The sequence below is a fragment of the Pseudomonas sp. MF08817 genome, from assembly GCF_059862705.1.
In genome coordinates this window covers 1-107,731 of record NZ_JCBCUY010000021.1, presented here as the reverse complement: position 1 = coordinate 107,731, position 107,731 = coordinate 1, and the positions used below count along the sequence as shown (strand labels likewise).

At 62.9% G+C, this 107,731-nt stretch carries 93 protein-coding genes, 2 tRNA genes and 3 pseudogenes; 50 read left to right on the top strand and 48 right to left on the bottom strand.

Annotation, left to right across the window (positions count from 1 at the left end; translation table 11 throughout):
* Positions 1-161: 161 nt before the first annotated feature.
* Entirely contained in the window at positions 162-1,508 is a 1,347-nt protein-coding gene (gene pmbA / locus AC19YR_RS14835; protein ID WP_095107820.1) for a metalloprotease PmbA, read from the bottom strand.
* A gap of 108 nt (positions 1,509-1,616) precedes the next feature.
* On the opposite strand from pmbA, the gene yjgA reads away from it, so the two are divergent.
* Positions 1,617-2,138 carry a ribosome biogenesis factor YjgA gene (yjgA, locus tag AC19YR_RS14830; RefSeq protein ID WP_095107819.1) on the top strand — a complete coding sequence of 174 codons (522 nt, stop codon included), beginning with the start codon at positions 1,617-1,619 and terminating at the stop codon, positions 2,136-2,138.
* Between the two features lie 56 nt (positions 2,139-2,194).
* Here yjgA and tldD read toward each other — a convergent pair whose 3' ends face one another.
* From tldD to mreB, 8 genes are all read right to left on the bottom strand, one after another.
* Positions 2,195-3,637, bottom strand: coding sequence for a metalloprotease TldD (tldD, locus tag AC19YR_RS14825; protein WP_500599026.1), 1,443 nt, complete (start codon positions 3,635-3,637; stop codon positions 2,195-2,197).
* An 18-nt stretch (positions 3,638-3,655) separates the two neighbouring features.
* The gene (locus tag AC19YR_RS14820) at positions 3,656-4,504 is read right to left on the bottom strand and encodes a carbon-nitrogen hydrolase family protein (RefSeq protein WP_500599025.1); all 849 of its coding nucleotides are present in this window, start codon (positions 4,502-4,504) and stop codon (positions 3,656-3,658) included.
* Positions 4,505-4,562: 58 nt separating this feature from the next.
* Positions 4,563-8,366, bottom strand: a complete 3,804-nt coding sequence (locus AC19YR_RS14815) for a YhdP family protein (RefSeq protein ID WP_500599023.1) — start codon at positions 8,364-8,366, stop codon at positions 4,563-4,565.
* A gap of 76 nt (positions 8,367-8,442) precedes the next feature.
* Positions 8,443-9,900, bottom strand: a complete 1,458-nt coding sequence (gene rng / locus AC19YR_RS14810) for a ribonuclease G (RefSeq protein WP_095107815.1) — start codon at positions 9,898-9,900, stop codon at positions 8,443-8,445.
* 57 nt (positions 9,901-9,957) lie between these two features.
* Positions 9,958-10,551 (bottom strand): Maf family protein, encoded by a 594-nt coding sequence (locus AC19YR_RS14805; protein ID WP_500599020.1) that lies wholly within the window; start codon positions 10,549-10,551, stop codon positions 9,958-9,960.
* A 43-nt stretch (positions 10,552-10,594) separates the two neighbouring features.
* On the bottom strand, positions 10,595-11,083 hold the full coding sequence (mreD, locus tag AC19YR_RS14800) for a rod shape-determining protein MreD (protein WP_095107813.1): 489 nt from the start codon (positions 11,081-11,083) through the stop codon (positions 10,595-10,597).
* The gene (mreC, locus tag AC19YR_RS14795; RefSeq protein ID WP_500599029.1) at positions 11,084-12,151 is read right to left on the bottom strand and encodes a rod shape-determining protein MreC; all 1,068 of its coding nucleotides are present in this window, start codon (positions 12,149-12,151) and stop codon (positions 11,084-11,086) included.
* Between the two features lie 141 nt (positions 12,152-12,292).
* Positions 12,293-13,330, bottom strand: coding sequence for a rod shape-determining protein MreB (gene mreB, locus AC19YR_RS14790; protein WP_002555108.1), 1,038 nt, complete (start codon positions 13,328-13,330; stop codon positions 12,293-12,295).
* 210 nt (positions 13,331-13,540) lie between these two features.
* Here mreB and gatC point away from each other — a divergent pair, with 210 nt between their 5' ends.
* Genes gatC through AC19YR_RS14760 form a run of 6 tightly spaced genes read left to right on the top strand, consistent with a single transcriptional unit; the run spans position 13,541 to position 18,661 of the window.
* The gene (gene gatC, locus AC19YR_RS14785; RefSeq protein WP_095107811.1) at positions 13,541-13,828 is read left to right on the top strand and encodes an Asp-tRNA(Asn)/Glu-tRNA(Gln) amidotransferase subunit GatC; all 288 of its coding nucleotides are present in this window, start codon (positions 13,541-13,543) and stop codon (positions 13,826-13,828) included.
* Between the two features lie 16 nt (positions 13,829-13,844).
* The gene (gene gatA / locus AC19YR_RS14780; protein WP_500599018.1) at positions 13,845-15,296 is read left to right on the top strand and encodes an Asp-tRNA(Asn)/Glu-tRNA(Gln) amidotransferase subunit GatA; all 1,452 of its coding nucleotides are present in this window, start codon (positions 13,845-13,847) and stop codon (positions 15,294-15,296) included.
* A 10-nt stretch (positions 15,297-15,306) separates the two neighbouring features.
* Positions 15,307-16,752: an Asp-tRNA(Asn)/Glu-tRNA(Gln) amidotransferase subunit GatB gene (gene gatB / locus AC19YR_RS14775; RefSeq protein ID WP_095107809.1), complete on the top strand. Its 1,446-nt coding sequence runs from the start codon at positions 15,307-15,309 to the stop codon at positions 16,750-16,752.
* 58 nt (positions 16,753-16,810) lie between these two features.
* Entirely contained in the window at positions 16,811-17,182 is a 372-nt protein-coding gene (locus tag AC19YR_RS14770) for a septal ring lytic transglycosylase RlpA family protein (RefSeq protein ID WP_095107808.1), read from the top strand.
* A 49-nt stretch (positions 17,183-17,231) separates the two neighbouring features.
* On the top strand, positions 17,232-18,287 hold the full coding sequence (locus tag AC19YR_RS14765; RefSeq protein WP_500599028.1) for a calcium/sodium antiporter: 1,056 nt from the start codon (positions 17,232-17,234) through the stop codon (positions 18,285-18,287).
* Positions 18,284-18,661: a carboxymuconolactone decarboxylase family protein gene (locus AC19YR_RS14760; protein WP_095107806.1), complete on the top strand. Its 378-nt coding sequence runs from the start codon at positions 18,284-18,286 to the stop codon at positions 18,659-18,661. The genes AC19YR_RS14765 and AC19YR_RS14760 overlap by 4 nt, the downstream gene beginning before the upstream one ends.
* A gap of 720 nt (positions 18,662-19,381) precedes the next feature.
* On the opposite strand, the gene AC19YR_RS14755 is transcribed toward AC19YR_RS14760, so the two are convergent.
* The 3 genes from AC19YR_RS14755 to AC19YR_RS14745 form a co-directional block, all read right to left on the bottom strand.
* On the bottom strand, positions 19,382-20,323 hold the full coding sequence (locus tag AC19YR_RS14755) for an AEC family transporter (RefSeq protein WP_500599016.1): 942 nt from the start codon (positions 20,321-20,323) through the stop codon (positions 19,382-19,384).
* 203 nt (positions 20,324-20,526) lie between these two features.
* Positions 20,527-21,087: a response regulator transcription factor gene (locus AC19YR_RS14750; RefSeq protein ID WP_095107804.1), complete on the bottom strand. Its 561-nt coding sequence runs from the start codon at positions 21,085-21,087 to the stop codon at positions 20,527-20,529.
* Positions 21,080-22,342: an ATP-binding protein gene (locus AC19YR_RS14745; protein ID WP_095107803.1), complete on the bottom strand. Its 1,263-nt coding sequence runs from the start codon at positions 22,340-22,342 to the stop codon at positions 21,080-21,082. Before AC19YR_RS14745 ends, AC19YR_RS14750 begins: the two co-directional genes overlap by 8 nt.
* Positions 22,343-22,631: 289 nt before the next feature.
* Here AC19YR_RS14745 and AC19YR_RS14740 point away from each other — a divergent pair, with 289 nt between their 5' ends.
* On the top strand, positions 22,632-23,348 hold the full coding sequence (locus AC19YR_RS14740) for an SIMPL domain-containing protein (protein WP_095107802.1): 717 nt from the start codon (positions 22,632-22,634) through the stop codon (positions 23,346-23,348).
* 74 nt (positions 23,349-23,422) lie between these two features.
* On the top strand, positions 23,423-23,728 hold the full coding sequence (locus tag AC19YR_RS14735; protein WP_095107801.1) for a YkgJ family cysteine cluster protein: 306 nt from the start codon (positions 23,423-23,425) through the stop codon (positions 23,726-23,728).
* Between the two features lie 47 nt (positions 23,729-23,775).
* Here the strand turns inward: AC19YR_RS14735 and AC19YR_RS14730 are convergent, their stop codons facing one another.
* The 6 genes from AC19YR_RS14730 to hemA all read right to left on the bottom strand — a co-directional run bounded on the left by AC19YR_RS14730 (position 23,776) and on the right by hemA (position 29,135).
* Complete coding sequence (locus AC19YR_RS14730) at positions 23,776-24,294, bottom strand: acyloxyacyl hydrolase (protein WP_095107800.1); 519 nt, start codon at positions 24,292-24,294, stop codon at positions 23,776-23,778.
* A gap of 120 nt (positions 24,295-24,414) precedes the next feature.
* Positions 24,415-25,206 carry a glutamate racemase gene (gene murI / locus AC19YR_RS14725; protein WP_500599014.1) on the bottom strand — a complete coding sequence of 264 codons (792 nt, stop codon included), beginning with the start codon at positions 25,204-25,206 and terminating at the stop codon, positions 24,415-24,417.
* Positions 25,199-25,954: a molybdopterin-synthase adenylyltransferase MoeB gene (locus AC19YR_RS14720; protein WP_095107798.1), complete on the bottom strand. Its 756-nt coding sequence runs from the start codon at positions 25,952-25,954 to the stop codon at positions 25,199-25,201. Before AC19YR_RS14720 ends, murI begins: the two co-directional genes overlap by 8 nt.
* Positions 25,948-26,778, bottom strand: coding sequence for a peptide chain release factor N(5)-glutamine methyltransferase (gene prmC / locus AC19YR_RS14715; RefSeq protein WP_500599013.1), 831 nt, complete (start codon positions 26,776-26,778; stop codon positions 25,948-25,950). Before prmC ends, AC19YR_RS14720 begins: the two co-directional genes overlap by 7 nt.
* On the bottom strand, positions 26,779-27,861 hold the full coding sequence (prfA, locus tag AC19YR_RS14710; RefSeq protein ID WP_095107796.1) for a peptide chain release factor 1: 1,083 nt from the start codon (positions 27,859-27,861) through the stop codon (positions 26,779-26,781).
* Positions 27,858-29,135 carry a glutamyl-tRNA reductase gene (gene hemA / locus AC19YR_RS14705; RefSeq protein ID WP_095107795.1) on the bottom strand — a complete coding sequence of 426 codons (1,278 nt, stop codon included), beginning with the start codon at positions 29,133-29,135 and terminating at the stop codon, positions 27,858-27,860. The genes prfA and hemA overlap by 4 nt, the downstream gene beginning before the upstream one ends.
* Before the next feature lie 182 nt (positions 29,136-29,317).
* On the opposite strand from hemA, the gene AC19YR_RS14700 reads away from it, so the two are divergent.
* From AC19YR_RS14700 to ychF, 8 genes are all read left to right on the top strand, one after another.
* The gene (locus AC19YR_RS14700) at positions 29,318-31,042 is read left to right on the top strand and encodes a tetratricopeptide repeat protein (RefSeq protein ID WP_500599011.1); all 1,725 of its coding nucleotides are present in this window, start codon (positions 29,318-29,320) and stop codon (positions 31,040-31,042) included.
* 4 nt (positions 31,043-31,046) lie between these two features.
* On the top strand, positions 31,047-31,664 hold the full coding sequence (gene lolB, locus AC19YR_RS14695) for a lipoprotein insertase outer membrane protein LolB (protein ID WP_500599009.1): 618 nt from the start codon (positions 31,047-31,049) through the stop codon (positions 31,662-31,664).
* A 1-nt stretch (position 31,665) separates the two neighbouring features.
* Complete coding sequence (gene ispE / locus AC19YR_RS14690; RefSeq protein WP_095107792.1) at positions 31,666-32,517, top strand: 4-(cytidine 5'-diphospho)-2-C-methyl-D-erythritol kinase; 852 nt, start codon at positions 31,666-31,668, stop codon at positions 32,515-32,517.
* Between the two features lie 36 nt (positions 32,518-32,553).
* Positions 32,554-32,628 (top strand) — tRNA-Gln (locus tag AC19YR_RS14685).
* Between the two features lie 47 nt (positions 32,629-32,675).
* Positions 32,676-33,617 carry a ribose-phosphate pyrophosphokinase gene (locus AC19YR_RS14680; RefSeq protein ID WP_003208392.1) on the top strand — a complete coding sequence of 314 codons (942 nt, stop codon included), beginning with the start codon at positions 32,676-32,678 and terminating at the stop codon, positions 33,615-33,617.
* Between the two features lie 142 nt (positions 33,618-33,759).
* The gene (locus AC19YR_RS14675; protein ID WP_095107791.1) at positions 33,760-34,359 is read left to right on the top strand and encodes a 50S ribosomal protein L25/general stress protein Ctc; all 600 of its coding nucleotides are present in this window, start codon (positions 33,760-33,762) and stop codon (positions 34,357-34,359) included.
* A 169-nt stretch (positions 34,360-34,528) separates the two neighbouring features.
* The gene (pth, locus tag AC19YR_RS14670; protein ID WP_095107790.1) at positions 34,529-35,113 is read left to right on the top strand and encodes an aminoacyl-tRNA hydrolase; all 585 of its coding nucleotides are present in this window, start codon (positions 34,529-34,531) and stop codon (positions 35,111-35,113) included.
* A gap of 22 nt (positions 35,114-35,135) precedes the next feature.
* Positions 35,136-36,236: a redox-regulated ATPase YchF gene (gene ychF / locus AC19YR_RS14665; protein WP_095107789.1), complete on the top strand. Its 1,101-nt coding sequence runs from the start codon at positions 35,136-35,138 to the stop codon at positions 36,234-36,236.
* Between the two features lie 75 nt (positions 36,237-36,311).
* Here ychF and AC19YR_RS14660 read toward each other — a convergent pair whose 3' ends face one another.
* A complete protein-coding gene (locus AC19YR_RS14660) occupies positions 36,312-38,366 on the bottom strand; it encodes a TonB-dependent receptor domain-containing protein (RefSeq protein ID WP_095107788.1) in 2,055 nt (684 codons plus the stop codon).
* Between the two features lie 277 nt (positions 38,367-38,643).
* A complete protein-coding gene (locus AC19YR_RS14655) occupies positions 38,644-39,870 on the bottom strand; it encodes an MFS transporter (protein WP_500599007.1) in 1,227 nt (408 codons plus the stop codon).
* A gap of 246 nt (positions 39,871-40,116) precedes the next feature.
* Here AC19YR_RS14655 and AC19YR_RS14650 point away from each other — a divergent pair.
* The 11 genes from AC19YR_RS14650 (at position 40,117) to AC19YR_RS14600 (ending at position 50,757) form a co-directional block, all read left to right on the top strand.
* Positions 40,117-40,193: transfer RNA gene (locus AC19YR_RS14650), tRNA-Met, on the top strand.
* A gap of 197 nt (positions 40,194-40,390) precedes the next feature.
* A complete protein-coding gene (locus AC19YR_RS14645) occupies positions 40,391-40,906 on the top strand; it encodes a sigma-70 family RNA polymerase sigma factor (RefSeq protein WP_095107786.1) in 516 nt (171 codons plus the stop codon).
* Positions 40,903-41,850, top strand: coding sequence for a FecR family protein (locus AC19YR_RS14640; RefSeq protein ID WP_500599005.1), 948 nt, complete (start codon positions 40,903-40,905; stop codon positions 41,848-41,850). Before AC19YR_RS14645 ends, AC19YR_RS14640 begins: the two co-directional genes overlap by 4 nt.
* A gap of 75 nt (positions 41,851-41,925) precedes the next feature.
* Positions 41,926-44,337 carry a TonB-dependent siderophore receptor gene (locus AC19YR_RS14635; RefSeq protein WP_500599003.1) on the top strand — a complete coding sequence of 804 codons (2,412 nt, stop codon included), beginning with the start codon at positions 41,926-41,928 and terminating at the stop codon, positions 44,335-44,337.
* Positions 44,338-44,618: 281 nt separating this feature from the next.
* The gene (locus tag AC19YR_RS14630; protein ID WP_500599001.1) at positions 44,619-45,098 is read left to right on the top strand and encodes a hypothetical protein; all 480 of its coding nucleotides are present in this window, start codon (positions 44,619-44,621) and stop codon (positions 45,096-45,098) included.
* A 104-nt stretch (positions 45,099-45,202) separates the two neighbouring features.
* The gene (locus tag AC19YR_RS14625; protein WP_500599000.1) at positions 45,203-46,606 is read left to right on the top strand and encodes a PAAR domain-containing protein; all 1,404 of its coding nucleotides are present in this window, start codon (positions 45,203-45,205) and stop codon (positions 46,604-46,606) included.
* Positions 46,603-46,986, top strand: a complete 384-nt coding sequence (locus AC19YR_RS14620; RefSeq protein WP_095107781.1) for a hypothetical protein — start codon at positions 46,603-46,605, stop codon at positions 46,984-46,986. Before AC19YR_RS14625 ends, AC19YR_RS14620 begins: the two co-directional genes overlap by 4 nt.
* 345 nt (positions 46,987-47,331) lie before the next feature.
* Complete coding sequence (locus AC19YR_RS14615) at positions 47,332-48,732, top strand: PAAR domain-containing protein (RefSeq protein ID WP_500598997.1); 1,401 nt, start codon at positions 47,332-47,334, stop codon at positions 48,730-48,732.
* Entirely contained in the window at positions 48,729-49,118 is a 390-nt protein-coding gene (locus AC19YR_RS14610) for a hypothetical protein (RefSeq protein WP_500598996.1), read from the top strand. The genes AC19YR_RS14615 and AC19YR_RS14610 overlap by 4 nt, the downstream gene beginning before the upstream one ends.
* 192 nt (positions 49,119-49,310) lie before the next feature.
* Positions 49,311-49,802 (top strand): hypothetical protein, encoded by a 492-nt coding sequence (locus AC19YR_RS14605; protein ID WP_500598994.1) that lies wholly within the window; start codon positions 49,311-49,313, stop codon positions 49,800-49,802.
* 76 nt (positions 49,803-49,878) lie between these two features.
* A complete protein-coding gene (locus tag AC19YR_RS14600) occupies positions 49,879-50,757 on the top strand; it encodes a LysR family transcriptional regulator (protein WP_500598992.1) in 879 nt (292 codons plus the stop codon).
* A 100-nt stretch (positions 50,758-50,857) separates the two neighbouring features.
* Here the strand turns inward: AC19YR_RS14600 and AC19YR_RS14595 are convergent, their stop codons facing one another.
* Positions 50,858-51,175 carry a hypothetical protein gene (locus AC19YR_RS14595; RefSeq protein WP_095107776.1) on the bottom strand — a complete coding sequence of 106 codons (318 nt, stop codon included), beginning with the start codon at positions 51,173-51,175 and terminating at the stop codon, positions 50,858-50,860.
* A 227-nt stretch (positions 51,176-51,402) separates the two neighbouring features.
* Positions 51,403-51,720: an isochorismate lyase gene (locus AC19YR_RS14590; protein ID WP_371856224.1), complete on the bottom strand. Its 318-nt coding sequence runs from the start codon at positions 51,718-51,720 to the stop codon at positions 51,403-51,405.
* A 132-nt stretch (positions 51,721-51,852) separates the two neighbouring features.
* Here AC19YR_RS14590 and ggt point away from each other — a divergent pair, with 132 nt between their 5' ends.
* The gene (gene ggt, locus AC19YR_RS14585) at positions 51,853-53,682 is read left to right on the top strand and encodes a gamma-glutamyltransferase (RefSeq protein ID WP_500598990.1); all 1,830 of its coding nucleotides are present in this window, start codon (positions 51,853-51,855) and stop codon (positions 53,680-53,682) included.
* Between the two features lie 187 nt (positions 53,683-53,869).
* On the opposite strand, the gene AC19YR_RS14580 is transcribed toward ggt, so the two are convergent.
* Entirely contained in the window at positions 53,870-54,349 is a 480-nt protein-coding gene (locus AC19YR_RS14580; protein ID WP_500598989.1) for a GNAT family N-acetyltransferase, read from the bottom strand.
* 119 nt (positions 54,350-54,468) lie between these two features.
* On the opposite strand from AC19YR_RS14580, the gene AC19YR_RS14575 reads away from it, so the two are divergent.
* Positions 54,469-55,278, top strand: a complete 810-nt coding sequence (locus AC19YR_RS14575; RefSeq protein ID WP_500598987.1) for an AraC family transcriptional regulator — start codon at positions 54,469-54,471, stop codon at positions 55,276-55,278.
* A gap of 21 nt (positions 55,279-55,299) precedes the next feature.
* Here AC19YR_RS14575 and AC19YR_RS14570 read toward each other — a convergent pair.
* The 3 genes and pseudogenes from AC19YR_RS14570 to AC19YR_RS14560 all read right to left on the bottom strand — a co-directional run.
* Positions 55,300-55,731 (bottom strand): annotated as a pseudogene (locus AC19YR_RS14570) (methyl-accepting chemotaxis protein); the annotation flags it as partial.
* A gap of 156 nt (positions 55,732-55,887) precedes the next feature.
* A pseudogene (locus AC19YR_RS14565) lies at positions 55,888-56,526 on the bottom strand (PAS domain-containing protein); the annotation flags it as partial.
* A gap of 291 nt (positions 56,527-56,817) precedes the next feature.
* A complete protein-coding gene (locus AC19YR_RS14560) occupies positions 56,818-58,038 on the bottom strand; it encodes an OprD family porin (protein ID WP_500598985.1) in 1,221 nt (406 codons plus the stop codon).
* Positions 58,039-58,222: 184 nt separating this feature from the next.
* Between AC19YR_RS14560 and AC19YR_RS14555 the strand changes: the two genes are divergently transcribed.
* The 4 genes from AC19YR_RS14555 to AC19YR_RS14540 all read left to right on the top strand — a co-directional run bounded on the left by AC19YR_RS14555 (position 58,223) and on the right by AC19YR_RS14540 (position 68,557).
* Complete coding sequence (locus AC19YR_RS14555; RefSeq protein ID WP_095107771.1) at positions 58,223-59,119, top strand: LysR family transcriptional regulator; 897 nt, start codon at positions 58,223-58,225, stop codon at positions 59,117-59,119.
* A 229-nt stretch (positions 59,120-59,348) separates the two neighbouring features.
* A complete protein-coding gene (locus AC19YR_RS14550; RefSeq protein ID WP_095107770.1) occupies positions 59,349-60,797 on the top strand; it encodes a YfcC family protein in 1,449 nt (482 codons plus the stop codon).
* 73 nt (positions 60,798-60,870) lie between these two features.
* Positions 60,871-62,709 (top strand): CocE/NonD family hydrolase, encoded by a 1,839-nt coding sequence (locus tag AC19YR_RS14545; protein WP_500598983.1) that lies wholly within the window; start codon positions 60,871-60,873, stop codon positions 62,707-62,709.
* 136 nt (positions 62,710-62,845) lie between these two features.
* Positions 62,846-68,557 (top strand): membrane-targeted effector domain-containing toxin, encoded by a 5,712-nt coding sequence (locus AC19YR_RS14540; protein WP_500598982.1) that lies wholly within the window; start codon positions 62,846-62,848, stop codon positions 68,555-68,557.
* Between the two features lie 83 nt (positions 68,558-68,640).
* On the opposite strand, the gene AC19YR_RS14535 is transcribed toward AC19YR_RS14540, so the two are convergent.
* On the bottom strand, positions 68,641-69,273 hold the full coding sequence (locus AC19YR_RS14535) for a hypothetical protein (protein ID WP_095107767.1): 633 nt from the start codon (positions 69,271-69,273) through the stop codon (positions 68,641-68,643).
* Between the two features lie 318 nt (positions 69,274-69,591).
* Between AC19YR_RS14535 and AC19YR_RS14530 the strand changes: the two are divergent.
* The 4 genes and pseudogenes from AC19YR_RS14530 to AC19YR_RS14515 form a co-directional block, all read left to right on the top strand.
* Positions 69,592-70,605, top strand: a pseudogene (locus AC19YR_RS14530) (methyl-accepting chemotaxis protein); the annotation flags it as partial.
* A gap of 42 nt (positions 70,606-70,647) precedes the next feature.
* Positions 70,648-71,511 (top strand): methyl-accepting chemotaxis protein, encoded by an 864-nt coding sequence (locus tag AC19YR_RS14525; protein ID WP_500599027.1) that lies wholly within the window; start codon positions 70,648-70,650, stop codon positions 71,509-71,511.
* Positions 71,512-71,650: 139 nt separating this feature from the next.
* Positions 71,651-72,043 carry a lysozyme inhibitor LprI family protein gene (locus tag AC19YR_RS14520; RefSeq protein ID WP_500598980.1) on the top strand — a complete coding sequence of 131 codons (393 nt, stop codon included), beginning with the start codon at positions 71,651-71,653 and terminating at the stop codon, positions 72,041-72,043.
* Between the two features lie 125 nt (positions 72,044-72,168).
* Positions 72,169-73,647 carry a SulP family inorganic anion transporter gene (locus tag AC19YR_RS14515; protein WP_500598978.1) on the top strand — a complete coding sequence of 493 codons (1,479 nt, stop codon included), beginning with the start codon at positions 72,169-72,171 and terminating at the stop codon, positions 73,645-73,647.
* 20 nt (positions 73,648-73,667) lie between these two features.
* Here AC19YR_RS14515 and AC19YR_RS14510 read toward each other — a convergent pair whose 3' ends face one another.
* Together AC19YR_RS14510 and mdaB are read right to left on the bottom strand one after the other, a co-directional pair.
* Complete coding sequence (locus AC19YR_RS14510; RefSeq protein WP_500598976.1) at positions 73,668-74,579, bottom strand: LysR substrate-binding domain-containing protein; 912 nt, start codon at positions 74,577-74,579, stop codon at positions 73,668-73,670.
* 88 nt (positions 74,580-74,667) lie between these two features.
* A complete protein-coding gene (gene mdaB, locus AC19YR_RS14505) occupies positions 74,668-75,252 on the bottom strand; it encodes an NADPH:quinone oxidoreductase MdaB (protein WP_095107762.1) in 585 nt (194 codons plus the stop codon).
* 198 nt (positions 75,253-75,450) lie between these two features.
* On the opposite strand from mdaB, the gene AC19YR_RS14500 reads away from it, so the two are divergent.
* Complete coding sequence (locus AC19YR_RS14500; protein ID WP_500598974.1) at positions 75,451-75,765, top strand: putative quinol monooxygenase; 315 nt, start codon at positions 75,451-75,453, stop codon at positions 75,763-75,765.
* On the opposite strand, the gene AC19YR_RS14495 is transcribed toward AC19YR_RS14500, so the two are convergent.
* Positions 75,755-76,519, bottom strand: coding sequence for a sulfite exporter TauE/SafE family protein (locus AC19YR_RS14495; protein ID WP_095108181.1), 765 nt, complete (start codon positions 76,517-76,519; stop codon positions 75,755-75,757). The genes AC19YR_RS14500 and AC19YR_RS14495 overlap by 11 nt on opposite strands.
* A gap of 189 nt (positions 76,520-76,708) precedes the next feature.
* Here AC19YR_RS14495 and AC19YR_RS14490 point away from each other — a divergent pair, with 189 nt between their 5' ends.
* On the top strand, positions 76,709-77,611 hold the full coding sequence (locus AC19YR_RS14490) for a LysR substrate-binding domain-containing protein (RefSeq protein WP_500598972.1): 903 nt from the start codon (positions 76,709-76,711) through the stop codon (positions 77,609-77,611).
* Positions 77,612-77,855: 244 nt separating this feature from the next.
* On the opposite strand, the gene kynU is transcribed toward AC19YR_RS14490, so the two are convergent.
* Positions 77,856-79,106, bottom strand: a complete 1,251-nt coding sequence (gene kynU, locus AC19YR_RS14485; protein WP_500598970.1) for a kynureninase — start codon at positions 79,104-79,106, stop codon at positions 77,856-77,858.
* Between the two features lie 170 nt (positions 79,107-79,276).
* Here kynU and AC19YR_RS14480 point away from each other — a divergent pair, with 170 nt between their 5' ends.
* The gene (locus tag AC19YR_RS14480) at positions 79,277-79,750 is read left to right on the top strand and encodes an Lrp/AsnC family transcriptional regulator (protein WP_095107758.1); all 474 of its coding nucleotides are present in this window, start codon (positions 79,277-79,279) and stop codon (positions 79,748-79,750) included.
* Positions 79,751-79,798: 48 nt separating this feature from the next.
* Here the strand turns inward: AC19YR_RS14480 and AC19YR_RS14475 are convergent, their stop codons facing one another.
* The 8 genes from AC19YR_RS14475 to AC19YR_RS14440 all read right to left on the bottom strand — a co-directional run bounded on the left by AC19YR_RS14475 (position 79,799) and on the right by AC19YR_RS14440 (position 87,213).
* Complete coding sequence (locus tag AC19YR_RS14475; RefSeq protein ID WP_095107757.1) at positions 79,799-80,572, bottom strand: 1,6-dihydroxycyclohexa-2,4-diene-1-carboxylate dehydrogenase; 774 nt, start codon at positions 80,570-80,572, stop codon at positions 79,799-79,801.
* Between the two features lie 9 nt (positions 80,573-80,581).
* Positions 80,582-81,595, bottom strand: a complete 1,014-nt coding sequence (gene benC, locus AC19YR_RS14470) for a benzoate 1,2-dioxygenase electron transfer component BenC (protein ID WP_095107756.1) — start codon at positions 81,593-81,595, stop codon at positions 80,582-80,584.
* A 10-nt stretch (positions 81,596-81,605) separates the two neighbouring features.
* Complete coding sequence (gene benB / locus AC19YR_RS14465) at positions 81,606-82,094, bottom strand: benzoate 1,2-dioxygenase small subunit (protein WP_095107755.1); 489 nt, start codon at positions 82,092-82,094, stop codon at positions 81,606-81,608.
* Positions 82,094-83,452, bottom strand: coding sequence for a benzoate 1,2-dioxygenase large subunit (gene benA / locus AC19YR_RS14460; protein ID WP_500598968.1), 1,359 nt, complete (start codon positions 83,450-83,452; stop codon positions 82,094-82,096). The genes benB and benA overlap by 1 nt, the downstream gene beginning before the upstream one ends.
* A gap of 205 nt (positions 83,453-83,657) precedes the next feature.
* The gene (locus AC19YR_RS14455; RefSeq protein ID WP_095107753.1) at positions 83,658-84,614 is read right to left on the bottom strand and encodes an AraC family transcriptional regulator; all 957 of its coding nucleotides are present in this window, start codon (positions 84,612-84,614) and stop codon (positions 83,658-83,660) included.
* A 125-nt stretch (positions 84,615-84,739) separates the two neighbouring features.
* A complete protein-coding gene (gene catA / locus AC19YR_RS14450; protein WP_095107752.1) occupies positions 84,740-85,669 on the bottom strand; it encodes a catechol 1,2-dioxygenase in 930 nt (309 codons plus the stop codon).
* Between the two features lie 92 nt (positions 85,670-85,761).
* A complete protein-coding gene (gene catC / locus AC19YR_RS14445; RefSeq protein ID WP_095107751.1) occupies positions 85,762-86,052 on the bottom strand; it encodes a muconolactone Delta-isomerase in 291 nt (96 codons plus the stop codon).
* A 12-nt stretch (positions 86,053-86,064) separates the two neighbouring features.
* Positions 86,065-87,213 (bottom strand): muconate cycloisomerase family protein, encoded by a 1,149-nt coding sequence (locus AC19YR_RS14440; protein ID WP_176465071.1) that lies wholly within the window; start codon positions 87,211-87,213, stop codon positions 86,065-86,067.
* 136 nt (positions 87,214-87,349) lie between these two features.
* On the opposite strand from AC19YR_RS14440, the gene AC19YR_RS14435 reads away from it, so the two are divergent.
* On the top strand, positions 87,350-88,225 hold the full coding sequence (locus AC19YR_RS14435) for a LysR family transcriptional regulator (protein WP_500598965.1): 876 nt from the start codon (positions 87,350-87,352) through the stop codon (positions 88,223-88,225).
* Positions 88,226-88,627: 402 nt separating this feature from the next.
* The gene (locus tag AC19YR_RS14430; protein WP_095107748.1) at positions 88,628-90,031 is read left to right on the top strand and encodes an amino acid permease; all 1,404 of its coding nucleotides are present in this window, start codon (positions 88,628-88,630) and stop codon (positions 90,029-90,031) included.
* Positions 90,032-90,246: 215 nt separating this feature from the next.
* On the opposite strand, the gene AC19YR_RS14425 is transcribed toward AC19YR_RS14430, so the two are convergent.
* Entirely contained in the window at positions 90,247-91,560 is a 1,314-nt protein-coding gene (locus AC19YR_RS14425) for an MFS transporter (protein WP_500598963.1), read from the bottom strand.
* A 170-nt stretch (positions 91,561-91,730) separates the two neighbouring features.
* On the opposite strand from AC19YR_RS14425, the gene panB reads away from it, so the two are divergent.
* Positions 91,731-92,549, top strand: coding sequence for a 3-methyl-2-oxobutanoate hydroxymethyltransferase (gene panB, locus AC19YR_RS14420; RefSeq protein WP_500598961.1), 819 nt, complete (start codon positions 91,731-91,733; stop codon positions 92,547-92,549).
* On the opposite strand, the gene AC19YR_RS14415 is transcribed toward panB, so the two are convergent.
* Positions 92,542-93,930 carry an aminotransferase-like domain-containing protein gene (locus AC19YR_RS14415; RefSeq protein ID WP_256576520.1) on the bottom strand — a complete coding sequence of 463 codons (1,389 nt, stop codon included), beginning with the start codon at positions 93,928-93,930 and terminating at the stop codon, positions 92,542-92,544. The two genes, panB and AC19YR_RS14415, sit on opposite strands and share 8 nt — an antisense overlap.
* A 4-nt stretch (positions 93,931-93,934) precedes the next feature.
* Positions 93,935-94,168 carry a Pathogenicity locus gene (locus AC19YR_RS14410; RefSeq protein ID WP_095107744.1) on the bottom strand — a complete coding sequence of 78 codons (234 nt, stop codon included), beginning with the start codon at positions 94,166-94,168 and terminating at the stop codon, positions 93,935-93,937.
* Between the two features lie 140 nt (positions 94,169-94,308).
* On the opposite strand from AC19YR_RS14410, the gene AC19YR_RS14405 reads away from it, so the two are divergent.
* Together AC19YR_RS14405 and AC19YR_RS14400 are read left to right on the top strand one after the other, a co-directional pair.
* On the top strand, positions 94,309-95,478 hold the full coding sequence (locus AC19YR_RS14405) for a hypothetical protein (RefSeq protein ID WP_500598959.1): 1,170 nt from the start codon (positions 94,309-94,311) through the stop codon (positions 95,476-95,478).
* Between the two features lie 171 nt (positions 95,479-95,649).
* Positions 95,650-96,165 (top strand): SET domain-containing protein, encoded by a 516-nt coding sequence (locus tag AC19YR_RS14400; protein WP_095107742.1) that lies wholly within the window; start codon positions 95,650-95,652, stop codon positions 96,163-96,165.
* A 6-nt stretch (positions 96,166-96,171) separates the two neighbouring features.
* On the opposite strand, the gene can is transcribed toward AC19YR_RS14400, so the two are convergent.
* A complete protein-coding gene (can, locus tag AC19YR_RS14395) occupies positions 96,172-96,816 on the bottom strand; it encodes a carbonate dehydratase (protein ID WP_500598957.1) in 645 nt (214 codons plus the stop codon).
* Positions 96,817-96,964: 148 nt separating this feature from the next.
* Here can and AC19YR_RS14390 point away from each other — a divergent pair, with 148 nt between their 5' ends.
* Positions 96,965-97,369 (top strand): serine kinase/phosphatase, encoded by a 405-nt coding sequence (locus tag AC19YR_RS14390; protein ID WP_095107740.1) that lies wholly within the window; start codon positions 96,965-96,967, stop codon positions 97,367-97,369.
* Positions 97,370-97,549: 180 nt separating this feature from the next.
* Here the strand turns inward: AC19YR_RS14390 and rimI are convergent, their stop codons facing one another.
* Positions 97,550-98,002, bottom strand: coding sequence for a ribosomal protein S18-alanine N-acetyltransferase (gene rimI, locus AC19YR_RS14385; protein WP_095107739.1), 453 nt, complete (start codon positions 98,000-98,002; stop codon positions 97,550-97,552).
* Positions 97,995-98,774: an energy transducer TonB gene (locus tag AC19YR_RS14380; RefSeq protein ID WP_095107738.1), complete on the bottom strand. Its 780-nt coding sequence runs from the start codon at positions 98,772-98,774 to the stop codon at positions 97,995-97,997. The genes rimI and AC19YR_RS14380 overlap by 8 nt, the downstream gene beginning before the upstream one ends.
* 179 nt (positions 98,775-98,953) lie before the next feature.
* Here AC19YR_RS14380 and mksB point away from each other — a divergent pair, with 179 nt between their 5' ends.
* Genes mksB through mksF form a run of 3 tightly spaced genes read left to right on the top strand, consistent with a single transcriptional unit; the run spans position 98,954 to position 103,765 of the window.
* A complete protein-coding gene (gene mksB, locus AC19YR_RS14375; RefSeq protein WP_500598955.1) occupies positions 98,954-100,231 on the top strand; it encodes an Mks condensin complex protein MksB in 1,278 nt (425 codons plus the stop codon).
* Positions 100,221-100,928, top strand: a complete 708-nt coding sequence (mksE, locus tag AC19YR_RS14370; protein ID WP_095107736.1) for an Mks condensin complex protein MksE — start codon at positions 100,221-100,223, stop codon at positions 100,926-100,928. The genes mksB and mksE overlap by 11 nt, the downstream gene beginning before the upstream one ends.
* Complete coding sequence (gene mksF, locus AC19YR_RS14365; protein ID WP_500598953.1) at positions 100,925-103,765, top strand: Mks condensin complex protein MksF; 2,841 nt, start codon at positions 100,925-100,927, stop codon at positions 103,763-103,765. Before mksE ends, mksF begins: the two co-directional genes overlap by 4 nt.
* Before the next feature lie 168 nt (positions 103,766-103,933).
* Here mksF and AC19YR_RS14360 read toward each other — a convergent pair whose 3' ends face one another.
* Genes AC19YR_RS14360 through AC19YR_RS14350 form a run of 3 tightly spaced genes read right to left on the bottom strand, consistent with a single transcriptional unit; the run spans position 103,934 to position 107,499 of the window.
* The gene (locus AC19YR_RS14360) at positions 103,934-106,237 is read right to left on the bottom strand and encodes a PqiB family protein (protein ID WP_500598951.1); all 2,304 of its coding nucleotides are present in this window, start codon (positions 106,235-106,237) and stop codon (positions 103,934-103,936) included.
* A complete protein-coding gene (locus AC19YR_RS14355; RefSeq protein ID WP_095107733.1) occupies positions 106,230-106,853 on the bottom strand; it encodes a paraquat-inducible protein A in 624 nt (207 codons plus the stop codon). The genes AC19YR_RS14360 and AC19YR_RS14355 overlap by 8 nt, the downstream gene beginning before the upstream one ends.
* The gene (locus AC19YR_RS14350; RefSeq protein WP_500598950.1) at positions 106,840-107,499 is read right to left on the bottom strand and encodes a paraquat-inducible protein A; all 660 of its coding nucleotides are present in this window, start codon (positions 107,497-107,499) and stop codon (positions 106,840-106,842) included. Before AC19YR_RS14350 ends, AC19YR_RS14355 begins: the two co-directional genes overlap by 14 nt.
* Positions 107,500-107,731 lie beyond the last annotated feature (232 nt).

Below are 107,731 nucleotides of genomic sequence, written 5' to 3'. Positions count from 1 at the left end.
TGCTCGCGGCGGCTAAAAACACAGAAATAAGCGGGCGATCTGATCGTTTTTGATCGGTTGACCGCTTTCAAAATCGGCGGAGGCTGAAGTCAGCCAGAAATACAGGGCTACTTCAGACCATCCCTAACAACCCATCGTATTGTTAGGCGCTTCTATCTTTATCAGCTACCCGCCACCGTCATCCGCTCGATCAACACCGAACCAGTGCGAATGTTGCTGCGCAGTTCCAGGTCATTCCCCACGGCGACGATCTGCTTGAACATGTCGCGCATGTTGCCGGCAATGGTCACTTCCTGGACTGCGAACTGAATCTCGCCGTTCTCCACCCAGAAACCCGCCGCGCCCCGGGAGTAGTCGCCGGTGACCATATTTAGGCCCTGGCCCATCAACTCGGTCACCAACAGGCCGCGGCCCATGCGCCGCAGCAACGCGGCCTGGTCTTCATCGCCGTGGGTGACGAACAGGTTATGCACGCCGCCGGAGTTGGCGGTGCTGGGCATGCCCAACTTGCGGCCCGAATAGGTGCCCAACACGTAGGACACCAACTCGCCGTTCTCGACGAAAGGTTTGGCGTAGGTCGCCAGGCCATCGCCATCGAACGACGCACTGCCCATGGCGCGCATCAAGTGCGGGCGCTCGTCCAGGGTCAGCCACTGGGGGAAGACCTTCTGCCCTAGGGCGCCTTCGAGGAACGATGATTTGCGGTACAGGTTGCCGCCGGAAATCGCCCCCAAAAAGCTGCCGAACAGACCGCCAGCCAGTTCGGCGGAAAACAGCACCGGCACTTCGCAGGTCGGCACCGGGCGTGCGCCCAGACGGCTGGCGGCACGCTGCGCGGCGCGTTGGCCGATGGTCACCGGGTCCATCAGCAATTCACCCTGGCGGTTCACGTCATACCAGTAATCGCGCTGCATCTGGCCGTCGGCTTCGGCGATCATCACGCAACTGAGGCTGTGGCGGGTCGAGGCGTAGCCGCCGACGAAACCGTGGCTGTTGCCGTACACACGACAGCCCTGGTGGGTGCTCAGCGTGGTGCCGTCGGCGTTCTTGATCCGGCTGTCGGTGGCGAACGCCGCCGCTTCACAGGCCAAGGCCTGTTCGATGGCTTGTTCGGGGGTGATATCCCAGGCGTGGAATAGGTCGAAGTCTTGCAAGTCCCTGGCCATCAGCGCCGCGTCGGCCAGGCCCGAGCTTTCATCTTCAGAGGTGTGCTGGGCGATGGCCAGGGCCGCGGCCACGGTTTCGCGGATCGCTTGCGGGCCGCTGGCCGAGGTGCTGGCCGAGCCTTTGCGCTGGCCCACGTACAAGGTGATGCCAAAACCCTGGTCGCGGTTGAACTCGACCGTTTCCACTTCCCGCTGGCGCACCGAGGTGGACAAGCCCTGCTCCAGGGAAACGGCGACCTCACAGGCACTGGCGCCCTGGCGCTTGGCTTCGGCGATGATCTGCTCGACTTGGTCCTGCAGGGCCGGCAACGCTTGCGGGCCGACGCTTTGGGCTGCACTCATGGTTTTCTCCACTCAAATTCTGCTTTCGGTTAAGGCCTTCGAGCGACCGGGCCGGACAAGCGGCCCCCGACTGGTTATCATGGCGGCGTTTCTTTGCGGACTGCCACCATGGTTGATTCTTACGACGACTCCCTCGATGGGGAGAAAAGCAAATCCCAGGTTAAACGCGAGCTTCATGCTCTGGTTGACCTCGGCGAGCGCCTTACAACACTCAAGCCTGACTTGCGCGCCAAACTGCCCTTGACCGACGCCATGCGCCGGGCCCTGGACGAAGCGCCCAAGCACACCGCGAACATTGCGCGTAAACGGCACCTGCAATTTATCGGCAAGCTGATGCGCGACCAGGACACGGACGCCATTCTGGTTTTGCTCGATCAACTGGATGCCTCCACCCGCCAGTACAACGAACGTTTCCACGGCCTGGAACGCTGGCGCGATCGCTTGATCGCGGGCGATGACGGCGTGCTGGAAAAATTCGTCGTCGATTACCCGGACGCGGACCGCCAACAACTGCGCTCCCTGATCCGTCAGGCCCAGCATGAGCTTGCCCATAACAAGCCCCCTGCTTCGAGCCGCAAAATCTTCAAGTACATCCGCGAGCTGGACGAGACACAACGCGGCCTGCGTTAGTTTTCGCCCCCGGGTGGGCCGGGCCGCAATGCGGGCCGCCCACCCAAGGCTCCTCCTCACGCGCCCGTGCCACCCACGGTGATCGCGTCAATCTTCAGCGTTGGCTGGCCGACACCCACCGGCACCGACTGCCCATCCTTGCCACACGTCCCCACACCGCTGTCCAACGACAGGTCGTTGCCCACCATCGACACCCGGCTCATGGCCTCCGGCCCGTTGCCGATCAGGGTCGCGCCTTTGACCGGTGCAGTGATCTTGCCGTCCTCGATCAAATACGCTTCGCTGGTGGAGAACACGAACTTGCCGCTGGTGATGTCCACCTGGCCGCCGCCCAGGTTGGCGCAGTAGATACCCTTCTTCACCGAGGCGATGATTTCCGCCGGGTCGCTTTCGCCGCCCAGCATGTAGGTATTGGTCATGCGCGGCATCGGCAGGTGCGCATAGGACTCGCGGCGGCCGTTGCCGGTGCGCGCCACACCCATCAGGCGGGCGTTGAGCTTGTCCTGCATATAGCCTTTGAGCACGCCGTTTTCGATCAGGGTGGTGCACTCGGTCGGCGTGCCTTCATCGTCCATGCTCAGCGACCCGCGACGCCCGGCCAGGGTACCGTCGTCCACGATGGTGCAGAGTTTGGAGGCGACCATTTCGCCCATGCGCCCGCTGTAGGCCGAACTGCCCTTGCGGTTGAAATCACCCTCCAGGCCATGGCCGACCGCTTCGTGCAACAGCACACCGGACCAGCCCGACCCCAGCACCACCGGGAAAGTGCCGGCCGGCGCGGGGATCGCTTCAAGGTTGACCAACGCCTGGCGCAGCGCTTCGCGGGCATAGCCCATGGCGCGGTCCTCGGCGAGGAAGTACCGGTAGTCGGTACGCCCGCCACCGCCGTGGCCGCCTCGCTCGCGGCGGCCGTTCTGCTCGACGATCACGCTGACGTTGAAGCGCACCAACGGCCGCACATCCGCTGCCAGGGTGCCATCGGTGGACGCCACCAAAATGCGCTCCCAGACCCCAGCCATGCTCACGGTGACCTGCTGGATGCGCGGGTCGAGGGCGCGGGTCGCGGCATCGACACGCTTGAGCAGCTCGACCTTTTCCGCACGGCTGATGACTTCCAGGGGGTTGTCAGGGCCGTAGAGCTGGGTCACGTCCTGGGTGCTGAAGGCCTGCACGCTGCCGTGCTGGCCGGCGCGGGAAATCGACCGTGCTGCACGGGCCGCCAGGCCCAGGGCTTCGAGGGTGATGGCGTTGCTGTAGGCGAAACCGGTTTTTTCCCCGGCCTGGGCACGTACGCCCACGCCTTGGTCGAGGTTGAAACTGCCTTCCTTGACGATGCCGTCTTCCAGCGCCCAGGACTCGGAAATCTGCCCTTGGAAATACAGGTCCGCCGCGTCGATGCCGGGGCCGGCCAGGTCACCGAGCACCGCTTGCAGGCTGTCGATCGTCACGCCACCCGGCGCGAGAAGGTGTTCACTGACTGAGGACAACAACTGGCTCATATGCTTTACGCCTTACATTCATTGTTCTGAGGCAGGCCGCCGGACGCCCTGCGAGAAAAAGCGCCGATGGCTCGCCACCGGCATGCGCGCCCGGATGGACGCTTGTTCGCTGCTGTCGCGCGAGGCCAGCAATACGGCCTCGCCCTGATCCTGCTGAGCGAGAATCCGCCCCCAGGGGTCGATAATCGCCGCGTGACCAAAGGTCTCCCGCGGGCCCGGATGCACCCCGCCTTGGGCCGCCGCCAGCACATAGCATTGAGTCTCGATGGCGCGGGCGCGGATCAGTACATCCCAATGGGCAGCACCGGTCACGGCGGTGAAGGCCGACGGCGCGGTAATCAGTTCGGCCCCCGCGGCACGCAATTCGCTGTACAGCTCGGGAAAGCGCAGGTCGTAGCACACCGTCAGGCCGACCCGGCCTACCGGGGTGTCGGCGACGACCACCGCACCGCCATGAGCATAGTCATCAGATTCGCGGTAACGGCCACGGGCATCGGCCACATCCACGTCGAACAAGTGCAACTTGTCATAGCGCGCCGCGATGGCACCCTGTTCGTCGATCAACAACGAACAGGCGTTGGCCTTGCTCTCGGGCTGCCCTTCGGGCGGTAGCGGCAACGTGCCAGCGACTATCCATACGTTGAGGTCGCGGGCGGCTTGTTTCAACCACGGCAGGATAGGGCCTTCGCCCAGCGCTTCGGCGCGACCAATAGCGGCGGTATCGCGACGGCCCATGGCGGCGAAATTTTCCGGCAGCACCGCCAGCCGCGCACCGCTGTCGGCGGCACGCTCCAGCAGGCGCCGGGCCTGCAGCAGGTTGGCCGCCACATCGCTCTGGCTGACCATTTGAATCACCGCAAAAGACATGGGGCGCTCCTTGAACGAGATGGCGCCATGCTACTGCATAGGCCCGGATCGTGGCTTTTCAAAAAGGCTTGTCGAAGGTGATCTTCGGTTCTTTCCACGGCCCCTTGACCGTGTACTGCACGCTGGCAAAACGCGCCACGCGGTCGCCGATCAATTTGTCGATGAGGAACAACGCGCCGCCAATGGCCGGCGCCCCCACGATCAATGCGGCGATGGGCAGGTTGTTGGTCACCGGCAAGGTCACCTGGAGCTTGGCATCGACGCGGTCGGCGACCATGTCCAGGGTGCCGTTGAGTTCCAGATTGCTCGACGGCCCGGTCAGCACGATGGGCTCGCGGGTCACGTAGACCCCTTCGCTCGCCACCAGCAGGCCTTTGACCCGGTCGTAGCTCAGGCCTTTGCCGAACAGGTCGGAGAAGTCCAGGCGCAAACGGCGGCCGATGGAGTTGAAATTGAGCAGGCCAAACACCCGCAGCGCCTGGGCGCCGCCTTCGACCTCGACGAACTGGCCTTTGCGCAAGGTCGCGTCGAGGCTGCCGGAATAACGCTTGAGGCCGACCCCCGCCGGCGAGCCACTCCAGCGGCCATCGACGTCCAGGTGGAAACTCTCGCTGGTCACGGTAGGCGCGAAGCCCCAGCCCTTGAGTACATCGGCGAGGTTCTTGCCACTCAGGCGCCCTTTGTACCAACTGCTGGTCGCGCCCGGCACCCCTTCCCATCCACCGGCGCCCTTCAACACCATGCCCTTGAGACCCAGGTCGAGGTTATTGAACGCCATGCCCTTGGCGGTGGGCCGCACGTTGAGCGACCAAGGACCCAGCAAGTCCTGCCCCTGGAACAGTTGATCGATGGATAAATCCAGCGCCGGGACTTTTTTCGGGTCCACCGAGGCCAGAGGGTCCGGCGCGTTCTCGTCAGCCTGGGCTGTGGGGTCGGCGGCCGGCAAACGCACGTACTGCATGTTGATCGCCATGGGCGCAGCCTTGGCATCGGGGATCGACACGCTGCCCTTGGCCTGCTGGCTGTCGATCTGCAAGGCCCAGGCCGCCGGTTTGCGCGCCAACTGCAACTTGACCTGATCCAGGCTGGTGCCAAAGCCACTGAGCTTGCCGACCTTGAAGTCCGCGCCGCTGAGCAGTTGCTTGGCGCTGCCGCCCGGGTCCTGGCCGGCATAGCGTTCCACCAGCACTTTCCAGGGTTCGATATCCAGCTGCGACAACACTCCGCGCACCCGCAGGCCCTTGGCCCCGGGCAGCAGTGCATCGCCGTCGCCGAGGAACAGTTCGCCACGGCCCTCGGCGAACTTGCCGCTTGGCGCAGCGAAAGTGAAGTTGGCCAACTCGCCGTAGTCGAACCAGTAACGCCGCTCGGCGCCCTGCAAAGTCATGCGAAACACGCTGTCGCGCCCGGTGCTGGCCGCCATGCCGAAGGGCGCCGGCAGGTCCACGGCGACGCCTTTGAGGTTGGAGTTGATGCGCAACTGGCTGTCCGGGCCATCGAGGGTCAGTTGCAGTTGGTAAGGGATATCGCCAGACACCGGCAGCGGTTGGCTGACGTTCAACCACTCGGTGAGCTTCTTGACCGTGACCTGCCCCTTGGCCACCACCCGCGTATTGAGGTTCTTGCCCTTGCCGTCGGCGAAAATCTGCGCGGTCACCGGGCGCTCGAATGCTTGGGCGCTGATGTCCTTACCGCTCAGGCCCTTGCTGCTGTCAAAACGCAGGTCGCCCTTGAGTTGGGTCAGTTCCAGGGCCGGCTCGCTGAGTTTGAGGCGGGCCTTGTCGACCTTGAAGTCCACGACGATCTTCGGTTCTTCGCCCTTGACCAGCGGGATGTCGAGTTTCAGGGCGCCACGCAGCTCCCCTTCGCCTTGCCAACCGGCAAAGGTCGAAGCGGTACCGATGGGCGCTTCCTGGAGGATTTTCAGGCCATCGCCCAGGCCACCGGCAAATTCGCCGTCGAGCAGCAAATGGCTGCTTTGCCCGGCCGGGGCATGGGGAATGCTGACGTAGATATCGCGTACCTGGGTATCGAGCAACTGGCCCTTGCTGGCCAGGATGCGCACGCCGCTGTCTTCGACGAACACATCGCCGCTGACCTTGCTGACATGGGGCCAGCCTGGCTGGAACGCCAGCTCGGCGTCATGCACCTTGAAGAACAGGCTGATGCTGCGCGCCGCGTCGATGGCGCCATGGTTCAGCGAGCCCTGGTACTGGAAGAAACCTTCGTCCACCGCGCCCTTGATGATCGCCGTGCGCAGCCATTCGTCCAGCGCCGGGCTGAGCACGGCCGGCAGGTATTTGGCGGTGTAACGGCCGTCGCCGTCCACCAGGCCCACCCGCAGGTCCATGTAGTCTTCCAGGGCTTCATCGAAATTCAGGCGGATCAGGAAGTCGCCGGCGATCTTGCCCTCTTCGCCCAGCACCTTCAGGTAAGGCGCGATCAGGGTGAAGGCGTCTTTGTCGAGCTTCCAGGTCAGCCGTGCGTTGGCTTGGATGTACTGCCAGGGTTTGGCGAAAATCGGGTCCAGGTGCAAGGAGAAATCCTTGCTGTCCATGCGCAACTCGCCCTGGCCGAGGTCGCCCGTGAGGCTGCCGCTGACGTTACGGGCCGCCGGCGCACCATGATAGGCGTTGAAACCAACCCGCTCCAGATGGGTGGCAAAACTCAGGCGCTGGTCGCCCACAGCCTGGGGCCGGTAATCGAGCAGGACATTGCGCAGTGTGCCGGTAACCTTGAGGTTGTCGATGACCACCGCGACTTTTTCCGGGATCGGCACCAGGGCGTCGAGCACCGGCGTCAGCGGGGTCAGGTCGAGGCGGTCGGCCTGTACCTGCCAACGCTCCTCGGTTTTCTCGGTGGCCGCGGTTTGCTTGAGTTGCAGGTGGGATTCCCAGCGGGTCGGCCCCAGGTTCATCGCCAGGGAGTCGACCTTCACCTCAAAGCCCTGGGCGCTGCGCTGGAACCAGGCGTTGAGGGCCAGGTTCTGGAGCGCCACGGGGCTGCGCTCGGCGTAGGCGCCTTTGACTTGCGGCGCATTGAGGCGGGCCACCGCGCTCTGCACGGTACCCTGGCTCCAGTTCAACCAGAACTCGCCTCCGGCCTTGAGCTCGGCAAACCGCCATTGCCGGGTCAGGCGCGCCGGCAGCCAGCGCGACCAATGGCTCTGCGGCAGGCTCAGGTAGACATCCGCCGCGCCTTCACGCCATTGCCCGGCACGCACCTGGGTACGCAGGTTCAGCGCCAGTGGCTGGCCATCGGGCAGGGTCAGGCGTGCATCGAGGCGCTGGCGGCTAGTGCCTGTTTTCAGGCTCAGGCCGACGTAAGTGAGGGTCAGGGGGGCTTCGGCGAACGGCTGCAAAGTGACTTGGCTGTCGAGCACCGACAGCCGCGAGATCATTTGCAGGCGATTGAACAACTGCTCCGGGTCCAGCGGTTGGTCGTCGCGCACCGGCAGGCCTTCGAGGGCCCACTTGCCGTCCTGGTCTTCCTTGAGGTTGAGCTTCAAACCATCGAGTTGCAGGTGGGCGATGCGCACTTCCCGCGCCAACAGGCTGGCCCACAGGTCGGGCACTACGCGCACCTGGTCCAGGTGCAGGGCGTTGCTGCCCTCCCCCAGCACCACGTCATGGGCTTGCAGGATCGGCGCCAGGCCACTCCAGGTGCCCTCCAGGCTGGCGATGTGCAATGGCATCGCCAACGCAGCGCGGCCCTTGGCCTCGACCTCGGCGCGGTATTCGGCCACCAGGGGAATGAGCTCGCGGCCCAGGCTGACGTAGAGCGCAACCAGCACCAACAGCAGCGCACATAGCCCCAGGCCCCAGCGGGTCAGTGCAGCGAAAAAGCGTATTAGACGCTCCATGTCGGGTGGCTCCCATGGCGGTGGTCAGGCAAAACGCTGGAGGCAGCCGCTATTGCGAAAAGTAAAGCACGCGGCTTCAGAGCAGCACCACGTCGTATTGTTCCTGGGAATACATGGTTTCGACCTGAAAACGTATGGTTCGCCCAATAAAGCCTTCCAGTTCCGCGACGTTGCCGGACTCTTCGTCCAGCAAACGGTCCACGACTTTCTGGTTGGCCAGGACGCGATAGCCTAACGCTTGATAGGCCCGGGCCTCGCGTAGGATTTCTCTGAAAATCTCATAACAAATGGTTTCCGGGGTCTTCAACTTACCGCGCCCCTGGCAACTGCTGCACGGCTCGCACAGCACCTGCTCCAGGCTTTCGCGGGTGCGTTTGCGGGTCATCTGCACCAGCCCCAGCTCGGTGATGCCGATGATGTTGGTCTTGGCGTGGTCGCGCTCCAGCTGTTTTTCCAGGGTGCGGATCACCTGGCGCTGGTGCTCTTGGTCTTCCATGTCGATGAAGTCGATGATGATGATCCCGCCCAGGTTGCGCAGGCGCAGTTGCCGGGCAATGGCGGTGGCGGCTTCCAGGTTGGTCTTGAAGATCGTCTCTTCCAGATTGCGATGGCCGACAAAGGCCCCCGTGTTGACGTCGATGGTGGTCATCGCTTCGGCCGGGTCCACCACCAGGTAGCCGCCGGACTTGAGCGGCACCTTGCGCTCCAAGGCTTTCTGGATCTCGTCTTCGACGCCATAGAGGTCGAAAATCGGCCGCTCGCCGGGGTAGTGCTCCAGGCGATCAGCGATCTCAGGCATCAATTCGGCGACGAACTGCGTGGTTTTCTGGAACGTTTCCCGCGAGTCGATGCGGATCTTCTCGATCTTCGGGCTGACCAGATCGCGCAGCGTGCGCAGGGCCAGGCCCAGGTCTTCGTAGATCACATTGGGTGCGCCGCTGGTCTTGATCTGCGCGTCGATCTGGTCCCACAGGCGCCGCAAGTAGCGGATGTCCATGAGGATTTCTTCGGCGCCGGCACCCTCGGCGGCAGTGCGCAGGATAAAACCGCCCGCTTCCTTGATGCCTTCCTGGGCCACGCAATCGCTGACCACTTGCTTGAGGCGCTCGCGCTCGGCTTCGTCTTCGATCTTCAGGGAAATGCCGACGTGGGCGGTGCGCGGCATGTACACCAGGTAGCGGGACGGGATCGACAGTTGGGTCGTCAACCGGGCGCCCTTGGAGCCGATCGGGTCCTTGGTGACCTGCACCACCAGGCTCTGCCCCTCATGGACCAGGGCGCTGATGCTCTCCACTGCCGGGCCTTCGCGCATGGAAATTTCCGAGGCGTGAATGAACGCGGCGCGGTCCAGGCCGATGTCCACGAACGCTGCCTGCATGCCCGGCAGGACCCTGACCACTTTGCCTTTATAGATGTTGCCGACGATCCCACGCTTTTGTGTGCGTTCGACGTGAACTTCTTGCAGGACACCGTTTTCAACCACCGCCACGCGCGATTCCATCGGCGTGATGTTGATTAGAATCTCTTCGCTCATGGCAGGATCTCGTTCAGGCATGTTCACGATAATGGCCGTATCAGTCTGGGACGGCGCTTAGCGCACTGTAAGGTTTTGCCAACAGGGTATGCCGAATTGGCCGAGCAGCTCGTAGGTTTCGCACAAGGGCAGGCCCACAACCGCAGAATAGCTGCCGCTGACCCCCGCCACGAACACCGCGCCTAACCCTTGAATCCCATAGCCACCGGCCTTATCGCACGGTTCGCCGCTGGCCCAGTAGGCCGCTGCCTCGGCCTCGCCAATGGGGCGAAAGCGCACCAGGCTGCGCACCACACGCGCATCGCAGCGGCCACCATCCTCGACGGCCACTGCGGTGAGAACTTCATGCTCGCGCCCGGACAACGCCATTAGCATGGCCCGCGCATCGAGTTCGTCCGCAGGTTTGCCCAGAATCCGCCCATCGAGCACCACCGCTGTGTCAGCTCCCAGCACGCAGAAGTCGCCCTCGCCCACAGCGCCGCGACCGGCCCGGGCCTTGCCGCGCGCCAAGCGCTCGACATAGGCCGCAGGGGGTTCGTCTGCCAGGGGAGTTTCATCGATATCGGCGCCGATGACGCGGAATGCCACGCCGATCTGCGTCAGTAATTCGCGCCGACGCGGGGAGCCAGAGGCCAGATAAAGCGGTTTCATCAAGACATCTCCCTAACGAGGTGCGGGCAAATGCCTGACCGAATCAATTGATTTTGTAGCGTCGGCTCAAGCCCCGCAGGCCGAAGCTGATCCAGGGCCAGAGCAAGGCACTGACCAAGGCCGGAAGCACCAGCGCCAATGTCGGCTGGCGGTTGCCGGTCAAGGCACTGAGCCACAGTTGCACCAGTTGCGCCAGACCGAAGATCACCAGGATCACCAGGCTCTGCTGCCACATCGGGAACATGCGCAGCCGCTGTTGCAGCGACAGCACCAAGAACGTAATCAGGGTCAGGATCAGGGCGTTCTGCCCCAGCAGGGTGCCGTACAGCACATCTTCGGTCAGCCCCAGGCAAAACGCGGTGACCATGCCGACCTTGTGGGGCAGCGCCAGCGACCAGAACGCCAGGAGCAGCGCCAGCCACAGTGGACGCAGGATTTCCATGAATTGGGGCAGCGGCGAAATGCTGAGCAGTAGACCGATAGCGAAGGTCAGCCAGACCATCCAACCATTGCGCAAATGTGTACCTGCCATTTATTGCCTCTGCCCTGTGGGGGCCGTCGGGGCCGCGGTAGGTGGCTTGGCGGCAGCAGGCGTGGCCGGCTTGACCGCGTGTGCGGGTGATGGAGCGGTGGTCGCGGCGGGCAGCGGGGCTGGCGCGACGAGTGCCGACGGGGCGACCGGTTTGGGCACGGTGGCCGGCACGACAGGCGCAACACCGCTTTGCTGATCCTCGGCTTCCTGCGCCTGGGCGGCGTCGTTGGCGCGCTCCTCGGCAGTGCGGTTGTCACTGAACACCAGCAGCAGGTAACGGCTGCGGTTGAGTGCTGCCGTCGGCACGGCGCGGACAATGGCGAAAGGCTGACCGGAGTCGTGGATGACTTCCTTGACCGTCGCCACCGGATAACCTGCCGGGAACCGCTGGCCGAGGCCGGAGCTGACCAACAGGTCGCCTTCCTTGATGTCGGCGGTGTCGGCCACATGGCGCAACTCCAGGCGTTCCGGGTTGCCGGTACCGCTGGCAATCGCCCGCAGGCCATTGCGGTTGACCTGCACGGGAATGCTGTGGGTGGTATCGGTCAGCAGCAGCACGCGGGAGGTGTAGGGCATCAACTCGACCACTTGGCCCATCAGGCCACGGGCATCGAGCACCGGTTGGCCGAGGACCACGCCATCGCGCTCGCCCTTGTTGATGACGATGCGGTGGGTGAAGGGGTTGGGGTCCATGCCGATCAACTCGGCCACTTCGACCTTCTCGTTGACCAGCGCCGAGGAGTTGAGCAACTCGCGCAGACGCACGTTCTGCTCGGTGAGGGCGGCAAGTTTCTGCATGCGGCCCTGCAACAGCAGGTTCTCGGTCTTGAGTTTTTCGTTTTCGGCGACGAGTTCGGTGCGGCTGCCAAACTGGCTGGCAACGCCTTGCCATAGCCGTTGCGGCAGGTCGGTGATCCAGTAGGACTGCATCAGCACCAGCGACATTTGACTGCGCACCGGCTTGAGCACGGTGAAGCGGGCATCGACCACCATCAGGGCTACCGACAGCGCGGCCAGCACCAGCAGGCGTACGCCCAGTGAAGGGCCCTTGGCAAAAAGCGGTTTAATAGGCCGCTCCTCCCAGGCAAAGGTTCTCGTTGTTCATACGGTTTCAAACCGGCCTGGATGCAGATTGACAGAAGATAAACGCAACAGGCAGCACTGCAAAGTGCTGCCTGCGCGGTAACAGCGTAGGTGCTTCCGGCGAGATCACTCGCTGGAAAGCAGATCCATGGTGTGCTTATCCATCATCTCCAACGCCCGACCACCGCCGCGCGCCACGCAGGTCAGCGGGTCTTCGGCAACGATCACCGGCAGCCCGGTTTCCTGGGCCAGCAGCTTGTCCAGGTCACGCAGCAACGCGCCGCCACCGGTCAGCACCAGGCCACGCTCGGCGATGTCGGAAGCCAGTTCCGGCGGCGATTGCTCAAGGGCGCTTTTCACGGCCTGAACGATAGTAGCCAGGGACTCTTGCAGCGCTTCCAGCACTTCATTGGAGTTCAGGGTGAAGGCACGCGGCACGCCTTCGGCCAGGTTGCGGCCGCGCACATCGACTTCGCGCACTTCGCCGCCCGGGTAGGCAGTACCGATTTCCTGCTTGATGCGCTCGGCGGTCGATTCACCGATCAGGCTGCCGTAGTTGCGGCGCACGTAGGTGATGATCGCTTCGTCGAAACGGTCGCCGCCGACCCGTACCGATTCGGCATACACCACACCGTTGAGGGAGATCAGCGCGATTTCAGTGGTACCACCGCCGATATCGACGACCATCGACCCACGTGCCTCCTCAACCGGCAGGCCGGCACCGATGGCCGCAGCCATTGGCTCTTCGATCAGGAATACTTCGCGAGCACCGGCGCCGAGGGCCGACTCACGGATGGCACGACGCTCAACCTGGGTGGATTTGCAAGGAACGCAGATCAACACGCGCGGGCTAGGCTGCAGAAAGCTGTTTTCGTGAACTTTGTTGATGAAGTACTGGAGCATCTTCTCGCAGACGCTGAAGTCGGCGATCACGCCGTCCTTCATCGGACGAATGGCGGCAATGTTGCCAGGTGTGCGGCCCAGCATACGCTTGGCCTCGGTGCCGACGGCAACGACACTTTTCTGGTTGCCATGGGTACGAATGGCCACAACCGATGGCTCATTCAGGACGATACCGCGCTCACGCACGTAAATAAGGGTGTTGGCAGTGCCCAGGTCAATGGAAAGATCGCTGGAAAACATGCCACGCAGTTTCTTGAACATGGGAAAGGGACCCTAGGCAACGCGTGGGTAAAAAAGTGCGGCAAACTCTAACAACGACAGGGATTTTGGGCAAGGCGCCAATATGTTAAATTGACCGCTTTTCTGTGCACCAACCCGCACAATCGCGGCCATATGACCGTAGAAATGCGGTAGTGTTCCGACAATCTAACACACGGACAGCATCCGTTCTGTTTTCCACTGGAGAATCCCATGGCGCTTGAACGCTCCGACGTGGAAAAAATCGCTCATCTGGCCTGCCTTGGCCTGAATGAAGTCGATCTTCCACACATCACTTCGGCCCTGAACAGCATTCTCGGGCTGGTCGACGAAATGCAGGCTGTCGACACCGACGGCATCGAGCCACTGGCCCACCCACTGGAAGCCAGCCAACGCCTGCGTGCAGATGTCGTGACCGAGTCCAATCACCGCGAGGCCTATCAGGCCATCGCGCCAGCGGTCGAGAACGGCCTGTACCTGGTTCCGAAAGTCATCGACTAAAGGGAAAGAGCCTGCAATGCATCAATTGACTCTGGCCGAGATCGCCCGCGGTCTTGCCGACAAGAAATTCTCCTCTACCGAGCTGACCTGCGAGTTGCTGGCGCGTATCGCCAAGCTCGATCCGCAGCTCAACAGTTTCATCAGCCTCACCCAGGACTTGGCCCTGAGCCAGGCCAAGGCCGCCGACACCCGGCGCGCCAACGGTGAGAGCGGCGCCCTACTCGGCGCGCCGATCGCCCATAAAGACCTGTTCTGCACCCAGGGCATCCGCACCAGTTGCGGCTCCAAGATGCTCGACAATTTCAAGGCCCCTTACGACGCCACCGTCGTCGCCAAGCTGGCCGCGGCCGGCGCCGTAACCCTGGGCAAGACCAACATGGACGAATTCGCCATGGGGTCGGCCAACGAGTCGAGCTACTACGGCGCGGTGAAAAACCCGTGGCACCTGGAACACGTGCCCGGCGGTTCGTCCGGGGGTTCGGCCGCTGCCGTGGCGGCACACCTGTTGCCGGCCGCCACCGCCACCGACACCGGCGGCTCGATCCGCCAACCGGCGGCGTTCACCAACCTCACCGGCCTGAAACCGACCTACGGTCGCGTTTCGCGCTGGGGCATGATCGCCTACGCCTCCAGCCTCGACCAGGCCGGCCCGCTGGCCCGCACCGCGCAAGACTGCGCGATCCTGCTGCAAGGCATGGCCGGTTTCGACCCGCAGGACTCCACCAGCATCGACGAGCCCGTGCCGGACTACAGCGCCAGCCTGAACACCTCGCTCAAGGGCCTGCGCATCGGCGTACCGAAGGAATACTTCAGCGCCGGCCTCGACCCGCGTATCGCCGAGTTGGTGCACAACAGCATCAAGGAGCTGGAGAAACTCGGCGCCGTCATCAAGCACATCAGCCTGCCGAACAACCAGCACGCGATTCCTGCCTATTACGTGATCGCCCCGGCCGAAGCCTCCTCCAACTTGTCGCGCTTCGATGGCGTACGGTTCGGCTACCGCTGTGAAGACCCCAAAGACCTCACCGACCTCTACAAGCGCTCGCGCGGCGAAGGTTTCGGCGCCGAAGTGCAGCGCCGGATCATGGTCGGCGCCTACGCCCTCTCGGCCGGCTACTACGACGCCTATTACCTCAAGGCCCAGAAAATCCGGCGCCTGGTGAAAAACGACTTCATGGCAGCCTTTGCAGAAGTCGATGTCATCCTCGGCCCGACCACGCCCAACCCGGCCTGGAAACTCGGCGCCAAGAACGACGACCCGATCGCCGCGTACCTGGAAGACTTCTACACCATCACCGCCAACCTCGCGGGCCTGCCAGGCCTGTCGATGCCGGCCGGTTTCGTCGATGGCCTGCCGGTGGGCGTGCAACTGCTGGCGCCGTACTTCCAGGAGGGGCGTCTGTTGAACGTCGCCCACCAGTATCAGTTGAACACTGACTGGCACACCCGCACCCCGACAGGCTTCTGAGGAGAAACACATGCAATGGGAAGTCGTGATCGGGCTGGAGATTCATACCCAGCTCGCCACCCAATCGAAGATTTTCTCCGGTAGCGCCACCACGTTCGGCGCAGAGCCCAACACCCAGGCCAGCCTGGTAGACCTGGGCATGCCCGGCGTGCTGCCGGTGCTGAACCAGGAAGCGGTGCGCATGGCGGTGATGTTCGGCCTGGCAATTGATGCCGAGATCGGCCAGCACAACGTGTTCGCGCGCAAGAACTACTTCTACCCAGACCTGCCCAAGGGCTACCAGATCAGCCAGATGGAACTGCCGATCGTCGGCAAGGGCCACCTGGACATCGCCCTTGAAGACGGCACGGTCAAGCGCGTCGGCATCACCCGCGCACACCTGGAAGAAGACGCCGGCAAGAGCCTGCACGAAGAATTCAACGGCGCCACCGGCATCGACCTGAACCGCGCCGGTACGCCGCTGCTGGAAATCGTCTCCGAGCCGGACATGCGCAGCGCCAAGGAAGCCGTCGCCTACGTCAAGGCGATCCACGCCCTGGTGCGCTACCTGGGCATTTGCGATGGCAACATGGCCGAAGGCTCGCTGCGTTGCGACTGCAACGTGTCCATCCGGCCCAAGGGCCAGGTCGAGTTCGGCACCCGCTGCGAGATCAAGAACGTCAACTCGTTCCGCTTCATCGAGAAGGCGATCAACACCGAAGTGCGTCGCCAGATCGAACTGATCGAGGACGGCGGCAAGGTGATCCAGCAAACGCGCCTGTACGACCCGAACAAAGACGAAACCCGCGCCATGCGCAGCAAGGAGGAAGCCAACGACTACCGTTACTTCCCCGACCCGGACCTGTTGCCGGTGGTCATCGAGGACTCGTTCCTGCGTGACATCCGCGCCACCCTACCGGAATTGCCGCCGCAAAAACGCGAGCGCTTCCAGGAGCAGTTCGGCCTGTCGGTCTACGACGCCAGCGTGCTGGCCACCAGCCGCGAGCAAGCGAACTACTTCGAGCAAGTGGTGAGCATCGCCGGCGACGCGAAACTGGCCGCCAACTGGGTCATGGTCGAGTTGGGCAGCCTGCTCAACAAGCAAGGCCTGGAAATCGACGAAGCGCCGGTCAGCGCCGAGCACCTGGGCGGCATGCTGCTGCGGATCAAGGACAACACCATCTCCGGCAAAATCGCCAAGACCGTGTTTGAAGCCATGGCCGCCGGCGAAGGCAGCGCGGACGAGATCATCGACAAGCGCGGCCTCAAGCAGGTGACCGACAGCGGCGCGATCAGCGCGGTGCTGGACGAAATGCTCGCGGCCAACGCCGAGCAGGTCGAGCAGTACCGCGCGGCGGACGAAGCCAAGCGCGGCAAGATGTTCGGTTTCTTCGTCGGCCAGGCCATGAAAGCCTCCAAGGGCAAGGCCAACCCGCAACAGGTCAACGAACTGCTCAAAAGCAAGCTCGAAGGCTGACCTCTGTAGGGGCCGGGTATTCCCGGCCCCTACAGCATTTGCTTGGGGGATACCTTGCATGAAGCGCCTCCTGGGCCTACTGGCCCTGTTCTCTGTCCTCGCGGGTTGCGCCAGCGGCGTGATCGACCCCGACGGCTACGATAAAACCGGCACCGCCTCCTACTACGGCGCCAAACACCACGGCAAACGCACCGCCAGTGGCGAACCCTTCGACCAGCACGCCCTGACCGCCGCCCACCGCCAGCTCCCTTTTGGCACCCGGGTCAAGGTCACCAATGTGAACAACGACAAAACCGTGGTGGTACGCATTAACGACCGCGGCCCCCATGTACGCGGGCGCCTGATCGACCTGTCCCGCGCGGCGGCGCAGCAACTGGGCATGCTGCGCAGCGGCACCGCTCGCGTGCGCGTGCAAGCCCTGAACAACTGACAGCGGAGCCCCGGCCATCCTCGGATTAAGCGCGTTACCCCTCATCAGCCTGCTGCAATTGCTCGGCGGGTTGCTGTTGCTGCTGGTCGGCGCCGAACTGCTGGTACGCGGCGCCGTGCACCTGGCCGCGCGCCTGAAGGTACGCGCCCTGATAATCGGCCTGAGCATCGTCGCCTTCGGCAGCAGCGCGCCGCAAATGGCGGTCAGCCTGCAAGCCACCCTCTCGCAGAACACCGACATCGCGGTGGGCAGCGTGATCGGCGGGAGCATTTTCAACGTGCTCGTCACTCTGGGGTTTTCCGCTCTCATCATTCCGCTGCGGGTCTCGCGGCAATTGGTGCGCCTGGAAATCCCCCTGATGATCGGCGCCAGCCTGCTGGTGTTTGCCCTGGCCTGGAATGAAGAACTGACGCCCCTCGATGGTCTCGCTTTGCTGACCGCCCTGGTGCTGTACCTGGGGTTGCTGCTGCGCCGATCACAGCACTCGACCCACCCCTACCCCACGCCCGGTGAAACCACACCCTGGTTTGGCAGTTTGCTGCTGATGTTCGGCGGGCTGCTTCTATTAGCGTGCGCCGGGCACTTGCTGTTGAACGCGGCGGTCGAGGTGGCGACCGACCTGGGCCTGTCGGAACGGGTGATCGGCCTGACCGTGGTCGCGGTCGGCACTTCGTTGCCGCAACTGGCCACCTCGCTGATTGCCGCCCTGCGCGGCCAGCGCGATATCGCAGTGGGCAACGTGATCGGCAGCAACCTGTTCAACCTGCTGGGGGTACTGGGCTTCACCGCCCTGGTGGCGCCCACGCCACTGTCAGTCTCGCCCAATGCCCTGGCTTTCGACCTGCCGGTGTTGCTGGGCGTGGCGCTGCTGTGCCTGCCGGTGTTCTATTCCGGCTACCGCATCACCCGCGCCGAAGGCCTGTTGTTTCTGTGCCTGTACCTGGCCTACGGGCTGCATGTGGTGTCGTTCACCACCGGCATGCCCCTGGCGGGCAAGCTGGAACACTTGATGCTGTTTTACGTTCTGCCGGCGCTCCTGGCGTTTTTGCTGTTCACGTCCGTGCGCGCCTGGCGCCGCCAACACCACAAGAGGGAATCGCAATGACCGAGAACAAAAAGACCGGCCTGGACATGCGCCGCCAGGTAATGGGCGACGCCTTTGTCGACCGTGCCCTGGGCAACGCCACCGAGTTCACCCAGCCACTGCAGGATTTCGTCAACGACCACGCCTGGGGCGGGGTGTGGAACCGCGAGGGCCTGCCCCTCAAGACCCGCAGCCTGATTACCCTCGCCACCCTCACTGCCCTCAAGTGCCCGCAGGAACTCAAGGGCCACGTGCGCGGGGCGCTGAACAATGGTTGCAGCGTCGAAGAAATCCGCGAAACCCTGCTGCACTGCGCGGTGTATGCCGGCGTACCAGCCTGCATCGACGCCTTTCGCGCGGCCCAGGAAGTGATCGAAGCCTACCCGAATACTTGAATCCCTGACGGGCCGGCGCCAGGCAACTTGCGCCCGCCCGCCACAACTACCGATTCATATCTGGCAAATCATTAGTCATACCCCAAGTCACCCGCAAATAGCTTACTGGCTGCCCTTAAAAGACTTGCCGGCGAATATTCTTATGACTAAAACAACGATTTGCCTGACAGCCATATCAGCGAGCACTTTCTTCAGCGCGGAAAGTTGCGTATCACCAGGCTTCCAAATGTGTTTTTAATCCAACCAGTCGAACTTCAATGAAGTATTGAGCTGCTATAAACAGGAACAATTTTCACGCCCACTGGATTGCACCCCCACGGGCACGCAACATCTGTAAGACGTGGAAAAACGCAGCTTTACCCAGCCTTACTGCCACCACCACAACCCATAGCGCGCAACAGCGGTTGACACTGCGTTTATCTGAACCGGCGGTGAAACTGACCCGGTGGTCGGCGCTTAACCCGCTCGCACGGGATTTCCGCTACCCCAGCGGTGTGCGCTATGAAGCAACGCCCAGAGACCTCAATCACAACCGCACCGCTCACGTGCGGATCGACATCCCGGCCAAGGTTGGACCACCACCTTTATCGAAGCCGAATTTGCCGATGGCTTTGTCGCCACCAGCCAGGTCAGCATGCTGCCGGATCGCTACCCCGGTGCCCTGCCACCGGTCCTGGCGCCTACCTGCGTGACCCTATCCGAACCAACAGCAAGCCACGGCTAGATCCAACCGCCCCACTGCAACAGGAAGATGCCGATGTTGGTCGTGACCGCCGCCATCAGGGTGGTGATGACGATGATCGCGGCGGCCAGTTGATGATTGCCATTGGCCGCCCGGGCCATGACAAAACTGGCGGCCGCCGTGGGGCTGGCGAAGTACAGGAACAAAATCCCCAACTCCGCGCCGCGAAACCCCCAGGCCCAGGCGCCGAGGGTAGCCAGCGCCGGCAAACCGATCATTTTCACCAGGCTGGCACTCAGGGCCAGCCGCCCGCTTTCACGCAGCGCCGCCAACGATAAGGTGCCGCCAATGCAGATCAACGCCAGGGGCAGGGTCATTTGCGCCAGGTAAGTGCCGGAGGTTTCCAGCCAGCGTGGCAAGCCGATCTGCCAGTACGCGAACGGCGCGGCCGCCAGCACCGCCAGAATCAGCGGGTTGCTCAGCACACTCTTAGCGATGCTCAAGGGGTTGGACTTGATAACCGGGCTGTACACCGCCAGCACCACGGTGGACAGGGAGTTGTAGAGCAGGATCACCAGCCCCGCGAGAATCGCCCCCAGGGAAATCCCGTAGTCGCCGTACATGCTGGCGGCCAGCGCCAGGCCGATCACCGCGTTATTGCCGCGAAAGGCGCCTTGGGTATAGATGCCTCGGTCTTGGTGCGGGCAACGCCAGATCGCCCAGGCCCAGGCCAGGGAAAAACCCACCAGGGTGGCGACGGTGAAGTAGATCAGCAGCGCCGGCTGCAACGCCGAACGCAAGTCGGCATGCAGGATGCCCATGAACAGCAGCGCCGGCATGGTGACGTTGAACACCAGGGATGACGCGGTGTGGATAAAACTGTCGTTGATCCAGCCAATACGCTTGAGCCACACCCCCAAAAACAGCATCGCGAACACCGGCGCGGTGATAGTCAGGGTTTCCAGAAAGATTGCCAGCATGGGCGGTGGACCTTGTGCCTGTCATTAGGGGGCTAATCATAGGCCAGGCCAGCGGGGTTGCGATCAGGCGATTGAGGGCACTGGCCGTATCCCACGCAAAAAAACCGATCGTCGTACAAAAACCGGTGATCGCGCAGGGTGCGCAGCCAAGTAGAGGGAGCAGCACACCTGCCCAAGCCGCCGGGCTCAGGCAGGCGCGAGGGTCAGCGGCGAACCGGGCGCTTCTGCAACTTGCGCTGCAAGGTGCGCCGGTGCATGCCCAGGGCGCGGGCAGTGGCGGAGATATTGCCTTCGTGTTCGGTCAGCACCCGCTGGATGTGCTCCCATTGCAGGCGATCCACCGACATCGGGTTTTCCGGCACCAGAGTGTCGAGGTCGGCGTGTTCGGACAGCAGGGCCGCCAGCACGTCATCGGCGTCCGCCGGTTTGCACAGGTAATTGCACGCACCGCGCTTGATAGCCTCGACGGCGGTGGCGATGCTCGAATAACCGGTGAGGATTACCACGCGCATTTCCGGGTCGATTTCCAGCAGCTTGGGCAACAGCACCAAACCGGAGTCGCCATCCATTTTCAGGTCCAGGGCCGCGTACTCCGGCACGTCCTGCTGGGCGATGGCCAGCCCTTCTTCGGCGGAACCGGCGGTGGTCACGCGAAAGCCGCGGCGGCTCATGGCGCGGGCCATGACGCGGGTAAAGGTAGCGTCGTCATCTACCAGCAACAGGTGCGGCAGTTCTTCACCTTCGACTTGGGTTTCGTCACTCATGTTCGTCTCCTCGGGCGACACGGGGCAGGCGCAGCTCGGTCAGCGTGCCACCTTCCTCATGACTGTAGAGTTTCACTGAGCCACCGGCGCGGGTCACGCTGGCCTTGCTCAAAAACAGGCCCAGGCCGAAACCTTTGCCCTTGGTGGTAAAAAATGGTTTGCCGATCTGCTCGGCAATCGCCAGCGGTACACCGGCACCGTGGTCACGAATGCTGATGGTCAGGGTTTCGCTGTCCCAGTCCAGGCGCACCTCCAGCCCTTCGGGGCAAGCGTCGGCGGCATTGTTGAGCAGGTTGAGCAGGGCTTGGGTCAGGTCCGGCGGCGGTGCCAGGCGTGGCACCGTGCCCTGGCCCACGCGCTGTAGGCGATAGCTGGCTTCGGGGCGCATCAGGTGCCAGCGGTTCAGCGCTTCGTCGAGCCAATCGGTGACGTATTGCATGTCCACCGCCAGGCGCCGATTGGCCTCGGCCGCACGCACCAGTTGCTGCAGCGTCTCTTTGCACAACTTGACCTGGTCGGACAGCACGCTCAGGTCGTCCTGCAACAGCGGGTCGTGGTGGTCCTGGCGCATTTCCTTAATCAGCACGCTCATGGTTGCCAAAGGCGTGCCCAGTTCATGGGCGGCGCCGGCAGCCTGGGTGGCCACGGCCAGCAATTGCTGATCGCGCAGGCCTTCCTCGCGGCGGATGGCGCGCAGCTCTTCCTGGCGGCGCAATTCTTCGGCCATGCGTGCGGCAAAAAAGGTAATCACCGCCGCGGCCAGGGCAAAACTGAGCCACATGCCGTAGATCTGCATGTTTTCCCGGGCGATGGGGAAGGTTTCCAGAGGATAGAAGCGCACCAGCAGCAAGGTGTAGAGCGCCAGGGCAATGCCGGAGAGGATCAGGGAGAAACGCCACGGCAAGGTGACGGCAGCGATGGTCAGCGGCACCAGGTAATAGGACACGAAAGGGTTGGTCGAGCCGCCGGAAAAATACAACAGGGCACTGTGCAGGAACAGGTCGCAGGCCAGTTGCAGCGCGTATTCCAGCTCCGTCACCGGCAACGAGGTGCGCAACCGCACCGCTGTCACCGCGCACAGCAGCATGGAACAGCCCAGGGTGATCGCCAGTTGGAACCACGGCAGCGGCAGCAGATCCAGCCAATAGGCGAGCCCCACCGAGCCGGCTTGCGCGGCCAGGACCAGAATGCGGATGAAAGTCAGGCGCCAGAGGTTCTGGCGCGTGGCGGACAAGGGTTGTGCGGCGGCGAGCATGAGCTCTCCTGATGAGCGCTCAGGGCGGATCGGCAGCAGTATAACCAAGCCACGGCCCCCACAGGCAAACTGCGGCAAACGGACACAGGCTTCCTGCAGGCGATCGGCATAGCGCTCCCGAAACAGGACGGCTATACCATCCAGCGCGGGCAAGCCCGCTTGCTACGTAGAGACAGGGCCAGTTGTATCGAAGTTGTAATTGGGTGAACCGCCCGATAGAGGCTACAGTCTGATGGTTTCACCGCAGGCCCGTTTCGCACTCCCTGCGCCCCGCATCCAAGGAGCCCCTATGCACCGTTTCAGTCGCAGCGCCGCCCTTCTCGCCCTCGGCACCGCCACCCTGGCCAGCCTGCCAGCCCTGGCCGCCGACGAGTTGCACTACAACCAGATCTCGCTGCGCGCCGAAGTCAGCCAGGAAGTGGCGCGAGACTTGATGATCGTCACCCTCTACACCGAAGAGCAGAACGCCGACCCGGCCAAGCTCGCCGCGGCCATCAGCACCACCATGAACAAGGCCCTGGGCCAGGCGCGCCAGGTCAAGGGCATCACCCTGCGCCAGGGCAGCCGCAACAGCTACCCGGTGTACGACAACAAGGGCGAGAAAATCACCGGTTGGCGTGAACGGGCCGAACTGCGCCTGGAAAGCGCCGATTTCGCCGCGCTGTCCAAGCTCACCGGCGAGTTGCTGACCGACCTGAAAATGGGCGGCATGGACTTCGCCATCGCCACCGCCACCCGCAAGACCAGCGAAGACGCCCTGCTCAAGGACGCGGTCAACGCCTTCAAGGCCCGCGCGCAACTGGCCACCGAGGCGCTAGGCGGCAAGGGCTACAAGATCGTCAACCTGAACCTCAACAGCAACGGCTACCCGCAGCCCTACCTGCGCGCACCGATGGCAATGAAGGCCGAGGCCATGGACGCAGGCGCCGTGACCCCGCAAGTCGAGGCCGGCACCAGCCAGGTGAGCATGAGCGCCGACGGTTCCATCGAAGTGTTGCTGCCTTAAAAGCCCCAAGGCCTGGCGCATCGTCCGTCAGGCCTTTCACACAGCCGCGCTGCCCTGCCTTACACTGCGCCGCTATGACCACCATCCCCCTGATCGACATCACCCCCCCCGCGGTGACCTGCTCCACCTGCGCCGCATGCTGCTGCCAACTGGAAGTGATGCTTATCACCGACACGGGCGTGCCTGAGCGTTTTATCGACACCGACGATTGGGGCGGGGAAGTGATGCTGCGCCTGGATGACGGCTGGTGCGCCGCACTGGATCGCAACAGCATGATGTGCACCATCTACGAGAAACGCCCGCTGATTTGCCGCGAGTTCGAGATGGGCGCGCCGGAATGCCTGGACGAGCGCCAGGGTATCGCCACGGTGTACCGCTGAAACCGGGCGCAGGCCCTCATGCTTGAGGGCCTGCGCCAGCGGCTTGTTTAGAGTGGCATGGTGTAGTGCAACGCGTAGCTTTCCACACCATCGTTCGGGCTGCTGATGCCCGCGTTGGAGTAGTGAGTCGCACGCACGCCCACCTCATGCCCGCCCTTGAAACGCACGCCGAAACCCAAGCGGTCCTCGAACTGGAAGGACGAGCCCAACTTGTTGGTTTCCAACTCGGTATTGGCGAATGCCGCTACGCCAATCCCTGCCTCGATGTACGGTTTGAACGAGTCACCGGCAAATTCGTACACCAGCACCGGCGAGAACGAGAGGCTGTGGTTGCTGGACGTCTCATCGCCGTCCCAGAAGGTGTAGGCGCCGCTCCAATAACCGGTCAGGCGCCCAACATCACTTTGCAGCCAGCTCTTATCCCAATCCCATTGCATCCCCAAGCGATACGTCATAGTCGAATCGCTGGTCTGCCCCACCCCAAATTCGACACCTGCTGCTTGCGCCGAAAAACTCTGCCCCAACATAGCGGCGGCAAGCGCCGCCAAACAGATCAGTCGCGTCATAAGAAACTTCCCTTTCCTAACGGTTACGGTGTTTTTTGATATTGCTCATCAGCCTAGCTATAGAAATCGCCATTTCGGCAGAAGTTCAGGCTTTTTTAGGGCTTTTACTTCATTTTCTTCTTACAGACCAAAGCTTCTCACAACGCCAGATTTATTCCACAGCAAGGGTAGGATGTTTCTCATGTGTTCTGGACTAGCGCTGGTCCAGAACTGCGTGGGCCGGGCCGGGCCCGCTGCCAGCAATTGCCGCTCGGCCAGCAAGCGCTGGAGCTGGCGGGCGACGGCGGCGCCGGTGTCGATCAGGCTGATGTCGTCGCCGAGCATCTGCTTGAGCAGGGGCTTTAGGAAGGGATAGTGGGTACAGCCAAGGATGATGGTGTCGCACCCCGCCGCCAGCAACGGGTCCAGGTAACCCTGCAAGAGCTGGCGCACCGCGGGGCTGTGCAGGTCGCCCGCTTCAATCAGTTCCACCAGGCCCGGGCAAGGCTGGGTGACCACCTGCACGTCGGTGGCGAAGCGGTCGAGCAACGCGGCGAACTTGGCGCTTTTGAGCGTACCCGTGGTCGCCAGTACCCCCACCACGCCGTTGCGCGTCGCGGCGGCGGCTGGCTTGACCGCCGGCTCCATGCCGACAATCGGCCAATCGGGATAATCACGACGCAAGTCCGCCACGCCCGCCACCGTCGCCGTGTTACAGGCCAGCACAAAGGCCTTGGCCCCTTGCTGCTGGAAGAACTGCGCCATCACCCGGCAACGCTCGCGGATGAACTCCGGGGATTTTTCGCCATAGGGAACATGGCCGCAGTCAGCGACATACAACAGCGATTCGTTGGGCAGCAGGCGATGGATTTCCTCCAGCACCGACAACCCGCCGACGCCGGAGTCGAACACGCCAATCGGCGCTTCAACCATGGGCCGCCCCGCACACGCTGCAACCGGGGTCGCGCTTGACCCGCAACTCGCGAAACCGCGTGCCCAGGGCATCGATCAACAACAGGCGGCCCACCAGCGGCTCGCCGAAACCGACCAGCAGTTTCAAGGCTTCCAGGGCTTGCAGGCTGCCCACCAAGCCCACCAACGGACCAAGCACGCCGGCCTCGCTGCAAGTGAGTTCGGCTTCGCTGCCATGACCGTAGAGGCAGTGGTAGCACGGGCTTGTCGGTTGGCGCGGGTCGAACACCGACAACTGCCCTTCCAGGCGAATCGCCGCGCCGCTGACCAAGGGTTTGCCTGCGGCCACGCACGCCGCGTTCACCGCTTCGCGGGTGGAGAAGTTGTCGGAGCAATCGAGAACCACGTCCACCCCTGCCACCGCCGTCGCCAAGCTATCGGCGTCCAGCGCCGCACGATGGGGCACCAGGCGAATCTCGGGGTTGATCGCGCCCAGGCGCCGCAGTGCCGAATCGACCTTACTCAGGCCGACACTGTCGGTGTCGTGGATGATCTGGCGTTGCAGGTTGGTCAGGTCGACGGTATCGAAATCCGCCAGGTGCAGTTCGCCCACGCCCGCCGCCGCCAGGTACAGCGCCACCGGCGCGCCGAGGCCTCCGAGGCCGACCACCAGCACGCGGCTGTTTTTCAGGCGCAATTGGCCGTCGATGTCGACGTGCTGCAACAGGATCTGCCGGCTATAGCGCAACAGCTCCTGATCGGTCAGCACGGCAGGCGCCCCAGGCTGATGCGTTCATGGCCACCCAGGTCGGTGCGGCTATGCACCTGGGTAAAGCCCCGGGTCACCAGCAAATCACGCACCGCCCCAGCCTGGTCGTAGCCGTGTTCGAGCATCAACCAACCGCCGGCCTCTAGGTGCGCGGAGGCCTGGGCGATAATCAGGCGCAAATCATCCAGGCCATCGACGCCCGCCACCAGCGCACTGGCTGGCTCGAAGCGCACGTCGCCGGCCACCAGATGGGGGTCGGTCGCCGCTATGTAGGGCGGGTTACTGATAATCAGCCCAAAACGGTGCTCGCCCAAGGCATCGAACCAATGGCTGTTCAGCACCGTGACGTTACTCAAATGCAGACGCTGGCGGTTGCGCTCGGCCAGGGCCACGGCTTCGAGGATGCGGTCCACCGCCATCACCTGCCACGCCGGGCGCTCGCTGGCCAGGGCCAGGGCAATAGCGCCGCTGCCGGTGCCCAGGTCCAGCACCTGCGCCTGGGTGGCGGGCAACAGTTCCAGCGCCGCTTCCACCAGCAACTCGGTGTCAGGGCGGGGAATCAGGGTGTGGGGCGCGACTTCCAGGTCCAGTTTCCAGAAACCCTGCTGGCCCAGGATGTAGGCCACGGGCTCGCCACTGCGCCGCCGTTGCAGGTACTGGGCGAACGTCAGCGCCGCTTCGCTGCTGACAATGCGCTCCGGCCAGGTGTGCAGGAAACTGCGGGACTTGCCCAGGGCAGCGGCCAACAGCAACTCGGCATCGAGGCGGGCGGTGGGCGAGTCGGGCAGTTCGGCCGCCCGCAGCAGGCTGGCAATAATGGTCATTTACTCACCTATCGCGGCCAATTGGTCGGCCTGGTACTCGGCCAGCAACGGCTCGATGACCGCGTCTACGCCGCCGGCGAGGATTTCGTCGAGGCTATAGAGCGTCAGGTTGACTCGGTGATCGGTGACCCGGCCCTGGGCGAAGTTGTAGGTGCGGATGCGCTCGGAGCGATCCCCCGAGCCCACCAACAACTTGCGCTCGCTGGCGATGGCGTTGGCCGCGGCGCTGGTCTGCTGGTCGTTGAGCTTGGCCGACAGCCAGGACATCGCCCGGGCGCGGTTCTTGTGCTGGGAACGTTCTTCCTGGCACTCGACCACGATGCCCGTGGGCAAGTGGGTGATGCGGATCGCCGAGTCGGTCTTGTTCACGTGCTGGCCACCGGCGCCCGAGGAGCGATAGGTATCGACGCGCAAATCGGCGGGGTTGATCTCGATGGCTTCCTGCTCATCCGGCTCGGGCAACACCGCCACGGTGCAGGCCGAGGTGTGGATACGGCCCTGGGATTCGGTAGCCGGCACCCGTTGCACGCGGTGCACGCCGGACTCGAACTTGAGCTTGCCGTAGACGTTGTCGCCTTCGACGCGGGCGATGACTTCTTTATAGCCGCCGTGCTCGCCTTCGTTTTCCGAGAGGATTTCTACCCGCCAGCCGCGGCGTTCGGCGTAGCGCGAATACATACGGAACAGGTCGCCGGCGAAAATCGCCGCCTCGTCGCCGCCGGTGCCGGCGCGCACTTCCAGGAAGACGTTGCGCCCATCGTTCGGGTCCTTGGGCAGCAGCATGCGTTGCAGGTCGCCTTCCAGTTCGATCAGCCGGTCTTTGGCTTCACGCACCTCTTCAACGGCCATTTCACGCATGTCCGGGTCGCTGTCTTTGAGCAGTGCCTGGGCACCCTCGAGATCGGCCTGAACTTTGAGCAACTGCTTATAGGTGGCGACAATCGGCTCAACTTCCGCGTACTCCTTGGAATAGGTGCGGAACTTGTTCTGATCGGAAATGACTTCGCCATCGCCAAGCAAGGCGGTCAGTTCCTCGAAACGGTCCTGGAGGATGTCCAGCTTATTGAGCAGTGACGCTTTCATTGCAGTTTTTTATCCGAAGTGCCCTCGCCGAGGGCAAAGAGTTCCTGGGCCATGGCCAGCGCATCGAGGCGGCCTTCGGCAGACAGCTTTTTGAGCTGCACGCTGGGCGCATGCAGCAATTTATTGGTCAGGCCGCGCGCCAGTTGCCCGAGCACGTCTTCGGCATTGCCGCCGTTGGCGAGCAGGCGCAAGGCTTTTTGCAGTTCTTCGTCGCGCAGGCGCTCGCTCTGCTGGCGATAGGCCTTGAGCACATCGACCGCCGCCAACTCACGCAAACGCACCATGAAATCGTCGGCGCCAATGGAGACCATCTCTTCGGCCGCCTGCGCGGCGCCTTGGCGGCTCTTGAGGTTCTCGGCCACCACTTCGTGCAGATCATCGACGCTATAGAGGTAAACGTCGTCCAACTCGCCGACTTCTGGCTCGATATCCCGGGGAACGGCGATATCAACCATAAAAATGGGTTTGTGCTTGCGCAGCTTCAAAGCGCTCTCCACCGCGCCCTTGCCCAGGATCGGCAACTGGCTGGCGGTGGAACTGATGACGATATCGCTGCGCACCAGCTCCGCCGGGATATCCGAAAGCAGCACCGCGTGGGCGCCGAACTGCTCGGCCAGAATGCTGGCGCGCTCCAGGGTGCGGTTGGCGACCACGATGCGCTTGACCCCCAACTCATGCAGATGGCGGGCGACCAGGGTGATGGTTTCGCCGGCGCCGATCAGCAAGGCCTGGCTGCGTTGCAGGTCGCTGAAAATCTGTTTGGCCAGGCTGACGGCGGCAAAGGCCACCGATACCGGGTTTTCACCGATGGCGGTGTCGGTGCGCACCTGCTTGGCGGCGTTAAATGTGGCCTGGAACAGACGCCCCAGCAGCGGGCCGACCGTGCCGGCCTCGCGGGCCACGGCATAGGCCGACTTCATCTGGCCGAGGATCTGCGGCTCGCCCAACACCAGCGAGTCGAGCCCGGACGCCACGCGCATCATGTGACGAACTGCCGCATCATCTTCGTGCACATAAGCGCTCGCCCGCAGCTCATCGAAGCTCAAATGATGGAAATCGGCCAACCAGCGCAGCACCACATCGGCGCGCAACTGATCCTGTTCTATATAAAGTTCACTGCGATTGCAGGTGGAGAGGATCGCAGCCTCACGGCTATCGGTGAGCCGGCAGAGTTGCTGCAGGGCCTCAACCAGTTGCTCCGGAGTAAAGGCCACGCGCTCGCGCACGTCTACTGACGCAGTCTTGTGGTTGATACCGAGTGCAAGGAAGGCCATTCAAGGTCGCTGATGATGTCGAGAAGCCGACAATTGTCCTACTTCGCCAGATTCAGAACAACCACTGCTGACTATTGTCCTAATCTGCGGGAGTGATAATCCCGTCCGCCGAGCCCAGGTTATGTTTGGCCCGAGGCTTGTGTCATGATGCCCCGACCGCAGGTAAGTCGTCCTCTTCCTATATGAATAGATCCTCCGCGTTGCTCCTCGCTTTTGTCTTCCTCAGCGGCTGCCAGGCCTTGGCACCCGTTTCGCCGGACGGTACGCCGCCGGTCGAGGACACCACGGCGGCCCCCGAAAAACCCATCGTCTACAGCTCGTTCAGCCAGGACACGGTGTTCAGCCTGTTGAGCGCGGAACTGGCCGGCCAGCGCAATCGCTACGACATTGCCCTGGACAACTACGTCACCCAGGCCATCAACACCCAGGACCCGGGCATTTCCGAGCGCGCCTTTCGCATCGCTGAATACCTGGGCGCCGACCAGGCGGCCCTCGACAGCGCACTGATCTGGGCCCGCAACGCCCCTGACGATCTCGAAGCGCAGCGTGCCGCCGCCATCCAATTGGCCCGCGGCGGGCGCTATGACGACGCCATGGTCTATATGGAGAAAGTGCTGCAAGGCAAGGGCGATACCCATTTCGACTTTCTCGCCCTGTCCGCCGCCGACACTGACCAGGACACCCGCAACGGCCTGATGAAGAGCTTCGACCGCTTGCTGCAAAAGCACCCCAACAACAGCCAGTTGATCTTCGGCAAGGCCTTGCTGCTGCAGCAGAACGGCGATTCCAACGGCGCGCTGACCCTTTTGGAAGACAACCCGCCGGAACCCGGCGAAGTCGCCCCGCTGCTACTGCGCGCGCGCCTGCTGCAAAGCCTCAATCGCGGCAAGGAAGCGCTGCCCCTGCTGCAAAAAAGCATCCGCCAGTACCCGGACGACAAGCGCCTACGCCTGACCTACGCGCGCATGTTGGTGGAACAGGACCGCATGGACGACGCCAAGGTCGAGTTCAGCAGCCTGGTGCAGCAATACCCGGACGACGATGAACTGCGTTACTCCCTGGCGCTGGTGTGCCTGGAAGCCAAGGCCTGGGAAGAGGCCAAGGGCTACCTGGAAGACCTGATCGCCCGGGAAAGCCATGTCGATTCGGCGCACCTGAACCTCGGCCGCATTGCCGAAGAACGCAACGACCCGCAAGGCGCCCTGATCGAGTACGCCCAGGTCGGCCCCGGCAACGACTACCTGCCAGCCCAATTGCGCCAAGCCGACATCCTGATGGGCAACGGTCGCACGGCTGAAGCTGAAAGCCGTCTCGCCACGGCCCGCGATGCCCAGCCTGACTACGCGATCCAACTGTACCTGGTCGAAGCCGAAACCCTGTCTGCCAACAAACAGGACGAGCGCGCCTGGAAGGTCCTGCAGCAAGCCCTGCTGCAATACCCCGACGACCTCAATCTTCTCTATACCCGCGCCATGCAGGCGGAAAAACGCAACGACCTGGCGCAGATGGAAAAAGACCTGCGCCTGATTATCAAGCGCGACCCGGACAACGCCATGGCACTGAACGCCCTGGGCTACACCTTGTCTGACCGCACGACACGCTACGCCGAAGCCAAGGCCCTGATCGAACAGGCTCACCAGTTGAATCCGGAAGACCCGGCGGTACTCGACAGCTTGGGCTGGGTGAATTACCGCTTGGGTAACCTGGATGAAGCCGAACGCCTACTGCGCCAGGCTCTGGAACGCTTCCCCGACCAGGAAGTAGCCGCCCACCTCGGTGAAGTGCTGTGGCATAACGGCAAGCAGCGTGAAGCCAAGCAAATATGGGGCAAGTTCCTCAAGGAACAGCCCGACAGCCCTACCCTGCGCAGCACCATCAAGCGCCTGACCGGTTCCGAGACTCTTTAAGACTATGTTTTTGCGCCACGTTATCGTTTTCAGCCTTATCGCCCTGCTCGCCGGTTGTGCGGGCTTGGGCCCCCGTGAATCCGTGGAGGGTCGCGGCGACCCTGCGCAATGGCGCACCCACAAACAGCAACTGAGCAGCCTCGACGGCTGGCAGATCAGCGGCAAGGTCGGCATTCGCGCCCCGAAAGACTCGGGCAGCGGCACCCTGTTTTGGCTGCAACGCCAGGATTACTACGACATCCGCCTTTCCGGGCCGCTGGGCCGCGGCGCAGCACGCCTGACCGGGCGCCCGGGGCAAGTCTCCCTCGAGGTGGCCAACCAGGGCCGCTATGAGGCACCCAACCCCGAAACGCTGCTGGAAGAACAGTTGGGCTGGAAACTGCCGGTTTCCCACCTGGTCTGGTGGGTGCGCGGCCTGCCAGCGCCCGCTTCCAAAAGCCGCTTGAGCCTGGACGCCAACAGTCGCCTGGCCACCCTCGAGCAGGATGGCTGGCAGGTCGAATACCTGGCATACACCCAGGAAGGCGCCTTCTGGCTGCCCGAACGCATCAAACTGCACGGCCCCGACCTCGACGTCACGTTAGTGATAAAGGACTGGCAGCCTCGCACACTGGGGCAATGACATGACTGCTACGCGCCTGACGCTGCCCTCGCCGGCCAAGCTCAACCTGATGCTGCACATCCTGGGTCGCCGTGAAGACGGCTACCATGAGCTGCAAACCCTGTTTCAGTTCCTCGACTATGGCGATGAAATCACCTTCGCCGTGCGCGATGACGGCGTCATTGCCCTGCACACCGAGTTCGAGGGCGTGCCCCACGACAGTAACCTGATCGTGAAAGCGGCAAAAAAACTCCAGGAACAATCCGGCTGCACCCAGGGAATCGATATCTGGATCGAAAAAATCCTGCCCATGGGTGGCGGAATAGGCGGCGGCAGCTCCAACGCCGCGACGACGCTGTTGGGCCTAAATCACCTCTGGCGACTGGGTTGGGATGAGGATCGCCTCGCCGCACTGGGCCTGACTTTGGGCGCAGACGTCCCGGTTTTCGTGCGTGGCCACGCGGCTTTCGCCGAGGGCGTGGGAGAAAAACTCACCCCCGTAGACCCCGAAGAACCCTGGTATGTCGTGCTTGTGCCGCAAGTATCTGTAAGTACAGCAGAAATTTTTTCAGATCCGCTGTTGACACGTAACTCTCCTCCCATTAAAGTGCGCCCCGTTCCCAAGGGAAACAGTCGAAATGACTGCTTACCGGTGGTAGCAAGGCGTTATCCAGATGTACGTAACGCATTGAATTTGCTAGGTAAATTTACCGAAGCAAAACTCACCGGAACTGGAAGTTGTGTGTTTGGGGGCTTCCCAAACAAAGCTGAAGCTGATAAAGTCTCGGCCCTTCTTACAGAGACCCTTACAGGGTTTGTCGCGAAAGGAAGCAACGTTTCGATGTTGCATCGCAAGCTGCAAAGTCTGCTCTAAAGGAACCGAGTACTGGGTACTCGTTGCAACAGATACAGGGGCGTCGCCAAGCGGTAAGGCAGCAGGTTTTGATCCTGCCATGCGTTGGTTCGAATCCAGCCGCCCCTGCCATTTTCCTATACTCATCCAGGTATACCCTCAGCCTTCAGGTACTGCGCGTGTCCAAGATGATGGTCTTTACGGGGAACGCTAACCCCGATCTGGCTCGGCGTGTCGTACGTCAGCTGCATATCCCACTCGGTGACATTTCTGTCGGTAAGTTTTCCGACGGCGAGATCACCGCTGAGATTAATGAAAATGTCCGCGGTAAAGACGTTTTCATCATTCAGCCGACGTGTGCTCCGACCAACGATAACCTGATGGAACTCGTCGTGATGGCTGATGCCTTCCGCCGCTCCTCAGCGACTCGAATCACTGCTGTAATTCCTTACTTTGGTTATGCCCGCCAGGATCGCCGTCCGCGTTCCGCACGTGTAGCTATCAGCGCGAAAGTCGTGGCTGACATGCTTACCGTAGTCGGCATCGATCGTGTTCTCACGGTCGATCTGCATGCTGACCAGATCCAGGGTTTCTTCGACATTCCGGTAGATAACATCTACGGCTCCCCCGTTCTGGTGGATGACATCGAAGACCAGCGCTTTGAAAACCTGATGATCGTGTCCCCGGACATTGGTGGTGTCGTGCGTGCACGGGCCGTTGCCAAATCCCTGGGCGTGGATCTCGGGATCATCGACAAACGCCGTGAGAAAGCTAATCACTCCGAAGTGATGCATATCATCGGTGATGTCGAAGGGCGTACCTGCATTCTGGTCGATGACATGGTCGATACCGCCGGCACCCTGTGCCACGCGGCCAAAGCCTTGAAAGAGCATGGCGCAGCCAAAGTCTTTGCCTACTGCACACACCCTGTGCTGTCGGGTCGGGCAATCGAGAACATCGAAAATTCCATGCTGGACGAGCTAGTGGTGACCAACACCATCCCGCTGTCCGCAGCAGCACAAGCCTGCTCGCGTATCCGCCAACTGGATATCGCGCCGGTAGTTGCCGAGGCGGTTCGCCGCATCAGCAATGAAGAATCGATCAGCGCGATGTTCCGCTAAGGGCCCTGCCCTCACGCGATCATCTCGATGACGAAAAGCGCCCCGCCCCGGCATTCCTGTCGGGGCGGGGCTTTTTTGCCCATATCGCCTTTAGCGCTGGTCGCAAACGCTGGGGCGAATGTGGTTATTTTGGAGATACAACATGAACGATTTTACTCTGAATGCTGAAGTGCGTTCCGACCTGGGGAAAGGTGCGAGCCGCCGCCTGCGTCGTCTCGCAAGCCTGGTTCCAGCTGTAGTTTACGGTGGCGAGAAAGCCCCTGAATCCATCAGCATGCTGGCCAAAGAAGTTGCCAAACTGCTCGAAAACGAAGCGGCCTACAGCCACATCATCGAGCTGAACGTTGGCGGCACCAAGCAAAACGTCATCATCAAGGCTCTGCAGCGCCACCCGGCCAAAGGCCACGTGCTGCACGCAGACTTCGTGCGCGTTGTTGCAGGTCAGAAACTGACCGCGATCGTTCCAGTTCACTTCGTTGGTGAAGCGGCTCCGATCAAGAAAGGCGGCGAAGTCTCCCACGTAGTGGCCGAGATCGAAGTTTCCTGCCTGCCAAAAGACCTGCCTGAATTCATCGAAGTCGACCTGGCTGACGCCGAAATCGGCTCGATCATTCACCTGTCCGACCTCAAAGCCCCTAAAGGCGTTGAGTTTGTTGCTCTGGCTCACGGTAACGACCTGGCTGTTGCCAACGTTCACGCTCCACGTGTTGCTCCAGAAGCTGAAGAAGGCGCTGCAGAGTAATCCACTCTGTACGCCGGAGTGACCAGGTAACATCGCGGACTGGAACGTAGCGAGAAAGCGGGCGAGAACGCGGAGTTTACATAATGGTAAATGAGCACTTGTCGTCCACTTTCGCCGCGGGTTCAACACCCGGCGATGTTATCCACCACTCCAAGGAAGGGCCCCTATCGTGACTGCCATCAAACTGATCGTTGGCCTGGGAAATCCAGGCACCGAATACGAACAGACCCGGCATAACGCAGGGGCCCTTTTTGTTGAGCGCGTCGCCCACGCCCAAGGTGCCAACCTGGTGGCCGACCGCAAGTATTTCGGCCTGACCGGACGCTTCTCGCATCAGGGTCAGGATGTTCGCCTGTTGATCCCCACCACTTACATGAACCGCAGCGGCCAAGCCGTGGCGGCGCTTGCCGGTTTCTTCCGCATCACGCCTGAAGAAATCCTGGTGGCTCACGACGAACTCGACCTGCCTCCCGGCGTTGCCAAGCTCAAGCAAGGCGGCGGGCATGGCGGGCACAACGGTTTGCGCGACATCATCGCGCAACTGGGCAATCAGAATACCTTTCACCGCTTGCGGCTTGGCATTGGCCACCCAGGCGTGGCCAGTATGGTTTCAAACTTCGTCCTGGGTCGTGCGCCACGCGCCGAACAGGAAAAACTCGATGCCAGCATCGACTTTGCCCTCGGCGTGCTGCCGGATATCCTCGCCGGGGAATGGAACCGCGCGATGAAAAATCTGCACACCCAGAAGGCCTGACTCTAACTTCTAGGGGAACACCATGGGATTCAACTGCGGCATCGTCGGCCTGCCTAACGTCGGCAAGTCCACCCTGTTCAACGCCCTGACCAAATCCGGTATCGCTGCCGAGAACTTCCCCTTCTGCACTATCGAGCCGAACACCGGCATCGTGCCGATGCCAGACCCGCGCCTGGATGCCCTGGCGGCCATCGTGATCCCCGAGCGCGTGCTGCCGACCACCATGGAGTTCGTCGATATCGCCGGCCTGGTGGCGGGCGCGTCGAAAGGTGAAGGCCTGGGCAACAAGTTTCTCGCCAACATCCGCGAGACCGATGCCATCGCCCACGTAGTCCGCTGCTTTGAAGACGAGAACGTGATCCACGTCTCCAACAGCGTTGACCCGAAACGCGACATCGAAATTATCGACCTGGAACTGATCTTCGCCGACCTCGACAGCTGCGAGAAGCAACTGCAGAAAGTGGCCCGCAATGCCAAGGGTGGCGATAAAGACGCCGTCGCGCAAAAGGCCTTGCTGGAGCAACTGATTGCCCACTTCACTCTGGGCAAACCGGCACGCAGCCTGATTAAAGGCATGGGCGCCGACGAGAAGCAGATCGTCCGCGGCTTCCACCTGCTGACCACCAAACCGGTCATGTACATCGCCAACGTGGCCGAAGACGGTTTCGAGAACAACCCGTTGCTCGACGTGGTCAAGGCCATTGCCGAGGAAGAAGGCGCCATTGTGGTACCGGTGTGCAACAAGATCGAAGCGGAAATCGCCGAGCTTGAAGACGGTGAAGAAAAAGACATGTTCCTCGAAGCCCTGGGCCTCGAAGAGCCTGGCCTGAACCGCGTGATCCGCGCCGGCTACGAAATGCTCAACCTGCAGACCTACTTCACTGCCGGCGTCAAAGAAGTTCGCGCCTGGACCGTGCGCGTCGGTGCCACCGCACCACAAGCCGCTGCCGTGATCCACACCGACTTCGAGAAAGGCTTCATCCGCGCCGAAGTGATCGCGTATGACGACTTCATCCAGTTCAAGGGTGAAGCCGGCGCGAAAGAAGCCGGGAAATGGCGCCTGGAAGGTAAGGACTACATCGTCAAGGACGGCGACGTGATGCACTTCCGTTTCAACGTGTAAGCGCCCCCGCTTTACGCGAGACACCAAAAAGCCCGGCATGCCGGGCTTTTTTGCACCTGGGCCTCGCCCCAGCCTTTAGAAGTAGGTCGTCGCCCCCGCAAAGAACGCTCGGCCAGGCACATAGAACGTCGTCGAGCCGTCGCGCAAGTCTTCGTCCAACAGGTTTTGCACGCCGCCATTCAAGGTCAGCCATTTGGTCACGGCCAAGTTCGCGGTGAGGTCGTAGGTGGTGTAGGACTTGACGAAGTCATTACCCACGCCCCGCTGCTTGCCCACATGCTGGGCCGAAAATTCCGTATTGAGACGGTCGTTGACTTGCCAGTTGATGGCGCTGAAGGCCGACAGCTTGGGCGCGCTTATCAGGTCTTCGCCGGTGGACAGGTTTTTGCTCTCCAGCATGTAGGTGGCATTGGTGCGCCAGTCCAGCGAATCGCTCAACGGCACGCGAACCGAGCCTTCCCAGCCACGGGTGCGCGCCTCTTCAACGTTTTCCAGCATGGTCCACCAGCGGCCCTCATAGAAGCCCAGTGGCGCGTACTCGATCTTGTCCTCGAAGTCGGTGTGGAAGTAGGTCAGGCCCGCCTCCCAGCCGTCGCGGTCGAAGGACACGCCAATTTCCTTGTTCACGCTGGTTTCCGGCGTCAGGTTCGGGTTGCCGGCCATCCAGCAACTGCCGGTGGTGTAGCCCAAAGGCTTGAGCGAGCCGCAACCGCGCCCGCCCGACTCGGTGGCCGCCCCGGCGCTGCCTTCTTTCAGGCTAGGCGCGCGAAAGCCCTTGGACACACCGCCACGCACGGTCCAATCCGGGTGCGGATGGTAAACCAGGTACGCCCGCGGGCTATTGTGGTTGCCGTACTCTTCGCTGTGGTCGAAGCGGTTGCCCAGGGTCAGGGCCAGGTTGTCGAGCAGGAACAACTCATCTTCGATAAACGCCGCCGAATAATCGCTCTTGAGCGTGGAGCCGGCCACGGCAGCGCCTTGGTAGTCCACGGGCACGGTGCCGAGGGTGTCAGTGTTGGTCAGTTCTTCGCGCTTCCACTGCCCGCCTACGGTCAGGCGCTGATTGAGGACGAACTCGAACGGGATATTGAGGTTGCCTTCAACGATTTTCTCTTCGGCGCTGGCCTTACCCCAGTCGATGTCGTTCTTGAACTTGTTGAGGTACATGTCCACTTTCGACGTACCAAAACTCCAATCCCCGGTGTGGGAAAGGGTGTAGCTGTCGCGGATCAGGCGCCCGGCGCCAAACTGGCCAGCGACCGTTTCATTCCATTCCCCGAACGTTTTCTTACTCCCCCAGGAACGCTCCACCCCGTGCACCGCTTCAAACGACAGGCTCTGCTCGTCGTTGAGGCGCCAATCGAGCAACGCGTTGAGGCTGTGATCCTTCGAGCCGCCGGCGCCGTCGTCGTACATGAACTCGCCAGTCTTGTCGCGGCGCGCCTCCACTTCGTCGGCAGCGCGACGCGTGAGGTTGGCGCCCAGGCGCAGGCCCAGAGAGTCAGTCAATGGCCCGGACAGGTTGAGGCTGGTCTGGGTGGTCTGGCCACGGTCAGAGTCTTCGGGAATCGTAGTGTTGACGTTGGTCGAACCGCTCCAGGTCCGCGACACTTTGCGGGTGATGATGTTAATCACCCCGCCCATGGCGTCCGAGCCATAAAGCGACGACATCGGCCCGCGCACAATCTCGATGCGTTCGATCATGTTCGGCGAAATCCAGTTCAGGTCCTGGCGCGCCAGGTCGCGACGGTAGCTCAAATCGCCGGAGCCGCCGAGGCGTTTGCCATCCACCAGGATCAAGGTGTACTTGTCGTCAAGGCCCCGCAGTTTGATTTTCGATTGCTCCCCCACCGGCCCGAAACCGCCAGTCACCCCTGGAATGCGCCGCAGTAGCGTGTTGAGGTCATACACCGGTTGACGCTCGATTTCTTCGCGGGTGATGACACTGACACTGGCCGGGGCATCACGCAGGTCGGTCGCCCCGCCCGAAGCCGTCACAAACGAGGTGTCCAGCTCGGTCACTTTCGGGGTCTCGACCTCGCCAATTTCCTCTGCATGCAGCGCCGGCGCGGCAAGCAACACACCGGCGGTGAGGAAAAGAGAATTGAAAAGGCAGGGAGGTTTCTTCATTACAAACTGTCCTTGTTGCGCCGTGATGCACCGTTGCAGTGCATCGAAGGGCCGCAAGTGTAATGCAAATCAAAATCATTTATAAAAATAATTGAGTAAAACCTTACAAAAACCTGACACATCTCCTATCGCGAGCAGGTGGCGTTGAGTCAGTTTTATTGTGATAACTCTCAGGTTTTCGCCGCTTTTACCGGCAGATCGGCCGAAAAGCCGCCCACAAAAAAGCCGCGACACTGCGCGGCTTTCTCGTTACTTGGCTCGCCGTGAGGCTAACCAATCATAGGGTTTGCGCTTTTTTGGTGCGCGGCAGGAAGATCGCCAAAATCCCCAGCAGCGGCAGGAACGAGCAGAGAAAATACACGTACTCGATACCGTGAATGTCCGCCAAATGCCCCAGCAACGCCGCGCCGATGCCGCCAAAGCCGAACATCAGGCCGAAAAACACCCCGGCAATCATCCCCACATTTCCCGGCACCAGCTCTTGGGCGTAGACCACGATGGCTGAGAAGGCCGAAGCCAGGACAAAACCAATAATCACACTCAGGACGCTGGTCCAGAACAGGTCCACATGGGGCAGCAACAGGGTGAACGGCGCCGCACCGAGAATCGAGAACCAGATCACCGCCTTACGGCCGATCTTGTCGCCAATAGGCCCGCCAAAGAAGGTTCCCGCCGCCACCGCGCCGAGAAACAGGAACAGGTGCAACTGGGAACTGGCCACCGACAGGTCGAATTTCTCGATCAAATAGAAAGTGAAATAACTGGTGAAACTGGCCATGTAGAAGTATTTGGAAAACACCAGCAACCCCAATACCACCAGCGCCCACCACACCCGCCCCTTCGACAACCCATGGGTCGCGGCCTGGCCCTGCTTGAGCTTGAACAGGTTCAAGTGGCTCGCGTACCAGTGGCTGATGCGGTAAAGCACGAACAGCGCGAACACCGCGAACAAGGCAAATAGCGCCACATTGCCCTGGCCAAACGGAATGACGATCGCCGCCGCCAGCAACGGCCCAAACGCCGAGCCTGCGTTACCGCCGACCTGGAAAGTCGACTGCGCCAGCCCATACCGCCCGCCAGACGCCAGCCGCGCCACCCGCGACGCCTCCGGGTGGAAAGTGGAAGATCCAATCCCGATCAACCCCGATGCCACCAGGATCATCGCAAAACTGCCCACCTGGGACAGCATCAAAATACCAATCAGGGTACTGACCATCCCCAGCGGCAAGAGGTAAGGCTTGGGATGGCGGTCGGTGTAATAACCGACCCACGGCTGCAACAACGAGGCGGTGAGCTGGAACGTCAGGGTAATCAAGCCGACCTGGGTGAAGGTCAGGCCGTGGCTGTCCTTGAGCATCGGGTAGATCGACGGCAGCACGGACTGAATCAAGTCGTTAATCAAATGGGCCAGGGCCACGGCACCAATGATGCGCATCACCAAGGGACTGCTTTGCGGCGCAGCAGGCGCCGCGCTCGCGCTGGTTTGGGGGTTACTGATAGCCATGAGCGGTTCCGACAACAGAGGAGTGAACACTTGCGATGCGACAATGTGCCACTTTTATGTGCACACACGCCATCCCCTTAGCCTGCTAACGACTTTCACCAAGCAAAATGCCCGATCCCCGAATACGACAAATCCCCGGGTTCGCCCAAAAACCCGGGGATTTTGATAAATGGTTGATAGCGTAGATAAATTTTTAATAAAAGCGCTTGACGCTTTTACGTTACGGGCGAATAATGCGCGCCACTTGGCTACATAGCTCAGTTGGTTAGAGCATAGCATTCATAATGCTGGGGTCCGGGGTTCAAGTCCCTGTGTAGCCACCAAGTACCGGTTCGATGACATCGCAAGGTGTTCATCGAACCAACAAGAAGCCCGCCTCGTGCGGGCTTTCTTGTTTCTGCTTTGCCCCTTTTCTCTAACTTCCCCCGCCCTCCAGCAAATCCCCCAAAGCACCTGCCCATTGCGGCTCCCCGTTTGAACCCTCTAGAATAAGATCAATTCCCACTTACGAATTCATCTCATGAAACCCGCTTCGCCCACCGAAGTGCCGACGCTCGACGCCCTGTATCGCGGCTACCACGGTTGGTTGTTGAAGTGGTTGCGCCGCCGTGTGCATTGCTCCCATCAAGCGGCGGATGTGGCGCAGGACACCTTCACCCGCCTGCTCGCCGCCGGTCCTTATGTCGCGCCCGGTGAGCCGCGGGCTTACCTGGCCACTGTGGCACGGCGGTTGATGATGGACAGCGGCCGTCGGCGGCGCCTGGAAGAGGCCTATCGCGAAGAGCTTGAGCGTTGCGCCGCGTACCTTGAGCAGGCACCGTCGCCGGAGCAGATACTGCACGCCGCGCAGGTGCTGGAGGCGATTGACCGGGCGTTGTCGCAGATGAAGCCGCGCATCCGCCAGAGCTTCACCCTGCGCCACCTCGAAGGCCTGGATCAGGTGCAGATTGCCGAACGCCTCGGGGTGTCGGTGCGCACGGTGCAGCATGACTTGGTGGAAGCCTTGCTGGCGTGCGATGCGTGCATCCAGCCATGAGCCAGCCTTTGTCGCCCGATGTACTGCGCCAAGCCGCCGAGTGGTTGGTGCGCCTGGATCATCACGCCGATGCCGCCACCGAGCAGGCCTTTAACGCCTGGCTGGCCAGCGACCCGCGCCACCCCCAAGGCATCGCCCGCCTCCAGGGCCACCTTGCGCCGCTCACCCAGGCCCCGGCGCGGGCCGCGTTGCGCCGCACCCGGCAGCCGCGCACCAACGTCATCAAGCCGCTGGCCCTGGCCCTGCTGCTGGGCCTCGCCGCCGTGCCCGCCTACCAGTACGGCGAACGCGGCTATCTGGTGGCAGACCTGAGCACCGACCGCGGCCAATGGCGCCAGGAGTTACTGGCCGATGGCAGCGCCCTGCAACTGGAAGGCGATAGCGCCGTGGACCTGCGCCTGGACGCCGACCAACGCCGCGTGAGGTTGCTGCATGGGGAAATCCTGGTGAACGTGGCCAAGGACGCCCAGCGCCCGTTCTATGTCGACACGCCCCAAGGCAGCATCCGCGCCCTGGGCACGCGCTTTATCGTGGAACTGAGCAACGGCGCCACCCAGGTCAAGATGCTCGAATCCTCCACCCTCATCGACAGCGCCGGGCAAACCCTGACCCTGGGCCCCGGCCAGAGTGTGCGTTTCGATGCCCGTGGGCCGGGAAAGGTGGAGAACATCGACCCCGTCGCGCTGCAACAGGCCTGGAACCACCATCAATTGCTGGCCAACGACCAGCCCTTGGCCGAGGTGCTCGAACGCCTGGCCCGCCATCGCCCGGGGCTGTTGTCGTTCAACCCCCAGGCACTGCAAGGCTTGCGGGTGACGGTGCTGTTACCTGCCGACGACAGCGACCGCGCATTGCGCCTGCTGGCGCGCACCTTGCCCATTGAAGTACGCACCTACACGCCGTGGCTCACCCGGGTATCGCTGAAAAAACCCAAAGAAGAATAATTTTCAATAGCGATTGCGTGTTTGCGCTTTTGCCGCGTCCTCCCCTTGGCCAACATCCAAAGGAGCACCGACCTCATGTCCTCAACCCCTACCCGTGGCGGCCTGCTGCTGGCCAGCCGCCTGTTGCTGGGCTGCCTGCCGCTAGCGTTGCCGGCCCTTGCCTACGCGCAACAGCAAGTCCAGACCTTCGACATCGCCCCCGGCCCCCTCGGCGAAGTGCTGAGCCGCTTCACCCAGGCAGCCGGCGCGCCGATTGCCTTTGAGTCGCGGCAAGTGGCCGGGCTCACCAGCCCTGGCGTGCGCGGCAACTACAGCGTGGTTGAGGGCTTCGCCCAAGTGCTGGGCGACACCGGCCTGGTGGCCCGCGCCGGCGCCGATGGCTATGCCCTGGAAAGCCTGCCGCCCGCGGCCGGCACCCTGGCGCTGAGCGCCACCCAGGTCACCGCCAACCAGTTGGGCACCATCACCGAAGGCAGCGGCTCCTACACGCCGGGCACCATCGCCACCGCCACGCGCCTGGTACTCACGCCCCGGCAAACGCCGCAGTCCATCACCGTAGTCACGCGCCAGAACATGGACGACTTCGCCCTCACCTCCATCGACGACGTGATGCGCCACACCCCCGGCATCACCGTCTCCACCTTCGACAGCGAGCGCAACAACTACTACGCCCGCGGCTTCTCGGTGGAAAACTTCCAGTACGACGGCATCCCCACCCTGCGCAACTCGGCCTACTCCTCGGGCCAGACCCTCAGCGACATGGCCATCTACGACCGGGTAGAAATCCTCAAGGGCGCCACCGGCCTGCTGACCGGCGCCGGCGCACCGGGGGCGACCATCAACCTGATCCGCAAAAAGCCCACCCGCGAGTTCCAGGCCAGCGTCGAGCTGGGCGCCGGCAGTTGGGACAACTACCGCTCTCAGGTCGATGTCAGCGGCCCGTTGACCGAAACCGGCAACCTGCGCGGCCGCGCCGTGGCGGCGTACCAGGACAAGCACTCGTTCATGGACCGCTACGAGCGCCAGACCCAGGTCTACTTCGCCACGCTGGAAGCCGACCTCAGTGAAGACACCCTGCTGACCATCGGCGCCGACTACCAGAACAGCGACCCCACCAGCGCGGGCTGGTCCGGCAGCCGCAACCTGTTCGACCGCAAGGGCGAACGCCTGGACGTGCGCCGCTCGTACAACAACGGCGCGAAATGGAGCAAATGGGAGCAGTACACCCAAAGCGTCTTCGCCACCCTTGAACGCAGCTTCGCCAATGGTTGGGTGGTCAAGGGCCAATACACCCACCAGCTCAACGGCTATGACGCGCCCCTGGGCTCCGTGGAACTGGGCCCGGACCCAGCTACCGGCCTGTCGGCGATCTACGCCAACAAGTTCACCGGCGACACCCGCTCCGACTCCGGCGATATCTACGCCAGCGGCCCCTTCAGCCTGCTGGGCCGCGAGCATGAACTGGTGGTCGGCGCCTCCGCGTCCAATTCCCACTGGAACGGCAAGGACTACGGCAAACCCACCTACGTCAACGGCAATAAGGTGGTGGACTTCTGGCACTTCGACGGCAACTTCCCCGAGCCGAACTGGGGCAAGCCTACGCGCATCATCGATGAAACCACCCGCCAGACCGCCGGCTACACCACCGCCCGCTTCAACCTGACGGATGACTTGAACCTGTTCCTGGGCATGCGCGTGGCCAACTACTGGTTGACCGGCAGCAACGACTCCACCGAAACCGGCAAACTGGTGCCCTACACCGCACTCACCTACGACCTGAACGACAACTTCACCGCCTACGCCAGTTACACCAGCATCTTTATGCCGCAGGTCTACAACCGCGACCGCAACCAGAAACTGCTGGAACCGGACGAAGGCAAAAACTACGAAGTGGGGATTAAGGGCGAGTTCCTCGAGGGGCGCCTGAACACCAGCCTGGCCTACTTTGAAATCCACGAAACCAACCGCGCCGAACCGGATACCGAGTACAACGCGGCGCCCACCGACCCCTCGTTCGACTACGCCACCCAAGGTATGAAAGCCACCACCAAGGGCTTTGAAGCGGAGATGTCCGGCGAACTGGCGCCAGGCTGGCAGGCCCAGGCCGGCTACACCCACAAACTGATCCGCGACGAACATGGCGCGCAACTGTCCACCTGGGAGCCTCAGGACCAGGTCAGTTTCTACACCTCGTACCGCTTCAAAGGCCCACTGGATCGCCTGACCCTCGGCGGCGGCGCGCGCTGGCAGGGCGGCAATTGGCAAGAGGTGTACAACCGCCCCAAAGGCCGCAACGAAGAGTTCTCCCAGGACGCCTACTGGCTGGTGGACGTGATGGCCAAATACCAGATCAGCGACCACCTCTCCACCGCGCTGAACGTCAACAACCTGTTCGACAAGTACTACTACACCAACATCGGCTTCTATAACACGGCGTACTACGGCGACCCGCGCAACGTGATGGTCACCACCCGCTGGGACTTCTGACCCAGCCCGGCCCGCTCCCACAAGGCATTGCAGCCAAACCTGCAAGTGGGAGCGAGCCCTGCTCGCGATCAGGCCGTTACACCCCACCCATCCTCGGCGAGCAATACCGCGAAACTACCGACTCGCCTTGCTCTTATTGGCGACATCATCTTAGGAAACAGCCTATTTACTTCCTACAAACTCAGGACTCAAGGTGCGGCCTGCAACATCAATCATCAGATAGCCTTCTCACTGAGTTAGCGATAACCCCAACTCAGTGAACTTGAGTCCGGATAATAAAAATGTATACCAACGAAACTTCCCTTGAATTGCTCAGCAACCTGGACAATTCGTCCTTCACACAACAGCAACTTGCCGACCTCAACGAGCAAGCCCTGGCTATGATTAATCAACAACAGGCCTATAAAGAATCTCACCCGCCTAGTGCGATTTACCGGGTGGCAACCGAGGGTAGCCAAACCCGTAGGGGTGGCGTAGTCCAACAGGCAACGTCGCCAATGGCCTTTACCTTGGATAACGGCCAGAAAGTAAAGGCCGCGCAAAAAGGCGACCGCGTTGTGTATCCCGATGGCAGTACGGCGCAAATCGTAACGGCGGCAGGGGAACAATACAGCCACGTCGCACTGGTCGGCAGTTACCTAAGTAATGGCGATGAGATCATTAACACCCTTCAAGACCGCTGCCTAATCATTGGCCGGGTCGGCGTATCAAAGGCCGAGGATTTTCTGCCTGCCCTTGAATCGCTAAAGCATGAGGCATGAAGCACTTTCATTAATATTCAGCGCCACACAACTTGAGTTAACTCGAGGCTGTCGATTATTAGCGCCTGAAACATATGGGCCTTGACCGAACGAATTGGGAAAAAATGAAAGAAGGTTATTTCATTGGCTTAGGCGACCACACGACTTGCGGCGGCCAAGTTCTCACCGGGGATGACAGAGTCACACTGTTTGGTCTACTCCATGCTCGCGAAGGCGATCTCGTTTCTTGTGGAAGGCACGGGGGGATTTATCAGATAGTCGGCGGCATTTCCTACATTAATAGCCATGGCAAACTTATGGCTGGCACCCTCGACAGCTACAGTAGTTGCCCCTGCCAAGCCAAACTGATTCCGTCGATATATACGGCCACCTACGAGAGCTTCGCCCCGCAGGCGAACAGAAGTTCTGCTCAACCAGCCCCCGCACCTGTAGCTGAACGCCCGGTCGTGTCGCCCCAATCCGGTTTCACCCCGGCAAATCAATCGGCTACAACGGTATTCCACCGTCTAGGGGGCCAGGAACCAGGCTTCTTTGTGGTACCCAAAAGCATGACCCGCCAAGCACTGGAGGCGTCGCTATTCCCCGTGCCCGATCCGGCGGTGATGAACAAATTTCAACTGCTCAACCCGCATCCAGGGGACGTAAAAGCAGGCTCAATGATTGTGCTCAGCGACCCGAGCAACTTTCAATGTAGCCGCGAAGAAGCGCAGTTGATGGCAGCGGCTGAACAGGTGAGCAAGACACTTGAATACGTCACACCTGAAGAGGCGGCGTTCATGCACCAGCATCGGGACGAGTTGCAGACTTTCCTGGCGCACGGTTCCACCTCGATCGGCATCGGTGAAGCGATCTTTGCCAAAAACCTGGACGGTGTGAAGGGTCTTTTAAATGAAATCGAAGCCTTGCACCAGCGCAGTTTTCAGCAGCATGGCCATCTACGCTCCGCTGAATTCTTTGCCGAGCGTAAGCGCTTATTTGTACAACTCGACACCCATCTCACGAGGCTGACCAAAAAAGGCATTGGTTTTGCCGACCACCCCAGCCTAAAGGCCGCACTGGGCATTTCCAGCCGCAGCCTTGTGCATCACTGGACCGAAGCGGGAGCCTCTGGACAGATTCCAGGTTACGCCACTCATATAGAGAAAGTTGTCAAGGCAGCCAAATACGTGAAGTACGGCGGCTGGATGGGCACGGCAATAGGTTGGGGAGCGTCCTATATGAAGGTTCAGGACGTTTGTACTGCTGGCGATAACGAGGCCTGCAAGCGTATCAAGTTTGCGGAGACTGGAAACTTCACCGGTGCATTAGCTGGGGGAGTATTAGCAGGAAAATTCTTATCAGGATCTGCCGCCGGAGCTATTTGTATTGGCCTGGGCGTTCCAACAGCAGGCTTAGGAGCTTTAGCGTGTGGCATCGTTGTTGTCGGCGTAGGCGCCACCGCTAGCGGCTATCTAGCAGGGTCTGCTGGTGAGCTGCTGGGGGATTTAATTTATGAGGCTATAGAATGACAAACGCAGAAATGGTGGTCGGCGCTTTGTGCGGCGTAGTAATACTTCTGATGTTCATATGTATCGTCGCCACTCTGCACATGGGCTACACCAAAATGGACGAGATCCTTGAGAGCCTTAAAAACAGCCCATGCATCACGGTACGTGCGCCACTGCGCTACGGCGGAGTGTGGGGGAAGCTATTTTTGGCCGGGGGCATAGCCAACATCGTCACTTTCCCTGGTTTTTACATGAGAAGAGGTGAGTTAAATGCGGATGACTTAAAACGCCTCTGCCCACAACTAAAACGCAAGATGGCTGTTATGCAGTGGGGGACGATATGGCTATTTGTGGCTATGGGAGTATTGGTGACTCTTGGAAAAACGGGGTGGCTAAAGTAAATACGTACTCTCCACTTATCCGAATATTAAAAGCCGTCAAAACTCGAGAAAACCATACTGCAACTTTCGGCCATGAGTAAGCCCAGGTTATTATTAATCAACACCAGGCCTATAAAAAACTTCACCCGCGTAGTGCAACTTACCGGGTGGCAGCCGAGGGTAGCCAAACCCGCAGGGGTGGCGTAGCCCAACAGGCAAAGTCACCGCGGGCCTTTACCTTGGATAACGGTCAGTAGGTAAATGCCGCGCAGAAAGGCGACCGTGCTCACAACTTCAGTCAACTCGGGGCTATCAATTATTAGCGCCTGAAACATATGGGCCTTGACCGAACGAATTGGGAAAAAAATGAAAGAAGGTTACTTCATTGGCTTAGGCGACCACACGACTTGCGGCGGCCAAGTTCTCACCGGGGATGACAGAGTCACACTGTTTGGTCTACTCCATGCTCGCGAAGGCGATCTCGTTTCTTGTGGAAGGCACAGGGGGATTTATCAGATAGTCGGCGGCATTTCCTATATTAATAGCCATGGCAAACTTATGGCTGGCACCCTCGACAGCTACAGTAGTTGCCCCTGCCAAGCCAAACTGATTCCGTCGATATATACGGCCACCTACGAGAGCTTCGCCCCGCAGGCGAACAGAAGTTCTGCTCAACCAGCCCCCGCACCTGTAGCTGAACGCCCGGTCGTGTCGCCCCAATCCGGTTTCACCCCGGCAAATCAATCGGCTACAACGCTATTCCACCGTCTAGGGGGCCAGGAACCTGGCTTCTTTGTGGTGCCCAAAAGCATGACCCGCCAAGCACTGGAGGCGTCGCTATTCCCCGTGCCCGATCCGGCGGTGATGAACAAATTTCAACTGCTCAACCCGCATCCAGGGGACGTAAAAGCAGGCTCAATGATTGTGCTCAGCGACCCGAGCAACTTTCAATGCAGCCGTGAAGAGGCGTTGCTGATGGACGCTGCGGCCAAGACCCATGAAGCCCTCGAACTCCTTAGTGCGGATGAGGCGGACTTTATGGCTCAGCACCGTGAAGAAATCGAGAACTTTCTGGCCAGAGGCTCGACGGTTATCGGGATCGGCGAAGTCATGTTCGCCAAGCATTTGGAGGATATTAAAACTGTTCTGCACGATATCGAGTTATTGCACCAACGCACATTCCAGGCAGATGGACATTTGCACTCGCCAGCGTTTTTTGCTGAACGTAAACGGCTGCTTGCAAAATTCAATACCCACCTCACCGCTTTAACGCGAAAGGGCATTGGCTTCCCGGATCACCCAAACTTGAAAAGCGCGTTGGGAATTTCCAGCCGGAGCCTGGTTCACCATTGGACCAAGGCCGGAGCCGCTCAACAAATACCTGGATACGCCACCCACATCGAAGGTGTTGCCAAAGCGGCCAAAGTCATCAAGTACGGCGGCTGGATAGGCACTGCCGTTGGAGGGGGAGCGTCTTATATGAACGTTCAGGATGTGTGCACGGCAGGTAATGTCGGGGCTTGCGAGCGGGTGAAGTTCACTGAGGCGGGGAGTTTTTTCGGCGGGATTGGAGGTGGGGCAACAGTAAGTGCGTTTTTGACTCCAGTTGTAGGAAGTCTTTGTGTGGGGTTGGGGGTACCAACTGGAGGTTTAGCTTTTTTAGCATGCGGTGTCGTTGCGGTCGGCGTTGGATCATATGCAGGCGGCGTGTTTGGTGAAGCTGCGGGAGAACTCATTGGCGACATCATCTACGAGAGTATCAAATGACGACTTCTGCGCTTGTTGCAGGCTATCTATGCGGCTTCGTGCTCGTTTGCATGTATATGTGGATCGCAATCGCCCTGCATATGGCCTACACCAAGATGGATACAATGCTTGAGCACCTTAAAAACAGTTCTTCGGTGATGGCTTTAGCTCCGCTCAAGCATGGTGGCCCATGGGGTAGGTTACTTTTAATTGGAGGCATTTCAGGGTTCCTTACATTCCCCAAACTGTACGCAAGGCGTGGCGGAGTTAGCCCTGAAGATTTAAAAAAATTCCCCGAGCCACTTAAGCGGCAGCTGACGATGTTGTATTGGAGCGTAATGATCTTGATAATTTCTTTGGTGCTATCTGTAACCTCGTACAAACTTATAAAGGCTTATCACTTATAGGCTTGAATAGCTTCATCGGAGCCAAACAAAATAGGAATGATTCTATTTTAAGTTTGCCGCGAAAAATCTTGCACCGTTCAAACCGGCGCCAGCATAACCCCAGGGAATCGTCGGCATGCGCAATGGTGCTTTTACGCCGCGCCAAACCCTGCTTAGCATCGCTCAGGTGTTCACCTTTCAAGGAAGACCTGCATGGCTCGCCCACCACTTCACTGCACCGCGCCCGATGCCGAACAAAAACAGATCGCCCTCTATCGCCGCGTCAACGGTTTTACCGGGCCGTTGGCGCGTACAGGCTGGCACTGGCGCACCCGCTGGATCGCCCGCGCCCTGGCGCTGTGGGTGTGGTGCAAGCACCACGGGCGCCGCCAGCAAGGCGCCCTGGCAATTGCCCGCGAATGGCAGCGGCTGTTTGGCCTGCCGCGGTTCTGGGTGATCGAGCGGGTCGAAGACGACACCGCTTACTGCGACATCCACTTCCCCTGCTCCCTGCAAGGCAGCGGCGATGTCGCGGCCTGCCACCGCTTGATGGAATACGACCGCGCCATCCTCAGGCACATCGGCGGGCAAATGGTGGTGCTGCAATCGCGGGCCGACCCCAGCGTCACCGGCGGCTGTAAGGTAGCCATCCGCAGCCTGGGCGATCGGCGCACAGACTTGATCCCCGCACGATTGCTGGACTAGGGCCGATTCCCCGCTTGCTCCGGCGCGCACCGCTCAACAAGATAAGGTCCTCGCGCACCCTGCAAGGAGCCTGTGCATGCGTCTGGAAATCAAGCACCTGCAACTGGTGCAAAGCATCTGCGCCACCCGCAACCTGACCCGGGCGGCGCAGCAGTTGTTCATCTCCCAACCGGCCCTGAGCAAACAACTGGCCGAGTTGGAGGATCGCCTGGGCTTTGCGCTGTTCCAGCGCACCCGCAAAGCGATGATCGCCACCGAGGCGGGCGCGGCGTTCAACCAACATGCCCAGCGCATCCTCGGCGATGTAGCGGTGCTCGACGACTACCTCAAGCGCTACGGCAAAGGCGACGCCGGGCGCCTGCGCCTGAGCATCGACCCCTTGCACCACGCCGATTGGCTGGCGGCGTGGCTGGCGCAGATGCGCGAGGAGTTCCCCCACCTCAACGTGCAGGTCAAGCAGGTGCCCGACCTGCTCTACAGCCTGCAACAAGGCGACAGCGACCTGGTGATCCTGGGTGAAACCAGCCCCGCAAGCGAGATCGACTTCCACGCCCTCAACGCCGATGAACTGGTGGCGATCCTGCCACCGGGGCACGCGCTCGCCCACCGCCCCTGGTTGCAGGCGCCAGACCTGGCCGGGCAGGCGTTGCTCTACCACTTCGAGCTGGAGCAGTCGTACCTGTACCGGCGCTACCTGCACCCGCAGAAGATCGAGTTGGGTTCGTTGCAGCACATCCAGGACATCCCCGCCATCATCGCCCTGGTGCGCGCCGGCATGGGCATGAGCCTGCTGCCCCGGCGCCTGCTGCGTGGCGACGAACAAGGCCTGGTGGTGCGCCCCATCGGCGAGCGGGGTTTCCCCTTCACTTGGCACGTCGCCGTGGCCCACGGCGACACCCGCCCCGCCACGCAACGGGCAGTGCATTACTTGAAAGAGCAACTGGCGGGCCATTGAGCAACCCCGTGGGAGCGGGCCCCGCCCGCGATAAGGCCAGTGCGGCCAGCAGCCATGCCGCCCCCTCCCACAGGTGCAGTGCCTCAGTTCATCGTCGAACCTACAAAAACACCGCCGCCACCAGCCCCAAAGCCCCCAGGCAGAAACCGATCAGCTCGCCGCGCCCGGGCATCTCGTGGAACATCGACCAGATCACCAGCGGCTCGAGCATCAGCAGCGAAGTGACCGACACCACCGTCACCAGCCAGATATCGCCCACCGCCCGATACCCCAGCCAATACGCCGCCATCAGGCACAACCCGGAAAAACAGGCCAGCAGCACGGGAAACGTCAACGTCTCCCACGAGGTGCTGCCCGCCTGGGCCAACCGGGCCACCGCGACCTCGCTGTAGATGATGCAAAACTCGCCCAAGACCATCAGGCCTAGAGCAGAAGCTGCGAATATTTCTTTGGACATGCGACAAACCCCTTTCGATTGAGCGCCAGTTTTTTCAGCGCCCAGGCACCCATGGCTCCGTTAACGGAGCCGCCATGGCGAAACGAAGGGGTGTGCGGTGGCTCGGTGAGGTTCAAGAACCTGAACATGTCCATTTCCTTATTGGTCAGTGCGGCCACGCCTCTCGGTGGCGCGCCAGATATACGCCATCAGGCCCCCGCGCCACCAGCGGCTTGCCAATGCTTCATTTCCTCAGCGATGAAATGGCCCACCAGGTCGCTGTAGAGTTTTTCGATGGCATCGGCGCTCAAGCCTTCGGCTTCAGCCCATTGCCGGCGTTGTAGCAGCATCGCCTGCAAGCGCTGCGGGGCGCGCACCGAGGTGGCGCTGGTCTTGAATTTCGAGGCGGCGAGCACGTATTGGAACCGCTGGCCCAGCAGGGCAATCACGGCGCGGTCCAGGGCATCGATCTCGTGGCGGATATCGTCCATGCCGGTGCATTCGTCCGGGCGTTTTTGAGCTTCCATGTGCAGCACTCCGAAAGTGGGTAGGCCGGGGATTTAAGCACATCCCAGGCCCAGGCCCGCGTTGCACCGCTGGCCCCACGCCGCTACATTGCCCCTTCGCCGCAGCCCTCTTCCCCACGCATGGAGCGCCCCGTGTCCCAAGCCTTTTTCCTGCGCCACTGGCGCCTGTCGGCCCTGACCCTGCTCGCCACGGGCGTCATCACCCTCGGCGCTTGCCACGCCCCTGCCTCCCACGATTTACCGCCGGAAGTGCCTTCGGGCTATCGCAGCGACCTGCGCTCACAGCACGCCACCAAGCACATGGCCGCAGCCGCCAACCCACTGGCCGCCGAGGCGGGGCGGCAGATGCTGCGCGAGGGCGGCTCGGCCATCGACGCCGCCATTGCCATGCAAGCGGTGCTGACCCTGGTGGAGCCGCAATCCTCCGGCATTGGCGGCGGGGCGTTGATCGTGCTGTGGGACGGCCAGCAGGTGCGCGCCTACGATGGCCGCGAAACCGCGCCGGCGGGGGCCACCGGCGAGATGTTCCTGCACGCCGACGGCAAACCCATGACCTTCGCCCAAGCCCAAATCGGCGGGCGCTCGGTGGGCACGCCCGGCGTGTTGCGGGCGCTGAAAATGGCCCACGACAAACACGGGCGCCTGCCCTGGGCGCGGCTGTTCGAACCGGCCATCGAGCTGGCCCGCAACGGCTTCGCCATTTCCCCACGGCTGCACACCCTGATCGCTAGCGACCCGCATTTGCCGGGTTCGCCGCAGATGGCGGCCTACTTCCTCAACACCGACGGCAGCCCCAAAGCCGTGGGCACGCGCCTGCAAAACCCGGCCCTGGCCAAGGTGCTGGCGCGCATCGCCAGCGAAGGCCCCGATGCCCTGTACCGCGGCGTCCTCGCGGAACAAATCGTCGACCAGGTGCAGCGCCACGCCAACCCCGGCAGCCTGTCCTTGGCCGATCTGAGCGCCTACACCGCCGTGGAGCGCACGCCCCTGTGCAGCGACTACAAACGCTGGCAGGTGTGCGGCATGCCGCCGCCGTCCGCGGGCGGCATCGCCGTGGCGCAGATCCTCGGCACCTTGCAGGCCCTGGAGCAGCGCGACCCGCGCTTGGCCCTCGCCGCCCTGGCGCCCCGTACCGCCGACACGCCGCTGGGCCTGGAACCTGCGCCCGAGGCCGTGCACCTGATCGCCGAAGCCCAGCGCCTGGCCTACGCCGACCGCGCCCAGTTCATCGCCGACAGCGACTTTGTACCCGTGCCGGTGGCCGGCCTGCTCGCCCCCGATTACCTGGCCCGGCGCGCCGCGCTGATCGGCGAGCGCAGCATGGGCACGGCCCGCCCCGGCAACCCGGTCGGGGTGCAAGTGGCCTACGCGACGGACCGCTCGCCGCTGCGCATCTCCACCTCACAAGTGGTGGCGGTGGACGACCAGGGCGGCGCGGTGTCGATGACCAGCAGCGTGGAAGCGGCGTTCGGCTCGCACCTGATGGTCGAGGGTTTTTTGCTCAACAACCAGATGACCGATTTCTCGTTCATCCCCCAGGAAAACGGCCAACCCGTGGCCAACCGCGTCGAGCCGGGTAAACGCCCGCGCTCCTCCATGGCCCCCACCCTGGTGTTCGACCGCGCCAGCGGGCAGTTCCTCGCCACCGTCGGCTCGCCGGGCGGCTCGCAAATCATCGAATACGTGACCAAGTCCCTGGTGGCGATGCTCGACTGGAACCTCGACCCGCAAACCGCCATCAACCTGCCCAACTTCGGCAGCCGCAACGGCGCCACCGAACTGGAACAGGGCCAGTTCAGCCCCGACCTGGCCAAAGCCCTCAAAGCCCGCGGCCATGAGCTCAACCTGATCGACATGACGAGCGGCACCCAAGCCATCCGGCGCGTACAAGACAACCAAGGCCGCCCCGCCCTATCCGGCGGCGCCGACCCACGGCGCGAAGGCGCGGCATTGGGGGATTGAACGGGTGTGGGAGCCCGCATCGCGAGTAGCCGACAGGGCCCCATCGCGGGCGGGCCCGCTCCCACAGTTGCACTGTGATTTCTCCTCTGGGGGAGTGAGCCTGCTCGCGATGGCAGCACTGAGTGACGGTGACAAAGGGTAGGACCGGTTTGTCGGTGATTTGGCTGGCGGCTCGCTCCTATCCCACTCAGGCCTTGGCATATCGCAAATGCACCAACGCCACTCGCTCCCCCTGTTTGTTGGCGCGTTCTTCGATGGCGTAAGGGGTGAAGCCGAGTTTGGGGTAAAGCAGCAGGCCGGCGACGTTGCTGTTGAAGCACGACAGGGTGATTTCCCGAGCCTGGTGTTTGTGCTGGGCGATGTCGATCATGTGGCGGATCAGCGCGGCGGCCACGCCAGTGCCGCGGGCCTGGGGATCGACAATGACGTTGCCGATGGTGCAGGTGCCGTGTTGTTCCCACTGATAGAAGTTGGCAAAACCCACCGCTTGCCCGGCCTGCTCGATCACAGTGGAGTCGCTGCGCTGGTCGATGGCGTCTTGCAGTTGCTCGGCAGTCAGGGGCCAGGTGGCGGCGGGGAAGAAAAAGTACAGTTCTTCCACGCTGCCGGCAAAGCTGCAAATGCGGGTTAAGTCACGGGGCTCTACCGGGCGGAAAGTGAAAGTCATCGGGGCGCTCCTTGTCATGGTGAAAGTCATCTGGCTGACCTTTCTACCCCATCACGGGCGTTGCTGACAGAGGGCGCCACGCAGGTTACCGTGGCGGGCACCGCGCAAGGAGAGTCCCCATGGCCAAGCCAACCCGCGCCCACGATTGGGTTTACCGCGCCCCTTCAAGCGGCGGCGTGGAGCGTATCGAAGCGTTTTTCGCCGGCCACGGTTTCGCGCCGCACCGCCATGACACCTACGCCATCGGCCGCACCCTCAAGGGCGTGCAGAGTTTCCAATACCGTGGCGATTGGCTTCACGGCTTGCCGGGCACCACCATGGTGCTGCACCCCGATGAACTGCACGACGGCGAGGCCGGCACCGAGGCGGGGTTCCACTACCGGATGATGTACATCGAGCCGGCGCTGATCCAGCAGATCCTTGGCGGCCAGCCCCTGCCGTTTATCCAGCAAGGCGTGTCCAGCGACCCGCGCCTGGCCGCCGCCACCGAGGCCTTGTTGCGCAGCCTGGACGATGCCCCCGACCCGTTGCAGGAACAGGACGCCCTCTACGACCTGGCCCAGGCCCTGAGCCTGGCAGGCGGCACCCGCGCCAATGAGCAGCGCTTCGATTACCTGGCAGCGCAACGGGCGCGGGAGTTTATCCACAGCGCCCTGGAGCGCACCGTGACCCTGGAAGAATTGGCCGAGCACAGTGGCCGGGACCGCTGGAGCCTGTCGCGGGATTTTCGCTTGCTGTTCGGCACCAGCCCCTATCGCTACTTGACCATGCGGCGCCTGGACCTGGTGCGGGCCTCACTGCTTCAGGGCCTGCCGTTGATCGACGCGGCGTTGAACGCCGGGTTCACCGACCAAAGCCACATGACCCGCCAATTCGGCAAGGCCTACGGCCTGTCGCCGGCGCGCTGGTTGCGCATGCAACGGCGCTGAAGGCCGCTAGCAGCGCGGCGCTCAGGTCGACAGTTGGTTGGCGAACTGGCCCACGGCGCTGACCACTTTCTGCGCGCCGTCCTGGATTTCCACGATCACCGTGCCGGCCTCAGCGGTCAGGGCCAGGCCTTGTTCGGCCTGGACGATGCCGTCGCTCATCAGCGCCACGGCGTCGCGGGCCATGTCCTGGTTTTGGCGTACCACGCCGACGATTTCCTCGGTCGCCTTGCTGGTGCGCGAGGCCAGTTGCCGCACTTCGTCGGCGACCACGGCAAAACCACGGCCCTGCTCGCCGGCACGCGCCGCTTCGATGGCGGCGTTGAGCGCCAGCAGGTTGGTCTGTTCGGCGATGCCGCTGATGGTCTTGACGATGCTACCGATCACCTGTGACTGGGCGTTAAGCGCCTCGATGCCTTCCCCGGCCTGTTGCATGTGGGTGGCCAGGTCGCGCATCACCTTCACGGCCTCGGTTACCACCGCCGTACCACGCTGGGCGCTGCTGTCGGTTTGCAAAGAGGTGCTGTAGGCGATGTTGGCGGCGTCGGCCACCGCTTGTTCCTGGTTGATCTGGTCGGTAATCACCGTGGCGAACTTGACCACTTTGTAGAGCTTGTTGTTGGCGTCCACCACCGGGTTATAGGACGCCTCCAGCCACACCACGCGGCCATGGCTGTCGATACGTTTGAAGCGCTCGGCGACGAACTCGCCGGCGTTCAGGCGTTTCCAGAAGGCCTGGTAGTCGGCGCTGTTGGCGTCTTCCGGGGTACAGAACATGCGGTGATTCTTGCCCTGGATCTGCGCCAGGGTATAGCCCATACCGCTGAGGAAGCGCTCGTTGGCCGTGAGCACGTTGCCATTGAGGTCGAACTCGATCACCGCCGTCGAACGCACCAAGGCGCCGATCAGGTTTTCGTGCTCGCGGGAGGCCTCGATGGTGCGGGTCAGGTCGCTGGAGTAGATCGAGAAATTCCGGATATCACCGCGCGAGCCGCGTACCGGCTGCATGATCGAGCGCAGCCAGGCTTCCTGGCCGTTGCCGCGCAGCAGGCGCACCGCCCCGGCAAAATGCTCGCCGCGGGTCAGGGCGTTCTTGAAGCGGCGGTGGAACTCATCGTGTTTGAGGTGGGCCGGCACGAAATCCTCGATGTGCCGTCCCAACAAATCGCTGCTCTTGTAGAACATCTCGCCCAGGAAGTTCTGGTTGACCGACTGCACGCGCCCCTCGGGGTCGAGGGTCAGGACCAGCATCTCGCTTTCCAGGCTGTCCTTGACCTGCAGGAGGCTGGAGAGTTCTTCGCGAAGAGCCGAGAGCTCCTGCTTCAAGCGTTTGTTGAACATGGGGGATGCACCGATGGGCAAGATTAAGAGCAGCATTCGCCTAGCCATCGGCCTACGGGGGATTTTCTGAAGAGCGCGTAGGGGTTGCCCTACAAAAATAAATTTACGGGCACACCGCCCAACCTGGGGAACGGGCTTGTATGGGAGCGGTCTTGACCCCCCTCGTACGCAAGCCCGGCCCCCGCCGGGCAGGAAGGAAAACTACCAAAGCGCCACATCGTACGTCAGGTACAAGCGGTAGTTATCGCGGTCACTGGCATAGGTGGAGCGGTAGGTGGCCTTGCGCAGTTCCACGCCCAGGCCTTTGAGGGCGGTGTTCTGGACCACGTATTTGAGGTGGGTGTCCGATTCCCACTCGCGGGTTTCGCGGCCCTTGAGTTCACCGTTTTCGCCCTTGTAGTAACGGGTCATAAACGTCAGGCCCGGCACCACGGCGGCGAAGTCGTAGTCGTAGCGCAGCATCCAGGTCTGTTCGCCGGCCTGGATGAACTTGCCCACGCCGGCGTTGCTGAATGAGTACACCGTCGACACGGCCGCGTAGGGCAGCGCGGTGTCGCCCCGCACTTTCTGGTAGCCCAGGCCCAGGGACTGGGCGCCCAGGCGGTAGGTGAACAGGCCACTGAACATGTCGGCATCGACCTTGCCGCTACGCGCCTCGCCGGCCTGGTCGCTGATGAAGTAACGCAGGTCGCTGGTCAGGCTACCCGCGCCCACGGGTTGCTTGTGCACCAGGCCGAGGAAGTTCTGCCGGTAGAAGTCGCGCATTTCCCCGTAATACCAGGTGCCGCTGAGGTTGGGGGTGAACTTATACACAGCCCCGGCGAAGTCGAAATCGGTGCCTTTGCCGCCGTAGCCCTGTGGGTAAATATCCACGCTGTCGGTGGAGTTGCGCTGTTTGAACTTGTCCAGGTGGCCGGCGTGCAGGTACAGGTCGGAAATGCCCTTGTACTCGATCTGCGTGCCGCGATAGGTCTGGGGCAGCAAGCGGCCATCGTTCTGCACCAGCACGGGGATTTTCGGCAGCAGGGTGCCGGTTTTCACCACGGCATCGCCAAAGCGCAGCTTGGCGGTCAGGCCCAGGCTGGAAAAACCGTCCGCCGCATGGCCGTCATCGTGCACCGGCAACAGCCCGGTGCCGGCGTGGGTAGGGCTGGAATCAAGCTTGAGCCCGGCCAGCCCCAAGGCATCCAGGCCAAAGCCCACAGTGCCTTGGGTGAAACCCGATTGCAGGTTGAGCAAAAAGCCTTGGGCCCACTCTTTGCGGTCTTCGCCACCGTCGCGGTAGCCATCGTTGAAGTAGTAGTTGCGCAGGGTCAGTCGGCCCTGGGCGTCGTCGAAGAATCCCTCGGCCAACAGGCCCGGCGAGAAGCTCGCCAACAGGCCTGCACAGGTCAGGCCGCGGGGGGTGAAAAGCTCACGCATGCTGATGTTCCTCAGTGCCGTTTTATCGGTTTTATCGGGCAGTGGCCGGCGCCGTCGTGCTGGACGCAACGCCGTGTCGGGGCGGACACTAACGGCTCGCCTTGACCTGGACAACGGTATGCGCGAAGCGCATCGGGCTATGCGCAAAACGGCTTGCGGGCACACGGACCAGAGGACAACCAGGATGAATCTCAAACAACTCGAAGCCTTCAAAGCCATCATGGCTACCGGCTCCACCATCGGTGCCGCAGCGCGCCTGGGCCTGTCCCAGTCGGCGGTCAGTCGCCTACTGACCCAGCTCGAAGAGGCCCTGGGCTTTGCCCTGTTCCTGCGCAAAAAAGGCCGGCTGATGGCCACTGCGCAAGCCGACGAACTGCTCGGCGAAGTCGCCGCCCTGGTGGACGGCATGCAGCGTGTGCAGCGCCTGGCCGACGAACTGCGCATCGGCCGCTCGCAAAAGAGCCTGCTCAAGGTTGCCGTCCCCACCAGCATGGCCCAGGAGTTGTTGCCACGCATCGTCGCCGAGTTTCTCAAGGGCCACGACGAGATCGTGGTGGAGTTGCTCACCGGCTCCTACGACATGATCGAGCGCGCCGTGCTGGACCGCTCCGCCGACCTGGGTTTCGTGCGCCTGCCCACCGAGCTGGCGGACTTCGACACCGAGCCACTGCTGCACAGCGAAGGCGTATGCGTGATGCCCGCCGACCACCCGCTGGCCCGCCACGAATGGATCGAGGCCCGCCACCTGCACGATGTACCGCTGGTGATGCTGGGCCGCCAACGGGCGGTGCGTGCCGAGTTGAACCAGGTATTCCGCGCCGCCAACCTGACGCCCCAGGTGCGGGTGGAAGTGCACTCGGTGGGCGCCGCGTGCAGCTTCGTCGCTGAAGGCCTGGGGGTGTCCATCGTCAATGGGTTGCTGGCCAGCCATTTCAGCCACTTGCCCATCGTCACCCGGCCCTTCCGCCCGGCCCTGCCCTATGCCTTCGGCCTGGCGTTTCGCCGCGACGAAGCGCGCTCGCCGGTGGTCAGTGCGTTTGCCCAGCACCTGAAACATCGCCTGGGCGATGGCACGCGCTGAGGAGGGCCCTGGAGGGGAGAACTCCCCTTGTGGGAGCCACGCTAGCGCCCACACAAAATAGCTCGGCAATGGGCCATCAACCCCCGAAAACGCATAGCCCGACCCGCTCCACGCATAACGTTGTCGGCCCCCGACGTTTGCCCTAGTGTCCGCGTCACCAAGCATCACCAGCCAAAACAATAACAGCGCATGACACCCGCCAGACGGGGCGCGAACCGGGGCCACCGCCATGACCGAACCACGTCACACCACCATCACCCAACCCGCCGCCGGGGCCTCGCCCGGCAAGCCGGATGCCATTGGGCAACGCAAGCAAATCAACCCGGCCATCATCTTGCTGAGCATCGTCCTGCTCGCAATTGCCTTCACCTACGCGGTCAATTCCGGCAAGTTCCAGCGCCAAAATGGCCTGGTGGTGCCGGGCTCCTACCAGGTGCTGGAAAAACACGATTCCCTGAGCCAGTTGTTCTCCATCGAGCCGCGCAAGGCCGGTGATGCGGCGCGCCCCGTGTCGCTGGTGGAAGGTTTCATGGCCATTCCCCAGGGCATCGAAAAACGCGCCGGGCTGATTTTCATGGTGCTGTTCATCGGCGGCATGTTCGGCGTGCTGAACAAGGCCGGGGCCATCGACGCCGGGCTGGAGCGGCTGCTGGGGATGACCCGGGGCAATATCTACGTACTGGTGCCCACCTTGATGCTGGTGTTTTCCGCCGGCAGTACCTTTATGGGGCTGGCCAAGGAATTCATCCTGATCGTGCCGCTGATGGTGGCCATGGCCAATCGCCTGGGGCTGTCGAACCTGATCGGCCTGGCCATCGTCACCATCTCGGTAAAAATCGGCTACCTGGCCTCGATCACCAACCCGGTGGCGCTGTCCGTGGCGCAACCGATGGTGGGCCTGCCGATTTTCAGCGGCATGAGCATGCGTATCGCCGCCTACGCCACCTTCTTGCTGGTGGGCATCGTGTTCGTGCTGTGGAGCATCCGCAAGCAGGGCTTCGACGCCACCGCGCAGATCAGTTTCGAGCACAAACCGTTGTCGGTACGCCACCTGCTCAACCTGTTGGTGCTGGGCAGCGGCGTCGGTTTCATGGTCTATGCCTCCAACCGCTGGGGCTGGAAATACCATGAGCTGTCGGCGTTCTACCTACTGCTCAGCGTGGTATTCAGTGTGATCGCCGGCCTGGGCGCCAGCGTCGCCGCCAGTGCCTTTGTCGATGGCATGAAAAAAGTGCTGATCGCCGGTGTGTTGATCGGTTTGGCCACTGCCGTGGAGATCATCCTCAGCACCGGCCAGGTGCTGGACACCATCGTCAACAGCCTCGCCAGCGTCGTCGCCGACCACGGCCCGATTGTCTCGGCTTATGGCATGTTCCTCGCGCAACTGGGCCTGGATGTGCTGATCCCGTCCACCTCCGGCCAGGCTGCCGTGACCATGCCGATCTTCGGGCCGCTGGGCCAGTTGTCGGGGGTCAGCCCGCAGACCACCGTCTACGCCTTCCTCCTGGGTAACGGCCTGACCAACATGATTACCCCGACCTCCAGTGGCTTGCTGGTACTGCTGGCCACCGCGCAAGTGGGCTGGGGCCAGTGGGCGCGTTACATCCTGCCGCTGTTTTTGATCTACACCGCGCTGGCCATGGTCCTGCTGGCCATCGCCGTCACCACCGGCTACTGACCTCGATTGTGTAGCAAGCGGGCGAGCCCGCTTGCTACATCCGCATATTTTTATAAGACGAGTGCCTGCAACGATGCTTATTTTGCGCAACCAAATGATCGCCATGCGCGACGGCGTCCATCTGGCCACCGACATTTACCTGCCCGACCCAAAGTCCGGGCCATGGCCGGTGGTGATCGAGCGCACCCCTTATGACAAATGCAAGCCGTCACGCTCCGAGAAGCAGCTCGACGGCCAGCACCTTTCCCGCGAGGCCATGGCCCAAGCCTTTACCGCCCAGGGTTTCGTCGCCGTGTTCCAGGATTGCCGCGGCCGCTACGCCTCTGAAGGGGTGTTCACCAAGTACACCGCCGAAGGCGAGGACGGTTTCGACACCCTCGCCTGGCTCATGGCCCAACCCTGGTGCAATGGCCGCATCGGCAGCATGGGCCTGTCCTACGCCGCCCACACCCAACTGGCCATGGCCTGCCTGCACCCGCCGGGCTTGAGCAGCATGGCCCTGGATTCCGGCGGTTTCGCCAATGCTTTCCAGTGCGGTATTCGCCAAGGCGGCGCCTTCGAACTCAAGCAAGCCACCTGGGCCTGGCGCCAGGCCAAGGAAAGCCCCGCGGCCCTGGCCGACCCGGCAATCGGGCAAGCCCTGGCCGCCGAAGATATCCATGAGTGGTTCGCGCGCATGCCCTGGCAGAGCGGGCAATCGCCACTGCGCCATGTACCGGAATACGAAGCCTACCTGCTGGATCAATGGGGCCAGGGTTGCTTCGGCGAATACTGGCAAAAACCCGGGATCTACGCCCAGGGCCACTACGCCAACCTGCCGGATATCCCGGTGCTGTTCATGTCCAGTTGGTATGACGCCTACGTCAGTTCGACCCTGGCCAACTACGCCGCTTTCCAGGCCAACACCCAGTGCGCCCAGCGGTTGGTGATGGGGCCGTGGTTGCATGGCGACCGCAACATCACCCACAGCGGCGATGTCGAGTTCGGCCCGCAAGCAGCCTTCGACGGCCAGGTCGGCGACACTTGGTTGAGCACGCGCCTGGACTGGTTCGAACGTTCTCTCAAACCTGGCGCCGAACCCGCCCCAGCGTCGGTGCAGGTGTTCATGATGGGGGGCGGCAGCGGCGCCAAGGATCACAATGGCCGCTTGCAGCACGGCGGGCGCTGGCTGCACGGCCAGCAATGGCCCCTGTCGGGCAGCGAGCCGCTGACCCTGTACCTTACCGAGCAAAAATGCCTGAGCCGCACCCCGGCCACGCAACCCGAGGCGCACCTGAGCTACCTCGCCGACCCCGCCCACCCCGTACCAACCATTGGCGGCGCGCTGACCTCCGGGGCGCCGGTGTTCGTCGGCGGTGCCTTCGACCAGCGCGAACGGGCCGACTTCTTCGGTACGCGGGGCGACAACCGGCCGCTGGCCGAGCGTGATGACGTGCTGAGCTTTCAGACGGAACCGCTGACAGAAGACCTGATCGTCGCCGGCCCCCTGCGCATCGAGTTGTGGATCGACAGCGACGCGCCCGACACCGACTTCACCGCCAAGCTGCTGGACGTCTACCCGCCCAGCGCCGATTACCCCGAAGGCTTTGCAATGAACATCACCGATGGCATCCGCCGCTGCCGCTATCGCGACTCCTGGGAAGCCCCGACCCTGCTGCCCCCCGGCGAGCGAGTCAAAGTGGTCATCGAACCCTTTGCCACCTGCAACCTGTTCCAGCGCGGCCATCGCCTGCGCCTGGACATCGCCAGCAGCAACTTCCCGCACTTCGACGTCAACCCCAACAGTGGCGAAGCCGAAGGCCAGGCCCGCCACCCGCGCGTCGCACGCAACACTTTGCACCTGGGGGCGAACAATCCCTCACGCCTTGAACTGACCGTATTGCCCCGCAGCGCCCTACCGTTGCCGCAATAAGCAGGCCCGCCCCGGGCGGCGTTTCGACGCTCGGGGCACATGCCGCAACAGTCGTCTACAACTATGTACCGCTCCTGTTCGCCCACGGCTGCGCACCCTTGAAAGCTCAATTAACGCCTCAAGGATGATGTACTTAATGAGTTGGCTCACCCCCCCGCTTCCCGAACTCTCCGCTGCCGAGCTCAAGCCCCGGCTGATGCAAATCGGCCATCAGCTCGGAGCCATCGACGCCCAAGCCCACCCGCTGGACACGCCCTCACCGGAACTCACGCGCCTGAACGCGCTCAATGAACGCCTGCGCAAGGAGAACCTGTGGATATTCCAGAACGCGCAACTCAAATACTTGTCCGTCGGCGCCCCAACGGTCACCGACGACAGCCGTCCACTGGTGCTTGAACGCAGCAAGACGGCCCTGCGCAACTACCTCGCCGAGGCCGCCGAAGCAGTGTCCGACGCGGGGCAGGCCCATGGCCAATTCGTGCTCGAGGCCCACCGCCAAGCGCTGGAGGCGGAAGCCGCGCTCAGGGTGCAGGACCTGACGCTCAGCCCCAGCGATCAACTGCTGGTCGACAACCTGCTGCGCGGCCCCCAATCGCGCCCGGGCCTGTATGCGCTGCGCTTCACCTATCAAGGCCAGGACGTCGAGTGGGCCGGGGCTTTCGTGGTCACCACCGCGACCACCGCGGTCACCACCCTGGACACCGATACCCAGGTCGGCGATGTGCTGCTGTTCACCCCGCGCCATGGCCTGGAGTCCTTCACGTCCCTCAGGCAACTGGATCGCAACCTGCGCCAACGCATGGAGCATCCGCTGTCGCGCAAGGCCTTCCTGAGCCTGCTGCCGCGCAGCTATCAAGGCCTGGACAGTGACGGTATCTGGCCCCTCGAACTGGCTCCCATCAGCGACAAACCACTGTTCGAGCACACCGAGGCAGCGCTGCGCCATAAGCAGAGTCTGGACATCGATTTCGCCTTCGCCCAGCCCAGCACCGAGCAGATCATGAGCGAGCTGGACGACGCCGTGCGGTGCGCCGAGCTGGACCTGACGTCACGCCTGCAAGCCCGGGCCCAACGCCTGCTGGAACGGCTGGTGCGCCTCTCTGCACCCGACTGGTACCGCAGCGCCAGCGAAGCACAGCGTGAGACCGTCGCACAGCGCATCCAGGCCTACAACCAGGCAAGCATGGAGGTCCTCACCGTCATGGGGCCGGCCCTGTCGCCCCAGGCCCTGGCCATCGTGCAACTGACCCAACGCCTGGAGGCCGACCTGGACATCGACAACCTCAACCCTGACGAAGTGCAGGTCAGCACCGATCGCATCATCCCCAACGCCGGCGTCTACAGCCAAACCCTGAGCCTGCCGGAACTGGCCCTGCAAGGGCTGCTCAAGGGCGATGAGCTGGAGGGTTCGGACTTCCTCACCCGCAGCCACATCACCTATGCCGGCCAACCGCTGCCCGAGGCCTACGAAGACCTGACACCCGCCTACCTGGCCGAAATGCTGCCAGCCCTGCAACCGCGCATCGATTTCGCCCCCCTGCAAATCCAGGCCCTGGCTTCGCAGACGGTGCAAAGCGCCACGGCGGCCCTGCTGGACGCGCGCCTGATGCTGCTGGCCTACACCGCGCGCCTGCAAAACCACCTCACCGAGGCCGACTACCAACTGTTCGAAGCCCTGCGCAGTGGCGCCGATGCCAGCCTCACGGCCAGCAGCGTGCTGCTCAACGCCTCGCCCCTCAAGGATATCTGGGTATTGCGCCACACCAACCCGCAAGGTGCGACCGTGCGCGTGCTGCTATGTACGCCACAAGCGCCGCGGGCCGAGCAGTTTCTGGCCTTCGACAGTGAGCGCGACTGCCAGGCGCACATCCTGGGCTGGAGCCTGGACAAGCATGCCGACCCGGACACGCCGAGCATGCACCGCTACCTGCTCGACCAGTTGCTCACCCGCGTGCGCCCGGAATGGAATGAGATGCTCAACGCCCTGTCGTTCAAGCCCGAGGTGCAGGAGTACCGCAAGGTGACCTTCACCCCGCCGGCGAGCCACGCCGACACCCTCAAGCAAATGGCCGTCGCGCAATTGGCGATGCAGGCCGACGAGTACAAGCACCGCACTCCGGATTGGCTGCGCAGCGCCTCGGCAGCGGACCGCCAGGCCCTGACCACCTACACCTGCCACGCCATCGGCGCCGAACAGACCTACACCCAAAGCCCCGGCTCCGTGGCGCAGCTGCAACCCTTCGACGATTACGTCCACGAGCGCGCAACACCCATTCTCAACCGCTTGCTGGGCAACCCGACGCCAGCGGTCGACCCCGATCACATAGGCGTGGTGACCCGCGATGCGACCTTCTCCCTCACGACTCTGTATCGCAACGGCTACGACAAGAATTTCGATTTTTTTCTGCCCGGCATCGACTACATCACTCGCTTCAAGGGCCCACCCGGCGTCGACCTGAGCCGCCTGACCCCGCAAAACGTTATCGAACCCCTGGCCGACAGTTCGTTTGCCGACGACTACATCACCCTGGTCGAAAGCCGCTTGTTCAATGTCCATGACCAACACTACGGCCTGCGCCGCAACGGTGCGTTGGTGCTCAACCAACTGCGCATGAAACAGGCCGCCCAGGCTGCCCGGATGCAGGGCGTGCTGGCCAGCAGCGACCAGGCGTGGCTGGAACGCAGCATCGATGCGATGGACAGCAACGACCCCCAGGTACGCCTCAATTACCGGATCTATGGCCTGCACATATTCGGCACGCTCATCCACGGCTGCTTTGTATTCCAACACCAGCAGAACCCACCGTTGCTCTACACCCCGGGCGCGCCGGATGGCGTGGATTTTCGCCTAGCCAAGGAGTTCAACGAACGCCTGAAGAACCTCGATGCCATGGAGTATTACTACACGCACCGGGTAGTGCCCTCCGAGCGCGGCTGGTTCGCGCCCAAACTGGCCGAGTACAAAAGCGCCATGGGGCCGCAATTACGTGGGGTCTATTCCAAGCCCCTGTTCGATGAAATCACCCGCACCACCGCACCGCTGAGCGACCTGCGCTTCCAGTTCTACGACCAGTCGGTCAACCACGTCATTGCCGAGGTCAAGCACACCACCACCAGCCAGGCGCAGCGCAACCTCAAGTTGGTGGAGTTCATGGCCGAACTGATTCTCTCGGTGGCCACCAGCCCCTTCCCGGTGCTGAGCCTGGTGGTAGGCAGCGTGCTGGCGTTCAAGGACGCCATGGTCGCGCTGTATCACTACAACCGTGGCGACTCGGCCGCGGCCCTGGGGGCCTACATCGGTGCCGTGCTCAACCTGGGCGGTGCGTTCCTCACCGACCTGCGCCCCGTGCTGGCATCCATTGGCAAGACCGGCAAGGCCGTCAGCCAGGCTCACAAGCCCTTGTTCAAGATCGCCAGCACTGGCGGCAAAGACCAGACCCGCAGCATCGTCGAGCAACTGGACCCGCCGCCCTCGGTCTTCGACAACTTGCAACCTGTGCAATATGGCGGCCGCTCACTGTGGGCACCCATCACTGCCGACAGCCTGGGGCGGCACCTGCTGCTGCGCCATGACGCGGCCAGCGGGAAAATGCTCTCCACCGGCATCCTCGCTCAACGTAACCGCACCGGGCAGTGGGTCCGCACAGGCGTCGCGGGCGGTGCGCCGCAGCCGCCGACCACGTCGCTGAGCAAATATGAATGGCCCTATGAAGCCAGGAATGACATCCGCATGGGCGCCGACAGCCGTTACACGCCTCCCGAGCAGGACTACTTGGGGTACTCCGATGCCCAGATCCACAGGATGACCTCACCCCACGTCGCCAAATACAACAGCCTGTGCCAGGCCTTGTCCCAGGACGCCGATGCCTTCTTCAAGGATCTGCCCCCCTTGGTGCCCAGGGTTGAGACCCCGGCCCCGCCGCCGAACCTGACCGCCGAGCAGATACTGCGCAGGGGGTTCGACGAGGCCCCTGAAACCGATGGCCTCGTCGTGGGCCACGCCGAGGGCGCCCTGGCCGGCATAAAATACCTGATCGACAACATGGGCGAGCTGCAAAAACTGGATGTCCGCACGCTGTACATCGACTTCCTGCTCAAGGACCTCCACGGAGAAAAGCTCAAAAGTTTCCTGAGCAAAAAAAAGTGGTCGTCAAGCACGGTCAAGGATTTCCTGCATACCCTGGACCGCAGAAATGCCATTCCCAAAGGCGCCTACACCTACCGCAAACTGCTCAAGGCGGCCCACGCCCACAAGATTCGCCTACACCCCATTGGCGTCTCCAGCGGCTATGACTTCGAGCGCGGCCTGGGTTACGTCCTGGCAGACGAGGTCAAGAACCTGCCCAATCGCCACCAGATGAAAGTCTTCTTCGCCCACAAGGCTATTGAAGCCGACCGGGCGAGCAACCCCGGCGGCCGCTGGGTGGCCCTGGTCGATCAACGCGCCATGAACAGCCATGGCGGTGTGCCCGGTATCGCCGACCTGCAAAAGAGCGCCAGCATCCGCATTGAAGACGTCGGCCTCGACGCACCCACCGGGATCTGGCCCGACAGCCCCGGCGCAATCCCACTGGACCCCCAGGCCAAGGCAGACTTCAAGCTCAGCCTGGCCACCAACCACAAGGCAGCACCACAACCCGGCCCGGCCCCACGCCCGGCCGTACCCGAAGCCGATGCCCATTTCAGCGACTTCGACCTGTCACCCCAATTCAGGGAGTTCTACACCCTGCATGCGCTCGAACCTAAAACCAGCAAAAGTTTTTTCAGCGGCATCTACAAGGAGCCAAACCAGGGGCAAGCGCTCACGGCGTTCCAACACACCCGCGAGAGACTGGCCCAAGCGGCCGATACCTTCTTCACGGACTACGCCCCGCCACCGCGCGTGGCTCTGCCGGCCGTGGACGACACGCCGCTGCCCAAAGCTTTTATCGACCGGGTGTACGACAGCGGCATCCGCGGCCTGGTGATCGCCGAAGAGCATCGGGCAACCGCCAGCAAGGCCTTGCTCATCGACCACATGAAGTACCTGGCGCGTGAAAAAGAGGTCAAGACCCTCTACCTGGAGCTGCTCACCAGCGACTTGTACCAGGCCGACCTCGATGCCCTGCACCGCAGCCGCATATTCTCCGACAACCTCAAGGCCTACCTCAGGGGGCAGGACCTCGGCCACCAGGTGGACCCCGCCAGCCGCTACAACTACACCAACCTGGTACAAACCGCCGCCAAATACGGCATCCGCGTGCGGGCCATCGACTGCCTGGCGAGCCTGCGCCTGGACAACGCCAGCAACCTGTCGCGTACCCGCCTGATGAACTACTTCGCCCACCAGACCATCGCCGCCGACCAGGCTGCAAACGGCCCGCACCCGTGGGTGGCATTAGTCGGCAGTTCCCACGCCAACCGCTTCCAGGGCAATCCCGGCCTAGCCGAGATGAACAACGCCGTCGCCCTGGAGGTGCGCAACGTTGCCGCCGGCCAGGGCCGGGCCGTGCACCCCGGGCCGCGCTACGTAGGCGAGATCGGCGTGGGCGACCGGGCATCGGTGAAAATCGATTTTCGCCTGGACGTCGACACCCCCGGCAAACGCCCTCCTGCGGCCATGCGCCCGTACGATCGCAGCAAACTGGCCAGCCCCGGCCACTACACAATCGAACAGGTCTCGGACAGTGACATTCACCTGCTACACCACTCCAAGAACGGGGATATCGTCGAAACGCCGATTCAGGCCGACGACAACGGACTGTTCTTCATCGACCGCTGGGAACTGGCCAGCCGCCGTTTCTATAGCATCAAGGAAATCGAATTCGCCCTCGCAACCCTGGTGGCCGGCATGCGCTGGGTTCCCTGACCTCAACCCTGAAGCCGCCTGACAGCGGTGACAAAAAAGGCCCCCGTTCGGTGACGAGCGGGGGCCTTTGCATTGCGCGTAAATCAACCCGGGACGTTGAACGACAGGGTCGCCACATGCACCACGGTGTCGAACTTCTGCCCCTGGACCGTGACCGCGCCGTTGACCTGGGCCACCACTTCCAGCACGTACTGGCCGGGAAACGGCGTGTCCAGGGTCACGCTGCCATCGGCGGCAGGCTTGATCGTGCGGTTCCACTGCCGGGAGGTGTAGACGTTGACCTGGGACGCCGACACCACACCGCCCTTCCAGTACAACTTGAACGTGTTGCCATTGGCGGTGGTGGGCACCAGTTCCAGGTCGTTACGGGCCTTGGTTTCGCTGCGCCCTTCCTTGGCTTCGTAGAGGGTCAGCTTGCCCGGCTCGGTTTGCTTGGCACTCACACGTAAATCCCCGGCCACGCTCTGGGCAATCGGAAAACCATCGCCACTGGCCGCCAGCGGCACACGTTTGCCCTCGCCCAACAACGCCTCGACCTGAATCAGCGTACTCAGGGCCAAGCGCTCGCTGGGCTGGAAGTTACTCAAGTACGCCTTCGCCGGTTGCCCGGCACCGCGCTCCAGCCACAGGTAGTCGGCAAACGCGGCCGGCGTGGCCAGGGTGACAGCCAGGGCAACGCTGCCCAGCCAGAAAGAGCGGCAAGAAGTGACAGGCATGCAAAGTCCTTTTTATGAAGACAAACGCGAAAACGCGTTGGATGGCGTGGGGTTCACTAGATAAGACGAATGAGCCGGCAAAAACCCGCAACCTCAATCCTGATAATTTTGCGCAACCGCGCCGCAGGCCTCGGCACAAGCGAAGACGGGCCCCACCCTTTGACCGTCCGTCGCCAGGCAAAACTTCCCTGCGCAAAAACCGTTTCAGCTCTCGCCCCAGCGGCCGATAAACCGCTGCGATACAACCTTGCTGGCACTTAAAAACAACAACCTTCCAGCCAACCGACGAAAAAAACTCAACGTGACTGGAGCACTTCAATGAATAGCTGGTTCGGCAACATCAGCGTCAACCTCAAACTGGGCCTGGGCTTCGGCCTGGTGCTGGTACTCACCAGCATCCTCGCCCTGACGGGCTGGACCAGCCTGGGCGGGTTGATCGACCGCAGCAACTGGATGAGCGACATCACCCAGCTCAACGCCGGCCTGACCAAGCTGCGCATCAGCCGCTTGCAGTACATGCTCACCAATGGCGATGAAAGCGCCGCGCAAAACGTGCAGGGCACCCTCGACGAATTCAGCGCCCAACAACAGGCCTTGCTCAAGAGTTTCAAGAGCCCGGACAACCTCAAGCTGCTGCGCGAACAAGGCACCACCATCGCCGCCTACCAGCAGTCGCTGAACAAAATGCGCAGCGCCTACCGCGACGGCAACGCGGCGCGCCAGGTCATGGGCCAGAACGCCGAAACCGCCAACAGCCTGATCGAAGCAATCAGCACCCAAGTCAAGCAAATGCCCCTGAGCGATCAACGCTTCGAGCAGTTCCAAACCATCACCCAGGCCCGCGAAGCCTTCCTGCTGGCGCGCTACGAAGTGCGCGGCTACACCGCCGACACCAAGGCCGAGACCGAGCAAAAAGCGCTCAACCAACTGAACCTGGCCATCGCCAGCCTCAAGGACCTCAACAGCCACTTCGCCGACACCCAGCAAGTGGCCCTGCAACAGCTCGAAAGCGCCCTGCTCAACTACCGCGCCGCGTTGCAGGCCTACAAAGCGGCCTACAGCCAAGCCGTGGACGCCCGCGCGGAAATGACCGTGCAAGGCGCCGACATCGTCAAGATCAGCGACCTCCTCTACCAGGTCCAGCTCGACCGTCGCGACAGCGAAAGCGCCCAGGCCCGCAGCCTGCAACTGGTCAGCACCTTGCTGGCGCTGCTGGTGGGCATCCTCGCTGCCGTACTCATCACCCGCCAGATCACCCGCCCGCTGCGCGAAACCCTGGCCGTGGTCGAGCGCATTGCCAGTGGCGACCTGAGCCACACCCTGCACGTCACCCGCCGCGATGAACTGGGCGTGCTGCAACAGGGCATCGCACGCATGGGCGTGACCCTGCGCGAACTGATTACCGGGATCCGCGACGGCGTCACCCAGATCGCCAGCGCCGCCGAAGAACTCTCGGCCGTGACCGAAGAAACCAGCGACGGCGTCAACCGCCAGAAAGTCGAAACCGACCAGGTGGCCACCGCGATGCACGAAATGACCGCCACCGTGCAGGAGGTGGCGCGCAACGCCGAGCACGCCTCCCGAGCCGCCGCCGATGCCGACAGCGAAGCCCGCGCCGGCGACAAAGTGGTGGCCCAGGCCATCGAGCAGATCGAACGCCTGGCCAGCGAAGTGGCGCGCTCCACCGAAGCCATGAGCGTGCTGCAACACGAAAGCGACAAGATCGGCAGCGTCATAGACGTCATCAAGGCCGTGGCCGAACAAACCAACCTGCTGGCTCTCAATGCCGCCATCGAAGCCGCCCGTGCCGGTGAAGCCGGGCGTGGCTTTGCGGTGGTCGCCGACGAAGTACGCGGCCTGGCCCAACGCACGCAAAAATCCACCGAAGAAATCGAAGGCCTGGTGGCCGGCCTGCAAAACGGCACCCAGCAAGTGGCCACGGTGATGAACAACAGCCGCAGCCTCACCGACAGCAGCGTCGAACTGACCCGCCGCGCCGGCACCTCGCTGGAAAACATCACCCGCACCGTGTCCAGCATCCAGTCGATGAACCAGCAGATCGCCACCGCCGCCGAACAGCAAAGCGCCGTGGCCGAAGAGATCAGCCGCAGCATCCTCAACGTGCGCGACGTGTGCGAACAAACCGCCGCCGCCAGCGACGAAACCGCCTCGGCCAGCGTCGAACTGGCGCGCCTGGGCAGCCAGTTGCAGACCATGGTCAGCCACTTCCGGGTGTGAGCAGAACCCGCCCGAGCCTCCTGCGGGAGGGGGCTCGCCCGCGAGGGCGCCGGGTCAGTTAACATTCACGCCGACTGACACTCAGCCATCGCGGGCAAGAGCCCGCGCCCACAAACGCTTGTCTGCGCCAAGGTGCCCCATGAATCGCCACCTCCTGTTCGCCCCTCTCCTGCTTCTGGGCCTGTGCGCCACCGCCCAGGCCAACCCCGACGCCGACAGCCCGGCCTACAGCCAGTGCATGAAAGCTTCCGGCGGCGTGACCGTGGAAATGCTCGACTGCCAGGCCGCAGAGATCAAACGCCAGGACACCCGCCTGAACCAGGCCTACAAAGCCGCGATGGCCGCCCTGGACGCCGACAAAAAAGCCCCGCTCAAGGACGTGCAGCGCCTGTGGCTCAAATACCGCGACGCCAACTGCGGCTTCGTTGCCAGCCTGACCGGCGGCACCATCGATGCCATCAACGCCAGTTCCTGCTTCCTGGACATGACCAAGACCCGCGCCCGGGAACTGGAAAACCTCGTCGGCCCATAACCCCAAGCGCTGTAGCACGCGGGCTTACCCGCTTGCTACAGCAGCGGTCTGCCCACTATCGCGCCCATCCCCTGTAAACTCCCGCCCCCGTTTTTGTTACCAGATAAATCACCCTGGACCTGCCCATGCTCGCCTCCCTCCAACACCACTGGTTTTCCAATGTCCGCGCCGATGTGCTGGCCGGGCTGGTGGTGGCCCTTGCCCTGATCCCCGAAGCCATCGCGTTTTCCATCATCGCCGGGGTAGACCCCAAGATCGGCCTGTACGCCTCCTTCAGCATGGCGGTGGTGATCGCCTTCACCGGCGGGCGCCCAGGGATGATCTCCGCGGCCACCGGAGCCATGGCCCTGTTGATGGTGACGCTGGTCAAAGACCACGGCCTGCAATACCTGCTGGCCGCCACGCTGTTGTGCGGCGCACTGCAAATCGGCGCCGGGTATCTCAAGCTGGGGTCGCTGATGCGCTTCGTCTCGCGCTCGGTGGTCACCGGTTTCGTCAATGCCTTGGCGATCCTGATTTTCATGGCCCAGTTGCCGGAACTGACCCACGTCACCTGGCACGTCTACGCCATGACGGCGGCGGGCCTGGGCATCATCTACCTGTTCCCCCACGTGCCCGTGATCGGCAAGGTCATCCCCTCGCCGCTGGTGTGCATCCTGGTGCTGACGGCCGTGGCGATGGGGCTGGGCCTGGATATCCGCACCGTCGGCGACATGGGCGCGCTGCCCGACACCCTGCCGATCTTCCTCTGGCCGGACGTACCGCTGAACCTGGACACCCTGAAAATCATCTTCCCCTACTCCGCCGCCATGGCCGTGGTCGGCCTGCTGGAGTCGATGATGACCGCCACCATCGTCGATGAAATGACCGACACCCCCAGCGACAAAAACCGCGAATGCAAGGGCCAGGGCCTGGCCAACATCGCCACCGGCCTGCTAGGCGGCATGGGCGGTTGCGCGATGATCGGCCAGTCGGTCATCAACGTGAAATCCGGCGGGCGCACGCGCCTGTCTACGCTTGTCGCCGGGGTGGCGCTGTTGTTGATGGTGGTGTTCCTCAGCGACTGGGTCAGCCGCATCCCTATGGCCGCGCTGGTGGCGGTGATGATTATGGTGTCCATCGGCACCTTCAGTTGGGACTCGCTGCGCAACCTCAAACGCTACCCGCTGTCCACCAACATCGTCATGGTTGTGACCGTGGCCGTGGTCGTCGGCACCCACAACCTGGCCTACGGCGTACTTGCTGGCGTGCTGCTGGCCGCGCTGTTCTTCGCCAACAAGATGGGCCACTACCTGGCCGTGGAGTCGGCCCTACAAGACCACGGCCAGTGCCGGGTTTACCGGGTGGTCGGCCAGGTATTCTTCAGCTCGGCAGACAAATTCCGCGCCGCCTTCAACCTCAAGGAACACCTGCCCCGCGTGTGCATCGACCTGACCCAGGCGCACTTCTGGGACATCACCGCCATCGCCGCCCTCGACAGCGTGATCCTCAAACTGCGCGCCAACGGTGCCGAGGTGCAGGTGCTCGGCCTGAACCAAGCCAGCGCCACCCTGGTGGACCGCTTTGGCCTGCACGACAAGGAAGGCACAGCGGCCAGCGCTTAGCTGTCAGCTTGCCGCTCCCCCTATCCCCTGAACTCCGCCAGCGCATAACCCGCCAGTTTGTCCTGGATAAAGTCCAGGAAGCACTGGATGCGCAACGCCAATTGAGAGTTGCGGTAATACACCGCGTTGATCGGCTGGCGGTAGCCGCTGTTGGCCTCGGCCAGCAGCACCTGCAAGCGCCCGGTGCGGATGTCGTCGCAGGTCATGAAGTGGGACAAGCAGACGATGCCCTGCCCCGCTAGCGCCAGGTGGCGCAGGGTTTCGCCGCTGGAGGCGCTGAGGCTTGCCTCGATCTGCCAGCGGTCGCCGTGGGCGTGGCGCAGGGGCCAGTGGTTGAGAGTTTCGGTCTGGGTGAAACCGAGCAACTGATGGTCGCCCAACTGCTCCACCGTGGTCGGCGTACCGTGGCGCGCCACGTAGTCGGGGCTGGCGAGGATATGCAGCGGGCTACAGCCCAGGGAGCGCGCGTGCAGGGTGGAGTCGGCCAGGGCGCCGATGCGGATGGCGATGTCGGTGCTCTGCTCCAGCAGGTCGATTATCAGGTCGTTGCTGTTGAGTTCCAGTTGGATATCCGGGTAGAGCCCGCGGAATTCGGCGATGTAGGGCACGATGGCGTGCAACATGAAGGGCGCCGCCGCGTTGATCCGCAAGCGCCCGGAGGGGGTTTGCTGGCGGGCACTGAGGCGCTCTTCGAGTTCGTCCATCTGGTCGAGGATGCGCTTGGCGTGCTCGAAAAAGTACTTGCCCTCTTCGGTCAGGTCCATGCGCCGGGTGGTGCGGTTGATAAGCGTGGTGTCGAGCTTGGCCTCCAGGCGCGACAGGCTGCGGCTGACCGCCGAAGGGGTCTGGCCAACCTGCTCGGCGGCGGCGGAAATCGAACCGCATTCGATCACGCAGACAAACATCTGCAACTCATCGGATCTGGCTTTCAACGGGCATCCTCTGCGGCTGGGGGAGGCTGCTTGTAGCAGGCAGGCGAGCCCGCTTGCTACCGACAACCAGTGCGCCGCAGATAGTAGCTTAAAGGCCGAACACCTTGGCCAGGTGCGCCTCGTAACGCTGCACGTCGCCGGCCACGTCGGGGCGTTTCATCACGTCCACGCACAGGAAGGTCGGCAACGCCTCCAGGCCGAGGAAGGCGTTGGCCTTGTGGAACGGGAAGTACACCGCGTCCACGCCCTTGCCTTCAAAAAAATCCGCGGGGTCGTCGAAGGCTTGCTGCGGGGCGTTCCAGGTCAGCGACAGCATGTACTGCTTGCCCTGCAACAGCCCACCGCTGCCGTACTTCTGCGAGGCGTCGCTGCGGGTGCGGCCGTCGTTGGCGTAGAGGCTGCCGTGACCACGGGTGAAGACCTCATCGACGTACTGCTTGACGATCCACGGCGCGCCCATCCACCAACCCGGCATCTGGTACACGATGACGTCGGCCCAGAGAAACTTCTGCACCTCTTCATCGATGTCGTAGCCGGCGTCGATGTGGGTGACTTTCACATCCACACCGCCACGGTCCAGCACGGCCGCGGCGGCTTCGTGCAGGGTCAGGTTGTAGCGGCCATCGGAGTGGGCGAATTGTTTGCCGCCGTTGAGCAACAGGACTTTCTTCATGGTGAGTAGCCTCATCGGGTATCAATGCGCAGCGCCAGGGGCGGCGGATCGAGAAGAGTGAAAAACGATGAGGCCAGGTTATAGAGCGACCGCACGCGGAATAAGCCCGCCATCGGCAAAATACATTTGACCCATAAGCACGAATCGACAGCAGATTGTTGTCGTAAAGTTGGCGCCCTCAAACCAGAGGAGATCGCCATGAGTGCATTGCACAGTTTCATCCTGCACGCCCACACCCAAGCGGAAACAGCCGACGCCTTCGAGGCGTTGTTCCGCGCCTATGTGCAGCCCAGCCGCGCCGAGCCGGGCTGCATCGAGTACCACATGCTGCGCGACCGCGAAGACCCGACGCTGTTTATCTTTTATGAGGTGTGGCAAAGCCGCGCGCACTGGGACATCCACGCCAACCTGCCCCATATGCGGCAGTTTTTCGAGCAACGCATGGACTACCTGGCGCGGGATTTCGAGACCCGTATGATCGACATGCTCAGCCCCGCCTCGGCTAACCGCTGACCAGCAAGTGCGCCCCCAGCAGGCCGAGGCCGACAAAGAACACCCGCTTGAACAGCACAGCGCTGATGCGCTGGCGCAACCACTGCCCCAGCCACATGCCCAACAGGGCCGGCACCAGCGCCAGCAATGACGCCCCCAGCTCAGCGCCGCCCAAGGCACCGCCCCACGCCAAGCCGGCCGCCAGGGCCAGGGTCGAGACGCTGAACGACAGGCCCAAGGCTTGCACCAGTTGATCCCGTTGCAGCCCCAGCGCCTGTAGATAGGGCACCGCCGGGATCACGAACACCCCGGTGGCCGCCGTAATGGCACCGGTCAACACGCCACACAGCGGCCCCAGCCAGGGTTCGTGCCGCGCCGCCAGGCGCAGGGCCGGCAGGCACAACCCGCTCAGGGCATACAGCAACAGCGCCGCGCCCAACCCCCGCACCACCCACGGCCCGCCCTCCATGCCCAGCCACAGCGCCCCCGCCCCGGTGCCCAGGAAGATTGCCAGCAGCATCGGCCACAACCGCCCCAGCAGCCCACGCAAATGCCCGCCAAACGCCAATTGCCAGAGGTTGGTCAACGCCGACGGCACAATCAGCAGCGCCGCAGCCTGCGCCGGCGCCATAGCCAAGCCGAGCAAGCCCATGGCGATGGTAGGCAAGCCGAGGCCGATCACGCCCTTGACCGTACCGGCCAGCAAGAAGGTCAACAGCACCAGCGCCATAAGGGCCGGGCCGAGGTGTTGGTAGTACGCCAGGACAGTATTCATGGCGCCCATAATCCCCCCTGCACGCGAGGCTGGAAATGCGCGATTGGCGCAGGCAGACTCTTGTTTCCCGATAGGCACACGCATCAGTAACAAGCGGGCTTGCCCGCGCTGGAGTGCGTAGCGCGCCTCGGGTTTTAGGGCCGCTACGCAGCCCAGCGCGGGCGAGCCCGCTTTCTACAGGGCCAAACCATGCACTTCGACCTGACTGACCTGCGGCTTTACCTGAACATTCTCGACTGCGGCAACATCACCGCCGGCGCGGCGCGCAGCCATTTATCGCTGTCGGCGGCCAGTGCGCGGGTGCGCGCAATGGAGGTGTCGGCGGGGGTGGCGTTTTTCGAGCGCGGGCGCCGTGGCGTCTACCCGACGCCCGCCGGCCAGGCCCTGGCACGGCATGCCCGGGCGTTGCTGCAACAGGCCGAGCACCTGCAACAGGAACTGGCGGAGTACGCCAGCGGGGCCAAGGGCCAGGTGCGCTTGCTGTGCAACACCACGGCCCTGAGCCAATACCTGCCCGAACGCCTGGCGGATTTTCTACACGCACACCCCAACCTCACTATCGACGTGCAGGAACTGCCCAGCCAGCGCATCACCCACGCCCTGCGCCAGGGCGCGGCGGACCTGGGCATCATCTGCGACGCCGTTGACCGCCAGGGTTTACACAGCCGCGCCTTTTGCGACGACCCGCTGGTGTTGATCCTGCCGCTGGACCATCCCCTGGCCGGCGCCCCTGAGTTGACCTTCGCCCAGACCCTGGGCCACGACTATGTAGGCCTGAACGCCAGCAGCGCCCTAGCGATTTACCTGGAGGAACAGGCTCTGCACTGCGGCCGGCGCATGCAGACCCGCATCCGCGCCGAGGGTTTTGATGGGGTGATACGCATGGTGGCCCGTGGCGCCGGGCTGGGCATCGTCCCCCTGGCCGCCCTTGAACGCGGGCCGGCACCACAGGCATTGCACCGCCGCGAGCTGCAAGAACCCTGGGCACGGCGCAAATTGCTGCTGTGCGCCCGTTCGTTCGAGCAACTGCCCGGCTATGCCCGGGCGCTGCTGGAGGCGTTGACCGCCCCCGCAGGCTTTTCGGCGGTTTGAGAACCGCCATCGCGAGCAGGCTCGCTCCCACTGGGGGATAGGCCCCCCAAGCGCAACCCTTGTTGGAAGTCGTCACGCTAGGTGCCTCTTTATTAGTGTGGTTGCACGCGGTTGGGGGTGTATCAGGCTAACTTGCCATCCACCCTGTGGGAGCGGGCCTGCCCGCGATGGCTATGCTCCAGCCGCGAGAGTTCTGCTGGCTGTACTGGCCTAATCGCGGGCAAGCCCAGGCCCACAAGGAGTGTCACGTCACGCTATGGCGCACCTGGAATTCTTCCCGGGCCCAGGTTTTCTGGTCGAGGATCTCGCCCAGGATCTCGACCGCGTCGAACACTTCGCTAAAGCGCGTGTACAGCGGCGTGAAGCCAAAGCGCATGATCCGCGGTTCGCGGTAGTCGCCGATCACGCCCCGGGCGATCAAGGCCTGGACCACCGCGTAGCCCTCGGGGTGCTCGAAGCTGACGTGGCTGCCGCGCTGGGCGTGCTCACGCGGGGTGACCAGGGTCAGGCCGTGGGTGGCGCAGCGTTTTTCCACCAGCGCGATGAACAGGTCGGTCAGGGCCAGGGATTTACGGCGCAGGCTGGCCATGTCGGTCTGGTCGAAGATGTCCAGGCCGCATTCCACCATCGCCAGCGAGGTGATCGGTTGGGTGCCGCACAGGTAGCGGGCGATGCCGCTGCTGGGCGCGTAGGCGGTTTCCATGGCGAACTGGCGGGTGTGGCCGAACCAGCCCGACAGCGGCTGGTTGACCAGGTCGCACAGCGCCGGCGCCACCCAGACGAACGCCTGGGAACCCGGGCCGCCGTTGAGGTACTTGTAGGTGCAGCCGATGGCGTAGTCGGCACCCGCGCCGTGCAGGTCCACCGGCACCGCGCCGGCCGAGTGGGCCAGGTCCCAGATCGTCAGCGCGCCGCATTCGTGGCTCAGCGCGGTGAGGGCCTGCATGTCGTGCATGTGGCCGCTCTTGTAATTGACGTGGGTGAGCATCACCACCGCTGTGTCCGGGCCGATGGCTTGCGGCAACTGTGCCGGGCTGTCCACCAGGCGCAGGGAGTAGCCCTGTTGCAGCAGGTCCGCCAAGCCTTGGGCGATGTACAGGTCGGTGGGAAAGTTACTGCTTTCAGTGACGATCACCCGCCGCTCGGGCGCCCGTTGCGCCTGCACTTGCAAGGCCGCGCTGAGCACCTTGAACAGGTTGATCGAGGTGGTGTCGGTGACCACCACTTCCCCCGGCCCGGCGCCGATCAGGCAGGCGAGCCGGTCCCCCAGGCGCTCGGACAAGGCGCGCCAACCGGCGCTGTTCCAACTGCGGATCAGGCCATTGCCCCACTCCTCGGCGATCACCTGTTGGGCCCGGGCCAGGGCCGCCACCGGGCGCGCACCGAGGGAGTTGCCGTCGAGGTAGATCACCCCCTCGGGCAAGGCAAACTGCTCGCGCAACGGCGCCAGCGGGTCTTGCGCATCGAGCGCCAGGCAATCGGTTCTGCTAGTCATGGAAGGTCCTGTCAGGGAAACACGCATCGGTGCGGCCAACCGCAGCCGGCCTCGTGAAGCAGATGATGAACCAGGAACCGGAAAATTTTCGTGCAAAGTGCAGCGTTGCATCGGCACTATTGCGAAGAAAATTCGATTCCAACTCCAATAATCGCGGATTTATTCAAACCATGACTCTGGACTCCACCGACCTGCGCATCCTGCATTTCCTGCAACAGGACGGGCGCATCAGCAATCAGGAACTGGCCGAGAAAGTCGCCCTCTCCCCTTCGGCCTGCCTGCGGCGCCTGCGCCTGCTGGAAAGCGAGGGCATCATCACCGGCTACCGCGCAGTGCTCAACGCCGAACGCCTGGGCATCGAGTTAGAAGCCATCGTCCATGTGTCCCTGCGCCAGGACGTGGCCGATTGGCACGAAACCTTTATCAAGAAGGTGCACTCCTGGCCCGAAGTGGTCACCGCCTACGTCATCACCGGCGCCAGCAACTACGTGCTGCGGGTGCAGGCGCGCAACCTCAAGCACTTCTCCGATTTCATCGTCAACCACCTCAACCGCACGGCAGGCGTCACCGACATCCGCTCGGAAATCGTGTTGCAGAAGATCAAGGAAAAGGAAGAGTTGCTGGACTTGGTGGTGCGCAAGTAGGGGCGGTGACCACGCCCCTCATGGCCGCGAGCCTTTGTGGCGTGCAGTTCACCCCTGGTCCCCACCGCCCACCGGCATGACCATGCCGGTGATGTACGAGGCGTCGTCCGAGGCCAGGAACAGGATGGCGGCGGCCTGTTCGTCGATGGTGCCGTAGCGTTTCATCAGGGTGCTGTCGCGGGTCTGGTCGACGATTTGCTGGTACCAGATTTTCTCTTGCGGTGACTGTTCGGCGCTGTTGCGCGGGATGCGCCGTGGCGGCGCTTCGGTGCCGCCCGGGGCGGTGGCGTTGACGCGGATGCCGCGTTCGGCGGTTTCAAAAGCCAGGCACGCGGTCAGTGCATTCACGCCGCCCTTGGCCGCGCCGTAGGGCACGCGGTTGAGGCTGCGGGTGGCGATCGACGACACGTTGACGATCGCCCCGCTGCCCTGCGCCAGCATGTACGGCAGCGCCGCGTGGCAGCACCAAAGCGTGGGGAACAGCGAGCGCTGCACTTCCTTGGCGATTTCGTGCGCTTGGTAGTGCTCGAACGGCTTGGCCCAGATCGTGCCGCCGACGTTGTTCACCAGAATATCCAGGCGCCCGAAGGCCTCGATGGCCGCCGCCATCACGCGGCTGCATTCTTCGTACTGCTCCAGGTCGGCGGTCAGGGCCAGCACTTTGCCGGGCAGTTCATCGCGCAACTCAAACAGCAATTCGGACCGGTCGACCACCACCAGATGCGCGCCTTCGGCGGCCATGCGCTCGGCGACGCGGCGGCCGATGCCCTGGGCGGCGCCGGTAATCAGCGCGACCTTGCCAGCAAAACGTGCAGTGCTCATGGGCTGTCCTCAGGCCGCGCTGGCGGCGAATTTTTCGTAGTAGAAGTTCGCCGGGGCCACGCCCTGTTCGGCGAGGAAACGGCTGACGCCATCGACCATTGGCGGTGGCCCGCACAGGTACACGTCGACATCGCCGCCGTTCAGGTGCTGGGGCTCGATGTGCTGGGTCACGTAGCCCTTGAGCGGGTGGGCGCTGTCGGGGCTAGCCACGCAGGCGCTGAAGGTGAAGTTGGGAATCTGCGCGGCGAAGGCCTGCAAACGCTCCAGCTCGACCAGGTCGTGGTCGTGGGTGACGCCGTAGATCAGGTGCAAGGGGTGCTCGCTGCCCTGCTCGGCAATGCGCTCGAGCATGGCGGTGAACGGCGCCAACCCGGTGCCGCCGGCCAACAGCAGCAGCGGGCGGCGGATATCGCGCAGGTAGAACGAGCCCAGGGGCCCGGCCAGGTTGATCGGGTCGCCGGCCTTGGCCAGTTCGGTAAGGAAGCGGCTCATCAGCCCGCCCGGCACGTTGCGGATCAGAAAGCTGACTTCGCCGTCATGCTGCAACGAGCTGAAGGAGTAGGCGCGGGTCTGTTCGCTGCCCGGCACTTGCAGGTTGACGTACTGGCCCGGCAAAAACGCCAGTTTGCTCAGGGCCTCGCCCTTGATCGACAGCGACAAGGTGCTGTCCGACAACTGGCGCACCTGGCTGATGGCCGCGGCGTAGCTGGCCTGCTGGGTGCGGCACACCTCGGAGGAGGCCGGCACCCGCAGCACGCAGTCGCTTTGCGCGCGCATCTGGCAGGTCAGCACGTAACCCTGGGCGGCTTCGTCTTCGCTCAAGGCGTCGTCGATGTAGTCCTCGCCCAGTTCGTAGCGGCCCGCCTCGGCAAAGCACTTGCAGGTGCCGCAAGCGCCGTCACGGCAGTCCAGGGGGATGTTGATGCCTTGGCGGTACGCCGCGTCGGCCACGGTTTCGCCGGTTTCAGCGGCGATGAAGCGGGTGACCCCGTCTTCGAAATTCAACGCAACTTGATAGGACATGGCCCCAGCCTCACAAATGGTAGATGTCGATGACCTGGCGAACGTAGTCGTTCTTCAGGATGACCTTCTTGGCCTTAATCAGCGGGGTCTGGCCGCGCACATCCAGGGTGTAGAAACTGCTGCCGAAGTAGCTGTCCACGGTTTTGTAGCGAAAGCTCAGGGTGTGCCAGTTGAAGCGCACCTTGCACAGCCCGTCGGCCTGTTCCAGCACCTCGACGTTGCTGATGTTGTGGGAGGTGCGGGTGTCGGGCACGGTGGCGCTGGAGCGCTCGGTCTTGATGCGAAACACGCGGTCTTCCAGGCCACTGCGGTTGCCGTACCAGATCAGCGAGATTTCACGTTGGGGGTCTTGGGTCAACTCGTCGTTGTCGTCCCAGGACGGCATCCAGAACGAGGCGTCGGCGGCGTAGAGTTCCAGCCAGTTGTCCCAGTCCTTGTCGTCCAGGTAACGCGCCTCGCGGTAGAGGAAGGCGCATACCGCTTCATGGGCAATGCTCATCACAGGGCCTCCACGGGGATGTGCTTGGCCTGCTCGGCGGCCAGGGCCTTGAGCATGGTTTGCTGCCAGTATTTGTGTTGCAGCACGAACAAGCCTTCGTCTTCGGTGCGCACGCCGCTGAGCAGCGGGTGCAGGTCGATTTCCCGGGCGGCGGCGTCGGCGCCTTCGACCCAGTGCTCGGCCCCGCGGGACATGTCGTTCCAGCCTCCGGCGCCCTGGTAGCCGAGCTGGCAGGAGCGGAACTCTTCCAGGTCATCCGGGGTGGCCATGCCGCTGACGTTGAAAAAATCTTCGTACTGGCGGATGCGCTTGGCGCGCGCCTCGTCGCTCTCTCCCTTGGGGGCGATGCAGTAGATGGTGATTTCGGTGCGGTTGACCGAGATCGGCCGGGCAATGCGGATCTGCGAGCTGAACTGGTCCATCAGGTAGACGTTGGGGTACAGGCACAGGTTGCGCGAGTTTTCGATCATCCAGTCGGCGCGGGCCTTGCCGAAGTCTGCGGCGAGTTCGTCGCGGCGCTCGTAGAGCGGGCGGTCCTCGGGGTTGGCCCAGCGGGTCCAGAGCAGCAGGTGGCCCTTGTCGAAGGAGTAGAAGCCCCCGCCCTGCTTGGCCCAGCTCCCGGCGCTCATGGTCGGGTTGCAGTCGCCGGCCTCGCGCTGTTTGCGCTGGTTCTGGGTGGCGGCGTAGTTCCAGTGCACGGAGCTGACGTGGTAGCCGTCGGCGCCGTTCTCGGCGGTGAGTTTCCAATTGCCTTCGTAGATGTAGCTGGAGGAACCGCGCAGCACTTGCAGGCCATCGGCGGACTGGTCGACGATCATGTCGATGATTTTCGCCGACTCGCCCAGGTGTTCCACCAACGGCACCACGTCAGCCTTGAGGCTGGCGAACAGAAACCCCCGGTAGGACTCGAAGCGCGCCACTTTGGTCAGGTCGTGGGAGCCTTCGCAGTTGAAACTCGACGGGTAGCCCGCTTCGGCCGGGTCCTTGACCTTGAGCAGCTTGCCGGAGTTGTTGAAGGTCCAGCCGTGGAACGGGCAGGTGTAGGTGGCACGGTTGCCGGTCTTGTGCCGGCACAGCATGGCGCCGCGATGGCTACAGGCATTGATGAAGGCATTGAGCACGCCGTCTTTGTTGCGCGCGATAAAGATCGACTGGCGGCCCATGGTGGTGGTGTAGAAGTCGTTCTTGTTGGGGATCTGGCTCTCGTGGGCCAGGTACAGCCAGTTCCCTTCGAAGATGTGTTCCATTTCCAAGTCGAACAGCCGCGGGTCGGTGAACATCTCGCGCTTGCAGCGGTAGACGCCCTGTTCGGGGTCATCCTCGAGCATGGAATGAAGGTATTCGGGTCGCAAAGACATGGCCAAAGCCTCCGTTGTTATTGTTCAGGCAAGGCTCATGCTAGGCAGGCGCAGGTGGCGGCAATATCCGCTTTGTGCAGATCGCTATCCGTTTTGTGCAGGGAGGGCCTTTGAAATCGCTATCGCAGGCAAGCGCAGCGCCACCCGGCCCGCTCTGTGGGAGCGAGCCTGCTCGCGATGGCGCCCGCTCAGGCGCCACGCAACCTCAATGCCGGCGCTTGAGGGTATCGGAGGGCAACTCGCCAAACTGCTGGCGGTAGCTTTGCGAGAAGCGCCCCAGGTGCAAAAAGCCGTAGTCCATGGCCAGTTCGGTGACGTTGCGCACGTTGCAGGTGTCGTCGCTCAGGCAAGCGCGCACGCGTTCGAGTTTTTTCAGGCGGATGTAGTGGCTCGGTGTGGTGTGGGCGTGGCGCTCGAACAGCGAGTAGAGCGAGCGCAGGCTCATGCGCGCCTGGCGCGCCAGGGCTTCGCCGTCGATGTCCTGCTTCAGGTGCTGGTCGATGTAATCGACTATGTGCTCGAAGGTCGCGTCCCGCGAACTCAGGTGGGCGCGGCGCACGTTGGTCTTCATCAGGCTGAGCATTTTGCCGGCGACAATCTGCGCGTAGTGCTCCTGCACCTTGGGCATCGGCTCACCCGCCTCGGCTTCCAGGCAGACCATGGCCAGCAGGTTGACGAAGCCGTCCAGCTCGCCAAGGGTGTAGCGGTTTTGCAGGAAGCGCACGCCGGTTTCCGGGTAGAGCCAGCGTTGCTCCAGGCAAGCGGCTTGCATCAGGTGCGTGGGGATCTTGAGGATGAATTTTTCGCAATCGGCGGAATAGGTCAGGTCCACCGGATCGTCGGGGTTAATCAGCAACAGCTCGCCTGGCGCCAGGTAGTGTTCCTGCTGGTGGCCGCGCCACAGGCAGTGGCCGCGCAGCAGCACTTGCAGGTGGTAGATGGTTTCCAGGGCCGGCGAGGTGACGTGCACGCTGCCGCCATAGCTGATGCGGCACAGGTCCAGGCTGGCGAATTTGCGGTGGTTGAGGCTGGCCTCGGGGTTGGAGGCCCTGGGCAGATGGATGCAATGGGCGCCGACATGCTGGTTGACGTAACCGGACACCGCGTAGGGGTCGGCCCGCTCAAACACCAGGCTGCGCTCGCTCAGCAGATGACTTTCCATAACCAGGCACTCTAATTGTTGTTATTTAGCCGCGAGTCTATCCCAGTGGCCTGTACTGCCCGCGCCAATAAAAATGCCGCGAGATAAACGGTCGGTTATCTCGCGGCGGGGCACAGGGGCCGGGGTCAGTCTTCCAGGGCGCGCACACGCTCCATGCGTTTTTGCTCCACGGGCGCGGCGGCCGGCTGCAGGGTGAAGTCAAAATCGATCTGCGCGAAACGGCCCTCCACACCCAGCTCACGGGCCTTGGCCTGGTCTTCGCTGAAGCGGATCTCGGCAATCAGCTCATCGCGGGTCGCGTAGGCGAAGTCGTCGTGCAGGTACGGGTCGCCCGACAGGTTGATCTGGGTGGTCAGGTGGCGGTGGCCCGGTGCGGAGATAAAGAAGTGGATGTGCGCCGGGCGCTGGCCGTGGCGGCCCAGTTGATCGAGCAGTTGCTGGGTCGGGCCGCTCGGCGGGCAACCGTAGCCGGACGGCACGATGCTGCGAAAGCGGTAGTTGCCTTGGGCGTCAGTCTCGATGCGCCGGCGCAGGTTGAATTCCGACTGGGTGCCGTCGAAGTAGGAGTAGGTGCCGCCGGTGTTGGCTTGCCATACATCGACAATCGCGCCCGCCAGGGGCTTGCCGTCGGTGTCGCGCACCTGGCCCTGCATGAACAGCACCACGCCTGGGTCCTGGCCGTCGTCCAGCCGCGCTTCGTACTTGGACAGCGGCGCGCCGGCCACGTACAGCGGGCCTTCGATGGTGCGCGGGGTGCCGCCGGATTTACCGGCCTGCTCGTCCTCGGCGTCCATCAGCAGGTCCAGGTAGTGCTCCAGGCCCAGGCCGGCGGCCAGCAGGCCGGCTTCCTGGCTCTGGCCCAGTTCGTTGAAGTAGTTGACCGCTTTCCAGAATTCTTCCGGGGTCACTTGCATGTCTTCGATGATCGCCACCGAGTCCCGCAGAATGCGGTGGATCAGCGCCTTGGCACGCGGGTTGCCGCCGTCGTTGAGGCTGCCGCTGGCTTCTTCGAGAAACTTCTGGGCGTGGGCAGTGTGGGAGATTCTGACTGACATGGTGTTAGGTCCTCATCTTGTAATTATTGGGTGCAGCACGGCATGGAGCCTGATGCGCTGCCCTGTAGGCACCGCGCCTCAGGCAATGGCCCTTAACGGTCGTCTTCGCGAATCGAGGAAGGGTGCCGGCACAGGGCATTGACCTCGATGGCCATGTAGGGATAAAGCGGCAATTGCATCAGGGTGTCATGCAGTTCCTGCACGCTGTCGACATCGAACACGCTGTAGTTGGCGTACAGGCCGGCGATGCGCCACAGGTGGCGCCACTTGCCCTGTTCCATCAGGCGCTGGGCCAGGGCCTTTTCGTCGGCCTTGAGGCGCGCGGCGTGCTCGGGGTTCATGTCGAGCGGCAGGTTCACGGTCATCTTTACGTGGAACAACATGGGGCTCTGTCCTCAGGCGTGGGAAAGGGTCACGGACGACTTGTCGCGGCGGAAGAACGCCAGGCGTTCTTCATCCAGGCTCAGGCCCAGGCCCGGCTCGGTCGAGACGTGCAAATGGAAATCGCGGTAGACCAGCGGCTCGGCCAGGATATCTTCGGTGAGCAGCAGCGGGCCGAACAATTCGGTGTCCCAGGCCAGTTTGTTCAGGGTCAGGAACGCATGGGCCGAGGCCAATGTGCCGATGCCGCCTTCAAGCATGGTGCCGCCGTACAGGCCGATACCCGCCGCTTCGGCAATCGCCGCCGTACGCAATACCGCACGCGGGCCGCCGTTTTTCGCGATCTTGAGGGCGAACACCGAGGCCGCGCCTTCGCGGGCCAGGTTGAAGGCGTCTTCCACGCACTCGATGGATTCGTCGGCCATGATCGGCGCCGGGCTCGACAGGTTGAGGCGGGCCATGCCGGCGCGGTTGTTGCGCGAGATGGGTTGCTCGATCAGGTCGATGCCGTTGCTGCCCAGCACTTGGCAGGCCCGCAGCGCCACGGCTTCGTCCCACGCCTGGTTGACGTCCACCCGCACGCTGGCGCGCTCGCCCAGGGCTTTTTTGATGGCGATGACGTGGGCCAGGTCGTTGTTCACCTCGCCGGCGCCGATCTTCAACTTGAAGATGCGGTGGCGGCGCAGGTCGAGCATTTTTTCGGCTTCGGCGATGTCTTTTTCGGTATTGCCGCTGGCCAGGGTCCAGGCCACCGGCAGCGCGTCACGCACCCGCCCGCCCAGCAGTTCGCTGACCGGCAGGCCCAGGCGCTTGCCCTGGGCGTCGAGCAAGGCGCTTTCAATGCCGGACTTGGCGAAGGTGTTGCCACGGATGCTGCGCTCCAGGCGCAGCATGGCGGCGTTGATGTTGCACGCGTCCTGGCCGACCAGCAGCGGCGCGAAGTGACGGTCGATGTTGGTCTTGATGCTGTCGGGGCTTTCGTTGCCATAGCTCAGGCCACCGATGGTGGTGGACTCGCCGATGCCTTCGATGCCATCGCTGCAACGCAGGCGGATAATCACCAGGGTCTGATGCTGCATGGTGTGCATCGCCAGCTTGTGCGGGCGGATGGTCGGCAGATCGACGATGATCGTCTCGATCGATTCAATGGCGCTTGCGTGCATTTCTATACCCATCAGGTTCTTTACTTGTTTTGCCCGATTCTGCCCGCCATTTTTTTGGGCTGCCAATATAGAATTGGTCTCAATCGATACCTACAGGGTATCGTTCGTCGTCATCACCGAGTTGCGAGGACTGTCCATGGAGCTGCGCCATCTGCGTTACTTCCAGGTGCTGGGGGAAACCCTTAACTTCACCCGCGCCGCCGAACGCCTGCACATCGCCCAACCGCCCCTGAGCCGGCAGATCCAGCAACTGGAAGACGAGTTGGGCGTGGTGCTGCTCGAACGCGGCCGCCCGCTGCGCCTGACCGAGGCCGGGCGCTACTTCTATGAGCACGCCAAGCTGCTGCTGGAACAACTGGGCAAAACCTGTGACGACACCCGGCGCATCGGCCTGGGGCAAAAAACCTGGCTGGGCATCGGCTTCGCGCCCTCAACCCTGTACGGCATGCTCCCGGACCTGATCCGTCGCCTGCGCACCGACGACACCCTGGAGCTGGAACTGGGCCTGTCGGAAATGACCACCTTGCAGCAAGTCCAGGCCCTCAAGGCCGGGCGCATCGACGTGGGGTTCGGGCGGATCCGCATCGACGACCCGGCCATCGTCCAGCAAGTGCTGATCGAAGATCGCCTGGTGGCCGTGCTGCCCACCGGCCACCCGCTGCTGGCCGGGCCGACCACCCTGGCGGAACTGGCCAAACAACCCTTCGTGCTCTACCCCGGCAACCCGCGCCCCAGCTATGCCGACCACGTGATCGCCCTGTTCGACGCCCATGGCCTGGTGGTCAAGGTGTCGCAATGGACCAACGAATTGCAGACCGCCATCGGCCTGGTCGCCGCCGGCATGGGTGTCACCGTGGTGCCCGCCTCCGTCCAGGCCCTGCACCGCGCCGACATCGGTTACACGCCCATCGTGGAAACCACCGCCAACTCACCGATCATCCTCAGCCGCCGGGTCAACGACCCATCGCCGGGGCTGACCCATTGCCTGCAATTGGTGCGGGAGATGCTGTGAGGGGGGATTTGATTGTTGGGTGAACAACACCTGTGGGCGAACCTGGGTGGGAGCGCGCCTGCTGGCGATGGCGATGTGTCAGCTAGCCACTGCAGTGCCAGGTGCGCCGCCATTGCGGGTAAGTCCGCCCTCACGGTAAAAATCCCGACATAACATAGCGATGATTCCCACACACAAAACACCCATTACCTACTATCCGGACTCCCTTCGCCCATTAACCGGATAGACCCCCGCCCCCGCCGGTCCTTCTAATGCACCTACCGATTGGCCCTGGAAGGCGTTCAGCTGTGTTCCGAAAAGTTTACCGAGGGTAATATCTGACCCCTCTGTGAGAGAGGTGTGTCAAACGTGCAGGATTTTTCCGACCACGCCTGAAAAAACAACAAGTAAAAAGGGAATGTAATGGCCGATGACATCGTAAATCCGGTTGGCCTCAAGCGCGGCTTGAAGAACCGGCATATTCAACTGATCGCGCTAGGAGGTGCGATTGGCACCGGGCTGTTCCTCGGCTCGGCGGGCGTACTCAAGTCGGCGGGGCCGTCGATGATCCTCGGCTATGCGATCGCCGGTTTCATCGCGTTCCTCATCATGCGCCAACTGGGTGAAATGATCGTCGAAGAGCCCGTGGCCGGCTCGTTCAGCCACTTCGCCCACAAATACTGGGGCGGCTACGCGGGCTTTTTGTCCGGCTGGAACTACTGGGTGCTCTACGTGCTGGTGGGCATGGCCGAGTTGACCGCTGTAGGCAAGTACATCCAATTCTGGTGGCCGGAAATCCCCACCTGGGTCAGCGCCGTGGTGTTCTTCGTGCTGGTCAACCTCATCAACACCCTGAACGTGAAGTTCTTCGGTGAAACCGAATTCTGGTTCGCCATCATCAAGGTGGTGGCGATTGTCGGCATGATCGTGCTCGGCTGCTACCTGCTGTTCAGCGGCGAGGGCGGCCCGCAAGCCTCGTTCAGCAACCTGTGGAGCCACGGCGGGTTCTTCCCCAATGGCTACAGCGGCCTGCTGATGGCCATGGCGTTCATCATGTTCTCCTTCGGCGGCCTGGAACTGGTGGGCATCACCGCCGCCGAGGCCAGCGAGCCGCGCAAAGTGATCCCCAAGGCCATCAACCAGGTGGTGTACCGGATCCTGATTTTCTACGTCGGTGCCCTCACCGTGCTGCTATCGCTGTACCCCTGGGACCAGTTGCTGCAAACCCTGGGCGCTTCGGGCGACCCATACAGCAGCAGCCCGTTCGTGCAAATCTTCTCCCTGATCGGCAGCGACACCGCGGCGCACATCCTCAACTTCGTGGTCCTGACCGCGGCGCTGTCGGTGTACAACAGCGGCGTGTACTGCAACAGCCGCATGCTGTTTGGCCTGGCCGAACAGGGCGACGCGCCCAAGGCGCTGATGAAGCTCAACAAACAAGGCGTGCCACTGCGGGCCCTGGGCGTCTCGGCGCTGGTAACGCTCTTGTGCGTGGTCATCAACTACGTGGCGCCCCATAACGCCCTGGAGTTGCTGTTCGCCCTGGTGGTCGCGTCCCTGATGATTAACTGGGCGCTGATTAGCCTGACCCACATCAAGTTCCGCAAAGCCATGAAGGAACAAGGCGTGGAAACCGGGTTCAAGACCTTCTGGTTCCCGTTCAGCAACTACCTGTGCCTGGCGTTCATGCTGGGGATTATTGGCGTGATGCTGGCCATCCCGGGCGTGCGCGCCTCGGTGTATGCCATCCCGGTGTGGGTCCTGATTATCTGGGGCTTCTACCTGCTGCGCATGAGCAAGGCCAAGGCCCTTAGCACCGCGCAGTAACGCCTGAGCGCAACATCAAAAGCCCCGGCACTCGCTGAGTGTCGGGGCTTTTTTGTGGGTGGGTGAATCAAGATCAAAAGCCAAACTTCTAGGCGCATGGCTAGCACACGGGCGTGGTTATCACCGCCCTGTGGGGGCTGGCTCCGCCTGCCATGGCGATTTCAAGCCTGCGCCCACAAAAACACCCACGGGCGGTGCTACCGGGCTCGCACGTTTCAGCAGCCCGAAGGCACCGGCTCCTGGCTGGCGCCGGGCAGGCGGGTGCCGAAGTACAGGGCGCTGGCGATACCCACCGCCCCCATCACGGCGCTATAGATCACGCACACCCACGGGCTCCAGGGCATCAGGCCGATCAGCAACAGCGGCGTGGTACTCGCCCACAAGGCATAGGCGATGTTGTAGGTGAAGGAAATGCCCGACACCCGGATGCGCGCCGGGAACAGGCTGACCATCACCGACGGCACCGCCCCCACTACGCCGCAGCCCAGGCCTGCGATGGCGTAGGCCAGGCCCACCCACGGGCTGCCCGCAATCAGGCTGCTGTAGAGCACACCAATCCCCAGCGGCAGCAGCAGGCTGTAGAGCATCACCGTGCGCCAGGCGCCGATGCGGTCGACGATCAGCCCCGCCAGCACGCAGCCGATGTTCAGGAAGACGATACCCAGGGCGCTGAGGGCAAAGGTGTGGCTGGCGCTCATGCCAAAGGTTTTTTGCATCATGGTCGGGGTAATCACCACGAACACCACCACCGCCGACGTCAGCACGCAGGTGAGGATCATCGCCGGCAGGATGGCCAGGCGATGCTCGCGCAGCACGGTGCGCAGGGGCAGTTCGAGGTCGGCTTCGCGGCGTTCCTGCATGGCCATGAACACCGGGGTTTCACTCAGCCAGCGGCGCAGCCACACGCCAATCACGCCGAACACACCGCCCAGCAGGAAGGGGTAGCGCCAGGCGTAGTCGAGGATTTCCGCCGGGCTGAACAGTTGGGCCAGGGCCGTGGCCGTGAGGGCGCCGATCAGGTAGCCGAAAGTCAGCCCGGCCTGGAGGAAGCCCAGGGCATAGCCGCGATGGCCCCGGGGCGCATGCTCGGCGACGAACACCCAGGCGCTGGGCACCTCGCCGCCCACCGCCGCCCCTTGCAGGATGCGCAGCGCCAGCAACAGCAGCGGTGCGAGGTAACCGATCTGGGCGTAGGTGGGCATGATGCCGATCAGCAGGCACGGCAGCGCCATCATCAGGATGCTCAGGCTGAATACCTTCTTGCGCCCCAAGCGGTCGGCAAAGTGCGCCATCAGGATGCCGCCCAGGGGCCGCGCCAGGTAACCGGTGACGAAAATCCCGAAACTTTGCAGCAGGCGCAGCCATTCGGGCATTTCCGGGGGGAAGAACAGCTGGCTCAGGGTCAGGGCGAAAAAGACGAAGATGATGAAATCGTAGATTTCCAACGCGCCGCCCAGGGCGGCCAAGCCCAGGGTCTTGTAGTCGGACCGGGAAAACGGTGCCGGGCGCGGGTCAGGGGTGGCGGTCATGCAAATACACTCGCAAGTGGGGCAAAACGATGGCGCCAATGGTCTACGCAAAAAACCGCCGAAACAACCCAAACACAGCGCTGGGTCGGTTTTTAGCCCCAGGCTGTGCATTGAATCGCGCCGCCGGCGGCCAATAATCGGGCGCTTTCCCACCCCGCAGGAGAGCCGCCATGAGCACTCATTCACGCACCACCCGCCTGACCGTGCCGCAGTTGGTGGCCATGAAAGGCCAGCAGAAAATCGTCTCGCTGACCGCCTACAGCAGTGCATTTGCCCGTTTACTCGACCCCTTCGTCGACTTCATCCTCATCGGCGATTCCACCGCCATGGTCGGCTACGGCCGCGCCAGCACCCTGGACATGAGCCTGGAAGAGATCATCGGCCACACCCGCGCGGTGGTCGCCAGCACCCGCCAGGCCTGCGTGATCGCCGACATGCCGTTCGGCAGTTACCAGGAATCGCCGCAACAGGCCTACCGCAACTGCGCCCAGGTGCTGGCCCGCACCGGGTGCGACGCGCTCAAGCTCGAAGGCGGCCAGGCCCTGGCCGGTACGGTGGAGTTTTTGGTGCAGCGCGGCATTCCGGTGATGGCCCATATCGGCCTGATGCCCCAGTACGTCAACGCCATGGGCGGGTTCAAGGCCCAAGGCCTGAGCGACAGCGGCGCCAGCCTGATCGAGCAGGACGCCCGCGCCCACCTCGACGCCGGGGCGTTCAGCCTGTTGCTGGAGGGAGTGGCCGAAGGCGTGGCGCGGCGCATCAGCGGGTTTTCGCCGATGCCGACGATTGGCATCGGCGCCTCCTCGGCCTGCGACGGCCAGGTGCTGGTCACCGAAGACCTGCTGGGCCTGGGCGGCTCGCGGGTGCCGCGGTTCGTCAAGCAATACGCCGACGTCGGCGCGCTGATAAGCCAGGCCTGCGAAGCGTTCGCCCATGAGGTGCGCAGCGGCCAATTCCCCGAGCCGCGCCATTGCTACGGGGTCAGTTGAGCGCTTCTTGATCCAGGGCGTGGGCCAGGTGTTGCAGGGCCGTGGCGATGTCTTGCTGCCAGTCCAGGGTGAAACTCAGGCGCAGGTGATGGCGCCAATGCCCGGCCTGGCTGAACACCGCCCCCGGCGCGATGACGATGCGCTGCGCCAACAGGCGCTCGAACACCCGGGCCATGTCCACCGGGCGCCGCGCCCGAGCCCAAAGCGTCGCACCACCGGCCGGGGCGAGCCAGTGCAGGCGTTCGCCGGTGTGTTGGCTGAGCATCTGGGCCAGGTGTGCCGCCCGCCCCTGCAATTGCCCGCGCAGTGCCGCGAGGTGGGCGCCCATGCGCCGCGAGCCGAGGAGCCGGGCGATGGCTTTCTGGCGCATCGGTGACAGGCGAAAGGCCCGCGCCAGACATTCGCGCTGCAACGCGGGGGCGAGTTGGCGGCTGAGCAGGTAGCCGAACGGGGCTTCGGCGCCGATGGTTTTGTCCAACGCCGAAAACACCATCAACCGCTCAGGGTCGGCGAAGTCGCGAAACCGCGCCGGTTGTGGCCCGAAGTACAACTGGCCGTAGCTGTCGTTCTCCAGCAACCAAATGCCCCGCGCGCTTAGCCAGGCGCACAGTTGCTGCTTGTCGGCGGCGGGCATGAGGCTGGCGTGGGGGCTGGCGAAGGTGGACGAAAACACCGCCAGGGCCACGGACCGGCGTTGCAGCAGGTGCTCGACCTGCATCAGGTCCACCCGGCCATCGTCGCCCAACGGCAGTTCGACCACCTCCACCCCGGCGCTGTGCAATTGGCGCAGCACGGCCCAAGAACAGGGCGACTCCACCAACGCCACGCGGCCCTTGGCCGCCAGCGCCGCCAGGGCAATCTGCAACACGCTGTGCAGGTCGGCGCCCACATACACCTGCTCGGTTTGCCAGGCCTGGTCGGGCGAACGGGTGTACTGCGCAGCCACTACGGCGCGCAACTGCGCCTCGCCAAACGGTTGGTACAGCGGCGCTGGCGGGCGCGGGTACTGGCGGGTGAGTTCGCGCTCGGTCATCAGCAGCGGGTTTTCCAGGGACAGCAGCATCGCCGGGCTGTCGCTGGACAGCGCCAACATGCCCGGTTGCCGGGCGCTGGCGTAGACCCGGTCGAGCAGGCTGGCGGGCGCGGCGCCGGTGGCCGGCAGTGGCGCTGGCCGGCTGAAGTAACCCAGGCGCGGCCGCGACAGGATACGGCCCTCGTCTTCCAGCAAGGCGTAGGCGTATTTGGTGGTGGACACCGACACCCCGAGGCGCTGGGCCAGTTGCCGCAGCGAGGGCAGGCGCTGCTCATGGCGGTGGCTGGCGATCAGCTCCAAGACGTAGCGATAGACCGCTTGATACGCAAACCCCGCGCCGCCCTTCAACGGCTCAACGCGCCTTGGCCATGGCAATGGCCGCCTGAATCGCCGCCCGCGCCTGGGGGCTGTTCTTCCAGCACGTCGACCCCACCAGGGCCGAAGCATTGGTGACAATCTCCAGGGCATCGGCCTCGGCCAACTGGCCCAACGAGGCAAAGCCCATTTGCTCCAAACGGCTGACCACCGTCGGGCCAACGCCTTTGACGGCCAGCAGGGCAAGGCGTTCTTGATCGGTAAAAGCCATGGTTCAGTCCTTTGATCGATGATGAGCGGACGGCATATTGCCATGATTTGTGGCCATCTTGCCCCCGGTCGTGCAGCGCCCGCCTATTCTTCACGCGCAACACCCGCCCCTCACTCAAAAATGTCGACAAGGAGTCCCCCATGCACAAACTCGCCGCCCTGACGTTGACCCTCGCCACCCTGGGCTTGAGCAGCCATGCCTTGGCCGACGCCGAACTGGCGCTCGGCAGTACCGAGCGGGTCACCCGCCTCTTCGCCTACCCGAACAATTGCGCGGTGATCTGCTACCGCGACTGGACCCTGGCGCAAACGGTGGAGCATTACCTCAGGCAAAGCGTGAAACGCGACGGCTACGACACGGCGATAGTGCGCGTCACCGCCGACAACCAGCAGCTCTACGCCAGCATCACCGGGGTGCCCGCCAGCTACGGCAAGCCCTTGGCGGCCCTGCTGGAGGCCGGCGATCTGGCCTACGAAGGGGCGCGGCGCCTGAATGCCGAGGGCAAGTGGGCCTATGACTGGTATTTCTTCCTGCCCCTGGGCATGGCCCTGGAAAAACGCAAAAGCGTCGAACTGCTGCACTTCCCACCCGATTACTCCCTGACCCGCGCCCAGGACTATCTCGACTCGGCCACCACCGACCGCTGGGCCACGCTGCTCACCGCCAATGGCATCCCGGCCGAGCAAACACCCGCGTTCCAGACCATTGTCGATATCGCCCCGGTGGCCGCACCCTCCAGTGCAGGCAAGGATCTAGAAGGCATTTACGACTATTTCAAGGACTATCAGGCCACGATGGTGCGCGAACTCAGCCGTGGCGAGGGGGATACGGGCCTGCCGATGGTGGCTTTTGGCGCGCCGGTGCGCAATTGGCTCAAACAGCAATACGGGGTCACGGTGACCGTGCTGGGCCTGGCGCAGATCAACCCGGTGGCCGCGGTGAAGGTACCGGTGCTGGGGGCCAATCACCCCAGCTATATCTGGTATGCCGCCGACCCCGAGAACTATGACGGCGACCAGGCCCGCGCCGACGCCGTGGGCCTGAAAACCATGGGCCAGGACCTCAGTGCCGCGTGCTGGCAGGCTGCGATGGGCTCCCAGCCCGGCGCCGACCCCGCCGCGCAACTGCAACGCTGCACCCAAACCTGGCAGGACAGCCAGAAAACCCAGACCTGCGAACTGTTCTATACCTCGATCCGCAAGCTGTCGCCGGCCGACGCCCAAACCCAGTGCGCGACCCCGGCCGTCAGCGTACAACTCCAGCAACTCCAGGCTCCCGCCACCGATGCGGCCGTCACCCCGGCCTTGTGATAACACCTCGCGTCAGCCATGGCTGACGCGATAACTAGCGGATATCTACTGTCAGAAATGACAGTAGACCCTGGTGCTTTTTTGCGCGAGGCTTGGCCAGCACCGACTGCCGCACCAGAGCTGGAGCGCTCTGGATGGCATTGATGCACCCGTGCCGGAACAAGGATCGTTATGAAAATGGACAAGCTCGGCAAAAGCACCCGCGACTGCCTCTATCCTTTTGACGAACTGCAGGTCAGCGATGGCTATCCCTCCAGGCAAGACTTCGCCGTCAGCACGCCCACGGGCGGGCAGATTTCGGGGCTCAGCAGCCTGCAAACAGTTCGGCATATCTGCCGCGTGTGCCGGTTTTCCGGGGTAATGGTGCCGGCCCGCGGCCCCTGGACCCGGCAGATGATGCACGGCGTGCACCTGCACGACCCGTGGTTCACCGGGTTACTGGCGCACTCCTGCGACCCCAATGTGTTTTTGGACATGAGCGAGCTGTGGATGTGGTCGCTCAAGGACATCGCCCGGGGCGACCTGCTGTATATGGACCTGGCCAGCACCGAGGAGCAATTGCCGGCCCAGTTCGCCTGCCAATGCGGCTCGCCCCAGTGCCGTGGCTGGATTACCGGTTACGAAGAGGCCCCCAACGCCCAGGGGCAACTCTTCCTACAACACTGGTACCGGCAGAGCCGTTGTTGACGCTCCCTACGATGCGCCCGCCGGACGCAGCCGATACTGCGGCGGCAATTGCTCGAAACCGCTGATGGTGGCGTTCAGGCTTTTCCAGCGCCCGTCCTTGATCCCGTAGATGCAGCCATGGATCGACAGGCTCTGGCCGCGATGCCAGGCGTTCTGCACGATGCTGGTATGGCCGACGTTGGCCACTTGCTGGATCACGTTCAACTCGCAGAGGCGGTCAACCCGCTCTTCTTCGGTGGGCAATTGGCCCAGCGCTTCGCGGTGTTCGTAGTACAGGTCGCGGATCGAACGCAGCCAACCGTCGATCAGGCCCAATTGGCGATCCTGCATCGAGGCACGCACACCGCCGCAGCCATAGTGGCCGGTGACGAGGATGTGTTTGACCTTGAGCACGTCCACCGCGTACTGGATCACCGACAGGCAATTGAGGTCGGTGTGCAACACCACGTTGGCCACGTTGCGGTGTACGAACAGATCGCCCGGCAGCATGCCGACGATCTCGTTGGCCGGCACCCGCGCGTCGGAACAGCCGATCCACAGGTACTCGGGGGTTTGCTGGCGGGCCAGTTTGGCGAAGAAATCCGGGTCTTCCTGGGTGATCGCGTCGGCCCAGCGCTCGTTGTTATCAATCAGGTCTTGTAGTTCGTTCATGCTGTGAAGCCTCAAGAATGATGCGCAGCTTTGACAGACGAGCGCCGTTCGGCGTCACGTTGGCCAGGCAGATCGTCGCACGCCTGGAAAATCTCTGAATCTTCGGGGGGTGTGCCTGTCCACCGTACACACCCTGGGAGCAATTGCCATGACCGAATCACGACGCCCCTACGGCGCGCCGCAGCCCGAACCCATCGATGACAACGAGGATCGCATGGGCTCGATGAACGAACTGGACTTCGACCGGGACGACAGCGGCGAACACCTCAATGAACTCACCCCCGAAAGCGAACGCCAGCGTGACGCCCCACCACCGCGGCATCATGAAGCCGGAATGACCGGTGCTACCACGCCCGACCACGAACTGACCGACGACGACCTCAGCAGAGAAACCCTGATCCTCGAAGACGGCGCCCGCGACGCCCAGGAAGCCGGCGAAGACAACCCCGCCGATTGGGACCTGAGCATAGTGGACGAAGACGACATCGGCGGCGGCAATGGCTGGGACGAAGCCGAACTGGCCGAGCGCGAACCGGTGGATGGCAACCGCTAGCCAAGCGGTACCTGGGCTGACGCCATCGCGGGCGAGCGGAGCGCTGCCCGGCCCGCACCCACCAAAGCGCAGAGTCTTGTGGAAAACCCTTGTGGGAGCAGGCTTGCCCGCTCCCACAACAAACCCTCTCACAGAAGGTTGTTGAGCCGGCCACAAAGCCCCTGCTCGCGATACTTTCAGTCAGTCAACCAAGGTACAAGCCATCACCACCGCATCCTCGCGCCCGCCCACGGCCGGGTAGTAGTCGCGGCGGCGGCCGATTTCGTTGAAGCCGTAGCGCTCATAGAGGCGAAACGCCGCGCGGTTGCTGTCGCGCAGTTCCAGGAAGCACTCGCGCGCCTTGGCCTTGTAGGCGATGGACATCAGGTGTTCCAGCAGCGCCAGGCCCAGGCCACGGCCCTGGTTTTCCGGTTTGACGGTGATGTTGAGCAGGTGCGCCTCGTCGAGGATGATCTGCACCACCCCGTGGCCGACCTGCTGCTGGCCCTCGAACATCAGCCAGATGTGGTACTTGCCCAGGCCGTCGAGGAAGATCCCCCGGGTCCAGGGGTGGCTGAAGGCGGCGTATTCGATCTTCAGTACAGCGTCCAGGTCCGCCTCGGTCATCGGGCGGAAGGTTACAGCGTCACTCATCGGTGGGTTTCCAGCGCGCCATCAGCCGGCGCATCGCTTGCCAGACATCAGCCTTACGCTGTGGCTCTTCCATTAACAGTTCAAGGCCGGGCAAGGCCCAGGCAACGCCCAGGCCTTCGATCTCAAGTTCGCGGTGGTACGACTGCGCATCGGCCTCGCCGGCAAAACGCACCGCCGGCAGGCCGATCAGCCATAGGCAAGCACAGGCCTCTTCTTCCAGGCGCGCGGCGACGAAGCCCTGGACGAAGTCCCGTGCCGCCTCCGGGCCCTGGTCCATGGTGCCGCGCACCAACAGCGGCCAGCGCACCGGCTCGCCGACGATCTGCGGGCTGTCCGGCAGGCCGGCGGCGCGCAGCATGTCTTTGAGCAGCAGGTAAGCCGGGTCGCGGCTCTGGAAGGGCTCGCCGGTGGGCAGTTCCACCAGCAGCAGGCAACGCCCAGCGCGCAGCAATTGCAGGGCAAAGCGCGGCGGTGGCACCTGGGGTGCGCGGGCCGGGGCGGCGGGCTTGGCCTCCTCCACCGCTTTGCTCGCCGGGCGTGCCACCGCAGGCACAGGCCGGGGCACTTCGACCCGGGGGCGCTCGCTCGGTGGCGTGGGCGTGGGGGTTTCGATCAGGTTCGGCACGTCGGGCGCGGCTTCTTCGCCCAGCAGTTCGGGCATCGCCAGCAGCTCTGGCCGCGACGGCGCGGCAAAGGGCAATTCGGTGCGCGGTAGCCAGTTGACCACCTGCATGGCGCTTAGGTAAGCGCGGCGACGGGACTCGATAAGCAAAGCTCGGCCACTTTTGGATAACGGAAAGTGCGGGGATTCTACCGCCCTTCGCCCAAGATCGCCCGCAGTTGATCGCCACAAAAGCGGCTACTCGTCTCAGCGATTGACCCGCGGCGCTTGCGGACCCGTGCGATGCAGTACAATCGCCGCTTTTAATCGCTAACCAGCCGGCCATTTTGATGATCGAACCCAAGCGCGTCTTGCGCGCCCTCGCTGAACACTGGGCCCTCCTGGAGCCGCTGTGCGAGCACTTCGACCAGGGCACCCTGAGCCTCAACGAATTGCGTTCACAGTTGGCCGCCCAGCAACTGGACAGCACGCCGCAGGACATCACCAGCCTGTTGGACGTGTGGATCCGCCTGGACATCCTGGTGCCCGTGGCCAAGAGCCCGAACCGCTTCGAGCTCAACGCCCAGATCCACGACTTCCTCGCCTACCTGCGCCGCGAGCATCGCCTGGGCCTGTGCCTGGAAATCGAAGCCTACCTGCGCCACCTCGAACGCCTGGCCGGGTACATCCAGGATGCTTTCGACATCCGCGACGGCAATGACCTGGCGCGCCAGTTGCGCCTGCTGGACATGCGCGTGCGCGATGTGCTGAAAAAACTCGCCAACGACGAGCAGGCCCTGGTGGCCGTGGCCGAGCGAGCCAAGACCAGCGACCGGCAGATCCCCCTGCGCCAGCGCTACGCCGAAGTGCTGGCGACCTGGGACGAGTACGTCGAGCCGATGATCCAATTGGTCAACGCCGACGGCGCCTTCGAGCAAGGCGTGCGCAAAGTCGAAAACGTGCTGCTCAAGATGCTCAGCGAGCAACAGCGCCTGGGCCACCTGGTGGACGACGACATGCTGCTGCGCACCCACGCGCGCATCTTGGAAATGCAAACCAGCGCCCAACTGACCCTGCGCCACGCCCGCGAGCTGCTGTTGCCCCTGCGCGAAGAAGCGCGCCGGCACAACGCCGTGACCCGCGGCGCGGCGCTAGCGCTGGCGGCGATCCGGCGCAAAGGCATCGACGCCGTGCCCCAGGCCGCCATGCCGCTGTTCACCCGTCCGCAGAGCACCTTCCTCGGCAGTTCCGGCCAGGTCGAAGCCTACGTCTATGCCCTGGCCCGTTTCGAGCCCAAGCCGGCACGCTTCCCCAAGGCCCACAAGACCCACAAGGGCGAGGCCCCACGGGCACCGCGCACCGTGCGCGAGATGCTCGAGCGCTGCGAAGGCGCCCTGCCGATGCCGGACCTGATGAGTTGGCTGCTGGAACAGGAGCCCGACGGCGCCACCGACGAATTGCTCTACTGGTTCTCGCGCCTGTCGCGGGAAAAACGCTTCAAACGCGAGCGCCTGGAGCGCCGCGACTACCACACCCACGAGCACCAGGTCAGCCTGCGCTCCTTCGCCCTGCTCTCGGCCAGCGACGATACGCCCGAGCATTCTGCGAGCACTCCTCATGCATCTTGATCTTTCCGAACTGTCCCAACTGGCGCCGATCTTTCGCGAGTTGTTCAAGGGCTACCACGTCAGCCGCCGCGACCCGGAGCTGTATGCCCAACTGTCCAATTGCCAGGACCAGTACCGCACCCTGTTCAAGGCCCTGGGCTTTGAGCTGGTGTGCGACACCCGCGGCTTCTACTACTTCGTCCCGGAACTGGCCGCCGCGGCGGTGAACAAAACCGCGCAGCGCCTGGCGCTGTTCACCTTCATCCTCGTCGAGCACCTGGCCGACCAGGGCCGCGACCCGGTGGCCGTGCTCGATGGCGGCAGCCTGGGCCGCGACGAGTTGCCCTCGCTGCTGGACAAGTACCGCGACCTGTTTATCCAGGCCGAAGTGCAGACCCAGGAAGAGCTGGAAGAAAAAATCATGCGGCGCATGACCCAACTGGGCTTTGCCGGCGAAGAAAACGGCGTCTACCGCTTCCTGCCGCCGATGCACCGCTTCCTCGACGTGTGCCTGTCGGTGCAACAAGACCGCGACCTGGCCGCCAGCCTGCACAGCGTGCTGCCGTTGCCGGCGCCGGTGCTGGTCGATGACGACAGCGACGAACACCTGCTGCACACCGACGACCCCCTCGACCTCAGCCCGTTCGGCGCCGCGGACGAAAGCGAAGAAGACGCCCTGGCCCGCGCCATTGCCGAAGAACAGGAGAATGAAGCATGAGCCAGGAACGCTACGGCATCCGCCGCTTTGCCCTGTTGAACACCGCCGGCTACAGCCTGGGCCTGTTCCCCCTGGAAGAGCCGCTGTCGGTCTACGGCGCGAACAACCTGGGCAAGTCCGCCTCGATCAACGCGTTGCAGTTCCCGATCCTGGCGCGCATGTCGGACATGAGCTTCGGCAAGTACAGCCTGGAGCAATCGCGGCGTTTCTACTTCGCCTCCGACACCAGCTACATCCTCGTCGAAGTTGCCCTGCCCCACGGCCCTCACGTCATTGGCGTGGTCGGACGCGGCCCGGGCGGCGGTTTCGGCCACCAGTTCTTCGCCTATGCCGGCAAGCTCGACCTGGCCCATTACCAGAAAGACGACACCTGCCTGCGCCACAAAGAACTGTTCAACAACCTCGAACGCCTGGGCATCAAGGCCTATGACCTCAAGCCCGACGAGCTGCGACGCCTGCTGGTGGGCGGCCACACCTCCATTCCCCTGGACCTGACGCTGATCCCGCTGCGTTCGACCAGCGAACAGAGCCTGAAAACCTTCCGCGCCCTGTTCATCAACCTGCTGCACATGCGCGAAATCACCGCGGCCAAGCTCAAGCAATTGTTCCTCGATGCCTTCGAGCACAGCCTGCGCTCCGGCAGCGTCGACTACATCGCCGCCTGCGAAGAGGCGTTCCGCGACGTGCGGCGCATGGAGCAGGACTACAACTCGATGGTCGCCGCCGGGCCACTGGTCGAGGCGCTGGCCGCCGGGGTCAGGCAGCGCGATGTGCTGCGTGGCAAGTTGCATCGCCTGTCACCGCTGCTCGACTCCCTGCTGGGCACCTGGTCGGACTACGCCGGTGCACGCAAGGAAGAGCTGCTGATCCAGTCCGAGCATTACCGCAACGAGCAAGACGCCCTGCAAAACGACCAGCGCGGCGGCACCCAAGAGCTGATGCGCCTGGAGCGGGAAATCAGCGGCATCCAGCGCTGGCTCGGCGAACTGGCGGTGCTCAAGCATCGCTTCGCCCTGGTGGACGACGTGAAAGTGCTGGAGCAGCAACTGCTGGCCGCCAAGGACGCCCACGACGAATTGGCTGGTGCCCTGGCGCAGTCGCGCCAGTTCAGCGCCGAAGACCTCGAAGAACGCCTGCGGGACCTGGAAAAACGCCTCAAGTCGGTCAAGCAGCAACTCGACCACGCCGATAACAACAGCTACGCGCGCCTGCGTGAAGAGTTCTCCCAGCAGGACGTGGAACGCCTGATGCGCCTGTTCAACAGCGCACTGTTCAGCCTGCCCCTGGGCGAGCACGGCATTGCCCTGGACGAGGACGGCCAGTGGGTCAAATCCCTGGAAGTGATCCTCGACGGCTTCAAGGGCGAACGCTTTGAGGTGCCAGGGTTAGCCATCGACTTGACGCACATCGAGCCGCCGGCCCTGCAAGCCCTGGCCGACCGCGCCGCGCTGCGCGACCAGAAGGATCGCCTGGACAAAGAACTCAAGCAGCTCAAGACCCAAGCCGCCGTGGCCGCCGACCGCGCCGCGAGCAAGACCCAGACCGAGGCCCTGTACCAGCAGGTGCTGGACGCGCAAAAAGCCTTGGAAGACTTCCGCCGCGCCCAGACCTTGAGCGCTGAAGAAGACGAGAAACTGGAAAACCTCGCGCAGATGGAAGCCGCCCAGGACGAGTTGAAGCGTTCCAGCGACGCCTTCACCGAGCGGGTCCAGCAACTGTCGGCCAAGCTGCAATTGGTCGGCCGCCAGATCGGCGACATGGAAGCCAAGCAGCGCACCCTCGACGACGCTTTGCGCCGCCGCCAGTTGCTGCCCGCCGACCTGCCGTTCGGCACGCCGTTCATGGACCCGGTCGACGACTCCATGGACAACCTGCTGCCGTTACTCAATGACTATCAGGACAGCTGGCAAGGGCTGCTGCGCGCCGATGGCCAGATCGAGGCGCTGTATGCCCAGGTGCGCCTCAAGGGCGTGGCCAAGTTCGACAGCGAAGACGACATGGAGCGGCGCCTGCAACTGCTCATCAACGCCTACGCGCACCGCACCGACGAAGCCCTGACCCTGGGCAAGGCGCGCCGCGCGGCGGTCACGGACATCGCCCGGACCCTGCGCAACATCCGCAGCGACTACGACAGCCTCGAACACCAGTTGGCGCTGTTCAACCGCGAGATCAACAAACGCCAGGTATCCAACCTGCAAAGCTTTCGCATCGTGCTGGCGCCGAACAAGGAAGCCCTCAAGCACATCGACCAGATCATCCACAGCGCCGGCCAGTACGAGGAAGGCGAGACGCTTTCGGTGTTCGACCTCAGCCAAAGCGCCGACCAGGACAGCAAGAACGAAGAGGCCAAGGAATACCTGGCGCGCCTGGTGGCGGCGAACCACAACCAGTTGGGGCTAAAGGATTTGTTCGAGCTGGCGTTCGAGATCACCAAGATCAACGGCCAACCGGTGATCCACACCGACATCGACGGCGCGGCGTCCAACGGCACCACCATGACCATCAAAGCGCTGACCAACATGTACCTGTTGCTGCACTTGATGGACCGCGACCAGGCCGGGCGCGTGCGCTTGCCGTACTACCTGGACGAAGCGGCGGACATCGACGAGAAGAACCAGGCCGCGCTACTGGAAACCAGTCTGCAACTGGGCTTCGTGCCGATCCTGGCCAGCGTCAAGCCGCAGGTCTGCGCCCACGTGGCCATCGACCTGGAAGGCGGCAGCGGGCCCAATGGCATCTACATCGACGAGTCGGACTGGAAGTTCATTCGCCGCCATGACGAAGTAAAGGCGTTGCAGCCTGTCGAGACGCTGGCGCCGGAGTTGGACGAGGTCTGATCGACCACGCTGAAACGCAAAAAGCCGCGACCCATTGGGATCGCGGCTTTTTTGTGGGTTCGCGTTTGTGAGGGCGCCATCGCGGGCAGGCCCGCTCCCACATTTGGCCTGCAAATACACTCAAGCGTGGGAGCGGGCCCGCCCGCGATGAACGATAACGCGGTCCCTTTATTTACCCAGCGCAATTTTCGGCGCCCACAGCAGCCACTCGTCCTCGAACTTGTCGAACAACGGGAATGTCTGCTGGGCCAGCGCTGGGTTGCCCATGCGCTCGCCGTCCGGGGTGGCGAAAGCAATGCCACCCTGGATCAGGGTTTCCAGGGACTCGGTGCGCACCGTCGCCCCCTTGAACAGGCTGAAGTCCACGCCAAAGCCACTGCTGTTCCAAAACCGGCTACCACCACGCACCAGTGGCGCGTACTTGGGCTCGATCAGGATGTGGATCAACACCCGATCAGCGGTCTGGCCCAACTCGTACCCCGTGACCTTGCCCACCGTGATCTCACGGTAAGTGACCGGCACACCCACCTTGAGCGAGCCACGCCGCGCCGCGCTCAGCACCAGGCTCAGGCCTGGCTCGGCAACGGCGACCTGCGGCGGCTGGACTAAGGCAACGAAAGCTTTCTGTGGCCCGAGGTCTTTGACTGCCGGTTGCACCTCCAGGTAGCGCCCAGTGACCAGGGTTTCCAGGTTCGCGGTCTTCATCAGGCCCAGCTCGGGCTTGACCACCCAGAACTGGCTGCCGACCCGGGCGATGCGTTCCGGTACTTCGGTGATGCGCGCGGTGAGCAGCACCGATTGCAGGTCGTCGCTCAAATCAACGTCTTCGACCTTGCCCACATCCAGGCCCTTAAAGCGGATCGGTGTGCCGCTGCTCAAGCCATCGGCGCGCTCGACCCGGATGGTGACCACAGTGCCCTTCTGCATGGCCTCTTCGTGGTTGGCGTAAAGGCGGAAACGCGGGATGCGCTTGGTCAGCGGCACCTTGGCCTCTGGGGTCTCGAAGGCAATGCCACCGGCCATCAGGCTTTGCAGCGATTCACTCTTGACCTGGATACCGGCAGTCAGGCCGCCGGAAAGGGTGATGCCACTGGCATTCCAGAACCGGGTCGAGCCGTTGACCAGGCCTTCGTACTCTTTCTCGATGTGCACGCCGATAATCAGTTGCTTGCGGGTGCGGGAGAACTGGTAGCTCTGCACCGAACCGACCTTGACCTGCTTGTACAGAATCGGGCTGCCGACCTCCAAGGAGCCGAGGCTGTCGGTGAACAGCACCAGGTGCAGGCCGGGGGCACGCAGGTCCAGGGGCGGCGCCTTGGCCCGCGCCTCGAACTCGCGTTGTGGCGCGGCGCCCTTGTCACCCGGGCGAATGGCGATGTAGTTGCCTTTGACCAGGGCTTCCAAACCCGTGATGCCGGCCAGGGAGATGGAAGGTTTGACCACCCAGAACTGGGTGCCGTCCACCAGGTAGTCTTCGGCGAGCGGGTCGAGGGTCAGGTCGGCGCTGGCGCTGGACAGGTCCGGGTCAACCTTGAGGGCCTTGAGGCTGCCGACCTGGATGCCCTTGTACATGACCGGCGTGCGCCCGGCCTGCAGGCCCTCGAAATCGCTGAGTTTGACCTTCACGCGGATACCCGCGGCGGCTGCGTCGAAGTCTTCATACAGACGGAACGGCAGGCTCGGGTCGGTCGGCGGGCTGTCCTTGCGGTTCTCCGGCGTGGCGAAGGCAATGCCGCCGGCAACGATGCTCGACAACGACTCACTGCGCACCTTCACCCCAGACAGGTTGGCGTCGATGCTGATGCCACTGGCATTCCAGAAACGCGTGTGTTTGCGCACCAGTTTGGCGTAGGTCGGTTCAATGTAGACCTTGACCTCGACAGTATTCTGATCCTCCGAGAGTAGGTAGCTTTTCACCTCGCCGACCTGGATCTGCTTATAGAACACCGGGCTGCCGCGATTGAGCGAGCCCAGGCGTTCGGCCTTGACGGTCAGGTGCAGCCCGGGCTTGGAATCGGATAGCGGCGGCTCTTCGCCCAGGGCCTTGAACTTGCGCGTCGACTCGCCTTCACCGGGGCTGACCGCGATGTAGTTGCCCGAGACCAAGGTTTCCAGACCGGTGATACCGGCCAGCGACACGCTCGGTTTGACCAGCCAGAAACGGGTACCGGTGCGCAGGTATTGTTCGACGTCCTTGTTCATCTCAACGGTAGCGATCACCCCTTTGCTCTTGCCCTGGTCGTCCAGGGCGAGGGTCTTGACCTTACCCACGGACATGCCTTTGTAGACCACTTCCGTCTTGTTAACTTGAATACCCTCGCCGCTTTCAAAGCGGACCTGGATCGAAATACCGGTGTCGTTGTAGGCACGCCAACCCAGCCAGCCACCGATCACCAGGGCGATCAGGGGCAGCACCCAAATGGCCGACCAATTGGACGCGGGGCGGGTTTTAGCGGTAGGCAAATCAGTCATGGTCGTCGTCCGACTCCGTGTTATCCCAAATCAGTCGGGGATCGAAAGTTACTGCGGCAAGCATCGTCAAAATCACCACACTGGAAAAAGCCGCCGCACCGAGATTGGCCTCAATGCTGGCCAGCCGGCCAAAGTTCACCAACGCCACCAAGATGGCGATCACAAAGATATCGAGCATCGACCAGCGGCCGATGAACTCGATGAAGCGGTACATGATGATGCGCTGGCGAGCCGAAAGCGGCTGGTGCCGTTGCACCGAGAACAACAACAGGGCGATGCCCACCAACTTAAATGTGGGCACCAGGATACTGGCGATAAATACCACGGCCGCGATGGGCAACATGCCGTGCTGAACCAATTGGATCACCCCGGACATGATGGTGCTCGGTTCGCCCTTGCCCAATGAGCTGACCGTCATAATGGGCAGCAAGTTAGCCGGGATGTAGAGGATGGCGGCCGTCACCAATAAGGCCCAGGTGCGCATCAGGCTGTTGGGGCGGCGTGCGTGAACCAGCGCACCGCAGCGGGTGCAGGTTTGCTCGTCGGTGTCCGGCACCTGCCGGTTCAACTCGTGGCATTCCATACAAATCAGAATGCCTGCATCAATCGCCCGCATGAATATCCTCCCCCGACAATGCCTGCCAGATCTGGTGCGGCGACATCACCATTTCCAACCGAACTTGAACCAACAGCAAGCTGATAAAGCACACCAGGCCTAGGCCCACGGTGATGGCCGCCATATCCGCCAACTTGACGATGGCCACCAGTACGCCCATCAGGTAGACCTCGAGCATCCCCCAATCGCGCATATGGTGATAAAAGCGGTAGAGCAATAGGCCGTAACTGCGGCCGACGTTCCAGCGGATACTCAGCAGCACCGCCAACTGGCACAGCAGCTTGAGTAGCGGAATGCCCATGCTGCACAAAAACACCACGACTGCGACGCCTTGCATGCCGGTGTTGAACAAACCGAGCACGCCAGACCACACGGTATCTTCAGACGATTGCCCCAACAGATTGAGCTGCATGATGGGCAGAAAGTTCGCCGGGATGTACAGCAACAACGCCGCAATGACCAGAGCCAGGCTGCGTTCGACGACATTGTGCCGGTGGGCGTACAACTCATAGCCACAACGCGGGCACTGCGCTTTCTCGCCATGGGCTAGGTGCGGTTTGCGCATCAGCAGGTCGCACTCATGGCAGGCCACCAGGTCATCCAGCGGTAAGTCTGATACCTGCTGGGCGTGAACTGGATCAGACATAAAAGACTCTGGTCTCGGAAGGAAAAAGAGGGGAGCTATTCTAGTGCTCTGTCTTGAAAATAACTGTGCAAAATTGTCCGCAATAGATCGCCATAACAATGAGCACTTTTCCATCGCGCAAAACAAAACCCCATCTGCTTTCGCAAATGGGGTTTCGGAATTTAATCTTGACGATGACCTACTCTCACATGGGGAAACCCCACACTACCATCGGCGATGCATCGTTTCACTG

What these genes read in the sequence shown, in the direction of transcription:
- AC19YR_RS14405 (WP_500598959.1), top strand. Translation starts at nt 94,309, where the DNA reads ATGCACAAACTCGCCGCCCTGACGTTGACCCTCGCCACCCTGGGCTTG.
- AC19YR_RS14515 (WP_500598978.1), top strand. Translation starts at nt 72,169, where the DNA reads ATGCTCGCCTCCCTCCAACACCACTGGTTTTCCAATGTCCGCGCCGAT.
- AC19YR_RS14475 (WP_095107757.1), bottom strand. Translation starts at nt 80,572, where the DNA reads ATGAGCACTGCACGTTTTGCTGGCAAGGTCGCGCTGATTACCGGCGCC.
- prmC (WP_500599013.1), bottom strand. Translation starts at nt 26,778, where the DNA reads ATGACCATTATTGCCAGCCTGCTGCGGGCGGCCGAACTGCCCGACTCG.
- AC19YR_RS14655 (WP_500599007.1), bottom strand. Translation starts at nt 39,870, where the DNA reads ATGGCTATCAGTAACCCCCAAACCAGCGCGAGCGCGGCGCCTGCTGCG.
- AC19YR_RS14430 (WP_095107748.1), top strand. Translation starts at nt 88,628, where the DNA reads ATGGCCGATGACATCGTAAATCCGGTTGGCCTCAAGCGCGGCTTGAAG.
- AC19YR_RS14490 (WP_500598972.1), top strand. Translation starts at nt 76,709, where the DNA reads ATGCACTTCGACCTGACTGACCTGCGGCTTTACCTGAACATTCTCGAC.
- mksE (WP_095107736.1), top strand. Translation starts at nt 100,221, where the DNA reads ATGCATCTTGATCTTTCCGAACTGTCCCAACTGGCGCCGATCTTTCGC.
- lolB (WP_500599009.1), top strand. Translation starts at nt 31,047, where the DNA reads ATGTTTTTGCGCCACGTTATCGTTTTCAGCCTTATCGCCCTGCTCGCC.
- AC19YR_RS14545 (WP_500598983.1), top strand. Translation starts at nt 60,871, where the DNA reads ATGCTTATTTTGCGCAACCAAATGATCGCCATGCGCGACGGCGTCCAT.
- AC19YR_RS14390 (WP_095107740.1), top strand. Translation starts at nt 96,965, where the DNA reads ATGACCGAATCACGACGCCCCTACGGCGCGCCGCAGCCCGAACCCATC.
- AC19YR_RS14575 (WP_500598987.1), top strand. Translation starts at nt 54,469, where the DNA reads ATGGCCAAGCCAACCCGCGCCCACGATTGGGTTTACCGCGCCCCTTCA.
- AC19YR_RS14440 (WP_176465071.1), bottom strand. Translation starts at nt 87,213, where the DNA reads ATGCACGCAAGCGCCATTGAATCGATCGAGACGATCATCGTCGATCTG.
- AC19YR_RS14580 (WP_500598989.1), bottom strand. Translation starts at nt 54,349, where the DNA reads ATGACTTTCACTTTCCGCCCGGTAGAGCCCCGTGACTTAACCCGCATT.
- pmbA (WP_095107820.1), bottom strand. Translation starts at nt 1,508, where the DNA reads ATGAGTGCAGCCCAAAGCGTCGGCCCGCAAGCGTTGCCGGCCCTGCAG.
- mdaB (WP_095107762.1), bottom strand. Translation starts at nt 75,252, where the DNA reads ATGAAGAAAGTCCTGTTGCTCAACGGCGGCAAACAATTCGCCCACTCC.
- mreD (WP_095107813.1), bottom strand. Translation starts at nt 11,083, where the DNA reads ATGGCAGGTACACATTTGCGCAATGGTTGGATGGTCTGGCTGACCTTC.
- AC19YR_RS14540 (WP_500598982.1), top strand. Translation starts at nt 62,846, where the DNA reads ATGAGTTGGCTCACCCCCCCGCTTCCCGAACTCTCCGCTGCCGAGCTC.
- AC19YR_RS14755 (WP_500599016.1), bottom strand. Translation starts at nt 20,323, where the DNA reads ATGCTGGCAATCTTTCTGGAAACCCTGACTATCACCGCGCCGGTGTTC.
- AC19YR_RS14620 (WP_095107781.1), top strand. Translation starts at nt 46,603, where the DNA reads ATGACAAACGCAGAAATGGTGGTCGGCGCTTTGTGCGGCGTAGTAATA.
- AC19YR_RS14600 (WP_500598992.1), top strand. Translation starts at nt 49,879, where the DNA reads ATGCGTCTGGAAATCAAGCACCTGCAACTGGTGCAAAGCATCTGCGCC.
- gatC (WP_095107811.1), top strand. Translation starts at nt 13,541, where the DNA reads ATGGCGCTTGAACGCTCCGACGTGGAAAAAATCGCTCATCTGGCCTGC.
- AC19YR_RS14630 (WP_500599001.1), top strand. Translation starts at nt 44,619, where the DNA reads ATGTATACCAACGAAACTTCCCTTGAATTGCTCAGCAACCTGGACAAT.
- AC19YR_RS14735 (WP_095107801.1), top strand. Translation starts at nt 23,423, where the DNA reads ATGACCACCATCCCCCTGATCGACATCACCCCCCCCGCGGTGACCTGC.
- AC19YR_RS14660 (WP_095107788.1), bottom strand. Translation starts at nt 38,366, where the DNA reads ATGAAGAAACCTCCCTGCCTTTTCAATTCTCTTTTCCTCACCGCCGGT.
- AC19YR_RS14500 (WP_500598974.1), top strand. Translation starts at nt 75,451, where the DNA reads ATGAGTGCATTGCACAGTTTCATCCTGCACGCCCACACCCAAGCGGAA.
- AC19YR_RS14760 (WP_095107806.1), top strand. Translation starts at nt 18,284, where the DNA reads ATGACCGAGAACAAAAAGACCGGCCTGGACATGCGCCGCCAGGTAATG.
- AC19YR_RS14625 (WP_500599000.1), top strand. Translation starts at nt 45,203, where the DNA reads ATGAAAGAAGGTTATTTCATTGGCTTAGGCGACCACACGACTTGCGGC.
- AC19YR_RS14590 (WP_371856224.1), bottom strand. Translation starts at nt 51,720, where the DNA reads ATGGAAGCTCAAAAACGCCCGGACGAATGCACCGGCATGGACGATATC.
- can (WP_500598957.1), bottom strand. Translation starts at nt 96,816, where the DNA reads ATGAACGAACTACAAGACCTGATTGATAACAACGAGCGCTGGGCCGAC.
- AC19YR_RS14640 (WP_500599005.1), top strand. Translation starts at nt 40,903, where the DNA reads ATGAGCCAGCCTTTGTCGCCCGATGTACTGCGCCAAGCCGCCGAGTGG.
- AC19YR_RS14360 (WP_500598951.1), bottom strand. Translation starts at nt 106,237, where the DNA reads ATGACTGATTTGCCTACCGCTAAAACCCGCCCCGCGTCCAATTGGTCG.
- AC19YR_RS14610 (WP_500598996.1), top strand. Translation starts at nt 48,729, where the DNA reads ATGACGACTTCTGCGCTTGTTGCAGGCTATCTATGCGGCTTCGTGCTC.
- benB (WP_095107755.1), bottom strand. Translation starts at nt 82,094, where the DNA reads ATGAGCATTGCCCATGAAGCGGTATGCGCCTTCCTCTACCGCGAGGCG.
- AC19YR_RS14745 (WP_095107803.1), bottom strand. Translation starts at nt 22,342, where the DNA reads ATGCTCGCCGCCGCACAACCCTTGTCCGCCACGCGCCAGAACCTCTGG.
- kynU (WP_500598970.1), bottom strand. Translation starts at nt 79,106, where the DNA reads ATGACTAGCAGAACCGATTGCCTGGCGCTCGATGCGCAAGACCCGCTG.
- panB (WP_500598961.1), top strand. Translation starts at nt 91,731, where the DNA reads ATGAGCACTCATTCACGCACCACCCGCCTGACCGTGCCGCAGTTGGTG.
- AC19YR_RS14400 (WP_095107742.1), top strand. Translation starts at nt 95,650, where the DNA reads ATGAAAATGGACAAGCTCGGCAAAAGCACCCGCGACTGCCTCTATCCT.
- AC19YR_RS14435 (WP_500598965.1), top strand. Translation starts at nt 87,350, where the DNA reads ATGGAGCTGCGCCATCTGCGTTACTTCCAGGTGCTGGGGGAAACCCTT.
- ispE (WP_095107792.1), top strand. Translation starts at nt 31,666, where the DNA reads ATGACTGCTACGCGCCTGACGCTGCCCTCGCCGGCCAAGCTCAACCTG.
- AC19YR_RS14770 (WP_095107808.1), top strand. Translation starts at nt 16,811, where the DNA reads ATGAAGCGCCTCCTGGGCCTACTGGCCCTGTTCTCTGTCCTCGCGGGT.
- AC19YR_RS14410 (WP_095107744.1), bottom strand. Translation starts at nt 94,168, where the DNA reads ATGGCTTTTACCGATCAAGAACGCCTTGCCCTGCTGGCCGTCAAAGGC.
- tldD (WP_500599026.1), bottom strand. Translation starts at nt 3,637, where the DNA reads ATGAGCCAGTTGTTGTCCTCAGTCAGTGAACACCTTCTCGCGCCGGGT.
- AC19YR_RS14520 (WP_500598980.1), top strand. Translation starts at nt 71,651, where the DNA reads ATGAATCGCCACCTCCTGTTCGCCCCTCTCCTGCTTCTGGGCCTGTGC.
- yjgA (WP_095107819.1), top strand. Translation starts at nt 1,617, where the DNA reads ATGGTTGATTCTTACGACGACTCCCTCGATGGGGAGAAAAGCAAATCC.
- AC19YR_RS14820 (WP_500599025.1), bottom strand. Translation starts at nt 4,504, where the DNA reads ATGTCTTTTGCGGTGATTCAAATGGTCAGCCAGAGCGATGTGGCGGCC.
- AC19YR_RS14550 (WP_095107770.1), top strand. Translation starts at nt 59,349, where the DNA reads ATGACCGAACCACGTCACACCACCATCACCCAACCCGCCGCCGGGGCC.
- rimI (WP_095107739.1), bottom strand. Translation starts at nt 98,002, where the DNA reads ATGAGTGACGCTGTAACCTTCCGCCCGATGACCGAGGCGGACCTGGAC.
- AC19YR_RS14815 (WP_500599023.1), bottom strand. Translation starts at nt 8,366, where the DNA reads ATGGAGCGTCTAATACGCTTTTTCGCTGCACTGACCCGCTGGGGCCTG.
- AC19YR_RS14350 (WP_500598950.1), bottom strand. Translation starts at nt 107,499, where the DNA reads ATGTCTGATCCAGTTCACGCCCAGCAGGTATCAGACTTACCGCTGGAT.
- AC19YR_RS14645 (WP_095107786.1), top strand. Translation starts at nt 40,391, where the DNA reads ATGAAACCCGCTTCGCCCACCGAAGTGCCGACGCTCGACGCCCTGTAT.
- prfA (WP_095107796.1), bottom strand. Translation starts at nt 27,861, where the DNA reads ATGAAAGCGTCACTGCTCAATAAGCTGGACATCCTCCAGGACCGTTTC.
- AC19YR_RS14425 (WP_500598963.1), bottom strand. Translation starts at nt 91,560, where the DNA reads ATGACCGCCACCCCTGACCCGCGCCCGGCACCGTTTTCCCGGTCCGAC.
- catA (WP_095107752.1), bottom strand. Translation starts at nt 85,669, where the DNA reads ATGTCAGTCAGAATCTCCCACACTGCCCACGCCCAGAAGTTTCTCGAA.
- mksB (WP_500598955.1), top strand. Translation starts at nt 98,954, where the DNA reads ATGATCGAACCCAAGCGCGTCTTGCGCGCCCTCGCTGAACACTGGGCC.
- AC19YR_RS14525 (WP_500599027.1), top strand. Translation starts at nt 70,648, where the DNA reads ATGGGCGTGACCCTGCGCGAACTGATTACCGGGATCCGCGACGGCGTC.
- AC19YR_RS14730 (WP_095107800.1), bottom strand. Translation starts at nt 24,294, where the DNA reads ATGACGCGACTGATCTGTTTGGCGGCGCTTGCCGCCGCTATGTTGGGG.
- gatA (WP_500599018.1), top strand. Translation starts at nt 13,845, where the DNA reads ATGCATCAATTGACTCTGGCCGAGATCGCCCGCGGTCTTGCCGACAAG.
- AC19YR_RS14355 (WP_095107733.1), bottom strand. Translation starts at nt 106,853, where the DNA reads ATGCGGGCGATTGATGCAGGCATTCTGATTTGTATGGAATGCCACGAG.
- AC19YR_RS14740 (WP_095107802.1), top strand. Translation starts at nt 22,632, where the DNA reads ATGCACCGTTTCAGTCGCAGCGCCGCCCTTCTCGCCCTCGGCACCGCC.
- AC19YR_RS14535 (WP_095107767.1), bottom strand. Translation starts at nt 69,273, where the DNA reads ATGCCTGTCACTTCTTGCCGCTCTTTCTGGCTGGGCAGCGTTGCCCTG.
- AC19YR_RS14635 (WP_500599003.1), top strand. Translation starts at nt 41,926, where the DNA reads ATGTCCTCAACCCCTACCCGTGGCGGCCTGCTGCTGGCCAGCCGCCTG.
- AC19YR_RS14605 (WP_500598994.1), top strand. Translation starts at nt 49,311, where the DNA reads ATGGCTCGCCCACCACTTCACTGCACCGCGCCCGATGCCGAACAAAAA.
- AC19YR_RS14560 (WP_500598985.1), bottom strand. Translation starts at nt 58,038, where the DNA reads ATGCGTGAGCTTTTCACCCCCCGCGGCCTGACCTGTGCAGGCCTGTTG.
- AC19YR_RS14700 (WP_500599011.1), top strand. Translation starts at nt 29,318, where the DNA reads ATGAATAGATCCTCCGCGTTGCTCCTCGCTTTTGTCTTCCTCAGCGGC.
- benC (WP_095107756.1), bottom strand. Translation starts at nt 81,595, where the DNA reads ATGTCCTATCAAGTTGCGTTGAATTTCGAAGACGGGGTCACCCGCTTC.
- rng (WP_095107815.1), bottom strand. Translation starts at nt 9,900, where the DNA reads ATGAGCGAAGAGATTCTAATCAACATCACGCCGATGGAATCGCGCGTG.
- hemA (WP_095107795.1), bottom strand. Translation starts at nt 29,135, where the DNA reads ATGGCCTTCCTTGCACTCGGTATCAACCACAAGACTGCGTCAGTAGAC.
- AC19YR_RS14675 (WP_095107791.1), top strand. Translation starts at nt 33,760, where the DNA reads ATGAACGATTTTACTCTGAATGCTGAAGTGCGTTCCGACCTGGGGAAA.
- ychF (WP_095107789.1), top strand. Translation starts at nt 35,136, where the DNA reads ATGGGATTCAACTGCGGCATCGTCGGCCTGCCTAACGTCGGCAAGTCC.
- AC19YR_RS14495 (WP_095108181.1), bottom strand. Translation starts at nt 76,519, where the DNA reads ATGAATACTGTCCTGGCGTACTACCAACACCTCGGCCCGGCCCTTATG.
- AC19YR_RS14455 (WP_095107753.1), bottom strand. Translation starts at nt 84,614, where the DNA reads ATGGAAAGTCATCTGCTGAGCGAGCGCAGCCTGGTGTTTGAGCGGGCC.
- benA (WP_500598968.1), bottom strand. Translation starts at nt 83,452, where the DNA reads ATGTCTTTGCGACCCGAATACCTTCATTCCATGCTCGAGGATGACCCC.
- AC19YR_RS14595 (WP_095107776.1), bottom strand. Translation starts at nt 51,175, where the DNA reads ATGGTCTTGGGCGAGTTTTGCATCATCTACAGCGAGGTCGCGGTGGCC.
- catC (WP_095107751.1), bottom strand. Translation starts at nt 86,052, where the DNA reads ATGTTGTTCCACGTAAAGATGACCGTGAACCTGCCGCTCGACATGAAC.
- murI (WP_500599014.1), bottom strand. Translation starts at nt 25,206, where the DNA reads ATGGTTGAAGCGCCGATTGGCGTGTTCGACTCCGGCGTCGGCGGGTTG.
- mksF (WP_500598953.1), top strand. Translation starts at nt 100,925, where the DNA reads ATGAGCCAGGAACGCTACGGCATCCGCCGCTTTGCCCTGTTGAACACC.
- AC19YR_RS14480 (WP_095107758.1), top strand. Translation starts at nt 79,277, where the DNA reads ATGACTCTGGACTCCACCGACCTGCGCATCCTGCATTTCCTGCAACAG.
- AC19YR_RS14805 (WP_500599020.1), bottom strand. Translation starts at nt 10,551, where the DNA reads ATGAAACCGCTTTATCTGGCCTCTGGCTCCCCGCGTCGGCGCGAATTA.
- AC19YR_RS14615 (WP_500598997.1), top strand. Translation starts at nt 47,332, where the DNA reads ATGAAAGAAGGTTACTTCATTGGCTTAGGCGACCACACGACTTGCGGC.
- mreB (WP_002555108.1), bottom strand. Translation starts at nt 13,330, where the DNA reads ATGTTCAAGAAACTGCGTGGCATGTTTTCCAGCGATCTTTCCATTGAC.
- AC19YR_RS14555 (WP_095107771.1), top strand. Translation starts at nt 58,223, where the DNA reads ATGAATCTCAAACAACTCGAAGCCTTCAAAGCCATCATGGCTACCGGC.
- gatB (WP_095107809.1), top strand. Translation starts at nt 15,307, where the DNA reads ATGCAATGGGAAGTCGTGATCGGGCTGGAGATTCATACCCAGCTCGCC.
- AC19YR_RS14750 (WP_095107804.1), bottom strand. Translation starts at nt 21,087, where the DNA reads ATGAGTGACGAAACCCAAGTCGAAGGTGAAGAACTGCCGCACCTGTTG.